This window comes from Sinobaca qinghaiensis, assembly GCF_003610495.1.
Taxonomy (GTDB): Bacteria; Bacillota; Bacilli; order Bacillales; family Marinococcaceae; genus Sinobaca; species Sinobaca qinghaiensis.
On the sequence record NZ_RAPK01000006.1, the window covers coordinates 1 to 115343 of the forward strand.

A 115343-nucleotide genomic window follows, 5' to 3' on the forward strand; every position below is an offset into this window, starting at 1 on the left:
ACTATCAGCACCGGGCCTGGACCACCTTGTTGAAAACCAACCGTGTGTTTGCCAGCATGTCCCGGAAAGCGACCTGCGCAGACAACGCCCCGATAGAAAATTTCTTCGGGCTGTTAAAACAGGAAATGTACTATGGAAAAGAGCTTGTCTCCTACGAAGAGCTCAAACAAAGGTTGGAAGCCTATATTCATTACTACAATCACGATCGGATCAAATTAAAATTGGCTGGCCAAAGCCCGGTGAAGTACCGAACATCGACCAGCCAACTCGCTGCATCATAAAACTTTAACTTTTAGGGGTCACTACCCGGCGGCTCTTTTTTTGTTAAATAATACCGAAAATATCCAAAAACACGCGTATCGCAAGAAAACATACAATGACCATAACCACGGTATAAATAATATTCTGGGAAAGCGTATTAGCATACTCGCCAAGAAACTTTCGTTTATTACATAAAATCCATATCGAACCGACAATGGCCGGCAGCAGAAGACCGTTAATCGCTTGAGCCGCCATAATCAGCTGAATTGGAGTCTGTCCAAACAAGTACACAATTAATATAGGCGCGATAGCTGCAAGCAGCATCATAATCCGATTGGGCAGAGCGTTTACTTTTTCTGATGTGCCAAACGCCTGGCCGAACAGCGCCGGCTGCACAGATATATTGAAAAGCCCGGAAGAAAATCCGGCTGCCCATAATCCTAATGCAAATAATACTCCGGCATACTGTCCTAAAAGAGGCGTAAGCTGATAAGCCATGTCGGCGGCTCCTTCAATCACAGCTCCGGTACCGAAAATGACGCTCCCTGCACAAATCAATATAGAAATAGAAATAGCTGCTGTAATAAAAAGATTTACTCTAAGGTCAAAATGAGAAAGCTTCATTTTTTTCCAGGTTGGAGTGACAGTGTCTTTTTCATATTTCCGCTTAATGAAAGCTGAAAGTCCCAATGCTGTATTAGGAGGCAGCGTAGTGGCAATTAAAGCGAGTACGAGCCAGTAATTACTTTCTGGTATTTGGAAGGAAAAGCCGGTAGTAAACACATCCGCAATACTGGGACCGGATACAAATACCGTTAAAACAAAAGCGAGCACCATTAATCCGATAAAAACGCGGTTAATATTTTCAAGCAGTTTGTAGATGCCGATCCATGAAATAATTAACGCTCCAACGGCAAGGAAGCTGACCCAGGCCAGTATTGGAATAGAAGGAAGAAAAAAGTTCAATGCCAGGGCGGCACCGGTAAAATTTCCTGCCTGAAAAGCAATAGCGCCTAAAAGAAGCGCAATATACAGAGGAATAGACCAGCCTTTTCCCATGTAGGATCGAATACCGTCCATTGCTGCCATCTTTGTTTGAATTGTAAATTTCACGACCGGCCTTTGAAAGTAGTAGGCCGTAAAGCAGGCAATAACCAAAATCCACATCACCTGGAATCCATAAGTAGCACCAGCGACTGAGACAGTCGTAACGGTACCGGGACCAACAATACAGGCTGCCACAATAGCTGCCGGCCCAAGAGATTGAAGTTTTTCTTTTGTGGTGATTTTTTTATTATTTTGGTTTACATCCGATTGGTTTATATTGATTTCTTTTTCTTTTTGAATGATAAATCCTCCTTCAATTACTCAATATGATAGATTAATCAAACCATAGATAAAGTTTTTGGTCTGTAGGGATGGAAGATTATATACGGAACAAATAAAAAGAAGAAAATGATCTCTTTTAAAAATAGCGCTTACATAAAATCTACGATATTTCCGGTAGGAAGAGGAAAAAATGTATTGCCTGTTTAATGTAAAATTATAGTAAGTTGATAGAAAGACAAGTGTGCGGCCGGTAAATCCAGGCTGTAAAAGAGAACGATTACATTTGGCGGCGGGGACAGTCCACCATTTTGTCTATAGTAATCGGACAAGAAAGGAGGGAAAATGATGGATACGAGAAGCAGTGTTATTTTAAAAGAGTTAATGGCAGCACCGGGGCCTCTTACAAGTCAGTATCTGGCTCAGTTAAACCGGGTCACCTCGAGAACCGCAAGGGAAGATGTGAAGCAAATAAATGACAAATTAATGCAGCACGGGGCAGAGGTTCAGTCGCTGAAAGGAAAAGGATACGTTCTTGTTATTGAAGATGATGCTGCTTTTAAATCGTTTTTAGAAAAAGAGTTTCAGACAGCTTCTGTTCTTGCTTCTTCTTTTCCGGATTTTCCAGAGGAACGGGTCCGTTTTTTAATCAAACGACTGCTCCTGTCCAATACGTTTTTAAAGCTCGAAGACCTGGCAGATGAGCTTTTAATCAGCAAATCAACGATTCAAAATGATATACGCATGGTGAAAAATATCTTCAAAAAATATGATATTACACTGGAAAAACGGCCTAATTATGGGCTGAAAGCAGTGGGAAATGAATTTAAACTGCGCTTTTGTATGTCTGAGTACGTATTTGCAGAACGGGAAGGTGTGACAAAAGATATTTTTGACAGCCAGCTCCCCGGTCTCATAAAAGAAAATGTAAACGATATCTGGGATATTATTCTGGAAGAAAGCAAAGCATCCAATATTACGTTATCGGATATCGCGATGAATAACCTATTTATTCATATAGCAATTACGTATAAAAGAGTACAGTCCGGGCATCATATTACCTTATACCCCCGCGAATTTAAGGATATAAAGAGCAAAGAAGAATATAAGACAGCCGAACGAATCGTCAGTAAGCTAGAAGCGAAACTTGGTATTACATTTCCAGAAGTCGAAGTTGCCTATATCGCCATTCATCTATTAGGAACAAAAATGATATCGCAGGCCAACTTATCGGCCCAGGAAGTAGAGGAAGTACTGGACGTACCAATATATCAGCTCGCTAATTCCATACTGGAAGCGATTGAAAATAAAATGGGACTTGGAATCCGTCGGGATAAAGAGCTCCTTGTTGGGCTGGGGCTTCACTTAAAGCCGGCGATTAATCGTTACAAATATGGAATGAACATTAGAAACCCGCTGCTATCCGATATCAAAATGAATTATCCAGTTGCATTTGAAGCCGGCATTATTGCCGGTCTTGTGCTTGAAGAATATATGGGGGTTCATATTGAAGAGGGAGAGATTGGATATATTGCGCTTCATATTGGAGCGGCGATGGAACGAAAAAAGGCACATTCCGGCCCAAAACGATGTATGGTGGTCTGTGCTTCGGGGGCGGGAAGCGCTCAGCTGATTTTCTATAAGCTGCAGTCTCAGTTCGGGAACCGTTTAGAAGTGGTGGGCACTACTGAATACTATAAATTGAGCCAGATTTCCTTTGCGAATATAGATTTTATCGTCAGTACGATCCCAATCGCAGAAAAGCTGCCAGTGCCCGTAGTACAGGTGAAAACAATTTTAGGAGAAGGTGACCTGGAACGGATTGAAAACCATGTAGCAGAACAGCACAGCAGCATCGCAGAATATATAAAAAAAGACCTGTTTTATTTCCAGAAATCCTTTTCTGCAAGAGAGGACGTTCTTTCCTTTCTCGCAAAAGAACTACAGGATAAAAATCTGGTCCAGGAAGATTATCTGGAACAATTGATGGAGCGCGAAAATATTGCTCCAACCAGCTTCTGGAACCTGGTAGCTCTTCCCCACCCGGTCACCACCCAGACCGATGAAACGTTTTTAACTGTCTGTACACTGCAGCGGCCGATCAATTGGGGAGAGAAAAGAGTACAGCTTGTATTTTTATTAAATGTGCAAAAAGGAGACACACAGGATCTGCAGACGTTATACAAAGGCCTGCGCTACATTGTAGATAATATCAGTGTCGTGCAGCGTATTCTAAAATGCCGGAATTATGAGGAGTTCCTCAAAGTCCTGAAGAATCAGCAGTCTTGAAAAACAAGGCTGTTTTTTTCTGTCTGAAGTTCCGGTGGAAAACACTTTTTTCCTCTTCATAACGGAAAAAGTATGCGTTTTCATTTTGTGGGTAGTCTCATAAACTAAGGTTAATCTTACAAAACAACTCAAGGAGGAAACAACATATGAAAAATATACTTCTGGCGTGTTCGGCAGGAATGTCGACAAGCATGCTCGTTTCAAAAATGGAAGAAGCTGCACAAGAACAGGGCATTGAAGCGAATATCTGGGCCGTATCACAGGATAAAGCAATTCCGGATATGGAAAAAGCAGATGTGCTGCTGATCGGTCCGCAGATGCGGTTCATGAAAAAGAAATATTCTATCAAAGCAGACGAAGTAGGTATTCCACTGGACGTGATTGATCCAATGTCTTACGGACGGGTAGATGGAAAAGCCGTGCTGACAAGAGCGCTTGAGCTTATTGAAAACAACTAGGTGAAAGTACAGCGGAAGAGAACTACACATAGAGACTTTCTCTTCCTTCTTTTAAAACGTGGAGAAGCATTTACTACATTTAGGGGGAGTTAAAATGAACAGCAACAGCAAGTTTATGGATCTGCTTGAACGGGTGCTTATGCCAATTGCAGAAAAACTGAACAACAACCGGTATTTAACCGCACTTCGGGACGGATTTCTTGTAGCCCTGCCGCTTATTATTTTCGGTTCTATCTTCGTTGTACTGGCAAATCTGCCGTTTTTGGATCAAATGATCAGCGAAAGTGCCTTTGCCGCCTACCAGGAAGCTCTAGGACCTGCCTCTGCAGCAACGTTAAGTATTATGGCACTCTTTGTTATCATCGGAATAGGGTATAAGCTGGTAGAACATTCCGGCGGTGAAGGCATTTACGGCGGGGTCGTGGCGCTGGCTGCTTTCTTAATTCTTACCCCGCAGATGGTAGAAGAGACGCCGGGAGGTATTCCAACTTCCGCTTTAGGAGCAGAAGGATTGTTTGTAGGTATCATTACCGCATTTGTCGCAGCAGAGCTGTATTATTTCTTTGTTAAAAAAGACTGGACGATTAAGATGCCGGCCGGCGTGCCGGGAGCAGTAACCCGCTCTTTCAGCGCATTGTTTCCAATCGCACTGTCGTTAACTGCCTTTCTTATTATCCGGATTATCTTTACCTTTACGCCGTTTGTTACAGTACAAAACTTCATCTACACGGTTCTGCAGGAGCCGTTAACTGTTCTCGGCGGCGGGCTTCCGGCAACAATTGTCGCTGTACTGCTCATTCAGCTGTTCTGGTTTTTCGGACTGCACGGTCAGATCCTCGTGAACTCCGTTCTCGATCCGATCTGGTACACGCTTAACAACCAGAATCTGGAGGCTTTTCAAGCAGGTCAGGAGCTGCCAAACGTTGTAACGAAGCAGTTTATTGATACTTTTATTGTAGGTATAGGCGGTTCCGGTATGACATTGGCTGTTATTTTAGGCATCTTTCTTATCGGCCGCAGCAGACAGATGAAGCAGGTCGGAAAGGTAAGTGCACCTCCAGGCATATTCAATGTAAACGAACCGATTATTTTTGGACTGCCGATCATTTTGAACCCGCTCGTTCTTATTCCATGGCTGCTTGCGCCGGTCGTTGTCTGCGTAGTTGTTTATTATTCCATGCTTACAGGGCTTGTGCCTAAGCCTGCAGGTATAATTGTTCCCTGGACGACACCGCCGTTAATCAGTGGATTTCTCGCTACAGGAAACGCATGGCAGGGGGCAGTGCTGCAGCTTGTCAGCATGTTCATCGTGTTTGTCATCTGGTGGCCGTTCCTGAAAGTAATGGATAAGCAGTACTATGAGCAGGAGCAGGCTGAAGAAGCAGCTGCTACTACAGAAACAGAAAAGCCTTCCAACTAAATACTGACAATACGGATAGAGAGAAAGGAAAGGTCGTATGGAACAAATTACAGAGGTGGCGTTTCAAATTATATTGTACGCCGGAAATGGAAAATCAAGTGCAATGGAGGCTATTCAAGAAGCAAAAGCCGCTAACTTTGAAGAAGCAGACAGGCTTATTATAGAAGCAGGGGAAGAGCTTGGCAAAGCGCATAAATACCAGACGCAGCTCCTGCAGCAGGAAGCAAGCGGAGAAAAGTCACCCGTAAACGTAATGCTGATTCACTCCCAGGACCACTTGATGACATCAATGACCGTCCGCGACCTTGCTGTTGAGATTATTGAAATTTACCGCACCAGACAATAAAGGAGGATTTCTTTTATGGCACTGCAGTATACATTTCCAGAGGATTTTTGGTGGGGGAGCGCTACTTCGGCGACACAGATTGAAGGGGCTGCCTCAGAGGACGGGAAAGGCTTAAACATTTGGGACTACTGGTACAGTAAGGAGCCAAACCGCTTCTTTAATGGCGTAGGGCCGGAAACGACCTCTGATTTTTACCATACGTACAAAGAAGACATTCAGCGGATGAAAGATATTGGACATAACTCCTTTCGGTTTTCTATCTCCTGGGCCCGCCTGATTCCAGGCGGAGAAGGGGATGTGAATGAAGAAGCGGCAGCATTTTACCACCGTGTGATTGATGAACTGCTGGCTCAGGATATCGAGCCGTTTGCCAACTTGTTTCATTTTGACATGCCGCTGGAGATGCAGGAAAAGGGCGGCTGGGAAAGCCGGGAAGTGGTTGATGCATACGCTGTTTTTGCAGAAAAATGCTTTGAACTGTTCGGTGAAAAAGTACAGAAATGGTTTACGTTTAACGAACCAATTGTTCCTGTAGAAGGCGGCTATCTGTATGATTTTCACTATCCGAACGTCGTTGATTTCAAGCGTGCAGTTCAGGTGGCGTATCATACCATTATTGCTCATGCCAAAGCAGTTGAAGTGTTTAAAAAACGTTCCATTCCCAATGGAAAAATTGGTACCATTTTAAATCTGACGCCTTCCTATCCAAGAAGCCAGAATCCGGCTGATCTACGGGCTTCCCGCATCGCCGACCTGTTTTTCAACCGCAGCTTTCTCGATCCGATGGTAAAGGGAGAATTCCCGGAAGAACTGACAGCCATTCTGCGGGAACATGGGCAGCTGCCGGAGATGCTCGAAGGAGACAAAGAACTCGTAAAGCGCAACACGGCTGAACTGTTAGGTGTAAACTATTATCAGCCAAGGCGTGTGAAGGCAAAGGAGCACCTGCCGAATCCATACGGTCCATTTATGCTCGACTGGTATTTTGATCTTTATGAAATGCCGGGCAGAAAAATGAATCCTTACCGCGGCTGGGAGATCTACGAAAAAGGCGTATATGATATTATGATCAACCTCCGTGACAATTACGGAAATATCGAGTCGTTTATTTCAGAAAATGGAATGGGTGTTCAGGATGAAGAGCGGTTTATGGAAAACGGTCAGATTCAGGATGATTACCGAATCGATTTTATCCGCGAACATTTAAAATGGCTGCACCGTGCAATTCAAGAAGGATGCAATGCTAAAGGGTATCATCTCTGGTCCTTTATGGATAACTGGTCTTGGATGAATGCCTATAAAAACCGCTACGGCTTCTTCTCGGTAAATATTGAAACGCAGGAGCGCACTCCAAAGAAAAGCGCCGGCTGGATTACAGAGGTTTCCAAAAATAATGGATTTTAACGCATAGAAAAAAAGCTGGAATTCCAGCTTTTTTTCTGTTTTGTAGACTGTTGAAGAAGACACAAAAAACATATTTTGTACAATAAGCGGTACAGCGTGTTCTCGAAAGGACAAGCCTTAAGTTAAATAAAAAAGGGCGGGGAGCATACTAATTCAATACAGGCACATCCGCCAGCGCATTATGCACTTTGCCGTATTCAGAGGCGTGCGGGCGGTCATCGCTGTCTTCGTAGCCGTAATCAATCATGCGGTTACGGTTGAGGCACAGTTTCGTAAGTTCCGGCTGCAGCAGGTCGAATAGTTCAAATCGTTCCTTCAGCTCCGGAAAGCGTTTCTGGTAGTCAACGATCACCGTTTTCACAGAGCTCCAGAACCCGGTTTCCCCAAGCAGATTATCCTCCTCAAGCAGTTCGGCGAGGTAACGGTAATGGCAGATGAACAGACCGGTAAAAACAAACTGGACGAGACCTTCCGGTGGTTCGCTGCGGAGCACGGTTTTCATACGTGTGCTGATCGAGGTCAGCTCCGGCAGCGGCTGGTCACTGATATTAACGTCATCTACGAAATCTTTCATGATAAGGCGTTTGGGACGTCCGTTTTCCAGTACTACAATCGTATTCTGCCCGTGTGGGGAAAAGACGGTACCGTACTGATACAAGTAATGAAGCAGAGGAGGAAGAACAGCCTGGTGCAGAGCCGCTGTCCATTCTTCTGCGCTTAATCCGGACTGCTTCATCCATACGGATACAAGAGAAGTGCCGAACGTATCTCTGTGAAGCAGTGAAGCTAATGTAACAGCCTGTTCGCCCGGCTCTAAGGCTTTGTATATACTCTCCCGCCAAATGGCACCGAGCATTTCTTTGTACTGATATGGAATGCCTTCGACGCTTTCATAAGCAGGATTATCGACATGAATGCTTACTTCTTCTCCGAGCAGGTAAAGACCGCACGTCGTGTGTAGAAACTCATCTTTCTCCCAGATCCTTTTAATAAAAGCAGTGACCTCGGGGGCAATCCGCGTTCTTTCGCCGGGGAGGCCCCGGTAGACGAGCGTGTTCAAAATACTCATGGGAAGCTTCACATGATATTTCTCTTTGTCTGTCTGGTTAACGAACGTGCGGACAGACTGCTGGGGCAGATAGAGGTCTTCCCCGTCGCCGAGAGGAACGATCCGGCGCATGGCGATTTCTTCGGCAAACGCCGTAATCAACACGTTTTCCCACTGCCACGGATGAACAGGCAAAAAGACATAATCGGCGGGATTCAGCTCATAGGCCTCAAGCTTATGCTCGAATTCCTTCCATTTGGCAGAGCCGCATTCGTCTTCTAAAAAAGAAGAGGTATGAATATGCTCGAGCTGCTGTACATGGGCGAGATCTGATTGGACAGCGATCCAGTGCAGGCGGACATTCTGCTTTTGTTCCGGGGCATACTGCAGATAGTCTTCGTGGTTAAAGCCGATGCGTCCTTTGTTGTAGGTGATCCATGGGTGCCCTGACATTTCCCCTTCCAGCTCGCTGTAATCCATTTCCGTGATCGCTTCTGCTTTCACAGGGCGGGCAAGCAAATGGCAGTCTGCCAAAAGCGTATGCTGGTATTCTTTAATTAAGTGTCCCACGGTGTTGCTGCTCATCGGCAGCATCTGCTGGAGTTCGAGCAGAAAACTGACAGCGCGGATAGGTTCGGTTTCCGGTTCTTTGTATAAAGAATCAGGCTTTACAGTATAACTGTCAAAGAGGCGGGGCACAGCCTGAAACCAGTAGGTGGACGCTCCTGCCGCAAGTTTCCGCCAGTGGCCCTCCCCGGACTCCGGATGAATCATGTCTTCATACATAAATTCCTGAAGCATTTTGGCTGTAAGACGCCGATTTGCTTCCTCCCATAAATGCGGCTGGATGTGCGTACTGATAGATGCTTCATGTTTCATAGCAGTTCCTCCGATCGGTTCGATTTAGTATGGAATAGAGCAGCATGTAGATTATTCAGTGATAAAAGCAGCTGTTATCCGAAGTGCTGAAACACGTTTTTTCTTTTCAGGTTGTACACCTCACGGCCTGTTAAGGCGTTAATAATAGCAGCATTTCGGAAAGCGCCAAGGCCTAAGTCGGGTGCGCCGGGTCCATGGGTATGCATTTCCGCATTTTGTACATACATGTTTCGGGAGGACGGCCGGATCTGCTGTACGCTGTAGTCTTCATTAATGCAAAGACGGTTGTGGGTGTCGCGCTGCCATTCGCTTTCTGCATCATCTAAAAATCGGGGAATGCGCTGTTTATAGCCCGTGGCGAGAATAATAATATCCGAATCACATGTGAATGTTTCTTCTTTCTCCCACTGGGTAAACGTCAGGCGGTTTTCCGCCAACGTGCCGGGTCCGCATTTGGACAGCTCACAGAGTGGCTGCATATGAACGTTCAAGGCAGCTCCGCCGATGGTTTTTTCATACAGGGCATTATAAATATTAGCGATTGTTTCTGTACTGATCCCTTTATATAAAAGGTCCTGCTTTTCGAGCGTGCGGTCCTTTGTTTCCTGGGAAAGACTGTAGAAATAATTCGTGTAATCCGGTGAAAAATGTTCCAGTCCGAGCTTGGAATATTCCATCGGGAAAAATCCGCGGGAGCGGGTAAACCAGTTCAGCTTCTGCTCTTCGCTTTTGGTGTTAAGAAGTGTTTCAAATATTTCAGCGGCACTCTGGCCGGAGCCGACGACCGTAATCGAACGTGCGTCCCGGCACTCCTGCTGTTTGTCGAGAAACGAAGCCGAATGAAAGACAGAACTGTTGTTTTCCAGCCCTTCCAGCGGAGGGAAAACTGGTTTTGTACCAATGCCCATAACAATATTTCTGGCTTCATGTATTTCTACAGCGCCCGAAGTAATACTGCGGACATGGACCGTCCACCATTGATCGTTTTTAGGAGATACAGACTCTACTTTCCAGCCAAACCGGCAGGAATCCAATTGAGAAGCCGTCCACTGGCAGTAATGATTATATTCACGTCTCGGGATATGAAACTTTTCATAAAAATAAAACTGGTACAGCCGGTTCTGTTCGTTTAAATATTCCAAAAAAGAAAAACGGCTGCGCGGATGCACCATCGTAACAAGGTCTGCCAGGAAAGGCACCTGAAGCGTCGTGCCTTCAATCAGCATACCTGGGTGCCATTCAAATGCAGGTTTGGCATCAAAGAAGACAGCCTGTACTTCCGGATGTTCATCCAACAGGGCTGCAAGCCCAAGGTTAAAGGGACCCAGCCCAACGCCGAGAAGGTCCCACTGTTTAACTGCTTTCATACATTTCAACCGCCTTTTTAAAAGAATCTCTCCGGCATGCCATGAGCAGGCCGGTTTTATCAGGAAGCTGGATCGGCTTAATAGGTTCATAGCCGCATTTGTAAAAGATATGAATCATTTTTTCATTGCGGATATCAGGTTCTGCCATGACTTTTTCTGTATTAGGATTTTCCGAAAATAACCGGTCCGTCATAGCTGCAAGAAAAGGAAAGGCCAGGCCGCGGTCTAAATGGGTTTCCGGTCCAAACAACAGATGCACGCCTTCATCGGAAGGGTGCGGGTGATAGAAGCGTGCGATAATGTCTTTTTTGGCCTGGTACGTTTCCCAGTAGCTCATTGGTATTCCTTCATATAAACCGATCCAAAGCCGCTGGTGTGTGTCGGAAAGCGCCTTGTCCAGGTGTCTGGAAAAGGCTGTTTTTGATAGGTTGAGGTGCCAGTAGGGAATAACGTGGGGTTTGTGCATCCACTCCAGCAGCATTGCTTCATCCTTTTGGCGTTCAAAAGGACGAAACGTAATAGCATCGGTAAATATGGACGGGTTGGGAAAAGATGCTGTCATACGATCGCCTCTCTTTTTTAATAAGTCCAAAAAGATTATGTGTTACTATGCGCAGCTAGAGGATTGGTTACTTTAGTGTATACAGACTGTTCCTCCAGCGTGCCGGTGAGTTCATCCATATTACGGAAGGTGGTGAGCAGATTGGCTTTGCAAGGAAGGACAGGGTCCTCCAGGAGGCTTTCAATTAGGCTGGAGGAAGAATGCTGGGCCACCGGCTTCATCTGTTCGAGTTGAATTCGTACAGCCTGAAGCAGCTGTTCTTCCTCTGCAAGTCCGCTTGTGCCAAAAGCATTGATGAGCCCGAAAATGTGATTATAAAAAAAGTAATAACGAAGTCTTTCATCGACAAGCCCGTCGGAGCAGACGGTGTGGCTTTTATCCTTTAATTCCGGTACAAACGATTCCAGATAAGCTTCCCTGGAAGCGGCAAAATAATAGCCTTGATTATCGCGATAGTAAAAATGCTTCGGCCAGCCTTGATTTAATGACAGTACAGCATTCTGCTGGTGAGCCTCTAGAGCAATCCCATGGGTGAAGTAAAGCCAGAGAATCGGCTGGAGGGAAATAGATAAGTAGCGGTCAAACCAATCCAGGCTGACTTCTTCCAGACTCCGGTTCTCCTGTATGGAAATCGATTCAATTATCCGGTATAGGTGAGATTGTTCTCCTGCTGCAGGATCCTGGCAGAGTCCGGCTATTAAGGAGGTGTCTTCTTTGTTTTCTCCTTTAAATGGGTTTTCCCTTATAACGGTTTCAAATCCGCTTTCGTCTTTTCCCCGGACATTAAGATAGGCGGGGTCTTTTGTAATAGAAAACCCGGGGAAATAATCAGCAAGCTGTCTGCCGATAGAGCTTTTAAGTATTTCATGAATAACGAGGCCCCGTTCCAATTCCATCCGCTTATTAATACGCAGGGAATTGGTTACTTTAACAGGAATGGAGAGCTTGAGCATAATATCACTTTCTTCGTTATACAGCGTGCGGATCGAAGAAGTAGCAGCAAAAGCAGGTCCCATCCGGCCGGCATCGATCATTTTTTTATCCTTTATCCAGTCTTGTATATGAGGCTGTTTCAGCAGCGTGGAAGCCTGCAGGGGATGAACCGGAATCAGCGTATAGTCTGTGTAGTCTTTCCAATTCCGCTTCGTCTCCTCTGAAAATAGTCCTAAAATCTTTTCTTCAGCAGATTCGCCGTCTGCGCTTTTTGCTTCAGCCAGAGAAGCGTGCACCCAAAAGTAGTGAAGCGTGAAGCGGCCTTTCGTTTCCGGTGAATACAGCAGCGTTTCCTGTTCATTCATTCCCTGACGGCTTTTTGGTGTTGGATGAAACAAATGGCCGTACAGAAGGGACTGCTCTGATTCAATAAAAGAGCGTCCGGCCGGGTACAAACGGGAGAGATCTGTGCTTCGGTTCTCCAGAAAGAAGACAATATTCTCGTAGCTTAAAAGAATTCGTTTCATTGTTTCCGGCACATGCCGGCTCGTTTGATAGTCCAGGGAAAGTTCTTTTAATAAGAGGCTGGACGCTGTAACTAAATCAGCTTCCAGCCATTGTGCCTGTCGTTTTGCTTTGTAAAGCAGCGGGAAGGAGAATAAATGCCTTCCCGTAAGTGAGGCATATCGGAGGGGAGCCATAAGCTCCATCTCCTGATGCGGCAGTTCTATATAAAGCCTGCCCGCTTTCTGCTCCCCGGCTCCTGTTTCTCTGATGTAGCAGTTTAAAAAGCTTTGCAGCGTGACTTCTGCTGCCGTTTTTCTGTTATCCACGCGCTTCTTCCTCCTTTAATCGCCTTCCGATCGTGAGAATGGAGCGGATCAGCGTGATGATCTGGTCTTCGGAAATGCCTGGATTTAACAAAGTTACTTTTAAATACTGTCTGCCTTCGAGACGTGTTTTAGCCAGAACAGCCGTGCCGTCAAAAAAGAGTTCTTCTTTAATACGCCGGTTCCACTCGTCTAAAACCTCCGGCGCTGTTCCTTCTTCCCGGTAGCGGAAAACGAGCGCATTGGACTGCGGTACGACCGGTACTTCAAACTCTTCCAGAGGCTGTATTTTTTCGTAAAGAAACTGGACAGCTTCAATGGTCTGATCGATCATACCGCCCATTGCTTTTGTTCCGGTGCAGCGAAGCGTCATCCAAAGCTTTAAAGCATCAAAGCGGCGCGACGTCTGGACGGATTTACCGGCAAGGTGAACCATGCCCGATTCTTCATCTTCCGGAGGGTTCAGGTAGTCAGCGTAATGACTTGTATATTGAAAGTTATTTCCTTCATTTATTAAAAAAGCACCGCAGCTGACCGGCTGATAAAATAATTTATGAAAATCAATGGTCAGGGAATCTGCTGCTTCTACGCCTTTTATTTGATCTGCGTGCTTGTCGCTTAAAATTAATCCCGCCCCATAGGCTGCGTCCACGTGAAACCAAATGTCTTCCTGTTTGGCAAGAGCTGCGAGTTCATAAAGAGGATCCACGCTTCCATAGTCCGTAGTTCCGGCAGTAGCGAAAATAGCAATAGGCAGCAGGCCGTTTTCTCTGGCTTGTGCAACAGCGAGGCTGCAGGCTGCGGCATCCATTTCCTGTTTTTCGTTAACCGGGATGGACACGACTGATTTTTCGCCCAGGCCGAGCTGGGAGGCAGCCTGTTTCACGGTGAAATGAGCCCGCTCCGAAGTGAAAATACGAAACCGGGAAGCTTCAGGGGGGAGGCCTTCCTGTTTGATGTCGTGATCGAGCTTGTTATTTGCATATTGATTCCGGGCCATAAGAAGCCCCATATAATTGGACTGGGTGCCTCCGCTCGTAAAGACCCCGTCCATTTCCGGAGAAAACTGAAACAGCTCTCCAAGCCAGGAGATCAGGCGTTCTTCGGTGAATGTGGCGGCCGGGCTCTGGTCCCAGGAATCCATGGACTGATTTAATGTATTCAAAATGATTTCGCCGGCAAGAGCCGGAATCATAGGGGGGCATTGCAAATGAGCCATGCAGTAAGGATGCTGCACCATAACGGACTGTTTAACTACTTTTTCTTTTATATCTTCCAATACATCAGCAAACGGCTCTCCGTCCAGTGAAGCCGGAGGAGAGGAAGCCAATGCATGTTTTATATCTTCAGGGCGGCTGCCGGAATAAGGCTTGTCTGTTTTTCTAAGCAGATCCGCCATTTCTGCTACAGTTTGCTGCAGATCTATTTCGAAACGCTCCAGGCTGGATGGATCCAGGTGAAGCAGGGTTTGCTCTGTTGTGTGCTGAAGCGTCTGATCTTTCATTAGTACCATCTAACAAGCCCCTTTCAATTTTTGATAATGAAAATCATTATCAATGAGGTGAGATAAAAAAAGCGCATGATAGTGCGCCGAATTTCTGTGACGTTACCTAATGTATGCCATGGAAAATAATCTGTCAATCTATATGATCGGAATCGGTAACAATCTATCATAAGGGAGATAATAATATACATTATTTGGAAATTAAAGAAGGTAGATATACATAGCTGTCAAAAAATAATGAAAAAAAGCACCTCTATCGTTGAGCGATAAAGGTACCACATATTTCAGCAGAATTAGGTGAGTGCTTTGTCATTACGATCCACAACCCGCTGGTACAGAGAGTCGAACTGCTGCAGCTCCTTAGGCGTAAGAGTAGATGTATGAAGCCTGGCACCGTGTGTGTATACAACAGTAGTAAGCAGACGCTTTGTAACGTCTTGTATATCAATCGGGGTGCCGTACAGTTCGGAAAGAGAGGACATCACTTTCGGGTTGATACGCGGCCACTCGTAGCGGACCGGTTCTCCCTGAACCGCAATATCATAAAATTTTTTCAGAAGCTCCGCCCGTTCCTCTCCGTATTCAGTGACGGCAAGGTAGATTTGGACGGCGATTCCACCGCGGATACGGCGCTGGGAAATACCTGCAAATTTACGGCCGCCCATACTAAGATCGTATGTCCCGGGACAATAAGAGCCGACCACTTCATATGCTTCAATGGGAAGAGGGGCGTCGGAAAACACCTCTTTCATCAGCTCCCACATAAAGTCATAGCCGCTGTTAATGGAAATGCCGCGGTCTTCTTTCATAATAATAGAAAGGTTGTAAATTCCTTCATCCAGCACGACCGCCAGGCCGCCGGAATTCCGGACAATAACGCGGTATCCCTGTTCTTCTAAATAACGGCAGCCATCCATAATATAAGGAAGCCTGCTGTCCTGAATGCCCAGCACAACGGTAGGGGAATGAACCCAGGACCGCATGACCGGATCAGAAATCCCTTCTCCCACGCTGGTACACAGCGTATCGTCAAGCGCGAAAGACTGCAGCGGGTGATACTGAAGGCCGGAGCTGGAATGATCAATCCAGCGCCAGTCTTGTCCGTTCCATTTATCGTGCACGTTCATGTGGCTATCTCCGTTTCTATAGAGCATAAAGCAGAGGTATGCTTTATATTTTTAACTATTCCAATTAAACCTTCCTTATTATAGCAGACAGAAAGAACCGGTAAAAGCCAGCTGAACCGCTGCTTTTATAAACGGGCGGCGGGCTGGATGGCTCCTTCAATACTATAGTCTTCCAAAGAAAGACTGATGTCCTTATCCATTGCAAGCTTAGCCAGCTCGGACCCTAGAAACGGCCCGGTTGTTAATCCGGAAGCTCCCAGGCCGTTAGCGGCGAGAAGGCCTTTTGTTTCAGGCACAAAGCCGATAACCGGCAGAAACCCCGGCGTGGCCGGCCGAAATCCGACACGCATCTCTTTAATCATGCTTTTTCTTAAGCCCGGTGCCATATGAAGTGCACTTTCGAGAAGCTCAAGATAACCTGCAGCAGTCGGCTGGGTGGTTACAGCATAATCTTCGTGAGTGGCACCGACTACAATATGGCCGTTGGAAAAAGGAACCATATAATGAGGACCGGAAGGAATAACGACCGGCCAGTTTTCTGTTGCCGTGTTTTCGATCTGCATATGCATAATCTGGGCTTTTTGTGATTCAACTGCAAAAGAAAGTCCGAGCGGCTCCAGGCATTGATTGGCCCAGGCGCCGCCGGTGAGTATGACACGGTCGGCGTAGTAGTTTTCGTTATTAACGGTAACGCCTGTAACCGTCCGGTTTTCATGAATCAGAGAGGCTTCCTCTCCCTGTATCCAGGAGGCACCCATCTGCTTTGCTGCTTCCAGCAGGGCCAGGCGAAGGGCGCGGCCGTTTACTCTTGCTCCTCCGCTGACGTAAACCGATTGATAATGATCAGCTAAAAGAGGGAACGCCTGCTTTGTCTGCTTTTCATTTAATGAAAACACATGGCCGATTTCCGGCGCCTGTTCGCGGCGTTTGATGGCCCGCTCCGCTGTTTTCGCTTTGCGGTTGCCGTCCCGGTGAAGGCTTAACGCGCCGGTGCTTTTGTATCCGGTATCGTGCTGGCCCAGTGCTTCCAGCTGCTTAATGAGATCGGGGTAATAGGCCGCGCCGTTTCGGGCCAGAAAGTACCATGGTTTGTTTCTTCTCTGCGAAAGCCATGGGCACACGATTCCGGCGGCCGCATCGGTTGCCTGCCCTGTGTGTGCGCGGTCAACCACCGTAACATCTGCTCCGGCGGCAGCCAGATGGTACGCTGTTGAAGCACCAAGAACACCTGCTCCAATGACAATATAATCAGACATAATGTATCTCCTTTTTGTATCGTTTCTTCTGCAAGCTTACATGATTTAAGCCTTTGTTTCACGAAAAGTTTATAAAGAGAGAAGCCTTTTCGGCGAAGCTTTCTTTTTCTTTTCAACTTTGCATTGTTATACTAAAGAAAATTGCGGTAAACCATCAGCAAATTGGAGAAAATAATGAGGAGCTGTTGTGATGAAATTTCCAGTCATATTTTCAGCTGCTGCAGGTCTTCTTGTATTGGCCGGATGCAGCAGTGAAGCAGAAGAAGCAGGCCAAAGCGAAGAGGAATCTGTAGAAATTAATGTAGCCGCTGCGGCTGATTTATACCACGCGTTTACAGAGGTTGGGAAAGACTTTGAAGAAGATACAGATATTATCGTTACTTTTTCCTTTGGCTCCACCGGCCTGATGACGCAGCAGATTGAACAGGGAGCATCCTACGATTTATTTGCCGCAGCCCATGAATCCTACATTGATCGGCTTATTGACGCAGAGGCCGTCGAAGCAGACTCAAAGCGGCAGTACGCATTAGGGCAAATTGGAATTATGCATGATGGAAGCATACAGGAGAGTCTGGAGCCTGCCGATTTAACCAGTGATGAGATAGAGCGTATTGCCATCGCCAATCCAGAGCATGCCCCTTATGGACAGGCAGCAAAGGAGGCATTGGAGTCATGGGGGATCTGGGATGAGGTACAGGGAAAACTCGTATATGGAGAAAATATAAGACAGACTCTTCAATACACTGAATCAGGAGATGTAGACGCCGGTATTATAGCCCTTGCACTCTCCAAACAGTCCGATCTGCTATACGAACCGATAGATACAGAGGATTATGAACCAATCACCCAGGCGCTGGCTGTTCCTTCCCGAAGTCCTCATCCGGAAGAGGCCCGGCAGTTTGTCGATTATCTGTTCTCGGAGGAAGGACGGGAAACGATGAATGAGTATGGATTCGAGCTTCCGGAGGAGTAAATAATGATAGATTTAATTGGATTCCCGCTGTTTTTATCCCTTCAAGTAGCTGTTATAGCAACCGGAATTGCTTTTGCAGTTGGCGTAGTATTTGCCTGGCTGGTTACGGTACATAAAAACAAATGGACGGAGCTGCTGTCTTTATTGATGATGCTTCCGCTCGTCCTTCCGCCTACCGTAGTAGGCTATTATTTATTGTTAACGCTGGGAACAAACAGCTGGATCGGGCGGACAGTAGAGCGCATAACCGGATCCACTATTTTATTTACCTGGCAGGCTGCAGTAATTGCTGCCTCTATTGCCGCCCTTCCATTGATCATACGTCCGATGCAGGCAGCATTTGAGTCTATTCACAAAGGCAGCCTGGAGGCAGCCCAGCTGGATGGAGCCAATCAATGGCAGATTTTTTATAAAATTATGGTGCCGCTCGCCTATCGAGGCATTATTGCAGGCATCGTGCTTGGATTTGCCAGGGCCATGGGAGAGTTCGGCGCAACGATTATGGTGGCAGGAAACATACCCGGACGGACGCAGACGCTTTCCATTGCGATCTATGATGCGGTACAGGCAAATCGAATGGAAGAAGCCCATATCATGGTTCTGGTACTAAGCATTACTACGATCAGTATCCTTTTGTTGACCACTATGGTATTAAAAGCAAAATGATGAAAAAGAAAACTACTGCCGGTGTAGTTTTCTTTTTTTATGAACATGATATAGTAGAGAAACGTGATTTAACGACCGGTTGAAGCCGGGTACGCCCGGAACATTTTAGAAACCAGACAAAGAGAGGAGGGGGTTGATTGGATTCCCTGCATACATCCATACAGTCGATTATTCAGGAAGCAGGGTGGCTTGCTCCTATATTATTTATTATCCTTCATCTCGTAAGGCCGATGCTTTTTATTCCGGTTTTGCTGTTATGCATGGCCGGCGGCCTGTTTTTTGGGTTTCTTTACGGAGCGTTGTATTCTGTGGTCGGCCTGTCCTTATCCAGCCTTATCTTTTACAAACTTGTCCATGTCTTTCCAAGTCTTCACCGGAAAATTACCTCCCTGAAGGAAAAACTGCTGGGAAACCGGAAAGTGACGCTGGGGCAGGTGATGGTTCTTCGTCTGCTGCCGTTTATGCATTTTTACTTATTGTCTTTATACTTAATAGAAATGACTAAATCCTTAAAAGAATATATGTATTATTCGGTAGCGGGAATCCTGCTGCCTTCGATTATTTATACTGCTTTTGGCCGTGCGATATCGGAAATGCCATGGTATCTGACTATCATCACGGCAGCACTGCTGCTTGGTGTGTACAAGCTGTTCGGGAGAAGCCGGCAGCCGGAACCGGAAGGATCCAGTATTTAAAAAAACCGGAAGGCCTTTTCAGAGGGCCTTCCGGTTTTTAACTATGTGGTTATACGATTCCTTTAGGAAACCCGTCTTTTTCTGCTTTGTCGCGTATTTTTTTCCGGTGGAAGATCACGTTAATTTCCGCGCCTACCATAAGAATAATACCAATCAGATAGAACCACAGCATTAATACGATAATACCGCCGAGACTTCCGTAAGTAGCGGAATAGTTGCCGAAATTGCTCACATAAAAAGAAAATCCGAGCGAAATGACCTGCCACAGCAGCGCCGTGATTAAGGCACCGGGAAGAATTTCTCTAAAAGGGTACGTTTTATTTGGGGCAAAATGATAAAGAGCCGATAAAACAATAATCATGGCAGCAATACTAATTACCCAGCGCAGCACCTGAAATAAAATTGTCGTCTGCGTGGGAAGATTGACTACTGAATTAATAAAATCAATAATAACATTTCCAAAAATAGGAAGAATCAGCGCGGTGACGACTGCAAGAATCATTCCAATAGTAAGAGCCAAAGACAGCAGTCTTACTTTAATAAACGATCTGGTTTCTTCTACATCATAAGCTTGATTGGAAGCCTGAATAAAGGCGTTGATCCCGTTGGAAGCAGACCATAGGGTACCGATAACACCAATACCAAGCAGTCCCCCCTGCGGCGTCGTAACGAGGCTTACGATATTTTCTTCAAAAATGGCCGCCATTTCTCCAGGCACGACGTTTCGCACTACTTCCATTGCGCTCTCCGGTTCAATATTTAAAAAGGGAAGAAGCGACAGAAGCAGAATCATGAGCGGAACTATAGCAAGCAGATAATAGTAGGCCTGGGCAGCGCCAAGCATAGTGACGTTGTCTTTTTTGAATTCCCTTCCAAGTTCCTGTACATAACCTTTTAATTTGTTCATAAAAGCCTCTCTTCCTGCCTGTCCATCTTATGTAAAAAAAGAAAGAAAATAGCGGACTATTTTCTTTCTTTTTTAGCTGCAAATTTGGAATACAGGTCAATCGCTGTATTGCCCCATTCGAGCATGCGATTTACTTCATACGAATAAGAAGCTTTTGCTTCTTCTTCTACCATATTGGTAGTTTGTACATTATGCTGCAGCGAACGCAGCGAAGGTTTTGTTTCCTTAAAAGAATCGAGCAGAACCTGCACAGACTGCTTTTTGTAAGCAATATCTTCGTTGATAAGCTCTGTTTTCTGCTGAATCCCACCTGCTTTATCAGTCAATGATTCAATACGTGATTGAATTCTGCCGCTGACCGTATTAAGCTCTTTGATCGTGCTTGTCGTGTTTTTGAAGATTTTAATAGCATAAATAGCAAGAAACACAATAGCCAGTACAACAATGCCAATACTGACGTATAAAAGCCATATCATTAACCTCACCTCCTTTCTTCTATCTACCCTGATTTGAAAGCTTTTAAAACGGTATTCTATTTCTCTCTTTCTATACAGAGTAAAACAAACATTCCTAATCCTGGTAAAGGGAGATTCTTTAATGAAATTTAGTCTCATTTTGCAAATGTAAACATTACAAAAATGGAACGTAGAAAGCCCTTACATTATTCGTAAAAGCCTATTAATATAAGTGTTAGAAGCAAAGCGCTTATGCTGTTATTAAATTGAATTTTGCAAAATGAGATATAGGAGGGTGAATCATGGTCCTGGACCAGAGAAGAACATCTATCCTGCATTTAATCACCCGGTCTCCCAAAACGGTGGAGGTACGGGAGCTGACAGAAGCACTGGGAGTCTCGCAGCGCACCATTTATTACGATATCAGCCAGATTAACGGCTGGTTGGAAAGGGAGGGTTTATCACCTATAAAAAAAGAGTACGGCAAAGGTTTTTACATTCCCCCGGATGCAAAAAAACAACTGCCTGCTAAGCTGCACCTTCAAAATGAATGGGAATACCGGTTTTCCGGTAAGGAAAGACAGCACCTGCTAATTTTGTTTATGTTATCCCGAAAAAAACCGGCTTCTTTAAAAGAGCTGATTCATCTGACACAAGTAAGCCGGGGTACTTTGTTCCGCGACTTAAAAAGAATATCGGCAGATTTGAAGCATCAGGATTTGGAACTCGCCCATGCTAAAAATGAGGGCTATTCCATAAGTGGAAATGAAACAAAAAAAAGAAAGCTGCTGACTCAATGCATTTCCGACGTACTGTCCAATCCGGAATCAGCCCAGCTTCGTGAAAAAGCGCAGGCTGTAATCAATCCCGGCTCCAAAAAAGAAGAAGAACTCGTTCCTTATCTGGAGTATGAAATTACGTTACTGGAAAAAGAAATTCATGTGTCATTTACCGAGCATGTGGTTCAGTTTTTAGTATATCAGCTCCTGATCTCGCTGAAGCGTCAGTCCGCTTCCATGACAGAGGAGATCGACCAGGAAGAAAAAGACATCTTAAAACAGACAGAGAGCTACCTGGCAGTGGAGAGGCTATCGGACCGTATACAAAAAAACGGCTGCGCACCATTGGAAGATATTGAAAAATTTCAACTGACGATGCAGATTCTCGGATCGCGTGTTCATTACGCCTCAACGCAGCATTCAAGAAAAATAGAAGAAAAGAAATTAAAAAGAGTCATCACCAAAATCGTTGATGATTTTCAATTAATTGGCTGCCTGCTGCTGGAAGAAAGAGCAAAGCTGGAAAACAATCTGCTGACTCATTTAAAACCAGCTTATTATCGATTGAAATATGACCTGCCTATAAGCGGAGGTTATGCAGAGAAAATTGAATCTGAATACCCGGACGTTTTTTATTTAACAAAGCGTTCGTTGTCACACTTGGAATCTTTCATAGGGAAATCGATACCGGAAGAAGAAGTGGCATACATTGCTATGCATTTTGGAGGATGGCTGAAACGTGGGAATCATCGATCTATCAAGCATTTTCGAGCTTTTGTCGTTTGTGAAAATGGAATTGCGGCTTCCGGAATGCTGCGCTCCCAGCTCGAAGCGCTTCTGCCGGAAGTGTTTATCGCAGGTACATTATCTGTAAGAGAGTATAACCGGCATGCCCATGAAGCAGACATTATTTTTTCTACTTCTTTCATTAAACAAAAAACGATCCCGGTTATTTATGTACCGGCCCTTTTAAATGATAAAGAAAGGGAACGTATTGTGATCCAGCTAAATCAAACACTCCACAAAGAGAAAGGTGGAGAAGAGGCGCATCTGCTGTCTCTGATCGAGGAACACGCAACGATTCATGACTATCAAACGCTTCAAAAGAAAATTCATGCTTATTTACAAAATAATCATTCTACAAAGGAGACACATAAACCTATGCTGGAAGAACTTCTCACCCCTAAGACGATTCAGCTTGCAGACCGGGCAGAAAGCTGGCAGGAAGCAGTAAAGCAGGCTTCACTGCCTCTCTTAAAAGACGAAAGTATAAAGGAAAGCTACGTTGATGCAATGATTGAAAACATTTATGAAAATGGGGCCTACGTTGTAATTGCCCCGCAGATTGCTATTCCGCATGCCCGCCCGGAAACGGGAGTGGAGCGGCTTGGGATGAGCCTGCTCCGCCTGCGCTCGCCGGTTTTCTTTTCGGAAGACCCCAAGCATAAAGCTTCTCTCGTTATAGTACTGGCAGCAGTAGACAATGAAACCCATCTGAAGGCTTTATCCCAGTTGACGGAGATGCTTTCTGAACCGGGCAATATAGACCAGCTGTTAAGCGCAGAAACAAAAGAAGACGTACTGTCACTTGTATCCAAATATTCTTATAAATAAAAAATGGAGGGTTTACGATGAAAAAAATATTAGTAGTATGTGGTAATGGATTAGGAAGCTCTATGATTGTGTCGATGAATGTACAGAGCATTTTAAAGGATATGAACATCGAAGCGGATGTGTCGCATACCGATTTAACAACGGCAAAGACGGAAACTGCGGATCTCTATATTGGATCAGAAGATATTCTGGGAAATATTAACGACGGCACAAGAAATGTAGCACTGCTGAATAACTTATTAGACAAAAAAGAGCTTCGGACGGCGCTGGAAACACACCTCTAATACAAACGAACGAAGGGAGGAAGAAGAAAAATGATAGATATTATTATGAATGATCTGTTAGGCACGCCGGAGCTGCTGGTCGGGATGTTTGCATTCCTGGGCCTGCTGCTGCAGCGTAAAGCAATCGCAGATGTCGTTTCCGGAACGCTGAAGACCGTTCTTGGCTTTGTTATTCTGGGCGCCGGAGCCACAGTGATTATTGGTTCGCTGGATCAGTTCAGCCAAATGTTTAATCACGCGTTTAATGTAGACGGGGTTATACCAAACAATGAAGCTATTGTAGCAGTAGCCCAGGATGCGTTTGGCACGGAAACGGCGATGATTATGCTGTTTGGAATGGTGGTCAATATAGGGCTTGCCAGATTCACTCCATTTAAGTATATCTTTTTAACAGGTCACCACATTATGTTTATGGCCTGCCTGATCGCGGTTATTTTGACTACAGGAGGAATGTCAGGAATTGGCATGATAGCGCTTGGAGCTATTATTCTAGGTTCTTTAATGGTGCTGTTTCCTGCCATGCTGCAGCCATATACAAGACAGATCACGCAGTCAGATGATATCGCGGTCGGCCATTTTGGATCTTTCGGCTATCTGGCTGCCGGCTTTTTAGGAAGTAAATTTGGAAATAAGGAAAAATCTACGGAAGATATTAAAGTACCCAAGTCTTTAGGGTTTCTTCGGGACACATCGGTAGCTGTATCATTAACGATGGTTATTCTTTTCATTGTTGTTGGATTGTTTGCCGGCGGACAGTATGTAGAAACCGAACTCAGTGAGGGACAGAACTTCTTGATTTTTTCTCTCATGCAGGGTCTGGCCTTTGCAGCCGGTGTTTATATTATTTTAGCCGGTGTGCGGATGCTTCTTGGAGAAATTGTTCCGGCATTTAAAGGAATAGCAGACAAAGTAGTGCCGAATGCAAAGCCGGCACTCGATGCACCGGCAGTGTTTCCTTTTGCTAACAACGCTGTGATTATCGGATTTATGCTCAGCTTTGTCGCTGGACTGATCAGTATGCTTCTCTTGCCTCTTTTCGGTCTGGCAGTGATTGTGCCCGGTCTGGTACCGCACTTCTTTACAGGAGCTGCAGCCGGCGTGTTCGGCAACGCCACTGGAGGAAGAAGAGGCGCAGTTATTGGAGCTATGGCAAACGGCGTAATGATAAGCTTTTTACCGGCTCTTCTTCTGCCGCTGCTCGGCGAAATAGGTTTTCAAAGTACTACGTTTGGAGATGCAGACTTTGGAGTAATTGGGCTTGTGCTTGGTAATTTGAGCCTGGCAATCAACTCCACCGTTTTATTCGCTGCCATTGTCCTTGGTATACTGAGTATTTTTATGGGCATAGGGTGGAGAATCAGCAAAAAGAAAAAAAAGGAAGAAGCAGAAGCCGCATAATATATAGTAAACACCTTCGGACACAAAGTCCGAAGGTGTTTTTTTCTATTCATCAATCCGGGGCGGATCATATTTTCCAAACCATTTAAATCTGCTTTTGGAAACATATAAATATAGGGGGGAGCCTGCTCTATCTACAAACGGAAAGTAGAGAAACGCCCCCGGTATCCTGGCGCCGGGAAGATCTATTAACATACGGCGGATAGCGTAAAATCCTTTCATGACGACACCTTGACTGGTTAACATATGAATTTCGGTATAAATATTTTTACCCTGCAGATAAGGGTAGGTCTCTGGTTCTTTTTCCGCTGTCTGGGCTGCAACCCATTGAAGTTTATTGTTTTTATCCAGTTTGTTCAGGTTTTTCTTTAAATGATAACAAAGCGGACAGGAAGCGTCATAAAAGACTATATGCTGGGTCATGGTGGTTCAGCTCCTTTTCCTTCTCATTCACTACTTTTGTTTAAAATAAACCCAGCCCCCGTCATGACCGGGCCTATAACATTTTACTGTTATAGTAAAGAGATAATCTGCCAAAGAATTTTCCCAATCCTCAGGAATATTGAAATAAATCTTGAAAAAGAACGGATATTTTTAACCAAACAGTATATAATACATCTATATTATTCTTTTTTTCAAAAGCTCTATTTAATATGAAGGAATTGTCGTGTACGCTGGAGAAGAAAAAGGGTAGATATTTTATTTTCATTATATTAACATACTATATTATAAAAGGAGGTTGCATGAACCCATGCAGAATTTAACAAGAAACATAATGATTGCCCTCGTTCTCGGACTCATTGTAGGTCTTGCCCTGAACTATGTTCCGGATAACGTGTTTAGTATTATTGATACTTATATTTTGACTCCGGTCGGGCAGATTTTTCTTAACCTGATCACGATGCTTGTTGTGCCTATTGTATTTATTTCCATCGCATTAGGAACGGCGAGTCTGAAAGACCCGGTCCAGCTGGGCAGAATTGGTACAAAAACGATTACGTTTTATATTACAACAACTGTTATTGCCCTTTTAATTGGCCTGGCATTGGCTTATCTCATTCAGCCGGGACAGTCAGGAGTATTCGATACAGCGTCTGCTTCTTATGAAGCGGAAGCAGCTCCCCCGATTATGGATACGCTTTTGAATATCATTCCTAGTAACCCTGTAGAAGCGATGGCTAACGCAGAAATGCTTCAGATTATTGCTGTTGCGCTATTCCTTGGTATTGCTCTGGCAAGACTGGGTGAGAAGACAGAAGGCATTCAAAAGCTGCTCGAGCAGGGTAACGACGTAATGATGTTTCTCGTAAACATTGTTATGTTCACAGCTCCGTTTGGTGCATTCGCGCTTATTGCTTCTGCTCTTGGCGATGCGGGAATTGATGGACTTCAATCGATGGCCATGTATATGATTACTGTTATTGGTGCATTGATCATTCATGCAGCCATTACGTACAGCATAGCTATCGGATGGCTCGGAAAAACAAATCCGCTTACGTTCTTTAAGAACTTTTTCCCGGCTATGACCGTTGCATTTAGTTTATCAAGTTCAAGCGGTGCTCTTCCTATCTCAATGAGAACGGCACAGGAGAGACTCGGAGTCAGTAAATCAGTCAGCAGTTTCGTCCAGCCGCTCGGTGCCACCATTAACATGGATGGTACAGCAATTATGCAGGCTGTAGCTACTGTCTTTATTGCTCAGGTATACGGCGTGGAATTAGGTGTGTCCCAGCTCGTGATGGTCGTTATTACAGCTACGCTTGCCAGTATTGGAACCGCCGGTGTTCCAGGTGTCGGCCTGATCATGCTCTCGCTGGTTCTGCAGCAGGTAGGTCTTCCAGTTGAAGGTATTGCCTTGATCCTTGGTGTGGACAGACTGCTTGATATGCTTCGTACAGCCTTGAATATTACAGGCGACGCTACATGTGCCTATGTAATAGACAGAGGAGAAAAAGCGAAAGAAGGAAAGACTGCAGGTATTCCGGAATCTTAATACGTCAAAAGAACAGCCGTTTTATGCGGCTGTTCTTTTTTATCATTATTGTTAACCTTATTAAATAATAGGTTTACAATACGTGCGCATTTTGTATATACTAAAACATATTGAAGAGGGAGGAAAGAAAATGATTGTTCGTTCACATCTACATGGAATGATTTTAGCTTCTTTTTTTGCAGCAATGATGATGATTGGAGCCAATATTACATCAATGGTTCCGTTTTTAGTCATTGGAGGAGTGCCAATTACCCTTCAGACAGCAGTGAGTGTGGCTGCGGGCTTGTTTTTAGGGAAAAAATATGGGGCGCTTGCCATTGTGATCTACGTACTGATTGGACTCGCAGGAATGCCTGTTTTCGCGCAGTGGTCCGGCGGCATTGGTACCATTTTCTCGCCTACATTTGGATTCATTCTATCTTATATTGCCACAGCGTACATAGTCGGGAGGCTGACCGAGCATAACCGGACATTCAAACGGCTGGCTGCGGCCGCTCTATTGGGCACAGCGGTTAATTATATTATTGGCACCAACTGGATGTATATGGCTTACATGCTTTGGTTTGCTGCCCCGGACGCATTTTCTTATTGGATGGCCTGGGCCTGGATGATGGTACCACTCCCTAAAGATATTGTACTGGCTTTTCTCGCTGCCTGGTTCAGCCTTCGGGTCTATCATGCGATGTATGCGAAAAAGCGGATGCCTTCTACAAAAGGAGGGATCGCTTAGTGGAAATGTCCTGGAGGAGCCGGGCGGAGTGCATTATAACGGATCACGACCGGCTGACAAGAGAAGAGGCACTCGCCTTTTTACAGGAAGACGAAACAGAAATACTGGGACAGCTGAATGCCGCTTATCAAATTCGGTATTATTATTACAAAAATGAAGTAAAGCTCAACTCTTTAATTAATATCAAATCCGGGCTCTGCCCGGAGAACTGCGGCTACTGTTCTCAATCAAAAGACTCGGCAGCGGTTATTCCTAAATACAAAATCCTGTCTAAAGAAGAAATCGTGGAAGGAGCCAGAAAGGCAGATGCCAGAGGGGCCGGAACATATTGTATTGTAGCCAGCGGCAGGGGCCCTGCAAAAAAAGAACTGGCTGTAGTTATGGAAGCAGTCAAGGAAATTAAAGCGACTACCGGCCTGAAGCTTTGCGCCTGTCTCGGGCTTCTGGAAACAGAGCAGGCCGAAGCACTGCACGCATCAGGCGTGGACCGTTACAACCACAACATAAATACGTCCAGCCGTTTTCATGAAAGTGTAGTAACCACTCACACATTTAAAGATCGTACAGATACGATTCATGCAGTAAAACAGGCTGGCATATCTCCATGCTCTGGTATTATCGCAGGAATGGGGGAAACAGAAGAAGATATAGTGGATATGCTCTTTTCCTTAAGAGACATGGATGCTGATTCTGTCCCGATTAACTTTTTGCATGCTATTGATGGTACAGCTTTTGAAGGCAGGGATCTGCTGACTCCTCTTCGCTGTCTGCAGATAGCGGCGCTCGCACGGTTTATCCTTCCTACAAAAGAAATACGTATTGCCGGCGGACGTGAAGAGAAGCTGAGGTCGCTGCAGCCTATGGCTTTATATGCGGCTAATTCTGTGTTTCTCGGTGATTATTTGACGACAAAAGGCCAGGAATGGGAAAAGGACATTGCTTTTATTAAAGATGCGGGCTTTAGAGTCGAAGCTTCAGCCTACAATAGAAGCGCAGAAATGTATTCATAAAAAAAGCCATCCCCGCTGGATGGCTTTTACTGTATTTAAAAAGAAATATATTTTCTAGGATTAACAACGTTTGATTTACTGACGTTCCAGCTGCCTTCGTGAATTTCAAAATGAAGGTGAGGCCCGGAAGAACGGCCGGTGCTTCCCATAATTCCAATAGTCTGTCCTTGTCTGACACTTTGACCGGGAGATACATTAAAAGATTTCAAGTGGGCATACAGTGTATTGAAGTGTCTGCCGCCGATCGTATGGGAGACAATCACTGTATTGCCATAGCCTGTCATGAATCTCGCAGATGTAACTGTGCCGGAAGCAGAAGCTGCAATACTTACATTTGAACGATTTCCCTGGGCCACGTCGATGCCGTGATGAGAAGAGCCGTTTCGTGAGCCAAATTCGGAACTGATTCTACCGCTGGCAGGGACTATAAATCCACTGGAAGCAGGGGCTGGAGCGGTAGTGCCGGAAACCTGGGTGCCATTTCCGGAAGAAGAGGCTTTTATGTTGCCTTTAAGGGCGTTGAACGTTCTTGCGCCGGCTACGCCGTCAACGGAAAGCTTAGCGGCTGATTGAAACGAACGAACCGCGCTTGTCGTACGGGCTCCAAACACTCCATCTGCCGTGCCGCTGTTAAAGCCTTTGCTGTTTAACGACTGCTGCAGAGTCTTTACATCATTTCCGCGGCTGCCCTGACGAAGCACCCTGTATAAAGTGCTGCTGCCGGCAGAAGCGGCAGGTGCCTTCGTGACATTGGATGAAGACGAGCCGGAAGCAGAAACCTTCATTTTGCTGAACGTCTGCGGACCGGCAATGCCGTCCGCTCCAAGACCCGCACTCCTCTGGTAGGATTTTAAAGCGTTACCCGTTTGGGCACCGAATATTCCATCGGCTGCGCCGGCCTGAAATCCTTTAGAGCTGAGCCATCTCTGCAGTTCAGACACGTCGGAATGCCTCATTCCCTGTCGAAGGGTCTGGTCTCCGAGAGCGGCGTCAGCCATAGTCGGGGTGAAAAGCAGGATTGCAGCGAGCATTGTTGATATGGCTATTTTCTTCATTGTATCTTGCGTTACGCTGCATCATGATAGGTGTTAGTAAGAAATTCTTATGTACGCTCATGCAAAACTCAGCTTTTTAACGCAATGTTCACCTCCAGAGTAATTTTTTGTATATTCTGAGTATAAAGGGGACTTAAGTCTTAAACAATAGGTCGGATACATATGTTATGAGAATGTAACAATGTGTGAAAAAATGGTACTTGTGTGAAATTGTGTGTAACTGTGTATGAAAGAATAGATCGTAACCACTTTGAATAGGGAATTTTCAGATAAAAGAATGCTATGATAGTAAAAAAAGGGAGGAATATTTATGGAACATCATACACATGACAATCATTCCCACAAACACAGCCTTGCCTGCGGACATACGAAAATAAAGCACAACGGCCACGTAGATTATCTGCACGGCAGCCATCTTCATCATGGACACGAAGATCATTGGGATGAGTGCAAAATAGAAGTGACAGAAGAAAACCCGGCGGAGTGTGTACAGGTTGAATCACCGTGTGATCATAATGAAGACTGCGGGCATGAATTAATTCCCCATGGCGACCATTACGATTATCTGGTTGACGGCAGGCTGCACCACAAGCACAACGGTCATGTGGACGATCATGGACCTGTAGAAGTAATTGGATAACAAAAGCGAAAGTCTTCCTGTTAAGCCATGGGAAGACTTTTTTGTATGAGAAATGTTCCTGCTTGACGAATAATAATGGTTACGATTTAATTAATGGGATGTACATGATAAAATGCATTATATACATAGATAGCTGGAGAGGAGAAAGCACAGTGAAAAAATGGCCGTTTTATTTAGCCGCTTCAAGTCTTATGCTTTCTGCCTGCCAGGCTCCAGGAGCGGAGGAACAGGATACCGATTCGTCGATTACCTTTGCTTTCCATTACCCTACGGAAGTTCTCAACCCGGCTGTTGATGCCAACTATACGTCCGTGCGGATGGGAATAGCGGAAACGCTTGCCTATACTGGAGAAGAGGGCATTGAGCCGTGGCTTGCAGAATCATGGGAAAACACCGGAAATAATACATGGACGTTTCAAATAAAAGAAGATATTACTTTTCATGATGGTACAGATCTGGATGCAGAAGCCGTGCAGGCTTCTCTGGAAGAGACCATAGAACAGAGTCCTGCCATGCGGGAAGCGCTCGGTATTTCTTCTATGGAAGCAGAAGGACAGGAGCTTACCATTACAACAGAAGAGACCAATCATTTTCTGCCATCAGAGCTTGTCCATCCGAATACGGCTGTTTTTAAAGAGGAAGAAGACGTGATAGGCACCGGACCTTTTGAAGTAGCATCGTTCCGGGCCAATCAGGATCTCGAATTAACCCGTTACGAGGAGTATTGGGACGGAGCAGCTCAGGTCGAGGAAGCGACAGTTCTATTCAATGAGGATGCGAATTCGCGGATGGCCGCTCTTCGTTCAGGGGATGCTGACATTGTGTACAGGCCGCCTGTAGAAGAAACGGAAGCTGCGGCGGAGGAGTTTCAGGTGGATACTGTATCAAGCCTCCGGACACACCAGCTGCTCTATCAGATGGACAATCCTGATCTGCAGGATGACAATGTTAGAGAGGCGCTTGATATTCTGATCGACCGGGAAGCGGTGGTAGAAGCAATGAACGGAGAAGCGGAAGAAGCGTTTGGACCATTTCTCGAAGATTTTTCCTTTGCAGCAAATAAAGAGAACAATGAAAATAGTATCGAAAAAGCCTCAGCTTTATTGGAAGAGGCAGGGTACACTTTTGAAGATGGCAGAGCGGTAAAAGATGGAGAAGCACTCGAATTTTCATTAGTTACGTATTCCGCAAGACCTGAACTTCCGATAGCGGCGCAGATTCTGCAGGACCGGGCGGAACAGGCCGGCATAACGATTGATATACAATTAAATGAGCAGATTGATGATTATCTCCTGTCCAACGATTCCTGGGACCTGACGATCTACAGCTATGTAACCGCACCTAGGGGGGACGCCGGCTACTTTTTAAATACAGCCTATACCCCTGACGGCGGACTTAATTTCGGGGGGCTGGAAGACCCCGAGCTCTCGGAAATCATCGACTCATTTAACGCAGAGTCGGATCCGGAAATAAGAGACAGCTATGCTGTGGAAGCGACAGAGCTCATTCTGGATAAACACTATCATTCCTTTATTGTCCATCCGTCCAACAGTGTTGCCATGCAGGAAAACATAACAGGGTGGGAAACAAGCCCGAGTGAGTATTATATGCTGACAAATGAGGTCGGGGTGGAAGAATGAAAATAATCGGCAGGCAGGCCGTCAGCTTTTTGCTTTTTCTATGGATCTTTTCAACCATCAGCTTTCTGCTGATTAATCTGGCGCCGGGAGACCCGGCTTCTACTATTCTCCGCGCAGAAGACGTTGCGGTCACCCAGCAGCAGCTCAATGAGGTAAGGCAGGAGCTTGGAATGAATGACTCCATTTTTGAACAGTATACCGCCTGGCTCGGTAGTTTTCTTCTGTTCGACTGGGGCACATCCTATGTGACGCAGGAGCCTGCTTTTATGATGATTATGAGGGCACTGCCCGCTACGATTTATATTAGTGCAGGAGCTTTCCTGACTGCCGCAGTAATCGCGGTCCCAATAGGATCAGCAGCGGCTCTTCACCGCGGCTCCTGGATCGATAAATCAGCCAGGCTGCTGGCCGTGACGGGAGCTTCCGTCCCCAGCTTTTTGATCGGTCTGGTATTGATCCAGCTGTTTGCAGTACAGCTGGGGTGGCTTCCGGCGATTGGAGCAGGGACGTGGTGGCATCTGCTGCTGCCTTCACTGACACTTGGAATCGGGATGGCTTCCTTTTATATCCGGCTGATTCGTTCGAGCTTTCTTGAAGCTTTGGAAGAACCTTCTCTTCGCGCAGTATCAGCACGTGGTATTTCAGAACAGAAGCTTCGCTGGAAGTATACGTTCCGGGCTGCTCTCGTTCCGGTGATTTCCGTACTCGGAGTGAGCATCAGCAGCTTGATCGGAGGCACCGTGGTGATCGAAGTTGTCTTTGGTTATCCGGGAGCCGGTTCATTAATTGTTGATTCTATTACGAGGCGTGACATTCCGGTAATTCAGGGCTATACGGTCCTGATGGCAGCGGCGGTTTCTCTCATTCAGTTAAGTAACGACCTGCTGCTGCGTTGGATCGCGCCGAACCGTGGAACAGAAGGGAGAGTGTTTTAATGAAACGAACTCTTTCTTCCCGGCTGTACCTGTTATTGTTTCTTTTTGTTTTCTTTATTTTAGTTCTTTCCTGGTTCTGGCCTGTCAGCAGTTCCGCCGTATCTGTGCCGGAGCGCCTGCAGGGTCCGTCAGCTGCATATTGGCTTGGCACCGATCAGCTTGGCCGTGATGTGCTGGCCCGGATGCTCGAGGGCGCTTCCTACACGATTGGCTTCAGTCTTCTTGCTATTGTATTAAGTGTACTGCTGGGTGTGCCTGCCGGGATCCTGGCCGGAATGAAAGGCGGCTGGATCGACCGGTTGTTTACCCGCATTGGGGATTCGTTTCTGGCTTTTCCGGACTTTCTGCTGGCCCTGCTGCTAAGTGCCGTTCTCGGACCCGGACTTTTTAATGTAGTGATCGCTGTAGTGCTCGTAAAATGGATTCAATACAGCTATCTCGTAAGAGGCATTACCAGGGAGGTTACACAGGGACAGGCTGTTCTTTTATCCATTATCAATGGAAGCTCAACGGCTGCTATTATTAAAGCGCATGTGTTTCCCGCAATCCGAAGTCACGTGTTAGTCATGTCGACGACCGATGTAGGAAAAGTCATGCTTCTTATTGCTTCACTTTCCTATATTGGCCTGGGAGCCCAGCCGCCGTCTGCGGAATGGGGCGCCATGCTTAATGAATCGAGAGCTTATTTTACAGACTCTCCGCGTCTGCTGCTTATTCCAGGAGCTGCGATTGCAGGCACGGCCCTGTTATTTCACAGTGCCGGTGATAAGTGGCGGGATAGTTTTTTAAAAGAGGAAACAGAAGCAAAGGAGGAAAAACAGCGTGCTGCAAATGGATAAATTGACCGTTGCATCAGCTTCCAATCAGCTGGTCAAACAGGTTTCCCTTTCGGTTAATAAAGGAGAGTGGCACGCTGTGGCGGGCCCGAGTGGAGCCGGCAAAAGCCTGACAGCCTTGTCCGTATATCCGGATCTGCTTCCTTCTGCTTTGAGTATTTCTTCCGGCGCTGTTCTCTTTCAGGGGGAGGATTTGGTCCGCTCTCCCGAAAAACTGCGCCGGCACATAGTGAGTCGTCATATAGCGTATGTTTTTCAAGATGCCAGGTCTTCTTTTTTTCCGCTTCTTTCTATTTATAAGCAGTGGGAGGATATCTTGAAAGTGCAGCGCCCCGGCCTGAAAAAGAAAGAACGCCGTGAAAAAATGGAGGAAGCGCTGGACGTCGTGCTGCTTCCAGCATCGGTACTAAAGCAGTATCCGTCGGAATTGAGCGGAGGGCAGGTGCAGAGGGTGGCTTTAGCTGTTGCCTGGCTTACGAGTCCTGATTTGATTATTGCAGATGAGCCTACTTCTGCGCTTGATGTGTTAACATCGGCTCATATTATGGAGCTGTTTCAAACGCTGCAGAAAGAAAAAGGCTGTGCGATTTTAATGATTTCCCACGATTTAAGAGAAGTGCTTCGATTCGCAGACATGGTTTCGATTATGGCTGATGGCCAAATCGTAGAAGCCGGCAGACCTGACAGCGTGTTAACGGCTCCAAAGCATGAAGTAACCCGCCGTCTCTGCCGGTCAGTACCCGTACTCCGTTCTTCGATTAGAAGGGAGGGGGCGCAGTGAACCCATTATTCGAAATGAAGGATGTTTCCTATCATTACCCGAAAACAGCAAGTGGAGTAAGAGGGATCAGTTTCAGGCTCTTTCCGGGAGAAACGATCGGTGTAGCGGGGGAAAGTGGATCCGGGAAGAGCACACTCGTAAAATTAGCGCTGGGGCTGCTCCCGGCAGATGAAGGGTCGATAACGTTAAAGGATATTTCCATTCTTGCGGCCGGCAGGAAAGAAAAGCTGCGATTCCGCCGGCAGACCCAGGCTGTCCTGCAGCATGATGTGCGCAGTTTTATCCCGGTAAAAAATATAATACACACGCTGTTGGAGCCGGTTCATAACTTTCCGGAACGGGGCAGAGCCCTGACAAACGGGAATGATCGTCAGTTTGCCGAGGAATGGATGACGCGTGTCGGCCTGGAACCGGATATGCTGGACCGCAGACCGGAAGCATTGTCCGGAGGGCAGCAGCAGAGGGTTCATATCGCAAGAGCGCTCAGCATCAATCCTTCTTTCCTGCTCCTCGATGAGCCTACGTCCAATTTGGATACCGTCTCACAGGCTGCTGTCCTGCATCTGCTGCAGCATGAAACCGCCCATCCGGAACGGGGCGTGCTCTGTATCAGCCATGACTTAGCCGTGCTGCATCAGCTGGCAGACCGGATTCTCGTAATGAAAGACGGCAGGATCGTAGATGACTTCTATAAAAGCGAGACATGGAACCAAAACCGTCACCCTTATACTAAATTGCTCGTTCAGGCAGGCGGGTGGAACGGTTTGGAAGATCAGGGGAAGACAGTATAGACTGTTTTCCTTTTTTGTTTTGAAAAATTAATGTAATCGAAAACCCCCGCTCCATTTAGGAACGGGGGACTCTTTCTATTATTTCCAGATGTCGCTGGCAATGGCGACCACGTGCTCGAGCTTTTTCCACTGCTCGTCTTCAGTAAGGACGTTGCCTTCTTCAGTAGAAGCAAATCCGCACTGAGGGCTGAGGCAGAGCTGATCGTGATTCACATACTGTGCTGCTTCCTCGACACGCTTTTTAATATTTTCGGCTTCTTCAAGCTCTCCGCTTTTCGAAGTAATCAATCCTAATACAATTTTGACGTCATCACGGTTGATGTAGCGGAGCGGCTCAAAGCCTCCCGCCCGGTCGCTGTCGTATTCAAGAAAGAACCCGTCTACCATCACTTCTCCAAACAGGATATCGGCCACCGGCTCATAGCCGCCGGAGGAGACCCAGGTGGATCGGAAATTGCCCCGGCAGATATGCATCGTAATCGTCATGTCTTCTGGGCGTTTGGCAATCGCGTCGTTAACAGCTTTGGCATAAAGTTTTGTAAGCTCCCGGTGATCCACGCCTGCTTCCTTCATGTTTTTAATCTGTTCTTCTGAGCATAAGTAGGCCCATGACGTATCATCGAGCTGCAGATAGCGGCAGCCTGCATCATAAAAGGCTTGAATTGCTTTCTGGTAAGCCTTTGCCAGATCTTCCATCAGTTCTTCTTTCGTGCTGTACACATCCTCATCTACTTCGGAGCGGAAATGAAGCATATTTGGACTTGGAATCGTCATTTTAGCCATTGTATCCCCTGTAATGCTCTGCAGGTATTTCACATCATCAAGCATCGGATGAGTAGTGAAATCGAGCTTTCCCGTTACTTTAATGCCGTGGGACTTCGTTTTCACTCCCTGAAACTGAATGCCTTCTTTAGTTTCATATCCTTCAACACCGTCCAGCTGTTCAAGAAAATCAAAATGCCACCAGGCCCGGCGGAACTCGCCGTCCGTGACGGCTTTAAGGCCGATTTCTTTCTGCTTCTGTACAATACGCTTAATTTCCTTGTCTTCTACTGCATGAAGTTCTTCTGCTGACAGAGAACCGTTCTGGTGCTTTTCCCTGGCTTCTTTTACCGCTTCTGTGCGAAGAAGGCTTCCTACATGGTCATATCGAAAAGGGGCTGCTTGATTTGTCATGGTGTCTCTCCTTTTAATGGAAATTCAGATTATTCTATAAAGAATAGAATGAGCGTACCAAATAATAAATAGGAAGTAAATGGATAACAGAGGAAAGAGGTAAGAATTAAAGATATTCCATTTATATTAAAAAAATATTAAATAATATTCGAATGTTATCTTTTATATATTTTATGTAGTAAAATAATAATGCTTAGAAATTGGAAAATATTTATAAAAAGAGACCATTCCCACAGGTAAGGAGCTATTAAATGAAGTATATTGTAGATCACACGAAAAAAAACGTTCACCGGACGGCTTTCGCCAAAGATGAGTGCGGATTTCGGGAGACGCCGATGGATGAGAGAGAAGGAACATACGACGAATCTTATTTAAAAAATCTGGAAAAGCAGGGCTATGTAAAGTGTGAACACTGTTTTAAGCCAAGCTTCCAGTATTTAAATTCCGTTCTGCTTGGAAAACTTTTCAAAAAATAATGAACGATTATTCATTCCCTTTAATTGTAAACGCTTTCTGATAAATAGTATAATGAAGGTATCATCAGAAAAACAATTTGGAGGGATACTATGACTACTGATCATAAAGCACAGCTGCCTATTAATGCTTTTGCCGATAAAACCTTGAGCTGGGAACAAATTATGACCCCGGAAAAACTGTCAGAAGATCAAAGGGCCTGGAAAACAAAAACGGCCCGATTCGTAGAAGAGGAAGTGCGGCCTGTTCTTCCTCAAATTGAAAACCAGCAGTTTGAACCTGTATACGGTCTGATGAAAAATCTTGGCTCGATGGGGCTGCTGGGGGCTTTTATTCCCGCCGAGCACGGAGGAACCGCTATAGATAAGGTAGCCTACACTGCTGTTATAGAAGAAATGGGAGGCGCACGCTCTTTTTCTGTGTCCTACGGTGCGCAGGTAGGCATAGGCTCTCTTCCAATTGTTTATTATGGAACGGAAAAGCAGAAAGCGTCCTATCTTCCTAAAATTGCATCTGGAGATATGATAGGCTCCTACGGCCTGACAGAGCCCGGTGCCGGAACGGATATTGCCGCTGTCCAGACGACGGCAGAGGCATCGGAAGACGAGTCCGTTTATACGATTTCCGGAGAAAAACAGTGGATTACCAACTCTTCTTTCGCCTCCTATTTTATTATATTTGCTAAAATTGACGGGAAAAAGCCGACCGCCTTTATCGTAGACCGGAACACAGAAGGCTTCACAGTTGGAAAAGAAGAGGACAAGATGGGAATCACCGGTTCTTCCACCTGCCCGTTGTATCTCGATAATGTAAAAGTCCCAAAAGAAGCGATTGTGGGAGAAATCGGCAAAGGTGCACGGATTGCGCTGAGTATTTTAAATCTGGGCCGTCAGAAAATTGCAGCCAGCTGCGTCGGTGCCTCTAAACGGGCCCTCCTGCTTGCCGCGGAACATGCCCAGGAACGCCGCCAGTTCGGACATCCACTGTCTGAAAAAAAGATGATCCAGAAAAAGCTGGCAGCGATGGCGGTCTGGACGTTTGCTTCCGAAAGCATGGTGTACCGCACCGCCGGAGTGCTCCAGGCAGGAACAGAAGCGGCAGAGAATGCAGGCATTCCATTTGCCGATATACTGAAAGATTTTGCCATAGAGTGCTCGATCAATAAAATTTTCGCTTCTGAAGCATTAAGCGATATTGTCGATCACGGCGTGCAGGTTCACGGCGGCCAGGGGTATATGAGAAAAAATGAGATAGAAACTTTGTATCGTGATTCACGAATTAATCGTATTTTTGAAGGAACAAACGAAATTAACCGTGTGGTCGTAGCTTCGATGCTCTTTGAAATGGCAGAAAAGCTGGCTGCTGAAAAAGTAACAGAGTCCTATGAGAAAAAAGAACTTGATAAAGAAAAATCATATATGGAAAAACTTCGGGAGCTGCTGGCGGAATTAGTGCAGGAGACTTCCGGCGTATTTGAAACACCGGAAGAAGAGCAGGAACTGCTGGAGTGTGTGGCAGAGACAGCCAAAACCGTTTATGTGATGGAAAGCGTCTGGAGCAGGGTCCAGAAAGATCATTCACCGGGGGAACTGATGACCAAAATGGCTGTCGTTTATATGAACGAAGCGGTAGACCGGATTCTGCCTATGCTGAAAGAGGCCGCCGACTTTTTGGAATCCGACAGTATGCTTCAAAAAATTAAGCAGCTGGCCGCTGATAAAGCCGCTGAGACCGACCAATCTATTGTTTATAGAAGGAAAATAGCGGAGGCTGTTATTGAGCATAACGGGTATCCCCTCTCCTAGTAGGTAATACAGGAGAAAAAAGTTGCAGAATGGAGCAATTTTTTGTAAAATCTAGAAGAACGGAAGATAAAAAGCTAACGTTTATATAGTACTCTTATTCTAATCCTATACAACAATAAATACTGTTATACAGCTGTTTTAACCAAAGACGGAAATGAACTGGAAAATAAGCCAGGCATAAGTCGAAAAGGAGATTCCTCCTTTTCGGCTTTTTTTTATGTTTAAGGAAGGCAGCGGACTATATTCGAAGAAAAGGACTGTCATCATGAATAGAAAAGAACAGGAAAAAACGATAGCCAGTTATACGGGCAGGGTGCTGCGGGAGCAGTTTGGCAAAGGGCCGGAAGCCGTTTATGTAACGGTAGCACCTCCTTATATAACTATTTATTTAAGGAATTTCCTTTCTCCTTTGGAGAAAACCATTATGGAAGAAAAGAACGAACATAGTGTATATCAGCTCAGAGATAACGTCATGAAGCGTGTGCTGCCGGAGCTGCAGGCCTATGTACATAAAATAACGGGGATTTACCTGAAAGACATTTATTATGACTGGGAACTGCCTAATCGATCCGGGCTTATGGCAGGCACGAGCTTTACCGCTGAAGCGCTTAAAGAAAGACAGCCGGAAGGCGAGGAGGCAGACGTGCTCGAGCTTGTAGCTGCCCATACAGAAGTGAAGCCGCAGCGGACGGCCTACCGAAAGGTCAATCAGCGGACGTTTCTTGTGTACCGCGAGGAATGCCTTCTGCAGGCAGAAATGGAATTAATCCGGCTGGGATTCGGGGAAACACTGAAACAAGCCAAAAGAGAAGTAGAAAAAAAGCGTTTTTACGAATCAGAGCCTTTTCTTTCGTTATTCGATGGGAAGGTAGAAAACGTGTTTATAGACTGGAACTTTGAAAAAAATACAAGTATGATTGTAGTGGTTACAAATAATAACAGGTCCCTTTCTATTATGGAATAAAAAGACCTGGTGCCGGACCGGTGCAGAACAGACGAAAAACCTGTTATGATAACAGCACGATAAATAAAGGGGGAAGACCAATGACGGAACATCTTCCCGTTTTCGTTTACGGGACGCTTTGCAGCGGTCTTCATAACTATGAAAAGTATTTAAAAGGCCATACAGAAAAAGAAGTGCCCGCCGTTACAGCCGGAAAACTTCATGCCGCAGCGCATAATCAATATCCCTGCCTGCTTAAAGAAGGAGAACTTCCTATTGCCGGGGAGCTCATGTATGTTCGTTCTTCCCGGTACAAGGATGTTATGGCCCGGTTGGATCAGCTGGAAGGGTATAATGAACAAGATAAAGAAAACAGCGACTATGTACGTGAAAGAATAGAAGTTGCCACAAGTGAAGGAGACTGGGTAACGGCCTATATTTATTACTGGAATCAGCCGGATGACCTGGGAGTATGGATAAAGGAAGGCAGCTGGCGGAAGTATATAGCCGCAGATGTGTAAAAAACAGATGGCCCGGCGGTCGTTTTGTTTAAGGAAGCAGGGATAAAGTGGGACTAAAGCTTGCTATATTGTCTATATCGCTCATTACCGTTATGGCTGGGGCTGCAGTAGCTCCAGCTCTTGGTTCGATTTCAGAAGCTTTTCCGGAAGCAAATGCGACTACGATCAAATTAATTACAACACTTCATGCTTTTTTTATTATTCCTTTTTTGTTTGTCACCAGCTTTCTGGCAAAAAAATATGCAAAAAAAACGCTGTTGATCGTTGGTTTGGTTCTCTACCTCATTGCCGGAACGGCTGGAGGTTTTGCGGACAGCATTGGCTGGCTTTTAGCTACAAGAGCCCTTCTTGGGGTATCTGTAGGTCTTATTATGCCGCTCTCGACTTCCCTCGTTTCTGATTTTTTCGAGGGAGCGGAACGAACGTCTATGATGGGCAGGGTGGGTTCTTCGATTAACCTCGGAGGCATGATTTCTACTATTCTGGCCGGAGCCCTCGCTGCGATAAGCTGGAGATATACATTCGGCGTCTACGGCCTGGCTCTGCTTATTTTATTATTTGTTATTTTGTTTCTGCCTTACGTTAAGCCGGAAAAACGAAATCAGGAAAAAAGAGAAGACAAACAGCCCAAACCTGCATCAATCCCTGCTTCAATATATGGGCTGGGCGGATTAATGTTTGGGCTGTTTGTTGTATTTTTCTCGATCCCCTCCAACATGGCTATTTATCTGCAGGAAAATAACATTGCCACAGCGGAAGTTGCCGGTCTTGTGATTGCGATGGGTACGCTGGGTGGATTTACTGCCGGTTTTCTTATTGGGAGAACCCAGACTTTGCTAAAAAATCTGTTTCTGCCTGTTATGCTCGGTTTAATGGGAACAGGATTTGGGCTGATTGCATTTGCTCCGTCTCTTGGGGCTATCGCTCCGGGCGTAATTATACTGGGATTTGGATTCGGCTCTATTCTGCCGACGTTGTTCGACCGGGTTTCCATCGTGGCTTCCGGCCGCCAGATGGTACAGGCCATGGCGATCGTGCAGAGTTTTCTGTATCTCGGCCAGTTTGTCTCTCCGCTTGTGCTGGACGGACTAAGCACCGGCATTGGAGACGGCTCCACCCAATTTGTATACATGATGCTGTCTGTATTTCTATTAAGTCTCGGCTTTCTGCTGCTCATCGGCAGTATGGGCCGCCGTATGTTTCGAAAAAGCTGAAAGAGGGCTGTCCGGCGTTAAAGCCGGATGGCGCTTTCTTTTATTTTTATACATCCCTGTATCGGCCGCTTTCAACAGTTCTGCTACGGTGCGGCCATCCCTGGGATAGCTGCTTATTCCGATGCTCACCCGAATGGAAATGGTCTCATCTTTTAAAGGAAACGGCTGATTGAGTTCTTCGAGCAGGCGTTCCCTTGCAGAGTAGGGATCGCTTGTTCTGGAAACAAAGATAAATTCATCGCCGCTCAAACGTGCCATGATTTCGTCATTTTTTAACATATTCTGGCACCGTTCAGAAATGGCCAGCAGAAGCTCATCGCCGGTATGATGGCCCTTCGTATCATTGATCAGCTTAAATTGATCTAAATCAAAGAAAAACACATGCAGCGGATGCCGGGGAAATTCCTCGAGCATACTGGTAATGGTTTTTTCCATAAATCTCCGGTTTGGCAGCCCGGTCAAGCTGTCGTGATTAGCCTGGGTGATAAATGATTTTAACTCGGTGATCGTATGATTAATAGACTGAAATACCTGCCCGATTTCATCCTGGCTGGTAACGTCAATGCGCGTATTCAAATTGCCGCGTGCAATTTCCTCCATTGTTTTCAGCACAGGCAGGGTGCAGCGTGTAATAAACCATCGGAAGACTAAATAATTAACAAATCCCACGATAAAGCCGGCGAGAATGCAGGCGGCGCTGAATAATACCATTTGGTCGATTCGGGCAATATTTGTCAGGTGAATAGCAATAGGAAACATTATTCCCATCAGCAGCCCCATGCCGCAGTATACAATGAGCATGGTTTGGGAATAGCTTTTTTTAAGACTCATGGTGTACCTCCGTATACATTATTTATAGACAATATATGTAAATTTATAGGCATATAGTCATATAAACTATATATTATTGCTTATTAAAAAGCAATTAATATAGATTACAGCACTTTATATGTATATTTTCGATAAAATATTGGAAATATCAATCATAATTAAAGAATATTATCTCTGCCTGATCCCACTATCCAGGAATATCGTTTTGACGGCTGGATTGGTATAATAATAAGAGACGAAATGGTAAAGAAAAGAGGCGGTCCCTTACGATGGCAGAAGGAAACAGACGACTAAAGGAAGAAAAGGTCTTTAAAGATCCGGTCCACCGCTATATTCATATTCGGGATGAGCTTCTTTGGGACTTAATAGGAACGAAGGAATTTCAGCGTCTGCGCCGGGTAAGGCAGCTGGGAACGACCTTTTTAACCTTCCACGGGGCAGAACATACCCGTTTTAACCATTCACTTGGCGTATATGAAATCACCAGACGTATTGTGGAAGTTTTCGAGGGGCGTCCTTTCTGGAAAGACGAAGAAAGGCTGCTTACGTTAAGCGCGGCGCTTCTGCACGATGTAGGGCACGGCCCGTTTTCCCATTCTTTTGAAAAAGTTTTCCAGACCGATCATGAATATTGGACCCGGGAAATTGTAATGGGAGATACAGAAATAAATACCGTGTTAAGACGTATGGGCAGTGATTTTCCGCAGAAGGTAGCGGAAGTGATTGAAAAAACCTATTCCAATAAACTGGTAACAAGTTTAATTTCCAGCCAGATTGATGCCGACCGGATGGACTATCTGCAGCGTGATGCATTTTATACAGGCGTCAGCTACGGACACTTTGATATGGAACGCATTCTCCGCGTCATGAGGCCTACTGAGGACCAGGCTGTAATTAAATACTCCGGCATGCACGCAGTAGAAGACTACATTATGAGCCGCTATCAGATGTACTGGCAGGTGTATTTTCATCCAGTAACAAGAAGTGCAGAAGTCATATTAAGTAAAATTCTGCAGCGGGTGAAAGTGCTGTATGAAGCGGACTATGCGTTTTTGTATCCGCCGGAGCCTTTCACGGGATTTTTTAACGGAAAGCTGTCATTAGAGCAGTATCTCGAGCTGGATGAATCCGTTACGATGTATTATTTCCAAATGTGGCAGAAAGAAGAGGATGGTATCCTTCGGGATCTCTGCCAGCGTTTTATGAACCGCCGGCTGTTTAAATACGTGGAGTTCGACCAGCATGTGCATATTAATGACTGGCTCAAGCTTCTGGAGCTTTTCAAAAAAGCCGACATGGACCCGGACTACTATTTAGTGGTGGATTCCTCCTCTGACCTGCCTTATGATTTCTACCGTCCGGGCGAGGAAGAGGAGCGTATTCCCATTCATCTGCTGATGCCCAATGACAAGCTCCGGGAACTCTCGCGGGAATCTGACGTGGTAGAGGCTATTTCCGGCAAAAAGCGGACGGATCATAAGCTGTATTACCCGGAAGAATGGCTGTATACCGAAGGATTTGAAGAGGAGAAAAAGGAAATACGCTCTATTTTGAAATCATCCAAAGAAGAGACGGCTTTTTCCGGTGAAATAGAGGAATAAAATCCTCTTACATATCAGCGGGTTTAGACTGTATGATAGAACAAGAACAAAAGGGGGATTTTTTACGTGCTGCCTGATCATGCAAAAGTGATGGCTCTTATTCATGGAGCCGAGGAAATCATTGGACGGAAAAAACTGCAGAAAATCGTTTATATAAGCAAAAAAGCCAACCTGCCGCTGAGCGAAAAATATACCTTCCGCATGTATGGTCCTTATTCCGAGGAATTGACGCTGCGGGTGGAGGAATTGTGCGATCTTGGCCTCGTGTCAGAGATCAAAGAAGAAAAAGCCGGGTATTATCAGTACCGATATAGGGTAACAGACCATGGGGAAGACTTTTTAGCTAAATTTCCACAGGAATGGCCGTATAATGAAGCAGAGGGCATTCTTCATTATTTGAATACATGCACCTCAAAATTTCTGGAACTGGTATCAACGATGCTCTACTTTGACCACTTACCTCCGGATCAGGTGGAAGAAAAAGTATCCACTTTAAAGAAAAGCCAGAATTACACGAGTGAAGACACGGCGAAAGCCTGGAAATGCATTGAACAAATAAAAAATCACCAAGTGCCGCACTAATACTTGGGAAAAAAGGAGCGGATAGCGTTGGATTTATTCGAAGACTATAAAAAGAAAAATAATAAGCCGAAGTCGCCAAAAAAAAGCTCCGGATTTAATATATTAAGCGGGGATTCCACAAGCGGACACGGGGGGTACGGAGTTGGTACGTTAAGCCTGGATAATATTACACCTGTGTTTATTGATCCGGCAGAAGAGACCAGCTTTATTGATATGGGAGCTCTTCACGCCCGTTCGGCAGTGGAAAAGCGTATTAAATTTTTGAAAAACAAAGAAGAAGTGCCAAACGGCAAACTCTACTGGCTCGTATGGGTGACCACCGACCATAAAGACGGCCGTCCATATTACGCAGGTGTTACTGCCTGCGAAATGACAGTGGACACAGACATCCGCCGCGGCTATAAGAGCCTGCCCGAGCATGTTAATAACATGGACCGGTCCTTAAAGCGCCGCATTATTGTAGACAAAATGGATGACAAATCCAAACAGCTGCTGGCTGAGTTTCTAAAAGATTTTGATAACGACATGTGGCATGCGTCAGAGAAGGAACTGCATGACGGATTAACAGCGTCACAAGAAAACGAATAACGCTGCAGGCATATGCATCCACCTCCGCAAAAGAACGGCTGCGGCAGGGGATGTTTTTTGCCGGTACAGGCTTAGAGATAAGGGAGAAACGATAACGATGGGACTTTGGTTTACAGAAAAACAGACAAATCATTTTGGTATTACCTTTGATATAGAAAAAACGCTCCATTCGGAGAAAACGGAATTTCAGCAGCTTGATATGGTACAGACGAAGGAATTCGGCAGAATGCTTCTGTTGGATGATATGGTAATGACGACTGAAAGCGATGAATTTGTGTATCATGAAATGATCGTCCATGTGCCGTTGTTTACCCATCCGGACCCGAAGCATGTTCTCGTGGTCGGCGGAGGGGACGGCGGAGCAATCCGTGAGATTCTCAAACATCCGAGTGTAGAAAAAGCAACGCTTGTAGAGATCGATGGCAAAGTGATTGAGTATTCAAAGCAATACCTGCCAACTATTGCCGGGTCACTTGACGATCCGCGTGTGGAAGTAAAAGTAGCCGATGGTTTTCTGCACATCGCAGAAAGCGAGCAGGCATACGATATCATTATGGTAGATTCAACCGAACCGGTGGGTCCTGCCGTGAAGCTGTTTGAAAAAGGATTTTACGAAGGGATTTCCAGAGCACTTAAAGAAGATGGCATCCTCGTTGCCCAGACAGACAACCCGTGGTTTCAGCATGATCTCTTGAAAACCGTGTACGGAGATGTAAGCAGTATCTTCCCGGTTTCACGCGTCTATACAGCAAACATCCCCACCTATCCTAGCGGTTTATGGACGTTTACGATGGGGTCGAAAAAACATGATCCGCTGTCTGTTCCGGAAGACCGCTTTCATGATATAGATACGAAATATTACACAAGAGAGCTGCACCAGGCCTCTTTCGCACTGCCGCGCTTCGTGCTGGACGGCGAAAATCCGAACAAGCAGGGAGAAAAATAATGTCATTTGATGAAGCCTATTCCGGAAAAGTATTTATTGGGAGCCGTACTTCCTACACCGACGCGGACCTCGTGTTATTTGGAATGCCGATGGACTGGACGGTCAGCTTCCGCCCGGGTTCGAGATTCGGCCCGGGCCGGATCCGCGAAGCTTCTGTAGGACTTGAAGAATACAGCCCTTATTTGGATAAGCATCTGGAAGACGTCCGCTACCATGACGCGGGAGATCTTCTGCTTCCGTTTGGAAATCCGCAGAAAAGCCTGGATATAATCGAAGAAACAATGGATGGATTTCTCCGTGATAACAAATTTCCGATCGGCATTGGCGGAGAGCACCTGGTCAGCTGGCCAATTATGAAAGCGATGGCCCGAAAATATGAGGATCTGGCTGTTATCCATATCGACGCCCATACCGATCTGCGGACGGACTACGAAGGGGAGGTTCTGTCCCACTCGACGCCTATTCGTAAAGCATGTGAATGGATCGGGCCGGAGAATGTATTTTCGTTCGGCGTTCGTTCAGGGGAAAAAGAGGAGTTTTTGTATGCACGGACGTCCGGGATGAATTTTCATCCTTTTGAAGTACATGAGCCGCTGCAGCGTATTCTGCCGGAGCTGCATCAGCGTCCGGTCTATGTCACGATTGATATTGATGTACTGGATCCGGCATATGCCCCCGGAACAGGAACCGCAGAGGCCGGAGGGATTTCCTCCAAAGAGCTTCTGCAGGCGATTCACTCAATCGGCCACTCCGGGGCTTTCATCGTAGGAGCCGATCTGGTTGAAGTGGCGCCGGTTTACGATCACGCAGAAAAAACGGCCATTGCTGCATCAAAATTTATCCGGGAGATGATTCTTGGCTTTCCTAAAGCCAGATAGATTGAGCTTCCCTTCTTTTCTCTCTACAATGAAGGCAGGTATAAACACGTGAAGGGTGAGGTGCTATGGTGATTCATCGCTCATGGTCATGTAAATGGAACGAATTGACGTGCCAGCGGCTGGTCCGCTGGGAGGCATTGGAGAAAGATTACAAAGGCTTTCACGCTTTTGAGCAGCGCCTGCCTTTTTTTCAGGAAGCCCGCAGGCAGAAATTCTACATTCATGAAACCGTCCGCCATATTGAACACCGGGCCTCTCACCTGGCAAGAGAGGGAGAAAAAACAAAAGAGCTGCTGCGGCGCCAGAAAACCTGGCATCGCCATGCAGCGGACAGGCTGTTAAATATAGACTATGAACTGCTTCTTTATAAGCGTCTCTATGAAGGAGATCTTCCATATGTGCTTATGTCGCCGCGTCAGATGGAGGCGTGGATCCGTAAAGAAAAAGAGTATAACCTTCAGCTCGTCCATTTAATTGAAAGCGGAGGCGGCCCGCTGCAGAGTCTTTATTTTCTGGAACAGGTGCTCAAGCCAAAGCTGTTTAAAAAGTGGATCAAGCCGTATCAGCTGCCACAAAAAAAGAAAGCAGATAAACTGGACCTGCTTTCTGTGATTCCATATGGATTTGCAGATAAAAGAGACAGCCGGGAGCTATAAATAAGGCGTCACCGTTTCATAATGAACCGCCGGATCGATACTGTTTCCAGTAATAACGATGACCGTCGGGCCGTCGGGCCGGATGATCTTTTCAAGCAGCGCCGACACGCCGACTGCAGCACCGCCTTCTACAATAAGGCGGTGTTTTTTGTATAAAAAAGCCATAGCCCGGGCAATCGCTTCCTCCGAAACCGCGCAGCGGATGTCGGTGTAGTGCTCGATCATAGCCATAGTGTATTGATTGTCGAGTCCGATACCGCCAAGAAGGCTGTCTGCAAGCGTGGGTGTTTCCTCTACCTCAACAGGATGTCCTGCTTTCAGGCTTACCTGCATGGCGGCGCTTTTGCTGATAGTTACCCCGTGAACCTGAATGGAGGGATCGGTTTCTTTCATGGCCAGCCCGAGGCCGGACAAAAGGCCTCCTCCAGAGAGCCCCGCAATTACAGCCGATATATCCGGCAGCTCTTCCAGCAGCTCCAGGCCTATCGTGCCCTGACCTGCAATGATGAAGGGATCATCAAACGGAGGAATCAGGGTCAGTCCTTCTTTTCGAACAAGTTCAGCACTGATTTTGCCGGCTTCATCCTGGCTTTTTCCTTCTATACGAAGCTCAGCGCCGCTTTGCTGCAGCGCTTCTATTTTCGCGCGTGTTACCGTTTCTGCTACGCAGATCACAGCGCGGATGCCATGCGCGGCGGCGGCCCGTGCAACAGCAAATCCGTGATTGCCGGTGGAAAAGGTGACCACGCCTTTTTCTTTTTGGGCTTCCGTTAGAGAAGCAATCATATGGGTGGCGCCGCGAAGCTTAAACGACCCGGAAGGCTGGAGCTGTTCGAGCTTTAAATAAACGGGAACCCCTGTAAGCGCACTTAGTTCAGAGGAATGCATTAAAGGGGTCGGGGGAAGCTCCCTTTTTATAACAGCACGCGCTTTCCATATGTCACGAAGGTTCATCATATATCTTCCTTTCTTTTCAGGCTCCCGGCTTTTATGAAGAGCTGTCTTCAGCCTGAATCGAGAGACTTTTTTTCATGGTAGCATACAGTGGGCAGAGGTAATAATTATTTTTCAGCAATATCCACGAGAACATCGAACGAAATATAAAGGATCTCTTCTTCATTTGTTACATGAAGAAGCCTGCGCGTTGGATGAACAGATTGACAACGTCCGGAAAATAGTTTGTATTTCCCATCCTCCCAGTAGGAAAAGCAGTACTCCTGCGGCTTGCCTATAATCTGCTCCAGCGTCCAGGCCAGCTCTTCCAGACGCTGCTCATCAAGCAGTGGTTTTGGCAGGCGCCTGCCGGAAGCCCGGCGTTCATTCCAGGCGTCCCGATGCTCGGGAAGAATCATTCTCGAAGATTCCCATCTCATATTTGATCCCGGCGTTAGTTTGTTTTCAGTCATAACAGCCACCTCTTTCTTTCTATCATATATAAGAACGTGTGTTCTAGTAAAGAGTTATTTTTTGACTTACGAAAAGTAATGGAATAAATTTGAAATATCTTAAGAAAAAAGGAGCCGATTATGTCCTATCAAATACATGAAAAAACGAAAATAGGCCATGTGGAATTACTGATCTCTGATTTGGAAACGTCTCTGGAATTCTATCAGGACATGCTTGGATTTGAAGTGAAAAGCAGAAAAGGAAACCGGGCCGAATTAGGAGTTCAGGGGGAAATCAGGATTCTTTTAATACTCGAGGAAAAGCAGGGGGTACGGCCGAAACAAAAAACGAGCGGGCTTTATCATTTTGCTGTGTTAGTTCCGGACCGGGTGAGCCTTGGCTTGTCGCTTCGGCGTCTGCTGGAGAAAAAATATCCGCTGCAGGGCGCCTCGGACCATCAGTTCAGCGAAGCGGTGTATCTGGCGGACCCAGACGGCAACGGCATCGAAATATACCGTGACCGCCCGGAGCAGGAGTGGAAAAGAAATGCACACGGCGAACTTGCGGTACAAACGCTGCCGATGGATGTGGACGGTGTCCTTCAGGAAGCATCCGGATCGGCATGGAACGGTCTTCCGGCTGGAACCGTCATCGGCCATATACATCTCCACATCTCCAATTTCGAAAAATCCGCTCATTTTTATACAGAAGTGCTCGGATTTAACACGATGATTTCCATTCCGGGAAGCGCTTTGTTTGTTTCAGCCGGGGGCTATCACCATCATATTGCCGTGAACCTCTGGGCTGGAAATAATGCTCCGGCGCCTGCAGAAAATGCGGTTGGGCTGATGTATTACTCGATTGTTTTTCCGAATGAAGAAGAAAAATTAAAAGCAGCTGCGCGCTTAAAGGAAGAGGGAACGCCTTTAGAAGAAGATGGAAATGTGATCAGCTTTCAGGATCCGTCCGGAATCTGGGCTAAACTAACCACTGTTGTGTAAGCTTTAGAAAAGCAGACGCTCTCAGCCGGGCGTCTGCTTTTAAACGTGTGCATCCTTCCTGCGGGCTTTGATTTTGTGGCATAATAGGGACATGAACAAATGAAAAAATCAAACTACGACTACGATAAAAGGATGGATAGATACTATGAGTACTCCTGATTTAAAAGCACGTTCGCCCTGGTCGGCGTTAAATGATGTAGATAATGTAACGATACATCCGCTGAATGGAAAAGCTGTTTCGGTGGATATGACTGTACCGGGCAGTAAAAGCTTTACGAACCGGGCACTTATTCTGGCAGCACTTGCGGAAGGAACGTCTACGCTTTCCGGCCTGCTCAAAAGTGATGATTCCTATTGGTGCCTGGATGCACTGGAGAAGCTGGGCGTGGCTTCCCGGGTCACCGGGGACACGGTGGAAATAGACGGCTGCGGCGGCAGCTGGCCGGTCAAGGAAGCGGATCTTTATATCGGGGCAGCGGGGACGATTGCACGGTTTCTGCCAGGCGCGATTGCCGCAGCTGAGGGCGGATCATATCGGGTCGAGGCCAGCAGGCGGATGAGCGAACGGCCGGTCAAACCCTTAATGGAGGCGCTCGAGCAGCTGGGAGCACAGATCGAATACGAAGACAAAAAAGGATTCTACCCTCTCGTAATCAAGCCTTCCGGACTGCACGGCGGAAACGTAAGCATATCCGGCGCCGTATCAAGCCAGTTCATCAGCGGTCTGCTTATCTCAGGAGCAAACCAGCAGAATGATCTGACGGTAAACATACCTGATCATATCGTGCAGCATGCCTATGTAAAAATCACGCTGGATTTAATGAAGGAATTTGGAGTGAATTCTGTCTATAACGATGAATTGACCAAAATGACCGTTCCGGCTTCGGGCTACAAAGCCCGGGATATGGCTCTGGAAGCAGATGCTTCTACGGCGAGCTATTTTATGGCGCTTGCAGCTATTTCAGGCGGCCGGGTTCGTATTAACAATCTGCCTACCGAAACGAATCAGCCGGATATCGGCATGGTGGATTTGTATGAAAAAATGGGATGCACTGTAGAAAAAGGCGAAACCTATGTAGAGATTCAGGGACCGGAGCAGCTCAAAGGCGGCCTGGATATAAGTATGAAAGAAATGTCGGACCAGACGCTGACGATCGCTGCAATTGCTCCGTTTGCGGACGGACCGGTTACCCTGCGGGACGTAGAGCATATCCGCCATCACGAATCGGACCGCATTCATGCGATCTGCACCGAGCTTGGGAAACTGGGAATAAAGACAGATGAGTTCGCAGACGGACTGACTGTTTATCCCGGAACGCCGAAAGGAACCCCGTTATTATCTTATGATGACCACAGGGTAGCAATGGCGCTGTCTCTTGTAGGAGCAAAGGTGCCGGACGTAACGATTGCTGATCCGGGCTGCGTATCCAAAACGTGTCCTTCCTATTTTGAACTGTTGAAAGCAGCAGGGGTAGATATTACTTACAGTTAATAGAGTCTGTCCTGATAAAAGTAATTCGGCTTGTTGATATTATTGTTATATTCCTTATGAAAAATGGACGTTGTGGCAGGTGAAACCGGCGGAATCAGCCAGGTCCAGTCCCCGGTTACTTCCCTGCCGGCCTGGGCTTCTTTCTTTTCAAAACGCTCGAATTGAGAAGCGGCGGTATGGTGATCAACCATGCTGACGCCCTGCTTTTTGTAGGAGTGCAGAACGGCCCGGTTCAATTCCACAAGCGCACGGTCTTTCCAGAGAGTGGACGCGAATGAAGTATCCAGGCCCGCAATCTCAGCCATTTCGGGCAGAAGATTGTAGCGGCCGGTGTCCGCCAGGTTTCTGGCGCCGACTTCCGTTCCCATATACCAGCCGTTAAACGGAGCCGCCTGATAGGTGATACCGCCGATTTCAAGCTTCATGTCCGCTACGATAGGGACGGCGTACCATTTGTATTCTTTCTCCGCAAAAGCCTCGTATTCCGGATGCTCCAAAGGGACCTCAAGAACGAGGGAGGGGGGAATCGAAAACCATTTAGGTTCATTCTCACCAATACTGATTAAGATAGGGAGAACATCGAAATCCGTCCGGGATCCCTGCCAGCCCAGTTCGAGGCACTTATTAGTGAAATCAACAGAATCCGGATCGCCGATTATGCCATGTTCTGTCTGGTAGCCGGCGTAGCGGATCAGCTGATAGTTCCAGATACGAATAGACGGCTGCTCAGAGGAGGCCGGCGCAAATAAAGAAATGACCGGCAGAATCCTTCCTTCATTCGTCGCGTAGCGGATGTGCCGGAATAAAGACTGGGCGATTTCTTCTTCTGTACTGTCTTTTCTGCAGTCCAGCACATGAAGTGATTCCCAGAAAAACCGGCCGATACAGCGGTTGCTGTTGCGCCAGGCAAGCTTTGCTCCGATACGCAGTTCTTCCAGCGTATGGGTGTAGTGCCCGGTATCGGCAATCTCCATTTCGATCTGCTTCAAGCGCGTCTGCTGCACGCTGTTGTTTTTTCCTGCTTCCATATAGGCGAGTTCAATAAATGCTTTTGCTTCTTCTGTCAGCCGTTGTTTATCCTGCATAGAGACACCTCATCGCGTAGTTTCAATATATACAGTATATGACAGAAGGCGGACATATTCTAATATTACAAGCCGTATAATGAAGAGAGGAGAACGCTGTGCTGTTTTTAGTCGTTTTTTTTACTTTATTTTTACTGCTGCTTATGGGATTGGGTACGGCAAAGCTGCTGTTGTTCCGGGAGAAACCTTTTTCTCTCGGGCATTGGCTCAGTTTTTCGGCAGGAGCATCGCTTGCTTTGAGCGTTCTTTTTACTATATAAAAAACCCCCGTTCCGCCTTATATAAAAGACGGAACGGGGGTTTTAGCTGAGCGCTGTTATTGACCGATAAGGGCGCTCATTTTTTCAGGGAGTTCAGTGTTATCCAATAATCCGGTGAATTCCTCAGATCCGGCACCGTAGGCATATAATGGAACATCTGTACCAGTATGCTGGGAAGTGCCCCAGCCAACGTAGGCATATTCACTTACGATAGAATTAATTTCGGAAGCACGTGTTTCTTCATCTTCAGCATTTTGAATACGTTCTGCTTCTTCATCAGTGATATCAATACCAGTGAAGGTAGACAGTACTTCTGCTGCGTTGGAGGCATCATCATTGAGCTCAGACGCCATTTTGTTTCCTGTAGCCGTTACATCGCGTAGAACGTCCGGTTTAGCCATATATTCGTCATACCCGCCAACCGTCATACCGCCTGTTTCATGGTCACCTGCGACAACAACGAGCGTATTGCCTTCTGCTTCAGCGTAATCCACGGCTTCCTGTACAGCCATTTCAAATGCTTCGGTGTCGGTCATGGCCCAGGCTGCATCATGAGCGTGGCCGGCCCAGTCAATCTGGCTTCCTTCTACCATGAGGAAAAATCCATCTTCATCCTTCTCCAGAGACTGGATTGCCGAAGTCGTCATTTCAGAAATGCTTGGCTGCTCTTCCGGGCGTTCCAGCTCCGGAGACATTGCTTCTTCATGGAAAAGGCCTAGAATTTTTTCTTCCTCGGAAGCTTGAATGTCGTTAAGGTTTTCTGTATAGGTAAATCCGTCCGCTTCTGCTTTTTCTATAAGGTTATCCTGCTCCTGCTCGCCGCCTTCTGATTCAGGAAGAAACATATTTCGGCCTCCGCCCATAAGGACATCAACGTTTTCAAGCAGCTGCGGAGCAATTGCCGCCTCGTTATTGCGATCTTCTACGCTGGATCCGAAAACAGCCGGCGTGGCGTGGGTAATCGTAGATGTTGCAACCAGGCCGGTGGATTTGCCGGCATCTCCTGACTTTTCAAGTATGCTGTCCGGAGAATCGCCTTCCGGTGTCATACCGATCATGCCGTTTTCTGTTTTAACTCCGCGGGCCATCGCTGTTCCGGCTGCGGCAGAATCGGTTACGAGGTTGTCGGCTGAGTCGGTTTTCATCATGCCGGTTAAAAATTCGTCCCATACAGGGGCTTCCTCGCCCTTGAAGTGGCGGTAATTTGTAGCGTAAGCTGCGTCAAAACCATCAGGGATCATATAAATGATGTTTTCTACTTCTTCCGGCTTTTCTTTCTGGGAATGAGCCGGGGCGTTTCCATTGTCATCAGGCATGCTGGCGTAGGCTCCTGTTCCGGAGGAAAGAATAATCGACGTTCCAAGTCCAAGTGCGGCAACGCTTTTAAGTCTGTGAGGAATAGATTTCATGTTTTACTGACCCCTTTTCTGATTATGTTTTACATCCTTAACTATAGACGTTGGTTGTTAAGGAAGTATAAAGCATATTTAAAGAGAATCAGAGGGAAGGGGGACTATACTACTTTTCCAGTTTTTATAGCACAAAATAGTTATGTTTATAAAAAATAATATATAAATATACACATACATAAACGAAGATAAGTATAAAAGGCTCTATTTATAAGAATATTCTGAAATGAAAAACAAGTACTTTGGATTCACTGTGTATGTAAAATTTGTTAATCATAGGTAAAGAAAATATCATTTATATTATGGGAATATAGAAAAAAGCATGCCTGGTTCGGGCATGCTTTTAAAAATGAAGTTATATTTCATCAAGCAGCTTATAAATCTGCTGTTTATTTTCCGCCTGGATTAACTTCTCTCTGAATTCTTCATCCATCAGTTTTCTGGACAGCATCTGCAGAATTCGTAAATGATCATCGCCGGCCCGTTCTTCCGGTACCGCAATCATAAATATTAATTTCGCATTCGTGCCATCCATACTGTTCCAGTCCACGCCCTGCCGGTGAATGCCAAAGGCGACGGCGGGCTTTTTCACAACGTCGGCTTTTCCGTGGGGAATAGCCACATTCATACCGAGCCCGGTAGAGCCCTGCGCTTCCCGGTCCAGAATAACCTGTTTGAATGCCTTATTATCAGTAAGAACATCATTGCCGGAAAGGGTGCGGATCATTTCATCCATTACGTCTTCCCGGGAATCGGCAGTCAGTTCGGGGATAATCAGATCTCTTGAAACAAGGTCGGTCAGCTTATTAAATGTCGTTTCCTGCTGACTGCTTTCCGGAGACGGTGAAGCATCTCCGCTGCTTACAAGCGGTTCCTCCACCCCGCCGGCAGGTACAGCTACTGCTGTAACATCACGCTTGATCAGGTTGACAATAAAAGCAGTAATAAGAGAACCAACAAGAATGGCGATAAAAAACATCGTTACATTTGTTACGGCTCCGAGTACACCGACGATCGGGCCGCCATGGGCCACCTGATCGCCGACACCGCTCTGCATGGCAATGACTGCAGCTGCCATGGAACCGATCATAATGCTGGGAATAACCCGCAGCGGATCTTTAGCGGCAAAAGGAATAGCGCCTTCTGTGATGCCGAACAGTCCCATCGTAAAGGAAGCTTTTCCTGCCTCGATCTCCGGCTGCTCGAATTTTTTCTTATTCATAAATGTTGCAATGCCAAGGCCAATAGGAGGAACCGCAATTGCTGCTGCAACGGCACCCATAATAGCAAAGTTGCCCTCGGTAATCATCGCTGCCCCGAACAGAAAAGCTACTTTATTAACAGGACCGCCCATATCAAAGGAGATCATCGCACCTAAAATTAAGGCAAGCAATACGGTACTTGACCCTTCCATTCCGGCAAGCCATGTAGTCAGGCTTTCAAAAACAGCGGCAACCGGTGCACCGATCAAAAAGGAGAACGCAAGACCGACAATAAGTGAAGCTAATACTGGAATAATAATAATAGGCATAATTGGCTGGATAGCCCGTGGGACTTTCCATTTTTTAATCCATAATGCCACATAACCTGCCAGGAAACCGGCGATAATACCGCCGATGAAGCCGGCAGCGGCTTCGCTGCCGTAAAAGCTTCCATTTGCTGCAATATAACCGCCGATCATGCCCGGTGCAAGACCCGGCCTGTCGGCTATGCTCATTGCGATAAAGCCGGCCAGAATAGGTACCATAAAGGCAAAAGAGCCGGCGCCGATCGCTTCAATAGTACTCCAGATTGAATCCTCCGGAATAATTAAACCTTCTGCTGAGGGTACCCCTCCAAGTGATAAAGAAATGGCGATTAACAGTCCGCCGACTACGATAAAAGGAATCATGAACGAAACGCCGTTCATCAGGTGCCTGTAAATAGGGTTTTCTTTTTTCTTCTTTTCATCCTGCTTTTCTGCAGACCCGGATAGAGTTTCACCTTTATTGTCCAATATGTTTTGAATAAGCTGTTCCGGCTTGTGAATGCCGTCCTGCACTCCTGTTTCCACGTACTGCTTTCCCTGAAATCTGGATTTGTCGACATTTTTGTCGGCCGCAAAAATAACGCCTTCTGCTTCCTTTATATCTGTGTCGGTCAGGATATTTTCCGCTCCTACTGACCCCTGGGTCTCAACTTTTATTTCCACCCCGAGCTGAGCTGCGGCTTTCTGTAAATTTTCAGCTGCCATGTATGTATGGGCGATTCCTACAGGGCAGGCAGTAATAGCCACGATTTTTTTCATGCTGCCTCATCCTTTCCTTCTTTCTATAGTAAGTATAAAGAAAAAAGAAAGGTTTAATGAAAGCGTTATCTTTCCGGAAGATGCGGTAATTTGAAATTAATCGTCAAAATAAAGTAAAAACCGCTTCGGCATCGGCCAGGCTTTTGATGCGGGCTACACGGTCGGGCGAGTCGGACAGCTTTGAAATTTCTTCAAATAATTTTTTTACTTTCCCGCCTTCCTGTAGATCAGCCGCCAGCAGCAGCACAATGGCAGCTGAAGAGCCATTCCAGTCAATGGGATCGGAAAAGATACCAACCGCGACCGAAGGAATCTTGATAAAAGCCGGATCTCCGTGGGGGATGGCAACACCGCCTCCGATAAACGTAGACGACTTTTTTTCCCGGTTGATGGCACTCTCCACAAAAGCAGGAGTTACTTTGCCGGTCTCTTCAAGAAAGCCGGCTAAGTGAGTAATGGCTTTTATGTGATTGGATTCCTGTAGAAAGTGAATATGGGCCGGAGAAGAAATAAGTTCCTGCAGAACATTATGGCTGTTGTTTTTTAACGTATTTACCATGCGGTGTATTTGCTGCTGTTCTTCTTGTTTTAGAAAAGGAGAGACAACAACTATCGGCACGTCCGTTCTCTGAAGCGGCACTGTAGAAATGATGATGTCAATACGGTCTTCATCAAATCGTTCTGCTTCCTTCACCGCTGTACAGCCGACTGTCTGCAGCGAATGAAATTTCCGTTCCAGCTTTGTTTGAAGAAGACGAGACATGCCCATACCCATCGGGCAGACGATAAGCACCCGCATATAGTCAGCCGATGTTTTTTTGGACCGCTCCAGCGACACTTGAAAATGAATCGTCAGGTAAGCTATTTCTTCGAGCGGCCACTCTTTGGCAGGCTCGAGCTCCGCCAATGCTTCGATAATCATTTCGAACAAATAAGGATACATTTTTCTTATTTCCGAAGCCATGGGGTTATGGTGGCTGAAATGATGATCGATTCTTGCGGTACTGCTGTGAAGATGGGCCGCTGTGTCCCGAAACAGGTCGCTGTCCTTGTCGTATGGATGTCCGGTAACAGCAGTTACTATTTCAATTAAATGGTGGGTAAAACGGATCGTTTCCGGGTCTATCTGAAGCTTTTCAAAAATATTGGAGCCTTCTGCAGAGGGCAGTTCAAGCCTCGCACTGCGAAGATGAATGGACAAATAATATACTTCGGCCGGCGGCCATGTCATTTGAAAGTAAGCTTCGAGTTCTTTGACGAGCTGTGCTGCTTTTTTCATTTCTATTCTTTTCAGATCAATGGACTCTGCCGGGTAGGCGACGCAGCGTTTCCACATGATTCGTTTAACAGCCAGCAGTATGTGAATTAATAACGTTTCCCGGGACGCATGAGTATAGAAAAAAGAAGACTGCTGTTCAAGCCCTTTTATCATTTTGTTTACTGCCTCCCAGTCAAAGGGGGAAAACCATTCTTTTATAGGGTGATTTTCCTTTAAAGACTCACGGACAAGATCAGCCATAGCTGCCCGGCGGCCTGTTTCCGGTCCAATGACAGAAACACCGACGTTTGGCTTTAACTGAATACTCAACCGGTATTTCTGCAGGCGCTCACTGCCTTCTTTTAATAATTCTTTTATAACAGCCTGGCTTTCATAAAACTCTTCGCTCAGCTGTTTAATAGTCCATTCCTTTTTCGTATCCAGCAGCAGGCGGAGCAGAATGGAAATCTGCTCTTTTCTAGAGGAAAGCTGATTTTTTTCTTCAATAGAAAACAGCTGCTCCTTGATCTGGGCCTGCTTTTCTTCAGAAGGGTTAAAGCGTATACCGCGGCTCGGCCGGCGGACGAGATTTCCCCACTGATGAGCTTCAATGTACTCATTAATGGCTTTTAATTCCGTACGAACCGTTTTTTCTGAGCATCCAATAAAGTCAGCGACGCTTTGAATGGCTACGTAGTTCTGCTGGTCGTACAAATAGGCAGTAATTTTCCGCTGGCGGCCTGTCATTGCATTTTCTCCTTTCTTAGTTATTGATATGGGAAAAAAACTGTCTTAAAGAGAGCGGGTACTCTTAAGACAGTTTTGATGAAAAGATGAGGGACGGTTATAAAGTATCGCCCGGTTTGAGAACAGATGCATTTGCTTCTATCGTTTCTGGATATTTAATGCCCATGCCGGTATTCAGGCACAAAACAGAGTCGTTTGGTTTAATCCAGCGGTCTTCTCTCAGTTCACGGACCGCAGAAAAGAGGGCGGCACCCTCCGGACAGATGAAGGTTCCTTCGGTCCGGGTTACGTGACGCTGCTCTTTTAAAATACGGGCATCATCTATAGCAACAGCACAGCCTCCCGTTTCATAAATAGCTTCGAGAACGAGAAAATCTCCGAGCGCTTTAGGTACATTTATTCCAAAAGCAGCGGTCCTGGATTCCGGCCAGAATTCCGAAGATGTTTTCCCCTGTTTGTATGCCTCTACGATAGGGGCGCATTCTTCTGCCTGGACCGCCACAAGCCTGGGCATTTTTGAAGATAGAATCCAGCCGAGCTCCATCAGCTCTTTAAATGCTTTATAAATGCCGATTAAGCCCACTCCGCCGCCGGTTGGATACAAAATAACATCCGGAAGCTTCCACTGCAGCTGCTCTGCAATCTCAAATCCCATCGTTTTTTTGCCTTCAATCCGGTACGGTTCTTTAAGCGTGGATACATCAAACCACCCGTACTTTTCAACGGAACGGGCCACAATCTTTCCGGCATCGCTGATGAGGCCGTTTACCAGATGAAGATCCGCGCCGGCAGCGGCGCACTCTTTTCTTGTAACAATTGGTGCATCCACCGGCATGACAATATGCGAGGTAATAGAGGCTCTGGCGGCATACAGCGACCAGGCGGCCCCCGCGTTTCCATTTGTAGGCATCGCGATTTCTTTGATACCGAGTTCTTTGGCTTTGGATACTCCGACCGCGGCACCGCGGGATTTAAAGGAACCGGTGGGAGTTAAGCCTTCATCTTTCATCGTCAATTGCTTAATGTCCAATTCTTCTGCCAATTTCTTCATGGGAAGAATAGGAGTCATGCCTTCCCCCATAGAAACTATGTTCTCTTCTTTTTTTACCGGAAGCAGCTCATGATAGCGCCACAAAGTAGGCGCCCGGTCTCGCAGGCTGGATTTCTGGTACTGTACATTAAGGGAATCGAGATCATACGCTGTGAGAAGCGGCGAGCCGCAGACACAGAGGTTATGGGGTTCGTTAATAGAGTAAGTCTTGCTGCATTTAGGACAGTATAAGTGGGAAACGTAGCTATAGGCTGGCAAAAGAATCCTCCTTTAATGGCAAATGTAGGTAAGTATAGTTTAACATGAAAACGCTCTTCAACGTTTCACGTGAAACGTATTCGTTTTATAAAATCAATAAACGGGGTACATAAACTATAACGATGTCGATAAAAACAACAAGAGACGGATGGAAGTAAAATAAAAAGAGGTGGTCAAAAAAATGGCAAAAACAAAAGCGTCGAAAAAAGAGCACAACTTTTCCTTTGTGATGATGGAAGACGCGAAAGTGACGGATATATTGAAACAGAAAGCAGTAAACAGCAGCGATCCGGTTTTGTGTGTCGATGCAAAAGGAAAACCGGCGGGCTGGATCAATGAACAAAAACTGTACAGCCATCTGGAAAAAGAAAAAAGTCTTGATAAAAAAGTGAAAAAAGGCTGGCTTGAAGAAGTCTATACGATTCAGGAAGAAGACACTGCCTCCCTGCAGGTGGAAAATCTGCCTGCTGTTATTGTAAATAAAAAAGGACAGGCGCGGCGCGTTATTACGCCGGCAGCATGGTTTGAAAAAGAGTATGCTAATTTAATTCAGCAGCGGAACATAGCCCAGGTTATTCTTGAAAGTGCCTACGAAGGAATTGCCGTGGTCGATAAAGAAGGGCGCCTCAAGCAGATGAATCAGGCGTACCGGAGCTTTCTTGGAATTGATCCCGATGAAGATGTTTCGGGACGCCCGGCAGAAGACGTTATTGAAAACACACGGCTTCACGAAGTAGTACGGACAGGCATACCGGAAAAAGGCGAAATCCAGGTTATCCAGGGCCAGAAAATGGTAGTCCACCGCCTTCCGATCTGGGAAGACGGAGAAATAGCCGGTGCAGTTGGAATGCTGATTTTTGAAGGGGTAAGCGAACTGTACCGCATTCTCGGAAATGCCGCTGATATGAATGTGGAAGCACCGTTCGAAAGCGAAGAAGGGCAGACAAGGGGCCAGTCTCACCTTCATCGATTTGAGGACATTATAGGGGAAAGCCGTGTTGTGAAAGAAAGCAAGAGCACTGCCAGAAAATCAGCGAGAACGAATGCTACCGTATTAATTACCGGAGAAAGCGGCACGGGAAAAGAACTGTTTGCCCAGGCCATTCATCTGACAAGCGGAAGAAAAGGCGGGTTTATCAGCGTAAACTGCGCTGCTATTCCGGAACACCTGCTGGAATCGGAGCTTTTCGGCTATGAAGAAGGAGCTTTTACAGGAGCCAAAAAAGAGGGACATACCGGTAAATTTGAAGCAGCTCACAACGGAACGATTTTTCTGGATGAGATTGGCAACATGTCCCTGCCGATGCAGGCGAAAATCCTGCGGGTACTGGAAGAACGTGCCGTAACTAAAGTTGGCGGCCTAGCCCAGATTCCTTTAAACGTAAAAGTTATCGCCGCTACAAACGCCAATCTGGAAAAACGGGTAAAAGAAGGCACGTTCCGGGAAGATCTATATTACCGCCTGCACGTGATCCCGGTGGACGTAGCGCCTCTCCGCCAGCGTCCCAAAGATATTCCGCTTCTTTTCAGCCACTATATGCAGCGTTTCAGCAAGGAAAACAATATAGAAGTAAAGCAGATGGACCAGGAAGCGCTGGAAGCATTTATGTCCTATGAATGGCCGGGGAATATACGGGAACTGATGAATGTAACCGAACAGCTGGTAACGCTCGTGGATGGAAATGAAATCACGCTTAAAGACCTGCCGGACATCGTGAGTTCAAGGCTGAACGGGGAAACAGGAATGGTGGAAGACAATCATTCACTGAAATCCGAACAGCATAAGCAGGAAAAACAGGTTATTATTCAGGCGCTGGAAAAGCATGAAGGCAACAAATCAAAAGCTGCCCAGGACCTGGGAATCCATCGTACAACCTTGTACAAAAAAATCAAAGATTTTCAAATAGAAGAAAAAGTGTAGCAAAAATGGGAAAAGTGTAGGTTAAAATCTACACTTTTTTCTTTGTTTTCTGCATAATCTTTTAAAAGTGTTTGTGGAAAACGAAGAAAACCCCTGTGCTGACAGGCAAAACCTTTTTGCCAATCAGATTGGCACGATCTTTGCAATAACAAAGGGGAGAACGAAAGGAGGATCCACAAATGAAAGTAAATACAATGAATTTTCCTGAAAGGATTGTCTATGGACCCGGCAGTTTAGGCAGTATCGGGGAGGAGGCAGGAAAAGAAGGAAGCAGGGCATTAATTGTAAGCGATAACATAATGAAGAAACTAGGCTACCTGGAAACGTGTGAAAAAGCTCTTCATGAGAGCGGCCTGCACTCTGCAGCTTTTCTGGACATTGAAACAGAACCTACTGATACGTATGTAGAAAAAGCTCTGGAGATGGTAAAGCAGGAAAACGCAGACGTTATTATTGCCCTTGGCGGCGGCAGCTGCATCGATACAGCCAAAGCAGTAGCGGTGCTGGCAAATAATGAAGGCGCTATCAAAGATTATATGAACAATAAAAAAACAGCAGCACACAAAGCCCTGCCGTTAATTGCTGTCCCTACTACAGCCGGTACAGGCTCAGAAGCGACGGATGTGACGGTCATAACAAATACCGCAGACGGCGTGAAAATGATGATAAAACAGCCTGCTTTTATGCCAAAAGCTGCGATTATTGATTCGCATCTGTCCATGAGTTCACCGAAATCTATCAAAGCAGCAACAGGAATGGACGCGCTGACGCATGCGATAGAGGCCTATATTTCCAAAAAAGCGCATGTATTCTCCGATCAGCTGGCACTTTCTTCAGCCAAATTGATTATGCATAACATTCTTAAAAGCTACGAAGATAAAGAGGATACGCATGCCGCAGAGCAGATGGCGCTTGGTGCGATGCAGGGCGGAATGGCTTTTTCCAACGCTTCTGTGTGCCTCGTACACGGCATGTCCAGGCCGATAGGAGCCATGTTTCATGTGCCGCATGGTATTTCCAATGCGATGCTGCTTCCTGTCATTTTGGAATACAGCAGTGACTCCTGCCGGTACAGGCTCAGCGAACTAGCGGCTTTTATCTATCCGGAATGGGCAGACCTCCCGGAGGAAGAAGCCGCCGGGCGGTTTGTCAATAAAGTGCTGGAACTGTGCCAAAAGCTGGGGATTCCCAATATGAAAGGATGGGGCATCGAAGAAGATGCGTATCATCAGGTGCTCGAAAAGATGGCAGCCGATGCGCTGGAGAGCGGCAGCCCCGGAAATAATCCCATTGTTCCTACTGAAAAAGAGATTATTGCATTGTACGAAAAAGCCTACGTGTACGAATATACTAATTAAAAGGAGCGGATAGCGATGACAGTACAAACAGCGAGAACATTGAAAAATTTTATTGGGGGTAAATGGACAGAGTCCACCTCCGGCCAGACAGAAGTGGTGCCCAACCCAGCTACAGAGAAAGAACTGGCTTATGTGCCTCTCTCTTCTACAGAAGAAGTCGATCAGGCAGTGACCGCAGCAAAGGAAGCATTTAAAACATGGAAAAAAGTACCGGTACCAAGAAGAGCGCGGATTCTCTTTAAATACCAGCAGCTTCTTATGGATAACTACGATGAGCTGGCTGAAATTATCACGCTCGAAAACGGAAAATGCTATAACGATGCTTACGGGGAAGTACAGCGGGGAATTGAGTGCGTCGAATTTGCCGCCGGTGCTCCGACGCTTATGATGGGAGATACCCTCCCTGATATTGCGACTAACATTGAATCAAGCATGTACCGGTATCCGGTTGGTGTAGTAGGCGGGATTACGCCTTTTAACTTCCCGATGATGGTGCCGTGCTGGATGTTCCCGCTCGCAGTTGCCTGCGGAAATACGTTCGTGCTGAAGCCTTCGGAGCGGACGCCTATGCTGGCCGAACGGCTCGTCGAATTGTTTACAGAAGCCGGTCTCCCGGATGGTGTTCTTAATATTGTGCATGGCGCGCATGACGTGGTGAACGGTCTGCTTGAGCATGACGATGTGTCTGCGATTAGTTTCGTAGGCTCCCAGCCCGTTGCGGAATATATTTATAAAACGGCTGCCCAGCATGGAAAAAGAGTCCAGGCGCTTGCAGGAGCAAAAAACCACGCTATCGTCCTGGAAGACTGTGACATGGAGAAAACGATTCAGGGCATTATCAGCGGTGCCTTCGGAAGTGCCGGCCAGCGCTGCATGGCGACCTCGGTCGTTGTCGTTACCGAGGATATTGCAGACACGTTTCTGGAGAACCTAAAAGAAGCGGCAGATCAGCTCGTACTTGGAGACGGTATGGATGAGCAGGTAAACCTTGGTCCTGTTATCCGCCAGTCCCATCTGGATAAAGTACATTCCTTTATTGAAAGCGGACAAGGGGAAGGTGCCTCCCTTTACCGGGATGGAAGAGAAGATACCCGGGGAATGGACAAAGGCTACTTTCTTGGAGCGACGGTGTTCGACCAAGTAACGACCTCGATGGATATATGGAAAAAAGAAATATTTGCTCCGGTATTATCGGTCATACGGGTGAAGGATTTAACCGAGGCAATTGATGTTACCAACCAATCTGATTTCGGAAACGGTGCGGTGCTGTATTCTTCGAGCGGTCATGCGACCCGCCAGTTCCGGGAGGATATTGAAGTAGGCATGCTCGGCGTAAACGTTAACGTACCAGCTCCAATGGCGTTTTTCCCATTCTCCGGCTGGAAAAATTCATTCTACGGTGATCTGCATGCGAATGGAAAAGACGGTGTTGAGTTTTATACGAGACGTAAGATGCTGACTTCGAGATGGTAGGAGGTACGGTTTCAAGAAATGGAAAAAAGGTTATAAAGAGGTAAAATCACTTTACAACAGGAGGTTTTACTGATGCCTTGGAACATGAACGATTATCCATCCTCTTTAAAGAATCTGGAAAAGCCTGTACGCAAAAAGGCTATTGATATTGCCAACGCCATGCTGGATGAAGGCTATGATGAAGGAAAAGCAATTCCGATCGCCACAAAGCAGGCGGAAAAGTGGTACGATGACGCGGAGAAGCAGGAAATAGACGAGTACATGGACAACGAACGTGTAACCCCGGGGTCCAGCAGCGAATATGAAAGCCGGCCTGAGCTAATGGAAAAGGCTGAATTGGTCGAGTCCCATGAAAACGGCTGGGCTGTTCGCTCAAAGGACGCAAAACAGCCTGCAGCAGTGTACGATAAGAAGAACGATGCAGTGAAACGAGCGAAAGAAATCGCTGAAAAACAGGGAACGGAAGCTGTCATTTATAAAAAAGACGGCAGTATTGAAACAAGATACTCCTATTAATCACTTGAAGTACCAGGCCTTTGACTGCTTTTGCAGTCAGGCCTGGTATTTTTTTATCGAATGTATAATTTATAATGAACTTTTTGTTCGTTATAAAGATCAAATAGTTATATATTAGGAGTAATTAAGAGAAAAAGGAAGAAAATACGGAGGTAATTTCGAAATTCAGCCTATTACGGAATTTACGTTTTCTGTTGTTCGTTATATGATACAAAAAGTAAATTATATAACGAATAGTAGGGGTGAGCGGGTTGAAGCGACGTAAAAACGAACCGAAAAAATTTATCTTCATGGAAGAGTCAGGAAAGAGATGGAAAATATCTAAATACACTTTCCTGTTATCTATAATAGCATTGGCGGTTATAGCAGGAGTCATGCTCCGTGCACTGGTGCAGGCGCCTAATATGGCAGCAGTAGATGTCAGTACCCACAACATTGAACCTATCTTAACCCCTTTCGCTCAAGGCAGTAATGAAGAAGAATCGGAAACAGACGATAGAGATCCATTGGAATTAACAGCAGGACAGAAATCGCAGAATACAGATGTTTTTGCTTTTTATCAGCAGGGCTTTCATGCAGAAGATCAGCATAAGCTTTCCCTGGAACGCAACATTTCTACGATTGATACACTGGTTCCCAACTGGTTTACATTAACGAAAGATTTTACGATCGAAAAGAATGCAGATACCGAAGTAGACGCAGCGGCAAAAGAAGCCGGGGTGAAAATCCTCCCTGATATTTCCCTGACCTATGACGGAACAGAAGAAACAATGGATGAGCTTATGGATGATCCAAAAAAACAGGATAAAGTGATCAAGGAACTGTATGACATGGTAGAGGACGGCGGGTATGATGGGATTCATATGAATCTGACATATATCGAATACGAAGATGCCGGAAAATTTGAAGATTTCTCCGAAAACCTGTATACTACCTTTCATGATTCGGGTCTTACCGTAGCGCTTAATACTCGTGTAGAAGATGATACATTTGATACAGAAGTATTAGCGGACTATGCGGATCATCTAGTTGTTCAGGCTTATGATGAGAATAACGAGAACAGCAAATCCGGTTCTCCGATCGCTTCGTTTGAATGGACGCAGGAATTGTTTGAGCAGTATGACGGTCCGGAGGACAAGCTGGTATTATCGCTTGCCAACTTTGGCTATAATTGGAACGTGACCCAGGATACTTCTGCGGAAACAATGAGTTTCCCCCAAATTATGCAGCAGGCCGGCAACCAAAATCTGGAGGTCCAGTGGGACGAAAAAAATTTTACCCCTTATGTTCGTTATAAAGAAGGATCTGACGAACACCTAATAGGATTTCTGGATGCTTCCACCTTTTACAACCAGATGATGATCGCTAAATCCAACAACGTTCATTCCATTGGCGTATGGAACATCGGCTCAGAAGACCCGTCGATCTGGAACTTGTTTGAAAATGGAGCAGATCCTTCATCCATCGAAACTATTCCCAACATCGTTCCTATTACGGACGGCGGCGCAGGAGACGTTTTTAAAGTAACCACGGACGAAAAGGACGGAGAACGCAGTCTGGAGACAACGGGCAGTGTGATTACCGGGCAGGAGTACCTGGAGTATTCCACTCCATATCACATCGAACGATACGGCCAGGCGGAAAAAAAGATAGCTATTTCTTTTGATGACGGGCCGGACCCAAAATACACCGGACAGATTCTGGATATTTTAAGTGAGCATGAAACGCCGGCTACTTTCTTTGTACTCGGCCAGAATGCCTCCAGCCATCCGGAATTTGTGGAAAGAATTTATCGTGAAGGCCACGAAATCGGCAATCATACGTACAGCCATAAAGATATTCAAAAAAGTTCCACCAGGGAATTTGATTTTGAACTGAATTCCACTCAGCGCGTTATTCAGGGTATTACCGGCCGGTCCACCGTGTTATTCCGTCCGCCGTTCTTATCGACAAACGATGAAGGAAGCAATGTGCCGGCAAAAGAAACAATGGAAAAAATTTCACATGCGCAGGAACTCGATTATATGCTGATGGGTTCTCTTATCGACCCGAGAGACTGGGAAGGCGATAAAACAAGCGATCAGATTGTAAAAGAAGTAACAGAACGGGCAGAAGACGGTAATATTATTCTTCTCCATGATGCCGGCGGCGACCGGACATCAACGATCGAAGCTCTTCCCCGGATCATTGAATGGCTGGAACAGGAAGGCTACGATATCGTTCCATCCGCCGAGCTGATCGGCATGTCAAGAGATGAAGTCATGCCGGAAGTGTCTGAAACTGAAGAAGCAATCAGCCCATTTTTCAGCCGCGGCTCGATTACAGCTTCAAGCATCACCGAGGGCGTGACCTACTTTATTTATGCGCTGATAGGAATAGGACTGCTTCGTCTTGCCGTATTGATCTTTTTCAGCTGGAAGCAGAAACGCAGAAAAAGAGAATTCGATGACTCGTACCAGCCTTTAGTCAGCGTACTGATTGCAGCTTATAACGAAGAGACCGTTATTGCGAAAACGATTCGTTCCATTTTAAAAAGCCGTTATCCTAATTTAGATATCGTTGTCGTCGATGATGGATCAAAAGATGACACAAGAAGGGTAATGGAAGAGGAGTTCGGCAGTTATTCCAACGTACGCCTCATCAAAAAGCCCAACGGAGGCAAGTCTTCTGCGCTGAACGTTGGCTTCAAAGAGGTATATGGAGAAATCACAGTTACTCTGGACGCCGATACGACAATTGATGAACACACGATTACGAACCTTGTCCGCCATTTTTCTGATGAACGAGTAGGAGCGGTATCGGGCAATGTGAAAATCGGTAACCGTAAAAATTTATTAACGTGGTGGCAGCACATTGAGTATGTTACAGGATTTAATTTGGAAAAACGGGCTTTCGATGAATTAGAATGCATCAGCGTCGTTCCGGGAGCCGTAGGGGGCTGGAGAAACTCCGCCCTGCAGGAAGTAAATTATTTTGAAGAAGATACGCTTGCCGAAGATACAGACGTTACATTGAAGCTGCTTCGCCAGGGTTATCTGATTAAAAGTGAAGTAGACGCTGTCGCTTATACCGAAGCGCCGGAAGATGTGAGAAGCTTTGTAAAACAGCGTTACCGCTGGACATACGGTATTCTGCAGTGTTTCTGGAAGCATAAGCGCGCCATGGTGGACGGCAAAAACAAAAAGCTGACTTTTATTGCAGCTCCGAACATGCTGTTCCAGTATGTATTAATCGCTTCTGCGCCGCTTATTGACCTGATTCTTCTGCTGGGCCTTGCTTCCGGATCCCTGCGTGTTCTGTACTTTTATGCCGGGTTCCTGCTGGTGGATACGCTCGTTTCCGTGTATGCTTTTAAACTGGAAAATGAAAGCAAAAAACCGTTAGTTACCGTGTTTATTCAACGCCTGGTATACAGACAATTTTTCACATATGTCGTCTGGAAATCCTTTGTATTCGCCATCCGTGGAGGAGTAATGGGATGGAATAAACTGAAGCGCACAGGTAATGTGAACTCAGTGTCTACCATACAGCCAAAACGCGGATCTTAATGAGAATGGGTGAGGATTTAAATATGCTGACAAAAATAAAAAAAGCATGGATGCTCATGGTCGTTTCGGTTCTCGGCCTTTTCGGTCTTGCCTGCGAACGATCCCAGGAGCAGGAAGCACTGATCAAGCCGGATCATGTGCCGGAAGAGCAGATCTCCCAGGATATTCTCGACGCATACAGCGATTGGACAGAGACCTATGTGAAAACCGCTTCAGGCGGAGAGGAAACCATGTATTACGTGGCTTATGATGAACAGGGAAATACGGTATCGGAAGCCCACGGCTACGGCATGCTGATTACAGCAGAAATGGCCGCTTATACAGACGACACCAAGGCTTATTTTGACGGCATGTATCATTATTTTAAACACTACCCGTCTACAAATAACAGTGCCTTTATGGCATGGAAACAAAGGGATCAGGGAGATGGCACCATGATCAACGATAATGGGGAAATCACCGGTTCCGCCACAGACGGGGATATGGATATAGCCTATGCTCTTCTGCTGGCAGATGAAGCATGGGGAAGCAGCGGATCCATTAATTACCGGGAAGAAGCAGTTACGATTATTAATGCGCTGATGGACGATGTGATTCATGAGGATACGCATCTTCCTCTTCTCGGTGACTGGGTGCGCGGCAACGATCCTGTGTACAGTGAAGCTACAAGAACGTCCGATTGGATGGGCGGCCACGCTGCCGTTTTTGCAGAAGCCGCTGAAGACAACAGATGGGAAGACGTCGAAAAAGCGATTGTAGACACGACAGAAGAAGTCCAGAATGAGCACAGCCCGGACACGGGCCTTCTGCCTGATTTTCTTATTTACGAAGATGAACAGTGGAGTCCGGCTCCGCCGCAGTTTTTGGAACGGGACAGTGACGGCGATTATTCCTATAATGCAGCAAGAGTTCCGTGGAGAATGGCGGAAGCTTACCAGACTACCGGAAACAATCAGGTAAGAGAACAGCTGAAGAGGATAAACGAATGGGCAGAAACCCATGCTGATGGGGATCCGGCCTCGTTTCAGGCGGGGTACACTTTGGAAGGAGAAGCTCTGGCCGGGCATACGGATATGGTTTATACCGCTCCGCTTGCTGCCGGTGCTTCTATAGATGAGTCGAAACAGGAATGGTTGAATCAGCTGTGGGATAAGATGACGGTAGACTACGAAGACTCGGATCGGAATTACTACAATGACAGTGTGAGGCTGCTATCTATGCTGACGGTGAATCATAAAAATGAATAAAGAAGAAGGAATGCATTATGATTGGGATTGGAAACCGAATCCATCATTATCGAAAGAAAAATCAGCTGACGATCACTGCCCTGGCCGAGCGTTCCGGCTTATCACGTTCCTATTTAAGCAATCTGGAAAAAAATAAAGTAGTGAACCCTTCCATCAATGTACTAAACAAAATAGCAGAAGTCTTAAGTATTGATGTGCTTCATCTGCTTCATGAAGAAGCCAAAAATGAATGCACCAGCGAATAGAAAAACAGCGCCTGAGGGTGCTGTTTTTTTGTGTTGGAAAATTTTATTTTACAGCTGCGGCAGTGGGGGGCGTGATTGATGTCGGAAGGAAAAGGGTATTGAATGACGTTGTCGTCTTACTTTTAGTAAATAAACATAATCATACATGGAGGTTTTTATTCAATGATAAAAGCAAATGCAAGAGGCGTATCCGGTCCGACAGAAAAATTTGAACCGATTACGGTAGAGCGCCGCGATCTTGATTCACGCGACGTTTTGATTGAAATTAAATATGCCGGTATCTGTCACTCTGATATTCACTGTGCCCACAGCGAGTGGAAAGAGGAAACGTACCCTGTTATACCCGGTCATGAAATTGCCGGCATCGTTATGGAAACAGGATCGGACGTAAAAAAATATAAATCAGGAGATCGCGTTGGTGTCGGCTGTATGGTCGATTCATGCGGAGAGTGTGAGAACTGTAAAAAGGGAGAAGAACAGTTCTGTCTGAAGGGAGCAACGATGACGTATGCCGACGTAGACAAATACGGGGACCATACGTACGGAGGATATTCCACTCATATCGTAGTGCCCGAGGATTTTGTGCTTCATATTCCTGAAGGCATTGAGCTGGACGTTGCAGCACCACTGCTGTGCGCCGGTATTACTACCTATTCGCCGTTGAACCGCTGGGGAGCCGGACCGGGAAAAAAAGTAGCAGTAGTCGGCCTGGGCGGACTGGGCCATATGGGAGTGAAGATTGCGAACGCCATGGGAGCTGAGGTTACAGTGCTTTCCCAGACCCTCAATAAAAAAGAAGACGGCCTGCGCCTTGGAGCCGATCATTACTACGCAACAAGTGATGCCTCTACTTTTGAAACGCTGGCAGGGACATTTGATCTGATCATTAATACAGTCAGCGCTAAAATTGACGTAGATGCTTTTCTTTCTTTATTAACCGTGGACGGTGCTCTGGTAAACGTAGGTGCACCTTCTGAACCATTGTCGCTGAACGTCTTTTCCCTGCTCGGCGGACGCCGCTCGTTTGCAGGTTCTATGATCGGCGGCATTCCGGAAACACAGAAAATGCTCGATTTCTGCGCCGAACATGGCATTGGTTCGGAAATTGAAGTAATTTCGGCGGACCAGATTGATGAAGCGTATGAAAGAGTAATGGCTTCGGATGTGAGATACCGCTTTGTTATTGATGCCGGCACTATAGGCGCTGAATAATAAACCAGCCGGATGATGTATTCAAACCACCGTTTTCCCAAAAGGAGAGCGGTGGTTTGTGTTATGTTAATCTATCAGCAGGCTTCCAGCCGTGTTTTTTCAAATGGTTAAGGTATTCCTCCACTGGAATATCCTGAATTTCAATGGCAAGCGGGGATAAAGAAACCCAGCATTCATCCTTCGAATAGTCCAGGGTTACTTTCACGACTTCATATCCGTTATGAAAGCCGGGGTGGAATCCGTTATCGCTGATAATATCTTCCTTTGCAGGGCGGATGGATGACGAATAGGTTTTGGTCATCACTTCGCCGGGATGAGTTTCATGGGCAGAGTGAATAAAAACAATCAAATGAATATTCACTGGCTCTGCCTCCTGTTCTGGAACCCAAAAGAAGAAGGATGGCTGCCGTCTTTTTCAATATAGATAACCATTGCACTGAAGTAGAGGAGCGGAGAGGCAAATTTAATATCTATTATTTCTGTGCTTTCTTGCTGCAAAAAATAATTTATCCGCTCATCCAGTTTTTTCTCTGACCAGGCATAAAAAGTTTTTACATTCATCAAACGCTCATCCTTTCTATATAATAGTATGTAAAAGCTCATAAGAACGACGAAATAGAGTCTTAAGAAATACAGTATACTTCTGCTAGTATAGCAGAGGAAGGGCAGGGAAAACATGGCAGTACAGCTTGAAGTAATTGTTCAGAACGCAGAGGAAGCAGAAATGGCAGAAGCTTATGGGGCGGATCGGGTCGAGCTGGTCAGCGCGATAAAAGAAGGCGGATTGACTCCAAGTTTCGGTACTATAAAACAGGCAGCCGAACGGACCAATCTTTCTGTCTCGGCAATGCTGCGCCCTCACAGCTGGTCGTTTCAGTATTCAGCGGATGATCTGGCCGTTATATTGGAAGATCTTCATGTCATGAAAAAAGCCGGGGTGACGGGCATCGTATTTGGCTGCCTGACGGCGGAGGGCCAGCTGGATCATGCCGTACTGGAACGGGTGCTCAAGGAAACCGGCAGCATGGAAGTTACCTTTCACCGGGCGTTTGATGAGCTGGAAGATTTGGAAAAAGGCTATAGGGAAATCGCTCATTATTTTCCTGCAGTTACACGAATTTTGACGTCCGGAGGAGAGCCAACGGCTGTTTCCGATAAAGCAGAAGCAAAACTGGCACGGCTTACAGCCCTTCAGCATGAGCTTGACGGCCCTGTTATCATGCCGGGAGCAGGCATTACGACTGCAACTATCCAAAAGCTTCATCACCGGGTGGGAGCAGAAGAATACCACGTCGGATCCGGAGCCCGAATGGACAGCGATTATTCGCGCCCTCTTCAAGAAGCAAAAATAAACAAGCTTCTCGCTTTATTAACATAAGAACATAAAGCAGCCATAAAATAATAAAGACCCCTGGTGTTAGAGATACCAGGGGTCTAGAATGTATAAATTTTTCTATTGATTGAAAAAACAGCCCGGCGTTGGGCTGTAAAAGTGTTACATGGTGGATCAGCTGATTTTATCGTTTTGTATTGCTTCTTTCTGGCTTTTACGCAGCGAGTGATTGGTTCCCCAATGATGCATCGCATCAAGAATAGGTTCAAGGCTTCTGCCATAATCTGTTATGGAATACTCCACTTTAGGAGGAATCTGTGAATAGACTTTTCGTTCAATAATATCTTCTTTTTCCAGTTCCCGTAATTGCTTGGTAAGCATTTTCTGGGTAATGTCCGGCAGGTTTTTTTTCAGCTCGCCGTGCCGCTTTGTCCCCTCCTGCAGAAGGTGAAGAAGTATAATAGGTTTCCATTTTCCTACAATAATCTCCAGTGCGTTATCAACCCGGCAGTTTTCCGGTTTTTTTTCCATCGGTTATTCCTCCTTAGTATATTTTTTAATACTATGGCACTTTAAAGTACGTACTTACTTATATGCTTTCTGTTAACTATAATAGCATTAGAGAAGATAAATAGAAAGGCGGTCCTTACATTCATGGAAAAATATCGCATTCATCCGGAAAACGGATTGGAGTTTGGTATATATACACTTGGAGATCATCTGCCCGATCCCCACACGGGAGAAAGAATATCCGCGCAGGAGCGGGTTCATGAATTAATTGAATATGCCACACTTGCCGAGCAGGCAGGCCTGGATTTCTTCAGCGTCGGGGAAAGCCATCAGGAATACTTCGCCACACAGGCACACGCGGTCGTTCTTTCCGCCATCGCCCAGGCTACTAATAAAATAAAAATTGGCAGCTCTTCGACGATAATCAGCACGTCCGACCCTGTCCGGGTATACGAGAATTTCGCGACGGTTGATTTAATTTCCAAAGGGCGTACGGAGATCGTGGCGGGGCGTGCTTCCCGGATCGGACTGTTTGACCTGCTTGGTTACAACGTCCAGGACTATGAGGCATTATATGAAGAAAAATTTGATCTGCTCCGGCAGATTAACGAACAGGAAAGCGTAAACTGGGAAGGGGAATTCCGGGCTTCTTTAAAAAATGCCAGAGTGCTGCCCCGTCCGGTAGAAGGATCCCTTCCTATCTGGCGTGCCGTCGGCGGAACGCCGGCGAGCGCAATGAAAGCGGGCTATGCCGGAGTGCCGATGTTTATGGCACATCTGGGAGGCTCATCGGACCGGTTCAAACAAACGATTGATGCCTACAGAGATGCAGCCCGGGCAGGCGGTCACGATCCAGCCCAGCTGCCTGTAGCAACAGCCGGATTCTTTTATGCAGCCGAAACGACCCAGCAGGCATTGAAAGACCTGTATCCGCATATTAACGAAGGCATGAAACGCACCAATGGCGGAGGCTTCCCAAAGCAGCTGTTTGCCCAGGGAGCAGAACCTCATAATATTATGAATACAGGAAGTCCTCAGGAAATTATTGAAAAAATTCTGCACCAGCATGAAGTGTTTGGGCACCAGCGCTACGTCGCCCAAATTGATTTCGGCGGTATGCCAATGGATAAAATCAGAAAGAACATCGAACTGATCGGTGACACGATTCTGCCGGCAGTTAAAAAATATACGGCGAAAAAATAAGGAGAATAACCGATGAAGCTAATAGGATTGTCCGGTTCGCAGGTAGGATCGAAGACAAGAACCGCGATGAATGAAGCGGTAAAAAAAGTAAATGAAAAGTATCCCGGTATAGAAACAGATATAATCGACCTGGCAGAATATGACATGCAGTTCAGCGACGGCCGCAATTATCTGGATTATGAAGGAGATACCGGCTATGTTACAAAAGAGCTGATGGAAGCAGATGCTATCATTATAGGCATGCCGATCTTTCAGGCTTCCCTGCCGGGTGCGCTGAAGAACGTGTTTGATCTGCTGCCGGTTGATGCTTTTCGTGACAAAACAGTAAGTATGCTCATCACGGCAGGTTCCGCCAAGCACTATTTGGTCGCAGACCTGCAGCTCAAGCCGATTCTATCTTATATGAAGGCTCAAATTGTGCAGACATATGTATTTATTGAAGAAAAAGATTTCCACCAAAAAGAGATTATTAATACGGATGTCCTCGACCGGCTGGACCGCCTGGCAGAAGACACGGTAGTACTGACACAGACGTTTGAACAAATACGAGAAAACCAATATGATTTTTAGCGCATTTTGATGAGAAAAAGTCGAATACGTTCGACTTTTTTTATGTCAATTTTCATTTTAAAAATAACGTATAAAAAATACGCAGGAGGAATTAGTAATGGAAGCAGTTGGACTTTTAATTATAAGAATAGTAGTTGGTTTATATTTTGCGGCTCACGGTGCACAGAAAGCATTTGGATGGTTCGGGGGAGGCGGTCCTGAAGGAACAGGGGCATTCTTTGAACAGATCGGCCTCAAACCAGGTAAGCAAATGGCTCTGCTGGCCGGACTTGGAGAATTTATCGGGGGCATCCTGTTTTTACTCGGACTGTTCACTCCTTTGGCTGCCATCCTGATCATTGTGCCGATGCTTGTAGCCATTGTTACGGTCACCCGGAAAAACGGCCTGTTTTCTGACAAGGGCGGTATTGAATACAATGTCGTATTAATCGCTGTTGCGCTTGGCATTGCACTTATGGGTCCCGGCTCGGTGTCGCTTGATGCGTTGGCATTTTTATAATATTCATAAGTAAAGCCTTCGAGAGATTGTTTCTTCTCGAAGGCTTTTTTTATTGGACAAAAAGGCATCAGCCATAACATCGTGGTGTCGAATTTTCATAGGAATAGTAATTTGTTATTATTTACGGCAGAATTTTTTCTCGTTTCATTTCACTGAATAGCTCCTGAAGTCTTTTTTCCGTATTAATTGTTTCTGTAAATCCATAATCTTTTATTTTATTAACGTCAGAAATCACGTCGTACTCACACTTAAAGACAAAATCTCCAAAACCCCATCCGGCTGCTTTTTCGTAGGGAACCTCAAGTAAATGATTGTTTTTTACAATAGTGTTCCACACTTCTTCTTGTGCGGGCATCATTTCTGTTAAAGGAAGTTCGAGCGGCTCTTCATAATCCATCTCGAAGTACTCGGCAATTTTTGGCCAAAGATGCTTCCACCTGAATATATCTCCGTTCGTAATATTAAATACTTCTTGATGAGCATCAGGAGTAAGAGCAGCCCAGACCGAACTTCTAGCTAGATGAGAAGCATCTGTCATTTGAGCTAACGCTTCATAGGTTTTCTTTTTACCTGGAAAACGAAGCGGCAGTCCCAATTCTTTTGAAACCGCAGCATACACTCCAATAACACTTAAAATATTCATTGGATTGCCCACGGCAATGCCCGCTACTACGTCCGGACGAAGAATCGTCCAATTCCATTCTTTCTCTTTTTGATGAGCTCGTATAAAATCTTCCTGGTTATAGTAAAAGTTAGGCGGCATATGACGGGAATCGTTTTCCTTGGCCGGCGTTTTAAATTCTCCTAAATGTACGCCGTAAACTTTGACCCCCTGCATTAATGTCACATGCTCCAAGGCAGAGCTTGTTTCTTCAACGGCTTTCACAATATTCTCGAACATGGTCGTGTTAATATCGATTTGTTCCTTGGAAAAAGGGGGGAAGTCCTGATAGGCTGCATAGAATACGTGAGTAATATTACCAAGTTCTTTTACTTTTTCTTTTGTTTCGTCAAAATTTGTTAAGTCCATTGATATATATTCTGCTATTTCACTTTTAAAGGGTTTTCTCCGTGAAATGCCTATTACTTCCCAATCTTCCAGCTGTTCGAGTTCCTGAATAATATGACTTCCAATTATACCGGATGCTCCTGCTACAATAGCTCGTTTCATTATTAAGTTGTCTCCTTTTTATTGATAACTTTTATAATAAGAATTAATTACATCCGTTCATTAAGCGATATTTACGGCTTATTTTACTATAGAAACAGCCCGGTTATCCAATTTTAAAAGCCTTCGAAGAGAAATCATTTCTCTTCGAAGGCTTTTTCTTATCGGCTGCCCGCATTTGAACGATTTTTAATGCGTCTTTTCTTGTCACGCAACTTTCATCAGCCATCTTAAAAAACATGATGAAGGATTGAAATGAGAAAAGTTGGTGTAGCTTTTTGCTGTATTCCAGACCTGTCATACTTTGAAAATAATAGTATAACAACAGTTAAATAAACACCAGGATTTTGTGGAACTATTCAGAATAATGTACAGTATGTATTAATAAATGCACACAAATTCTTTTTGCATAGATCAGCTTATTGATTCTCATATATTATAAAAATCAAAGGAGGCCATACAAATATGAAAATTATTGTGACGAGTATATTTGTTCAGGATCAGGATAAGGCCTTAGCGTTTTATTCAGATGTGCTGGGTTTTGTGAAAAAGCAGGATGTGCCGGCAGGAGAATTCAGATGGATTACGCTTGTATCGCCGGATGACCAGAGGGGGACCGAGCTGCTGCTTGAACCAAATAACCATCCGGCTGCTAAAGAATATCAGGAGAAATTATTTGCTGATGGCATTCCTGTAACGATGTTTGGCGTAACAGGCATTCATGAAGAATATGAACGGCTGGTAAATAAAGGGGTGACCTTTACAATGGAGCCGACCGTAATGGGGGGGATTACTATAGCGGTTTTCGACGATACGTGCGGCAATCTAATTCAGATGATGGAGCAATAGACCGGCCATAAAAACATCGCTTTTCCGCGAGGAAAAGCGATGCCTTCGTTAAAGGATAGAAAATAAAAGTAGTAAAAATACCCAGTAACAATTAATTTTGAGAAGCGGCGTTTTTTAAGAATTTTCTATATTTTCTGATATTAAATGAATGATCTTCAGCCAGAATCGACACTTTATGATGCAGATAAACATATTTTTGGAAAAGCATAGTAGTTTTAAAAGCTACCTGAAGACTGTGCTCGCAGACGTTTTGTCTGGCACGTGATGCAATAAGAGAAAAATACAGCGACATTTTAGGATCTGCTTCCAGGGTTGGGGCATCAAGTGCAATAGCCATGGCAACATTTAACTCAGCCAGCAGGGTGCTGTCGCTTTCCAATGACTGATGAAGCCATTCATGGGGATAGAGATAATAACCATAAAATGGTGCGATACCAGCTACTTTTGTATTGTATGAGGCATGCAAAAGCATATCCTCAATTCCTCTTGGAGGACGTTTTAAGGCAGCAATCATTTCTTCATAAACAGCACAACGCATAGAGTATTTCATGATGACTTCCTTTCTGAAAAAAATTCCTTATGCATAAAAGGTCAGGTGGTCATTACACAAACAGCTACACTAGGTTTTTATTGTTTTGTTTAATCATTTTATTAATTACCTGATAATATACGTTTTCATTAATCGGGCGGTTAGATGTTAGAAATGCAGCCCTTTTTTGAAGGGATTGATGTTTATACCAAAGAGCAGCAGCCCGCAGCGACACAGATAAATTGCCTGGATCTGCTGCCGCCTGGTCAGCGGAAGCCTTGATAAAGAATTCTTTCATTTCCTGGTCTGTTTCCATAGAAAAAAGCTCAAGGGCCGCAGTCATAGCGGAATTCAAATGGTGAACAAAATAATAATCCGAACATTTAGAATAAACCTGCCACACTGTTGGATGAAAACAATACATATAGAAGGGTAGTAAAATAGTGATCTCTTCATTCCATTGAGCTGCTTTAAATATATTATCTATGGTATGAAATGCTGGATCCAGTTCCATTGATAGCGATTCAAACACAGCAAAGTGAAATTCATTTGCCACGGAAATTCCTCTTTTCTCTACATAAATGCGATGAAATAGGAAATTGAAGGATGGAAGAAGTAGTGGAATGTAGGGGTTTTAGTTTGAAATGGAAAGCATACTTTCTATTGAACGCCGGCTGGTGGCATCAAATAGTACGATACATGAGAAGCTGCAGAGGAGCTGTCGTATTCTGCCATGGAGGAAAAATGAGTGGGGACAATGGCGACTACCTTCACTTCATAGGGACCTAGTTGAAACTCTTCTCCAAGCTGAAAGCCGTTCCAGTTTTCTATATCGGTATCCGCGTAAACAGAACGTTTGAGAGCCAGCAGCGTATCTGCAAATAATTCTTTTGTATCGCTGGTTTGACTGATAGGAATATATATTAGATTAATAAATGTATCATTTGTTACGTTCATTCATCACATCACACTCCGTCTTGCATTGTTCTTTATAAAATATATAATTTGTTTGTATATATTATATAACGAATTATAGGGGATATTAGAACTTTGTCAACCAAATATTCCACAAAATGCAAAAAAAGGGATGATTTTTTGACTCTTAGTTAATCCCAGTCTCTAAACAAAAGAGTATTGTGCAAGTGATTTTTTTTAACAGCTTTCGGCGGTACAGCCTATTTATAGTCAGCTTAAGGAAAACTTTCTCCGAAGCAGTTACAGATTATTGATAAAGTTCATTCAGTTTACTGGTTGAAGCAATATTTAAATATGTGCCGCCCCATTCCATGGACTGCACCCATGTAACTAGAATAAATCCCTTGTCCCGTAAATAAGCAATATTCTCTCTCGTATTTTCCTGCTGAACAGTGCTCAAATAAATCCAGATATTAATATCTGGTTGTTTTAACATGGAGGAAATATTCGAGCTGGTTAAATGATCCAATGATTTCAAACAAACTTCTGCTTTTTGTCTCTCGCCATCATTTAGTTTCATTTAGCTCCCTTCTTTTCTATTTATTATATTTGTATATCGATTTCTAATAAAATCAAAACATATAAGTATGCGTTATATGAAACATTTCGACAGAGAAAAAGAAAATCCTTTTATTTACATTGAAAGTGGGTTAATGGTTGTTCTATTTAAATAATAGCAATGATCGCAGCGAATATTGATTTCTGATAGTAAATCATGAAGATAAATTCATCAAACTAACGATTTTTGCTTAAGAATAGCTTTAAAGTCTCTGCAAATTTTTCTTCTTCTGATTCTTTTAAGGTATGGCCGGATTTCTCAAAAACTTCTATCCAGCATTCTTTCCATGCATCTTCATATCTTTCTGTCTGTTCTTTGGAAAGCAGGGACTCGTTGAGGACACCTCTCATAATTAAAATGGGACATTTGATCAAATGAAGGTGAGGATGAAAATTAACATACTCTGACTCCTGTTCGATTGCTTTTACCACGTATGCTTCCATTATATCTGCCCCTAAGTCATTTCCCCAATGTGTTTTTAAATACTGATCTGCCCATCCGTAAGGCATCTTTTTATGTTTCGGCGGATATTCGGCAAGAATTAAACCTTTTAAAGAAGCACTGTGTTTAACAGCATAGCCTAAGGCGTAGGAAACGCCTCTAGAATAACCCATCAGGTAGAAATTTTTTAATTGGAAATAGTCTACAACAGCTTCTATATCGGCAATATGATGTTCTAACGTATATCCCTTTTTCGGGGCGCTGCTTTTTCCCCTGCCGCGGTGTGAGAAAGTGATACACCTTGCCGGCAGAAGGGAGGACATCAAGGATGTATAATTTTCAGCAGATTCAGATAAGCCGGGACTGATTAAAAGAGGAGTGCTGTTCTTCTGGCCGGGATTACTATCAATGTAATGCAGCGTTACTTCTTTATGTTTTATCCAATTTTCCTGCACAGTATCATCTCCTAAATATTTACTCAATTTAACTATTTTAACACTGTAACCTAATTTAACTAATAGATTGACGGAAAAATTTCGTGATATTCGTTGAGCTGTGCCGGCAAAAAAGGTTATAAAGGAGGAGATTACACGATACAGTTGACTTCATGCTTCGCTATTCGCAGTCATTTTCGTTCATTTCAGCGAATAAAAAAGAATGAAACGGGCTGATACATAGAAACCGATCTTCATTCACCCGCCGGAAAATTTTTCGTGAAGTTAGTGTCTCATCCCGATCACGGCATATATTGTTATTCTGCTGGTTTAAAAAAGGGATACCATATTTAATAATAGTTGGTTCTATATTTTTGTATATACCGAGAACATGAGCCCATGCCAAAGGTCTCGTTATTTATACTAATGCCAACTTATCCGATCATTTATCTATGTGTTATGATGGAGGTATTAACACCCAGGAGGTGAAAGATGATTCATCTCACGTACACGGATAAAATTTTTTTCGATACGCATAAGGAGTGCCTTACTTCTGAGCAGTATCGTCTCTATATTCGATTTGCCCTAATGGATCTAATCACGATTCATTTTGTCGATCGCCACGAAAAGCCCCAATCATTTTCCTAATGAGGGGCTTTTGATCGCCTATACATAGCATTTCGATTTTTATCTTCATTCCACTAGTTTAGTAGAAAAATGACAATGAAAATTTGTGAATATTTTTTGTCTTTTCATGTGAAAACATTCACAAGATAACAAAACGATGTATACTAAAGATAACAAATATGTGAAAAAATTCACAAAAGGGAGGTTTTTAACAATGATCCACTTTTTGAAAAAAACAAAAACCGCAGCGGTACTTTTTTTGGCAGCACGCTTGTATTTAGGCTGGACGTGGCTTACTTCCGGCCTTGGAAAAATAACCGAAGGCTTTAATCCCGGAGGTTTTCTCCAGCAGGCCGTAGCAGAACCGGTGATGCAGGGCGGGGGAGAAGCAATGGCTTATCCCTGGTACACAGCTTTTCTGGAATATGTTGCCGTGCCCAATGCCGGGGTAATGGGATTTCTCGTTATGTGGGGGGAAGTGCTGGTTGGAGCCGGACTGCTGATTGGCTTATTTACTACAACTTTTGCTTTCTTTGGCGGCATGATGAACATGGCCTTCCTGCTCGCCGGCACCGTGTCCGTGAATCCTATTATGCTCGTGCTGGCTGTACTTCTTCTCATCGGAAAAGGGAATGCCGGCCGGATCGGTCTGGATCGATTTGTTCCACAGATTAAGAAGAAATTAGGAAGAACACCGAAAAAACACGAAGGACCGCAGGCAGCTTAGACTACTTTTAATAATAAATTTATTTGAAAAAAATATACTCCAACGGCCGAGGGTGTTCCCAGCTGTTGGAGTTTTTTCTTTCAATAGAAGATTACATAAATAAAAATACGCTATTTATACTCAGAAAAAGAATTGAAAAGAAAGAGTATTATCTATAGTGTTTTTATTACTTAGGAATAAAAATTTATCGTAAATCAATAAAATATCTGGTAAAATGAAGGCAAATAATAAAAGCGAGGTGTTTTTGATGAAAAAGGGTTCTACATTGTTTTTAAAAGCAGCTCTTATTTTAATGGGTATTCCTGTGCTTGCTTTATGTATCTTCCTGGTGCCGGAAATAGCTGGGTTTGCAGCCTTTTTGTATCCGGAAATGACGTCTATCAGTTATTTAGTGTATCTGGACTTATATGCTACAGCTGTTCCTTTTTATTTTGCACTCTACCAGGCTTTTAAATTGTTAAGCTATATTGATAAAAATCATGCTTTTTCAGAGCTGTCTGTCCGCGCGTTGAAGAAAATAAAATACTGTGCATTGAGTATTAGTTTACTTTATATAGCCGGAATGCCGCTATTTTACCTGCTGGGAGAAAGAGATGATGCACCGGGTATTATTGTAATTGGAATGGTTATGGTGTTTGCTTCTTTAGTGATTACCGTATTCGCTGCCGTTCTGCAGAAGCTTTTACAAAAAGCTGTTGAAATAAAATCAGAAAATGACTTAGTCGTCTGAGGTGAAAAATATGGCTATTATCATCAATATCGATATCATGCTGGCAAAAAGAAAAATGAGCGTAACGGAACTCTCCAACAGAGTGGGAATTACCATGGCCAACCTTTCCATTTTAAAAAATGGAAAAGCAAAAGCGATCCGACTAACCACGCTGGAGGCCATCTGTGAAGCCCTGGACTGCCAGCCCGGTGATCTTCTGGAATATCAAAAAGACGAATCGGCAGAGGAAGAATAATTAATCCAGCGGTTTGTCTGATTTTCCTTGCAGATTTTCCTCTAATAAGTTACTATCGTTTTTACCTACCTAACGTTAGGTTTTGATCTTATATAATAAAAGAGGAGCATTAAAAATGGCTGGTAAAAACGTTCCTGTTACACGGAACATCACATTTATTTTATTGTTTACTGCCAGTATTATGGCAGTTACTGGATTTAGTATGTTTTTAACGACGACTACCTGGTATGTCATCACCGAACTCGATTCTGCTTCTATGCTTGGGCTGGTTCTTATTGTTATCAGTGTGCCCCGGCTGATTATGATGACGTATGGAGGCGTGGTTGCAGATAATTATAAAAAAACGACGATCATGTTCAGCACAAATCTCATACAGGCTCTTCTTCTGCTTGGTATCACGTGGTTAATATGGAACGATACGATGACGATTGTTCTGCTGCTGATACTGGCAGGCCTATTTGGTATGCTGGATGCTTTTTTTGGACCGGCCAGTACATCGATGCTGCCGAAAATTGTAGAACGACATCAGCTCCAGCAGGCTAATGCCTATTTTCAGGGTGTCGATCAGATTTCCTTTATCGCCGGGCCGATTATAGCGGGAGTGATTATGGAAACCTCTTCGGTAACGGCGAGTTATTTTAGCGCCTCCATTCTGGTAGCTCTGTCTGCGCTGATTATTTTTCCTCCTTTTATCAAGGAGGGCGAGGTTGAAAATACGGTAAAACAGAGTCCGTTTCAAAATTTCAAAGAAGGATTTGCCTACGTATACGGCTCTTCTTTTCTGATGCTGGGCCTTATTATTCTGGTCACGCTGAATTTCTTTGTATTCGGCACCCTTCACATAGCTGTCCCGCTGCTGGTGGATGCCTATGGCGGAAGTCCCTTGAATTTAAGCTATATGGAGGTCAGCCTTGGAGTAGGGATGGTGACAGGAACGGTTATTCTGGGAAACTATATGATTGCGAAAAAAGGTAGAGCTATTTTATACGGTCTTATAGCGGCTTTAGGATTTTACCTTATCTTCGGTGTTGTGCAGAGTTTAACAATGCTGACTATTATTTTGTTCTTTATCGGATTTTCCATGGCTTTTGTATTTATTCCTTTTTTCACGGCGGCTCAGGAAATGACTGAAAACCGCATGACCGGCAGGGTAATGAGTCTTGTCTTTCTGGCTATGAATGGCTTTGATCCCATCGCCTATGCTATCGTCAGCATTTTGACTACAGCCGGAATTCCAGTACAATTTATTTTATTGGGATTTGGAGCAACGGGCATGATTATAGCAGTCTCCATATTAGTGAAAGCAAAAGCCTTCCAGCAGATCGTGCCATAAATAGATAAAACCACAAGCAAGGGGGGAAGAATGTATGCGTACGAAGGAAAAAATTATCGAGGCGGGCACGCAGTGTTTCGCCTCAAACGGATATAAAGAAACGACAATGGCTGAAATTGCTCAGCTGGTAGGTATTAAAAAGCCATCTTTATATGCTCATTATCAGAATAAGGAAGCGTTATTTCTTGATGTATTCGAAAATGAAATAGAAGACTATCTGCGATTCGTACAGTACCGAATATCGGAGAAGCGGGCACAGCCGGTAAAAGCACAGCTGGAAGATCTTTTCTTTGTTCACTCTATAAATGAGGAGAACGAGGTCAGCACCCGTTTTTATTATCGGTTTGTTAATTACCCGCCGGCAGAGCTGCAGCAGGCTATCCTAACCAGATACAAACAGGCGGATGATTCGCTCTTCTCTATACTTGAAAACGTGTGGAATAATGGAAAAGAACTAGGTGAAATCGACAGGAACCTTTCCAGCGCGCACCTATACCATGCGTTTTTTGCCTTAATTGACGGATTGGCCAACGAAATGAGCTTATATGATTATGTACAGATGAAGAAGCGCGCCGAGCTGGTCTGGGAAGTGTTTTGGAGGGGAGTTAAGGCATAGTTTTCCGATGATTGTTAAAAGATAATGTAACGAAATGATTGGGTACGGCGCTGAAAGCGTTTGTGCTCGGTTTTTGTGTACGCTTCTAAATACTCCTGATTAGGGAAAGAAGGATCCATGGTTTTTAGTAATTCCAATTTATGGGATAATTACATAGGTTAGTGGAAATGCGGATAAAGAGGTGACTAACATGTCAGAACGATTTGGCTATGTAGTGTATTGGCTCGTTTTTCTCATAGGAATAACATCTTTTCTGTTCTCGTTTATAATGGAATACGGTATCATTTATACGATTTTTATTACATTTATCAGCGCAGGATTTAATATTACTGTAGCTTTAGCGCTGCAAAGAAAGAAACTTATTTATATGAGTCTGCTTTTACTGCTGAGTCCGTATATCTGGTTTTTCATTCTTTATGTGACATAGAGCTTCACTGCTTAACTTAGTGAATACAAAAGGAGGCAGGGATGGTATTTAAATCGCGAGATGGGCATGGAGAGCTGGATGAGTTAACATTTACCCGCATTGTTTCCGTGGCGACTTTTTTACTTGGAGGATACGGCTTGTATTTAATGCTCACGAATCCTGCAGTGTTTTTTAAAGACGTATGGGGATACGTTCTGTTTGGAATGACAGCCTGTACTGTTATTAACTACAGTTATCTTTGTATAGCCGGTCGTTCATTTTTTCAATATGTCTTACAGAATAGAAAAAAATAACAGCAGCATTTTTGAGGAGTGATCCATTTGGAGAAAGGACGTAAGCTGACCTTGGGGTCTTTACTGCTTTTAACCCTCACTGCCGGCAGTCTGGCGTTAGGGTTCAGTATAGGAACACCTCTGGTATCTGTAAGCATTATCGTAGTTCTTCTTTTACTGGCAGCTTATGGAACAAAGTCATAGAGAATTGATATTGATGTTACATAGGAAAGCTTTTTTTAATAGATTTATTAATACTACCAAAAAAAGAACACGTTGGCGCGTGTTCTTTTTCACGTCTTTTCGGTTTGAGATTACGCTATTTTACTGCCAGCCATATTTGATTGGACGATTCGGCCCGGTACGGCTCAGGATCGGTATAGGCTTCGATGGCGGGGACATCCGCAATTTCATATCCATTCGACGGGATCCACTCGCTGTATATTTGTTTCCACACTTCCGGCATAGCGGTTGGGACAGGGCCGTGGACTTCAAATACCGCCCATTTGGCTTTAGGAAGGTCCAGCTGGTCTAAACCGCCCGGTCGTTCACCGATATGCTCCACGGCAATCCAGTAGTCGATAGTGTTCTTTTCCTCGTTATAGTTATCCGTCAGCCCCAGCAGTCCTTTCGTTTCGCTGTTCATTAATTCAACGAGTTTTCCGGTCGTCCCATCCGAATTAACCTGTTCCCAGAATTCAGCAATACCGGTCGCCTGCTCTCCGCACGGACATTCCTTTTTAATCCCCACGACGTGAAACGCTTCTTTTTCCACAATCTGATAGTTCATCGGTTCCGCTCCTTTCAAATTCACCTGAATGGTCAGGCGGTTATAGGCATTCAGCTTTCCCGTTCCTTTTCTTGCTTCACTTGGGCTGACACCGTGCTGTTTTCGGAAAGCTTTTGAAAAAGCTTCAGGAGTGTCGTAGCCATATTTATAGGAAAGATCAATAATTTTAGTATTGGAGTTGTACAGCTCCTGTGCTGCCAGGGTAAGGCGGCGGTGTCTGAGGTATTCACCGACGGATGTATCCGTCAAAATCATAAACAAACGCTGAAAATGAAAAGGAGATACATTGGCCTGTCTGGAAATGGCTTCAATGGTTATATGCTCGAGTAAATGATTTTCCATATAATCGATTGCCTGCTGCAGCGATTCCACTAACGCCATACCTCCACCCCCTTGAATTCATCTTAAAGTATAAAGCGGCGGGCTGTCCTGTCATTTTATGCGCTGCCTGGACAGCGTTTCGGCCTGCCGGTTCTTAACCTACTATTCTCCGGGTGACGAGAGAATCCTTTTAGAAATATAGATAAACAAATGTCTTGACTCACCCACTACTTAGTATTATTATATAGTTGTACTAAGTGATACGTAGTAGTAGCGAAATTATAGTTTAAAGGAGGAATCATGAAAGACTTAACGGAAATGTTCAAGGGCGTCCTGGAAGGTATTGTACTGCAGAAAATTCAAGGAGGCGAAACGTATGGGTATGAAATTACCCGGTACCTGAATGAACTGGGCTTTGAAGATATTGTCGAAGGAACGGTCTATACGATTCTTGTCCGGCTGGAAAAAAAAGAATTAGTAGAAATCGAAAAGAAAAAATCCGAGCTTGGCCCGGCCCGGAAGTTTTACAAGCTGAACGAACAGGGCGTAGAAAAGCTGAATGAATTCTGGCAGCGATGGGCCTTTCTTGAAGAAAAAATGACGGAAATAAAGGAGGGAAAACAAGATGTTAGTACAAACGTTTAAAAAAATGAGACAGGATAAACGAGACTATCGTGCGTACCAAAAAAGAGTGAACGAACTGCCGGAAGATTATAGGAGCGCAATGAAGGCAGTGGAGAAATATATGTGGCATTATGCTAAGGGCGCGGGGATGTTTGTGATTCTAAAAAACATTCTTGAGATGTTTGAGAACAGTGCAGACGATGGACTGAGCGTAAACGAAGTCGTTGGAAACGACATAGCCGGGTTTGCTGATGCCATCCTGGCAGAATACCCGGAAGAAACATGGATGAATAAATCCAGAAATGAATTAAGAAATTCGGTGAAATAAGAAATACTAAATAGACCGCTGTTGGATGATATCCGGCAGCGGTCTGTTATTTTTTTCTATGTAATGTATATGTTACAATTTTTAAGAGTGGAGGTCCATAAATTGGAAAATAAGGTAAAATATTTTCGTGTGCAGGCAAATATGACGCAGCAGCATTTGGCAGAAAAGGTGGGGGTCACCCGGCAAACCATTATTTTAATTGAAAAAGGTACGTATAATCCTTCATTAAAACTGTGTCTTGATATTTGCTACGCCTTAAACCAAACCCTTAACGATATTTTTTGGACAGGAAAGGAGAATAAAATAGAATGAAAAAAATAACCGATGAACGCCTGGTTTTACAAAATTTAAAAAATATTCGTATGGCATTTATTATTCAAACAATAGGAGTGCTTGCCATACTCGGCTATGAATTCATAGTAGACGGAATGGAAGGCATGAGAGAAAATCCCCTATGGCTAGTATTTATGGTAACAAGTATTAGCCTCGCTTACTTATCGATGAGAGTAAGCGTTGATCATGAAAATAATAAAAAATCCCCGAAACGAAGTTTGTACATTGGATTAACAGTGGTAACTATTATTTCAATTACAGCAGGCATACTTATACCATTCACCGAGGGCTCTACAGTGATGAGCGGGATTATTATCGGCGGTGTAATATTTGTATGCAGCATTGTACCCGTAATGTATACATACCATTTAAGAAAGAGCCGAGAGGAGACGTGATCATCGGAAAATAATAAGGAGGTCGTATGGGTACATTACTGAGACCGTTTATGATGGCATTCGTTTTTTTAATAATACTAGTAACCGAAGCAGTTAGAAATTCACTGGGATACTCTTCGCTTCTTGCGGATGATTTTCCAGTGTGGATTTTATATGCAGGTGTTATCCTGATGATTTTTTCTATTGTCTTTTCTTTTTATATAAGAGAACGGACAGTAAAGAGGCATGAAGAAATAATCAAAGAAGGTAATGACGTTCTTTCTTTAGGAGAAGGTGAATTTTTTTATCAGGCACCTTTATACAGAGCCGATCGGCAGAGAATTCAAATACACGGCAGGCCGGATATTTTATACTCTCTGCACTTTAATAATACGTTTGAAAAATGGTTTGCAATTATTGTGCCGCTGCCTGTATACGGTATCCATCTGCGTTCAGAACAATACGACGTAAAAATCAGATGTAATAAACTGTTCAGCTTTAAATACCGTTATTCCATTTATATAAATGGTAAATACTTCGGCAGGTTTTCCAATCATCGATTAACATCAAAAAAAGGCATCTCTCAATTCCTGCCCTTTTACGTTGAAACGGAGCAGCATCATTATAATGTGAACAATTCATTTGGAGAGCTCACTACCAGTATTTTTAAAGACGACCAAAAAGAACTCCTTCGCGGAGAACGGTCTCTTTTTGATTTGAAAAAATCGCAGAAAACGAACCTTCGTGGAGAAAAACATGAAATTGAGGTAATAGATAATGAAGAACCGGCAGAATTGTGGCTGGCGGTGTACGCTTTATGTATGATTTTTAAAGATAAAAGCAGCGGCTGAAAAAAACACCTCCAAACCATCGTTGGTTTACTATACGATGTAAGGAGGTGTTTATTTTTTTGATTGGGAAATGAAATAACTATACATAATAAATAAGATCACTACCTCTCATGTCCCGCAGCTTACATTTTGTGTCATGAATGATGCATGTGATCCAGGAAAGCATCTCAGCATTTGTAAAAAGCAGCATAATAGAAAAAAAGAAAGGAGAGGCCATGAAAATCAAAATCGATATTGATCCTCACTATGAGGAAGACCCTGTAATTATGATACAGGCAAAAGAATGGTCAAAGGAGGTCAGCGCTGTGATGCAGCTGCTTGAAAATCATGAGAAGAATCCGGAAAAGCTGACAGGGACTCAGGCGAAACACAGCAAACGGATAGTCGCGGTGGAGGAAGATCATTCTATTCTGCTGGAGCCAAAAGAGATTGATTTTGTTTATGCAGAAAAGAGAAAAGTATTTGCCATGGTTCATGAAAAACCACTGGAAATGAAGCTTAAGCTTTACGAGCTGGAAGATCTTCTTGCTCCTTATGGATTTATCCGATTTTCTAAGTCAGTAATTGGAAATATGAACCAGATAGAGCGCTTTGAATTATCTTTTAACGGCAACCTATGTGTGCATTTTAAGTCCGGTACAAAAGAATATGTGACGAGAAAGTATGTCCATATCCTCAAAGAACAGCTTGTTAATGGAGGTGAGCTGCATGGTTCATAATATAATTGTTAGACTTTTCGGCGGTCTGGGAATAGGAGCGCTTGTGACGTTTATCGCTTTAACTATCGTAGTGCAGCAATCTATAGAAGTTTCTGTTGCAGATGTGAGGATGCATCTACTTGGAAGCATGATTACCGGAGCTTTTTTCAGCGTCGTGTCTCTTTTATTCTACATTGATTCCTGGAGCGCGCTGAAACAGACTATCGTGCATTTTAGTGTATCTCTTCTTGTACTGTTTCCGGTCTTCACCTTTTTGACAGGCTGGGTCCCATTAGAGCCGCAGGCATTGTTAATCGGACTGGCCATTTTTATAGGAACGTATGTAATAAACTGGATCGGCTGGTATGCATACTTTAAACGCCTGGAGCAGCAGATGAATGCATCGATTAAATAAACAAATCGAGCATGACGCCAAAAGCGTTTGTGCTCGACTGTTTTGCTATGTTTTCAGAGTCATTCATTTGCGACAGAAATCTGTTTTTACATAGAAAGGATAGTATGATGAGAATAAGACCAAATAAAGAGACAGACATCGATACAATGGTGGAAATATGGTACGAAGGATCGGCAGCGGCTCATCATTTTATTGATAAAGCCTATTGGACATCGCAGCGGGAGGAAATGAAGAACACATACCTTCCTATGGCCGAAAGCTATGTGATATGCAAAGACGCAGAGATTGTAGGCTTTGTTTCGATGGTGGACAGCTATCTGGCTGCATTGTTTATTGATTTAACGCATCAGGGAAAAGGGCATGGAAGAGAACTATTAGACTTTATTAAAGCACGATATAAACATATACAATTAAAAGCTTATAAGAAAAATCACCAGGCGGTTCAATTCTATTTGAAAAATGGTTTTATGATAAAAGAAGAGAAGGTAGATGAAAACACAAAGGAAGTAGAGTGTGTAATGGAGTGGCAAAAGGCTTGAATCGATATTTTCCGATTGTAAGAGCGGATAGATGCAAAAAAGGAAGGTGTAATATGGAAAATGTATTCTACGCCCTGATTAATATGGGATCAGCCTGCCTGTTTACTGCCCTGGCTATTCCCTTATTTAAGGAAAAAGTGAAAATGATCAGTTTGTATGGAGTGCGCTTTCCCCAATCCTATGAGTCCGAGGAAAAGTGGTTTCGGATTAATAAATACGGCGGCAGACGAATGATCATCTGGTCTGTTCCTTTATTTGCAGCTGGGATTACCGCTTTATTTCTTCCTCCGCTCGAGGAAGCAAACGAGTTGATATTTAGTCTGCTTCCTTTAATTATAGTAATACCGGCGGTAGAAAGTTATCTATATGCGAGGAAAATACACCATTCAGAAGGGACGTGAGAGAGTGAATCATCAAGTGGTACACACCATCGTATTCGCTTTGGAAAAGGGCGGAGGCAACCCTTGTCCAGTGGTTCTGCAGGCGGATGATTTAACCGCAGAAACGATGCAGCAGATGACGAAAGATTTTGGACATGAGTCTGCTTTTGTTTTAACTCCCGATCATTCGGATTGTGATATAAAGCTTCGTTATTTTGTTCCTGCCCATGAAATGGAGATGTGTATTCATGCCACAATAGGAGGCGTAACGGTTCTCGTTAACAGAAATATAATGACGACTTCACCAATAAAAGTAGAGACAGCGCTTGGTCCGGTAAACGTCGAATGGAAAAGAAATGGGTCTGCATTAGATATCAGCGTCGAGCAGTTCCCGCCTCAATTCATAGATGATATTCCTTCAAAAGAGACAGTAGGCAAAGCTTTGAATATTACATCAGAAGAAATAGATGAGTGGCCCGTTCAATCGGTTTCCACCTCCCGGTCTAAGTTAGTGGTACCGCTGAAAAGCGCAGACGTGCTTCATCGTCTCGAACCGGATTTTGAATACCTTTGGCAGGTATGTGATGAATTCAATACGACCGGCTTTTATCCTTTTGCAGTGGAAGAGCAGAGCAGCAGAATCGTCCAGGCCCGCCAGTTTCCGAAAAGAGCCGGCTATCCAGAAGACCCGGCAACAGGAACAGCCGCTTCAGCGCTGAGCGCCTATTTAACGAAACATGAATACTTTTCCCCACTGCAGGAAGGCTGGAATTCTTTTACGGTTATGCAGGGGATGGCTATGGGAAAGGCAAGTATCATTCAGCCGGAGACGTTCATACATGAAAATAGGATCACGGGAACCCGCGTAAAAGGGAATGCCGTAGAAGTATAGAACTGCGGCGCTTTTAAACGTATAAAGCAGAAAAAGCTTCCGCCTTTTTATTAAGGGCGGAAGCTTTTATCGTATACAGCCTTTTACAATGTCGTAACAATCGGACCGTCTTTTGTAAGAATAATCGTATGTTCATATTGAGCGACAAAGCTCTCATCAGTGAGGAAGGTCCAGCCATCATTGGATTGAAACACTTCTTCTTCATACGTAGAGATAAATGGTTCAAAGGCAATAACCATGCCGTCCTTTAAAATTTCGTCGTTCAGACGGGAATAGTAGCTGAAAATATTTTCCGGTGCTTCATGGATCGAGCGGCCGACCCCGTGGCCGGTAAGATTTTTAATGACGGTTAAGCCGTGCTTTTTTGCTTCATTGTGTGCGGCTTTCCCGAGTCCGCTTTTCTTGGAGCCTGGTTTTGCTTTTTGAAGGCCGGCTTCGAATGCTTCTTTCGCAACGTCACATATTTCCTGTAAAATCAGCTCTCCTTTACCGACTACAAAAGAAATGCCGGTGTCAGCGAAATAACCGTTTTTTGAACCGGAGACATCAATATTGACCAGGTCCCCTTCCTGAACGGTACGCTTTCCCGGAATCCCGTGCGCCACTTCTTCGTTCATGCTGATGCATGTATAGCCCGGGAAATTATATTCTCCTTTAGGTGCAGAAATCGCACCGGCTTCTTTGAACATTTTTCCTGCCATGTTATCAAGCTCTTTTGTGGTTATTCCAGGTTTTGTGGATTCCACCAATGTATCCCGAATTCTTCCGCAGATTTCACCAATTTCTTTTAATCCCTTAAAATCTTCTTCCGTCTTTGCAATCATCGTGAATCCTCACTTCTAAAAGTATTTTGAGTCTACAGTATATCTAACAACCACTCGTTTAAACACCATTTTATCAGCTGTCTCTTTATCCTATAAGAGAATTTATCAGGCAGGTAATTAAAATGTAAAATAAAAGGAAAATATGTTTTAAAAAACCATAAAAACTGCAATGAATATACCTAATGCAGCCCATGGAGAGAAATGCAGTGTCTTTTCTTTTGGCTGATCGTTCATTATAAAATTGGAAAGCAATGAAAAAATAAAAATGTATACGAGAAACAAAAAATAGGAAATAAAGACGTATAAGTAAATACGATAGTTTTGAACCAGCGAATAAAGGTCTATGGATATATCTATAAGGATAAATAAAAACAATGAGACAACACCGGAGAGTATCGCCAGCAAAGGCATTTTTTTCCAAATAGGGGAGTGAAGAAATTTACTGTTTTTCTTTTGTTGAAAAAAAAGTAGTAAATAAAAACAAACAATCACTACACCGATAAACAACAGCAGCGAATATACAGAGTTGATGGCTGTAAAGCTGCCGGCCGATGACGCATCGTTGATTTTTGTTGAAGATGTTTCCAGTAAATAAAAATAGCCGGCCAGCATGATGAGCAAAACCGTTTGAAAAATGCTCCATTTCGACATATAAAAAACAATCAGCTCCAATCAAAAAATGGATAGGAAGTTTTTATCTTCGAAGACTACAACCGAATGTTACTATAACATTATCAACAAAAAGATAAAAATATCTTTCATTAAATAAAAAACGAAAAGTAATGAAGAAAGGGCGATGCGATAGTGCACCGTCCTTTCTTTTTATTTATCCGTGCATCTCATCACGGTATACTGAAGATCATAAAAACAAAGGGGAGAAAAAGATGCCGGATAAAAGCTTTTTGAAAGAGGGGCTGATCATTATGGCACAATCGAGGGAGAGTACGAATAACATTTGGGAGGCTCATTTTGGTGCGGCTGCCATTGCCGGTTACTTCTTTATAAAAGAAAATCAATTATCTGCTGAAGCCGTGAACCTCATCGAATTCCAAACCGATTTAATGATTAAGCAGCACTCTCAGGAAACGGTCATCAATGAGGAGGAAAGGTTAGATTTTTCCCATGCTGAAGATATTATTTTAAAGGCCTTAGAAGAAACAATCGATGAATTGCATTGGGTAGGGCATAATGTTATTTATGCTGCGCTTAGTTTACTCGCGCTTAAAGAAGCTCCTGGATATTCGGTACTTTATGTTTCTACACAGATTGCAGAGCTCGTTCGTTCGTTTGCTAAGACCACTCCAGGGAGATCATGGATTGGGTATTCAGCGTCTGACGTAAAAAAATTAACACTCGACGAAAAGGACAAGATAGCGGAAATAAACGATCCTTATCAGTTGTCTGCATTTGTTTTGGAAGAGCTCGCTCAATTCAAAGAAATCTATCATGCAGAAGCCCACCATGATTTAATCGGCCATATGCTGACTTTTTCCCATGCACTAAATATCCTGTATGATCTTGGTCATAATGACTATTTTCAAAGAGGCCTTCCCTCATTTTTGAAGCTGGTTAAGGTGCTCCGCGTCAGCAGAGAGGGGAGTGGATCTTCAACGAAAAAGTTAATTTCTCCCGTGGATCGATATCCACTCATAAAAGCAGCACGATCAGAATATCTTCCGATAGAAGCGGTGTTTTGGAAGCAGCATTTCACTGCTTCTGACTGGGATTTCGGCCATGTATTCAAGTTTCCTTTTAGTTTTTATAATCACTTGAACCGACTTACAGCCGTCCCTGAGCAGGCGGCAGAGAATTTCCGTTACATTCTATCCTCAGATTAAATAACTGCACATAAAAATTCAGTAACGCCTGAAACAGCGAATTTATATTAGATGTATAAAAAAGAGAAGAGGCCGGTGAAAGCCCATCTTCTCTTTGAAGAACTTATAATAAGTTAAATAAACTAAATAAAGAAATTAACAAATTTATTTTATACGAGTTGCGTTGAAGATGATTTTATCCTTCACAATGCAGGAAGCATCGCATTACCTGTACATAAATTCTAAGAAGTTTTATAAATACTGACGTTCTCCGGTTTGGGCAGCTTTTTCTACAGCATCAAGCAGCTGATGAAGTTTTACGGCTTCTGCAAAACCAGGCGCCTGGGAGGTTCCTTCATGTATATCTTTCGCAAACGTACGATGGGCCTGGGCGACATTCAGCACAAAGCCTGCGTCATTTTTTAACGAATCAGGTACCCGGTAATAATGATCCGGAATGAGTAATTCTTGAAGTTCTGAATCATCAGGACCTGCCCCCCGCAGCTGATGCGAGCCGAACTGAATGGTAGCCGGAGCATCAAGTACGATGGTGCCCTTATCTCCAAAAATTTCAATAGTAAGCCCGGTTTGGTGTTTTACTCCTCCTTGTATATGGACATTTGCTACGGCGTCATTATCTAATTTTCCTGTAATTAATATTTGATCATCTGTCGTTTTTTCCATGACTTTTTGGATATCCACCAATTCTACTTCGGGAAACTGCTGGGCTGTGACAGCGGAAAGCTCCTTAAATTCTCCAAGCATATAGGTGAATGCATCCAGGTTATGGCCGCCCACAATGGTGAACAAATTTCCTCCTGTTTTGCGGTCATACAGGTAGGCACTGGCTTTATCACCCACGCCTCCCATGCCATCAATAGAGATCTTTAAATTAGCGGACAACACTTTTCCAACATAGCCGTCTGCCACCAAATCCTTCACATAATTAACGGCTGGAGCCTGTCTGGCCTGTAATCCAATCGCATTGTTCAATTGCCGGGATTCCACCCAGTCCTGCATCTCAAGTGCTTCTGTAGTATTCGATCCCAATGGCCATTCACAATAAATAGGCTTCTCCGCGGGCAGAATCGCTTTCACTGCACGATAATGTTCCTGAACGTTGACGCTGACAACTACCATATCTACATCAGGATGCTGCGCTAAATCTTCCGCTTTATCAAACGCATGAGCGGCCTGAAAGGCTTCCGCGCTTTTCTTTGCACTCTCCATATTACTCGTGCCAACTGCTGTAAGTTCCACCTCATTCAAGTGCTCTATGGCAGGAATATGCGTTCCTTTAGCCCATCCGTTATTGACGGATCCACCGATAATACCTGCTCTAATTTTTTTGCTCATATCAAAAACACTCCTTTTTTAAAATTAACCTGCTGAACAGTAAGTGTTAAATAAAAAATAACTATCTACTTTTTGGCAAATCCTTGTTTGTTTAAATAGTCGAGCATGAAGGGTAGTCTGCTTCTTTCTAGATGATTCTCAATATGGTCGGACCATCCCTTTACCTGCTTCACTGAGAATGGGGCAGTATTAGGACGATTTCTATAGTAGTCGCGCATCTCTTCGTTATAGGCAGTTAACTTTTCTTTATCCATTGGCTCGTACTGATTTTCAAACATGACCATTGATTTTGGCAGACGCGGTTTTAGTCCCGGTTTTTCTCCGCCGGGATGGCCGATGCACAGCCCAACTAAAGGAACCACATGCTTTGGTAAATCCAGCACTTCCGTTAGTTCTTCAATATGAAGTCTAACGCCGCCAATGTAGACGCCGCCCAGTCCCATAGCTTCTGCTGCCGTTAGGGCGCTCTGCGCCATGAGCCCCGCATCAAAGGTGCCTATTAAAAGGTATTCAATATATTCCAAATCTACATTGGGAGCAATCTCATGATCCCGGTTGAAGTCTGCACAAAAAATCCAGAACTCTGCGGCTTCTTCAATATAGGGCTGGTCCGCAGAAAGCTGCATGATTTTTCTGCGCAGCTCTGGATCGGTAATCCGAATAATAGAAACAGCCTGCAAAAGGCTGAATGAAGACGTTTGGTTAGCTGCCTTAAATATTTCCTCCCGCTGTTCCTCTGTTATTGGTTGATTGGTAAAAGAACGAATGGAGGCGTGATTTTGAAGCAGATCAATAGTATTTTTCATGTATTTTCTCTCCTTTTTTATTGTAAGCACCACAGAAATAATTTAAATGTTAATCTTTTACTTTAATAAAATATAAATTTTCATTTCACCGCCTTTGCTGGCTCCTGGCACTAATGCGTGCACCAACTCTGCAGCGATCGGAATTTTGAACAAATGAGCGTACAGACATCTGACCTTAAAGTAATGGAAGGGTGGTATTCGTTGAAAGTCTCTTTGCTGCAAGTTACTTAGTCTCAACGCTTCCGTATTGATAAGGAACACCCATATTCCCGCGTAATGTTTCTCCTTCGTACTCTTTGTGGAACAATCCACGCTCCTGCAAAATAGGAACCACCTGTTCCACAAAATCGGCAACTCCATCGTAGGCGATATCCGGCACAACCGAGAATCCGTCACTCGCTCCGGCCAAAAACCATTCTTCCAAGAAGTCAGCCACCTGCACTGCAGTTCCAGCAACTACCGGATGATAATTGATGACCCCATGCGCTAAAACGTCCCGAATGGAAAGTCCTTTTTTCAATAGCTGTAAGGCCCTGGGAGAACGGGGATCCTGTGGATTAGCGTATGCACGATCCAGTAAGTCAGCGGGTAAAGGCTGATCAATATCCATTGAGTTCACCGATAACCGCAGGCCTACCATGGAACCAAGGTAGCTGACCCGACTTGGAATCTCCTCGGGGTTGAAACTCATCAACTGTCTGCGCCGTTCCAAGCCTTCTTCTTCCGTCGCGCCAATCGAAAACATAAAGCCGGCATACATCTTGATGTCATCCGGATTTCTGCCAAAGCGTGCGGCACTTTGCCGAAGGGCTTCCCGGTGTTCAACCGCGGATTTGATGTCATAAGGGTTTGCGTAGACTCCCGAAGCGTATTTTCCTGCTAGCTCCAGCCCTTCAGCTCCTCCACCAGCCTGGAAAATCACCGGCTGTCCTTGCTCCGATGGTGGAATTGGTAATGGACCGCGAGAGGCATAATACTGTCCTTGAAGGTTGATCGGCTGAATTTTGTCCATATCGGCAAATTGGCCGCCTTCTGCATCCAACGTCGTAGCATCTGATTCCCAGCTCCCCCACAGCGCCTGAACAATTTGGATTGATTCATGAGCTTTGGCATAGCGTTCTTTTCGGCTGGCAACCTGCATACCGAAGTTCGCTGCCGCTGCTGGAGTGGATGAGGTGACTGCATTCCACCCGACACGTCCGTGACTGATGATATCCAGTGCTTTGAACTGGCGGGCTATGTTGTAGGGGTAATTGAACGTTGTAGAGTGGGTGGCCACAAGTCCGATATGCTTGGTTTCCCTGGCAACAGCCATTAGAGCAAGCATCGGGTCCATCGGAAACATAGGCGTCTGCGGCCCCAGGTCAACGGTTAATGCAGGGGTGTCCGCAATGAAAATCATTTGGAATTTTCCTTTTTCTGCTATCTTTGCCCGCTCCACGTAGCTGTCCGTATTTGTATAGGCGGCTGGATCAGTGCCAGGCATTCTCCAGGCGCTGAATTCTGCACCGTAGCCGGAAACCATTTGTAATGCAAGCTGCATTTGTTTTGTCATGTTTATATTCTCCTTTGATTTAGACAGCTCTTATTTATTTAAATGAGATTGTGACTAAGGTATCTCTATAGATTAAATCCCGCTAAATTTGTTAGCATACTAAATATATTTTTAAGGATTAACTACTATTTTATTTATTCTTCTTGGTAGGCTTATCAAGTACTGCCTATAAAGGATTAAAGAAGCTCCGCATGTATTTAGTCTGCTAACTAAAAGGCGGTAAGAACCCTGAAAAGACCGGTTTCGATGGTCTTTTTAAATAAAAATTTATTTAGCAGGCTAAGTAATAACTTAGAAAAATTTAAAACAAATTTTTCTCCATCCGAGTTATTAAATCCAGTAAGATTAAGCGTTCTTCCTCAGAAACCGAATGCAGTAATTTTTCCTGCTGCTGTTTCCATTTGATATCAACCGGCTTTTCTAAGGCCCGTCCTTTATCTGTCAGATAGATCCGCATAACTCTGGCATCATGTTCATCCCGTTTACGTTGAATGAACCCATTCTGCTCCAACGATTTGACCATATTCGTTACGGTAGGGGGCTCACATTTTAAATGATCACACAACTGCATTTGTGTAATGCCATCATCAGCCCATAAACGAAAGAGCAGATTGTCCTGACCGACATAAAGATTCAGTTCTCTTAGACTTTCACTATAATCTCGACGCATGCGGGAGGAAACTTTATCTAAAGACTGACGAATATCACAATCCACCTTGTTATCCATAGGTGATCCCCCTTGCTTAATGTATTTAGCTGTCAATATATTAAGAAAAGCACGAGCCAGCATTATAAAAGAAAGCAGTGGAATTAAAAAAACGATGAAACGGATACCATCATAAAAACATAGTATCGATGTCATCGTATAGGAACAGAAGTTTCAGTGTCCTTTTTCTTTTTAATGTATTATTCGGCTACCGAACGAAGCAGTTTAATTAACGGTGCTTTTGTTTCAAAACCTATTCCAGGAACGTCAGGCAAACCAACATATCCATTCTCAACAGGAATGTTATCGGCAAATCCTCCAAATGGTTCAAAAACTCCAGGATAAGATTCGTTTCCTCCCAGCCCCAGTCCTGCTGCAATATTCAGCGACATTTGATGTCCTCCATGTGGAATGCAGCGGCGTGGAGACCATCCATGTTCCTTTAACATATCCAGTATTCTCATATACTCTACAAGGCCATAACTTAATGCACAGTCAAATTGCAGATAATCCCGATCCGGTCTCATTCCCCCATAGCGAATGAGATTTCGAGCATCCTGCATAGAAAATAGATTTTCTCCAGTGGCCATAGGGTTTTTATAATGCTTAGAAAGCTCCGCCTGAAGCTCATAATCTAACGGATCTCCTACTTCTTCATACCAAAATAAATTATATGGCTCTAACTTTTCTGCATAACGAATCGCTGTTTTCAAATCAAACCGCCCGTTTACGTCTACCGCTAGAGATTGGCCGGAGGGCACTACTTCCAGTACGGCTTCAATTCTTCTAAGGTCTTCTTCTAAACCGTTTCCAATTTTCATTTTCACAACGGAATATCCTAAGTCCAGATAGCCTTTCATTTCTTCTTGAAGCATTTTATCGTCTTTTCCCGGCTGATAGTAGCCTCCAGCTGCATAAACAAAAACTTTATTATCCGGTTTTCCATTTCCATAACGCTCGGCCAGCAGCTGATAAAGAGGCTTTTCTTCTATTTTTGCAACGGCATCCCAAACTGCCATATCAAGGGTTCCTACTGCAACCGACCTTTCTCCATGGCCGCCTGGTTTTTCGCCGGTCATTAATATATCCCAAATTTTATGAGGATCAAAATTCAGCTTCTCATCATCCAAAATATCATTTGTTTCCGCTTCCAATAAACGTGGGATAAATCGTTCATGAAGCATGCCGCTTGGAGCATAGCGGCCATTTGAATTGAACCCATATCCTACAACTCTTTTGCCGTCTTTAAATACATCTGTGACGATTGCCACGACAGAAACATTCATTTTCGAAAAATCAATATAAGCATTGCTTATACTCGATTTAATAGGTACTGCTTTTTCTTTTATATCAATTATTTTCATCTTAAAGCCTCCCATTTGGTGTTTGTTATCTGTTTAAAGAATAATTAATAAATTCATTAATGTCAATATAAAGCTTAAAATTAATTAAAAATAGCTTATATGCCAAATAATAAATTTTTTAATTCTTTTATATATAAAAAAAGACGCTTCTTGTTAAGAAACGTCTTACGTTATTTTTTCGTCTTATTCGCTGGGTTTCTTTCGATAATTCCCAAGATTTCCTGTCCTCCACGATGCCTGTGGGAATGCATTAGAAGTTGAGCGGCTTTGCTGTCCTGGGCCCGCATGGCAGCTACTATTGCCCGATGTTCCTTAATGGACCGAATAGGAAGCTTTCGCTCATTAATGGTAAACAGTCTAGCCCGATACAATTGATCAGAGTGACTGTCCATTATATCTATCAGCCGTTCATTGTGGGAGTACTCAATGATTAAATTATGAAATTGATTATCTGCATCTAAATAAGCCTTTAAATTATTTTCATTCAAATACTTTTCTTGATTCGTAATAAGGGAATCCAGAATTTCAAGATGCTCTTCGTTAATATTGAAAGTGGCTAATTCAGCCGCCACTCCATCTAGAGCTTCAGCAATTTGACAAATCTGCTCAATATTTTCTTTTATGATTGGCTCTACACTAAATCCTTTGCGTGGTATTAATCTAATCCAGCGGTCCATCTCCAATCGAATTAATGCTTCCCGGACCGGCGTGCGGCTCATCTCCAGCATCTCGATAATTTCCCGTTCCAAAAAAGCTTCATTAGGTTGAAGCTGCAGGTTTAGAATTGCTTTTTGAATAATGATATAAGCCTGCTGGGGCAAACGATCTTCATTTGCTTCTTCTTTATATAGCAATAAGGTTTTCTTTAAAGCAGTGTTATCGTTACTTGATCTATTTTTTTCCTTCATGAGATTCACCAAATTTCAATTTATTAACGTCGCCGATAGTAAATAAATTATATCAAACTTCCACTATAATAAGCGCGGTTTTATAAGTGAATCCCGTGCTTGAATATAATGCATTAAGAAGAAATTTTCGGGGTTGAACGATACATACTTTTAGAAGTGTACCGTCCTTAAAAATAAAACTGTTTCTAAAATAAAAATGAATCGTTTGTAATGAAGCATCAAATAAGAAGTATATAGTAGCACTGCATAACTATATTAAGGCTTTTAATATGTTAGATTTTAAAAATCTTTAGTAGATAGGGTGTGAAACTTCTACATAAAGAAATAATAATCATGAATTTTAATTTAGCCGATATGTTTTATGGGTGAATTTAGGTTTTCATCTTTTCGAGTGTGGCAATAGCTGGTTTTTAAATTATCTTGAGAAATACAATAGATAAAATATAGTAAACGTTTTGCATATTATCAATACATATCAGTTTAGTGCCAAAATACATGTAATCTTTAATTTTTACGTAAATATAAAATTATTTAAAGGATTAAAACACAAATCACCTAGTTTATTTTGATTTTGATGTATTTTTCACTAAAATTTATAAAAATATATTTGACAACGCTTTCATATGGTGATAAATTCAACTTGTCGAAAAGAAATTAAAAAATATTTACGTAAAAGAGGTGAAAAAATGAATGTCGGTTATATGACAAATGCTTTCGGTTCTCTTGTTGGGTCTGGAGGTGGAGTAACAAGCGTAAAAGATGTCCGTTATGAAACTATTTGCAATGATATGCAGGTATTTCAAAAAATTCGGTCATTTGGATTCAATGGAGTAGAAATGTTTGATGGTAATTTGGATAAATTTGCAGATGATCCAGAAGGGTTAAAAGATAATCTACAAAATTTAGGACTTTCTCTTTATGGAGTGTATACAGGTGCCAATTTTATTTACAAAGATGCATGGAGAGATGAACTATGGAGGATTCAGCAAACAGCTAAGCTTGCTGCCAGGGCAGGTGCAAAACATCTAGTACTCGGTGGAGGTGCTGTAAGAGGTGTTTCGCAAAATGAAAATGATATGAAAGTTCTTGGGCAAGCACTGGACGAAGCAGAAGCTGTAGCAGCTAAAGAAGGGATGATAGCGAGCTATCACCCGCACCTAGGATCAATGGTTGAAACTCCCGAACAAATTGATGAGCTGTTTTCTTTGTCCTCTATTGCGTTCTGTCCCGATCTTGCTCATCTTGCAGCAGGCGGGGCGGATCCATTAGAAGTTATTAAAGTGTACAAAAATCGCATACCTTATGTTCATTTAAAAGACTGGGACGGTGAGGGATTTGTTCCGCTCGGTAAAGGTGAGATTGATCTTCGTGGCATTATAAATTTTCTTCAGAAAGAGAACTACTCCGGAGATTGGTTAGTAGAAATAGATGGATATGCAGGTGATCCTGTGGAGGCGTGCCGATTATCATACGATTTTCTGGCCACTACTTTATTAGATAAAAAACAACGAAAAGATTAAAGGAGAGATGATGACATGCAAACGGTGAAAATTGGACTCATTGGTGCAGGATTTATGGGGAAAGCGCACGTAGTTGGTTATTCTAACGTACCTAAATTGTTTTGGCCGGCACCGGCAGTGCCTGAACTGAAAACTATATGTGATGTGGATGAGGCGACTGCTAAAGATGCAAAAGAACGTTTTGGATTCAAGCAATACACAACAGACTGGCAAGAAATTATCAATGATCCTGAGATTGATGCAGTTAGTATCTGCACACCAAATGACTCTCATGCCAAAATTTCTATTGCGGCATTGAAGGCTGGAAAGCATGTACTTTGCGAAAAGCCAATATCTAACAGTTCAACTGAGGCGAAAGCAATGGCGGAAGTAGCAGACGAGGTAGCTGTTGACGGTGTGATTGCTATGTGTGCCTACCAATATAGACGAGTACCTGCTGTTGTTCATGCAAAAAAGTTAATTGAAGAAGGCTCTATCGGCAATATTTTGAACGTTCGTGCTACCTATTTGCAGAGCTGGAGTGCGGATGAGGCTTCTCCATTGTCGTGGAGGTTCCAGAAAAAATATGCCGGTGCGGGAGCGCTTGGAGACATCGGTACACATGTTATCGATATTGCTCAGTATTTTGCTGGGGATATTGAAGAAGTAGTTTCCAACGTCAAAACATTTATAAAAGAGAGACCTGTACAAGAAGGAGGAGCAGACCTGCTTGGTACTATTAAAGTAGATCCGGATGCAGTAAAAGAGCCAGTTGATGTAGATGATGAAGCATCCTTTCTCATGAATTTTAAAAATGGAGCTGTGGGAAGTATTGAGGCAACCCGCAACGCCTGGGGAAGAAATAATTATATTACCGTAGAAGTTCATGGAACAAAAGGGTCTATTTTGTTCAATTATGAAAGGTTAAATGAGCTGGAGGTTTGTTTTTCAGAAGATTTAGAAGATCGACGTGGATTTAAAACCATTTATACAGGACCGGCACATGCTTACGGTGATGTGACTTGGAATATACCGGGAATGAATATTGGTTACGGAGAACTAAAAACAATTGAAAGTTATGATTTTATGAAAGCAATTGTTGAGAAAAAGCAGCCTTCTACCTCTTTTGCTGAAGCATACAAAGTCGATCGGGTTTGTGAAGCAGTCTTGGCATCTTCTGAATCACGCGCCTGGGAGAAAGTAAAATGATTTTGTTTGCCCACTAACAAATACTTATCTCAATATAAGGGAGAGAAGAATTATGAAAAAAAAGCTTCTTGCGGGGACGTTAGTATTAAGTGCATTGATGTTTGCTGGGTGTAATTCTGAAGCAGATCAGAGCAGTGGAAATGGAGAAGAGGATGGGACCAGCGAAGAAGATCTTCTAGCTGAAGAAGCGGAGTTGGAAGTGGCGACAGAGCCAATTCGCATTAATCCTGATATCGACGATGAAACAGAAATTTATAGTGAAGGCCCTCAGGGGGAAACAGCGGAGTCAGCGCACTCTTTGGAGCTGGGAGTAGAAGAAGCAGAAGAAATTAGTGAGGGAGAATATACTGCAGCAATTTCGATGCATTATGCAGGTAATGACTGGGCTCGTGCCCAGGTAAATGGTCTACAGGAAACCTTCGCTAAGATGGGGATTGAAGTGATTGCTGTGACAGACGGCCAATTCAGCGTGGAAAAACAGGCATCAGACATCGAAACCCTGCTTGCAAGAGACCCGGATATTCTCGTAAGTATTCCAGTAGATCCGGTTTCATCTGCAAACGCTTACCGTAATGCAGTAGATGCTGGCGTAGAATTGGTTTTTATGGATAATGTACCGGAAGGATTTTCTCCTGGTGAAGATTACGTTAGTGTAGTTTCGGCTGATAACTATGGAAATGGAGTCGCTGCTGCCCATAGTATGGCTGAAGAAATCGGCGAAGAAGGAGAAATCGGGGTCATTTATCATGATGCAGATTTCTTTGTTACAGGGCAGAGGGTAGAAGGATTTGAAACAACGATCAAAGAAGAGTACCCAAACATTGAAATTGTTGAGCGAGATGGCATCGCAGAGCCAGAAGATGGAGAAGAAGTGGCCTCCGGCATGTTCACTAGAAACTCTAATTTAGATGGACTTTTCGTCGTTTGGGATGTCCCGGCGGAAGGAGCACTGTCTGCATCGCGTACAGCTGGTCTAGATGAACTTGTGGTGACTACCATTGATTTAGGATCCGGTGTAGCTTTAGACATGGCTCGCGATCAAAATATTAAAGGTCTCGGCGCCCAACTGCCTTACGACCAAGGAGTAGCGGAAGCTATTCTTGCAGGTTATGCTCTGCTTGACAAGGAAGCACCTCCATATGTCGCAGTACCAGCTTTAGAAGTGACTAGAGAGAATTTGCTTGAATCATGGGAGCTTGTTTATAACGAAGAAGCGCCATCCGAAATACAGGAATCTATGGAATAAGCACACCCTTGGTTTAGTATGTATGATCAGAATCATAACATGCAGCCGGAAGGGTTCTGTTAAAAAGCTGGAAGACACTTTTATATAATTGTAAAAGTAAAAGAATAAAAAGTGGTAGTCGAGTAGGCGATCAGCTTTTGGTAATACTTTGTTTTGAAAATAGAGTAATTGAAAACCATGAACAAACACATTATAAAATCAAAATTTTCTGATTTTTATAATTCAGAGAAGAAATTCATTTCATTTTAATTATGAAAAGAGAATTATCAATTGTCACGGCTTTTTAAAAGGCTTCTAAAAGGCATTTTTTTAAAGGCCGTTAGATTAGTAAAGCGAGTGATGCAATTTTCCTGTCTGCATCCAGGGATTAGTGGAAGCATTAATATCTGTAACCCCTGCTGAGAAGTGTATTCGGAATAAAGGAGCTGTAAACATGAACCATACGATTCTTCGTATGAAAGAGATTGAAAAGGCGTTTAATGGTATTACTGTGCTTGATAAAGTGAATTTCGAAGTAAAGACCGGAGAAGTTCATGCTCTAATGGGTGGGAACGGCGCTGGGAAATCGACATTAATGAAAATTCTTACTGGCGTTTATCAGTTAGACGAGGGAAGCATCGAAATTGATGGAGAATATCAGCAGTTTAGTAATCCTTCCGATGCAGAAAAAGTAGGGGTTTCAATGATTTTTCAGGAATTCAGCCTAATTCCAAAGCTGACGGTAGCTCAAAATATTTACCTTCACTATGAGCCTCGAAAAGCATTCGGTATGATTAATGATAAAAAAATGGTGTCGGACAGCCGGAAAATCATTGCAGATATGGGTATCTCTATTTCTCCAAATGATTTAGTAGAAAATATTAGTTTAGGATACTGGCAGATGACAGAAATTGCAAAAGCACTTTCTAAAAATACGAAAATACTCATTATGGATGAACCAACCTCAACCTTAACTAAGTCAGAAACAAAAACACTTTTCTCTATTATCCGTCGTTTAAAAGAATCTGGAATTACGATAATTTATATTTCTCATCGTATGGATGAAATTTTCGAAGTATGTGACCGGATTACGGTGCTTAGAAACGGTACAAATGTCATTACAGCTTCCTGTGCTGATATTACGATGGAAGCCCTCATCAACAATATTGTCGGAGGTAGTATGGGGCAGTCATTGAAGTGGATAGAACGTCCGATAAAAGAAAATAGAAAGCCAATACTTGAAGTGAAGCATCTTCAATCTGGATCGCGGGTGAAAGATGTAAGTTTTACTCTGTATGAGGGAGAAATTCTTGGAATGGCAGGCCTTATGGGAAGTGGACGATCAGAGACAGTTAGGGCTGTTTTTGGAGTAGATGCTATAAGTGGAGGGGAAGTGCATGTTCGGGGCAGTAAAAAGTTGATTTTTTCTCCTAAAGAAGCAATTCAAGAAGGATTAGGATTAGTGCCTGAAGACCGCCGTTCTCAAGGACTGGTGCTTGAACATTCTGTTAAAGAAAATACGATTCTTCCAAGCTTGGGTGCTCTTTCAAGACGTCAAATTATTCAAAATAGTCAGGCTGATGAAAAAGTAGAAGCATTGGTAAAAAAGTTAAAAGTAAAGACAGACGATATTCATAAAACAGTATCTCTCTTATCTGGGGGGAACCAGCAGAAGTTGGTTCTCGCCAAATGGCTACTGAATGATACCGATATTCTGATACTGGATGAACCAACTAGTGGAGTTGATATTGGCGCGAAAGCTGAAATTGTTGAGATCATACGTGAAATTGCTGATTCAGGAAAAGCAGTTTTGGTTGTTTCATCTGAAATGACAGAACTTTTGGCAATGAGTGATCGAATTTTAATTATGAAAGACGGAGAAATTACAAGCTCTATAGATAGAAAAGAAATTAAAGGTGAGGAGGAAGTTGAACGTGCCATCCAAGTTGAAAAATAGCTTATCTCTTTTTGATTGGAGGCAGTATATTGTATATATTGCCTTTGTGCTGGTGTTGATCTACTTTTCGATAACATTAGCAGAAGAAGGTTTCATGACTACAGGTAATATATTAAATATAGCACGACAGACAGCTATGATATCGATAATGGGTGTGGCTATGACGTTCGTTATTGCATCTAAAGAAATTGATCTTTCTGTTGGTTCGATAGCAGCGCTTAGCGCTATAACAACAGCTTTAACAATGCAACAAGGGCTTGGTATGATTACAGCAATCATTGTAGGATTAGCTACAGGGCTTGCGGTCGGTTTTGTAAATGGTTATTTGGTAACGAAGGTAGCCATTCCTAGCTTTCTTGTTACTTTAGCAATGATGATGATCGCCAGAGGTGTTGCAATGTGGCTTTCTGGAACAGCCCCTGTGCCAATTTTAAGCGAAAACTATATTTTTCTATTTGGTTCAGGTAGCGTACTAGGTGTCCCCATACTTCTTTTCTGGACATTACTTATTGCTATTATAGGTTACATCGTTATGCGAAAATCCGTTTTCGGACGCCAAACACTTGCTACAGGTGGAAATGAAACTGCTGCCACGTTTTCTGGGATAAATACAAATCGTATTAAAATGACAGTTTTTATGGCTTCTGGAATGATGGCAGGACTTGCCGGTATGCTTTATGCAGGCCGTCTTCAAGCGGGCCGCTTTACTTTCGGAGAAGGAGACGAATTGTCTGTGATTGCAGCCGTTATTCTCGGTGGAACAAGTCTATTTGGTGGAGTCGGGACGGTGGTTGGAACAGTCATCGGTTCCGTTATGATTGGCACAATTAATAATGCTCTTATTTTACAAGGACTAGATGTGAGTCAACAGATGGTTGTGCAAGGGGCTATTATTATTTTAGCCGTAGCATTTGGAAGTAAGAAGAGAAAATCTTAATAAAGATGAGTGTGATAGAAGTGAAAGTTGGCGTATTTACTGTGTTATATCAAGATCAACCGATAGAAGATGTACTTAATATGCTACATGAATTTGGAGTGGAAGCAGTAGAGCTTGGGACAGGTAATTATCCAGGGAAAAGCCATTGCGATCCTGGCCATCTACTCGATCATCCAGAAAAAATTCGCGAACTTAAAAAACACTTACGGGATCGAGGTATGATTATAAGTGGGTTAAGTTGCCAGGGAAACGCATTGCATCCACAAAAACAAATTGCAGATGATCATCATGATACATGGGTGAATACAGTAAGATTAGCAGAAGAAATGGAAGTGGATGTCATTAATTGTTTCTCTGGCTGTCCAGGAGACAGTTTTGAGGCTCGCGTTCCAAACTGGGTGACATGTGCCTGGCCACCAGAATATGTGGAATTACGTAAGTGGCAGTGGGATAAGGTTGTCGTTCCATATTGGGAAAAGCAATCGGCATTCGCGTCCCGACATGGGATAGATAAGATTGCAATAGAAATGCACCCTGGGTTTGTGGTTTATAATCCGGAGACACTACTTGAGCTAAGGGATCGAGCTGGAAACAATATTGGAGCTAATGTGGATCCAAGTCACCTCATATGGCAAGGGATAGATCCTGTAGAAGCTATTAAAGAGCTTGGAAAGCACGAGGCTGTTTATCATTTTCATGCGAAAGATACGTATATAGATCAAAGAAACAAGGCGGTGAATGGAGTACTTGATTCAAAACATTACAGCAGATTTCTCGACAGATCCTGGAGTTTTCGTACAATTGGCTACGGTCAATCAATGAAGCAGTGGAAAGATATATTTAGTGTCTTAAAGGCAATTGGTTTTGATGATGTGATTTCGATTGAGCACGAGGATCTGTTGGCATCTACGAATGAAGGCCTTGAAACAGCTATTCATGCGGTAAAGGAAGCAATGCTGATAGAAAAGCCGGTAAACATGTGGTGGGCATGAAATTTTACGTAAATGTAGTGAAAAAGTTGAAAAATACGCCTGACACAGTTCATACTAAGTAAAAGGGTTTTATGAACATAGTTTTTATTAAATATAAACAATGGGAAGGGAGGGGTGTATATGACCAGTATTCAGGACGTAGCTAAAATGGCGGAAGTTTCTGTAGCCACAGTTTCTCACGTCGTAAATCATACAAGGTATGTCAGCCCAAAAACAGCTCAAAAAGTTGAAGAAGTTATTGATTCATTAGATGAATTGCCCAATTTTATTGTGAAAAAAAGAGGCATGGGACCTAGTGATAAACAGCAGATTCTCGTTTTTGCTACAAATATTTTTCACCCCTTCCAGGCTGGTATTATTAAGGAGCTTCAAGAGATAACAGCAAAAAAGAACGAGCTTCGCATTGTCAACGTTCAGACAGATGATTTAATACAGACGCTAAAGAGTTATTCGATAGCAAATACAAAATCAACGATAGGAAAAGTACTGCTTTTAGATCGGCCGATCGAGGAATCACTAAAAGTTCACTCATCTATGAAAACTGTTCCGACAGTGGTTGTAAGTGAAAATGAAATTAAGTTGACTGGTTCCCAGGCTAAGGAAGCATACACTATCATATCAGATAGCTATCAAGGGGCGTATGACTCTGTAAATCATTTAATTAATCATGGACATGAAAGAATTGTATTAATAGATGATTGCTATAAGCAGTGCGGCACAGAGAGTGATTTATATAAAGGTTATCGCCAAGCGTTTGTGGATCGTAACATTACCTTAACTAATGCTTACGTTATAGAATCTTCTGCAACGGAGAAAATTCATGAAACTCTCTCCAAAGAGCAATCTCCGACAGCTTTAATCATTGCCAGTGAAGACGCTCTTCTTCAGGTCCTTACTTTTCTAAATAGTCGTAACAAAAAGTGTCCGGAAGATATTTCTATTATTTGCTTTAATGATAGGCGTTGGTTTGAGTTATTCACTCCAGCACTTACTGCAGTCCGACAGGATGTAAGCCGGATCAGTGAAACAATATTATCTTATCTGCAAAAAGAATTATCGGAAGGTTCTCAGCTTAAAGAACAAGCGTATGTATCGACAAAAATCCGTCTGCGTCAATCTACATCAGGGATTGCACGTGGTCCATTTGGAGAGAAAGCGGCATCTGTGGATTCGATTCAGATAAATGAAGAGGAAATTACTGAAGTACGTAATCGAAAGCCAACAGCCGTTATTTCCTTTCACTATACAGGGGCTGCTTGGATGCATCTTCATGAAAGAGGCATTAGGGATTTGTTCAGTAAGTGGGGGATTTCTCTTCTTGCGGTTACGGATGCTCATTTTGATCCGGACATGCAAAATAAACAGCTGGAAGGTCTTATGGCTCTTGACCCGGATATTGTAATTGCGATACCTACAGAAGACAATAAAACCTCGGAGGTTTTTCAAAAAATCGCTGCAAGTCAATCTAAGCTTATTCTTATAACAAACGTTCCAAACGGACTTTCACCAGAGGATTATGTAAGCTGTGTTTCCGTAAATGAGTGGTCACACGGGCGACTTGCAGGAAGCGGGCTTGGCAGTATGATGAGAGATGAGGAAATGAAGCAAATTGGCTTGTTACTGTACGACTCTGATTTTTACGCGACTAATCAGCGGGATGCAGCTGCTCGTCAAATCCTCATGGAGGAATACTCAGACCTGGAAATAGTGGGAGAGGGACATTTTAAAGAAGAAATTGAAGTGGTAGAGAAAACAAAGGAGCTATTGTTGAAACATCCTGAAATCGAGGGTCTATATATTTCCTGGGAAGGGCCAGCTTGCAAGGTACTTCAGACTTTAAAAGAAATAGGTAGAGAGGATATTCTCGTTGGTACTGCAGATCTCGATTACGAATTAGCTTTGTATATGGCGAAAGGAAAGAATGTTAAGAAAATCAGTGCCCAGCTTCCTTACGATCAGGGAAAAGCGCTTGCTCTAGTTGCTGCCAACGCTGTATTAGGTAAGCATGTTCCCAAATTTATTGGTGTAGAACCGGTTGAAGTTACACAAGAAAATCTATTAAAAATGTGGAATCGAATTTTTAAAGAAAGCGCACCAAAAGAGGTTGTTGAAGCTGTTAAAGCCAAGCCTACTTATCTTTCTACCTGATTTTAATACTTCTCTAACAGGATTTGTTTACCCAAACTGTTCCTAAAAACCCACTTTTACGAACGATCTTAATATGTCAAAAAGAATAGTTGTGACCGTCCGTAAACGTTGTAAATGACGTTGCGGACGTTTTGGATTTTTATACACTTTTGCGGACACATAAATAATGATCTTTTTTAATCTCCTATACGATGATTAGTGTAAAAATACTCTCTTAGATAAAAAATATTCCGTTATTTAGTTGACTTGTTCTTTTTAGGAGATCTATAGTGAGGTAAACGAATGGTGGTTTGGATGAAGCGAAAATATGGTGCTTTTCCGGAAAGAGAAGACATACTGACAATGATTTCGGAGCCTAAAACAACAAAAGGTATTATTAATAACCTTTTAGGCGGGCTGGCTGTTTTGCTGTTTGGAATTGGTTTTCTCATTTTAAGCGGGCTTCTTGTGTACAACTGGTTGAGCGGATATATCCTTACTTTTAATTCCGCGACCCCATCCGGCCGGAATGGGACCTGGTTAGCAAACCTGGTGGGAAACGATATTCTCTACATAATTTTGTTTTTAGTTGCTGTGCTTGGCGGGGGCTGCGCTGTTCTCGCAGGTGTGGCGATGCTTTCCTACCCATTTTCCAGGTTGCCGGCAGCGGCTGTGTATCCAAACCGTATTGTTTATAAGCTGAGCCGGAAACGCATCGAAACCGTTGATTGGAAAGAAATAGAGACTATCATTATCGAAAATTATATACATGTCATTGGAGCAAATAAATTACAAAACAGCATTCATCTTTATCTTACTCGAGCGGACGCAGGTCCAGTCTGTATTAAAATTCGGGATAACGAAGGAATCACCAGGCTGCTACAGAAAGCCTGCAGCCGTAATATACCGATCTACTTTTTCACGATAGATGCAAAGAGAAACCGTTCTGCTTTTCCAATAGACTACGATGATTATCGTTATATATTTGCAAAGCAGGCAAAATCTATTCCCTTCATGGAAACCTCTCATGTGGAAGATTTTATGTACAGCGGAAGTCTGTTTTTTAACGACCTCCCTTATTTCTACGTAGAACACTATGACCAGTTTAGAACAGAAGAAGAAGGGGTCCCTGTTCTGCTGGGCTCATGACAATAATTGAAAATTTTAAAATAAAAAAATGCCCATGACGTCTTAATTGACGTTATGGGCGTTTTTCACGTTCCTGTTTGAGCTTAGTGATGACTTCTTCCATGAAAATAAAAAAGATCGTTCTCGTTTTTTCAAAGGCCAGCAGCTTGTTGTTTTGCTGTAAGGGGGAGAGGTGAAAAATATAATCCGCCTGCGAGTCGCGTGTGTTCATGGGTTCTTCGAGTACGAGCATCGTACGGGCGTCTCTTTTTTTGATTACATGAAAGAGGTGCTCAAAAGAGGCGAATTTTCCCGTGACGGAAAAGACAATTAATAGAGTCTCATTATCCGCTAAACGCTCGGCGTAGTTTTCGTCATGGGTAACGAAAATATTTCTGTCAGTCACAGCTGCGAGTTTGTAGGCAAAATACTCAGTGCTGATGTAGGAAGGGCCGAGCCCAAATAAAATAATTTTTTTAAAATGTGTAAATACAGATAGAAACTCATCGACTACTGCCGGGTCATAGCTTTCCAGAAATTGAAGCAGCCGCTGAATTTCACTGGAGCCTTCGCGGTCCGCTGCTGGATGGTGTTCTTCATAGCCGCTGAAATACAGTTTGTACTGCTTGAAGCCGGCAAAGCCTAACTTTCTAACCAGTTTGGACACTTTAGAAGGGGAGACGCCGCCCAGCTCGGCGGCATCGATGATTTTCAGTTTATCATTCTGCTCCAGGGACTGCGTCAATGTGTGGTGCAGTGCTTTTTCTAGTGGGGTTAAATGATCGGTTCGCAAATTTAACATGTATCGATACCTGACCTTTTATAGTTTATCCGTTTCTACTTAAAAATCGCGTAGGAACGTTTTAGGATTTCATCTGTATGAGTTCTAACATGCTTCACGACGGAATGATTGATCTCATTATAAAGAAAAGAGGCCGCCGGATCGGGAGAAAATGATTTCTCGTTTTGAATGAGATGGTCGGCTGCATCTGCGAAGCTATCATAAACAGCCAAGTGTTGGCATACGCTGATAGCGGCTCCGAGACAGGCGCTGCTGCTGCCTTTTCGTTTATGGACCGGCAGCCCAAATACATCGGAGAGGATTTGCAGCAGTACGTCGCTTTTGGCGCCGCCGCCTGTAACTACGATATCCTCCACGTCTGCATTAATTTCAGTCAGCATGTCATTAATATTGTTTTTAATCGTAAAGGCAATTGCTTCTAATATGGAGCGGTACATATGATACTTCGTATGCCGCTGGTCAAAGCCGATCATGATTCCTTTTCGGTAGGGCTGGTCCGGGCTCGAGAGCCAGTCCAGTATCGTAATCAGGCCGTCGCTGCCGGGTGGCACAGCCTCTGCCTGCCGGTTTAAATACTCTTCCTCGGACATTTCTGATGCGGCTGCATCCTCCACTAAACCTTCACCGAGCAGTTTTTTAAACCAGCTGACCGTCCACATGCCGCGCCTGATGCCATTGGATTCATAGACGTACTGAAAAGGGACAGCCGCCAGGGTAGGGAAGAAGTTAGCTGCGTCTGGAAAATCTTCGTGCCGGACCAGCATCGAGGAAATGAACGTTCCCAGGGAAATCATAATCGTCGTTTCGTCTTTGATGCCGGAGCCGAGAACTTCCACAGCCTTGTCATTTGCGGTTGCTACGACGGGAATGCCTTCTTTCAAACCAAACTCAGCCGCCAGTTCATTTCTGATGGATCCTAACGCCTCCCCGGGTTTTACCAGGTTAAACAGCATGTCCCGGTTTAGCCCGTTGGCGGCCATCACTGCGTCATCCTCGGACCAGTCCAGCGTTTCCCGGTCCAGCGGCCAGAACACTTCATAATTAGCCGCGGTGTCATTCAACTCTCCGGTCATGTTGAACCCTAAGTAGCCGGAGGTGGAAGTGACATAACGGACCTGTGGATCTTCGTGCTCGTATGGTTTGGACAGCCGCATATCCATCCAGCTGATTACGGGCTGAGCGAGGGATCCATCTTCTTTCAACAGCGCGCGGCAGCTTCTTATCGTACATAAGCCGATGCCCGAGATAGCCTTTCTGCTGCCTGTGAAATGTTCCAGACAGTTGTGTACCGCACTTTTTACACTGTCCCACAGGTCATCATCCGGATGCACCACGACTCCCGGCTCCGGCGTCAGCGGTTCTTTTAACAGGCAGGATCCAAACGCAGCTTCATTGCCATCTGTATCAAATATAATCACTTTCGTACTCTGCGAGCCGTTATCAATACCCATAATATATTGCTCTGCCATCGTATTTCCGCCTTTCGCTTTTCCTTAAGCCGCAACTTATCCTCTAATATACTTTTTGATTTCGTTTTCCTGAGGGAAGATTGTACCATGATTCATCGTGCCGTTCGGATCAAATGTCTGCTTTAATTTATCAAGCATATAGTAGGCAGATCCGTGTTCCTGTTTTGTCCATTCCGAGCGGTATTTCCCGATGCCGTGATGGTGGCACATCGAGCCTCCGTATTTCAGCGTTTCTTCAATAATAATTTCATGAATAGGGTGGTGGTACGTAAGCATTTCCTCTTCCGGTGCACAGTTAATGGTGTAGTTATACACAAAATACATATTCGTGCCGTTAAGGTAGCTGTGGGAAGAATGACCGCCCAGCATCGTTAAGTCAGCTGCCCGGTCAAATTCGTTTTTGATCCGTTCCATGACGCTGTCGTAGATTTTGATCACATTTTCCCAATCTGCGGAAATTTCTGTTGTGAATCCATCATGTGTGTTGTTTTCTTTCATATCTTGTACTTCTTTTTCGATTCTGCTTTGATCCCAGTTTAAGTTATCGAACCACGTTTTGATAAAAGACGAGTCCACTTTTTCGGTTACATGGGACTGAAAATCAGCAGCTGCCTGTTCAATTGCTTCGTTGGTTGCTTTTACGATACCGAGCGGGCCTTCTACCATGAAAATCAGTACATATTTTTCTTTATAAAAATGGCTGAAGTGCTGTCTGGCATCTTCGGGGGAGTACACGCGTGCGACAGAAGGGCGGAACCCGTTTACCATGACTTCACGGAGAATCTTGATGCCTGTGTCCATGTCATCAAGCAGATAGCCGTGAAACGTATTGTTTTCCGGATAGAATTTAAATAGTTTGACCGTCACTTCCGTGATGTAACAAAGGGCGCCTTCATTGCCGATAGCAATATGGCGGATA

117 protein-coding genes and 1 pseudogene (1 of these 118 running past the window's edge) are annotated in these 115343 nt (G+C 44.2%); 75 read left to right on the top strand and 43 right to left on the bottom strand.

Annotated features, from left to right (window positions below; all coding sequences use genetic code 11):
- On the top strand, positions 1-281 hold a 281-nt coding region (locus ATL39_RS00345; RefSeq protein WP_147419319.1), incomplete at its 5' end, for an IS3 family transposase.
- A 43-nt stretch (positions 282-324) separates the two neighbouring features.
- Here ATL39_RS00345 and ATL39_RS00350 read toward each other — a convergent pair.
- Complete coding sequence (locus ATL39_RS00350; protein WP_342768752.1) at positions 325-1626, bottom strand: Nramp family divalent metal transporter; 1302 nt, start codon at positions 1624-1626, stop codon at positions 325-327.
- Between the two features lie 306 nt (positions 1627-1932).
- Between ATL39_RS00350 and ATL39_RS00355 the strand changes: the two genes are divergently transcribed.
- The 5 genes from ATL39_RS00355 to ATL39_RS00375 all read left to right on the top strand — a co-directional run bounded on the left by ATL39_RS00355 (position 1933) and on the right by ATL39_RS00375 (position 7504).
- Positions 1933-3876 (top strand): BglG family transcription antiterminator, encoded by a 1944-nt coding sequence (locus ATL39_RS00355; protein WP_120191296.1) that lies wholly within the window; start codon positions 1933-1935, stop codon positions 3874-3876.
- 146 nt (positions 3877-4022) lie between these two features.
- The gene (locus tag ATL39_RS00360; protein ID WP_120191297.1) at positions 4023-4334 is read left to right on the top strand and encodes a PTS sugar transporter subunit IIB; all 312 of its coding nucleotides are present in this window, start codon (positions 4023-4025) and stop codon (positions 4332-4334) included.
- 94 nt (positions 4335-4428) lie between these two features.
- The gene (celB, locus tag ATL39_RS00365) at positions 4429-5754 is read left to right on the top strand and encodes a PTS cellobiose transporter subunit IIC (protein WP_120191298.1); all 1326 of its coding nucleotides are present in this window, start codon (positions 4429-4431) and stop codon (positions 5752-5754) included.
- Between the two features lie 37 nt (positions 5755-5791).
- Positions 5792-6100, top strand: a complete 309-nt coding sequence (locus ATL39_RS00370; protein WP_120191299.1) for a PTS sugar transporter subunit IIA — start codon at positions 5792-5794, stop codon at positions 6098-6100.
- A gap of 15 nt (positions 6101-6115) precedes the next feature.
- Positions 6116-7504 carry a glycoside hydrolase family 1 protein gene (locus ATL39_RS00375; protein ID WP_120191300.1) on the top strand — a complete coding sequence of 463 codons (1389 nt, stop codon included), beginning with the start codon at positions 6116-6118 and terminating at the stop codon, positions 7502-7504.
- 148 nt (positions 7505-7652) lie between these two features.
- On the opposite strand, the gene ATL39_RS00380 is transcribed toward ATL39_RS00375, so the two are convergent.
- The 7 genes from ATL39_RS00380 to ATL39_RS00410 form a co-directional block, all read right to left on the bottom strand.
- A complete protein-coding gene (locus ATL39_RS00380) occupies positions 7653-9431 on the bottom strand; it encodes an IucA/IucC family protein (RefSeq protein ID WP_120191301.1) in 1779 nt (592 codons plus the stop codon).
- A 74-nt stretch (positions 9432-9505) separates the two neighbouring features.
- The gene (locus ATL39_RS00385) at positions 9506-10798 is read right to left on the bottom strand and encodes a lysine N(6)-hydroxylase/L-ornithine N(5)-oxygenase family protein (protein WP_120191302.1); all 1293 of its coding nucleotides are present in this window, start codon (positions 10796-10798) and stop codon (positions 9506-9508) included.
- Positions 10785-11360 carry a GNAT family N-acetyltransferase gene (locus ATL39_RS00390; protein ID WP_120191303.1) on the bottom strand — a complete coding sequence of 192 codons (576 nt, stop codon included), beginning with the start codon at positions 11358-11360 and terminating at the stop codon, positions 10785-10787. Before ATL39_RS00390 ends, ATL39_RS00385 begins: the two co-directional genes overlap by 14 nt.
- 35 nt (positions 11361-11395) lie before the next feature.
- Entirely contained in the window at positions 11396-13126 is a 1731-nt protein-coding gene (locus tag ATL39_RS00395; RefSeq protein WP_120191304.1) for an IucA/IucC family protein, read from the bottom strand.
- A complete protein-coding gene (locus ATL39_RS00400; protein ID WP_120191305.1) occupies positions 13119-14636 on the bottom strand; it encodes a pyridoxal phosphate-dependent decarboxylase family protein in 1518 nt (505 codons plus the stop codon). Before ATL39_RS00400 ends, ATL39_RS00395 begins: the two co-directional genes overlap by 8 nt.
- 284 nt (positions 14637-14920) lie before the next feature.
- Positions 14921-15754 carry a lipoate--protein ligase family protein gene (locus ATL39_RS00405; RefSeq protein ID WP_120191306.1) on the bottom strand — a complete coding sequence of 278 codons (834 nt, stop codon included), beginning with the start codon at positions 15752-15754 and terminating at the stop codon, positions 14921-14923.
- A gap of 125 nt (positions 15755-15879) precedes the next feature.
- Complete coding sequence (locus ATL39_RS00410) at positions 15880-17010, bottom strand: NAD(P)/FAD-dependent oxidoreductase (protein WP_120191307.1); 1131 nt, start codon at positions 17008-17010, stop codon at positions 15880-15882.
- Positions 17011-17200: 190 nt separating this feature from the next.
- On the opposite strand from ATL39_RS00410, the gene modA reads away from it, so the two are divergent.
- The 3 genes from modA (at position 17201) to ATL39_RS00425 (ending at position 19344) form a co-directional block, all read left to right on the top strand.
- The gene (gene modA / locus ATL39_RS00415; RefSeq protein ID WP_120191308.1) at positions 17201-17983 is read left to right on the top strand and encodes a molybdate ABC transporter substrate-binding protein; all 783 of its coding nucleotides are present in this window, start codon (positions 17201-17203) and stop codon (positions 17981-17983) included.
- Positions 17984-17986: 3 nt separating this feature from the next.
- On the top strand, positions 17987-18649 hold the full coding sequence (modB, locus tag ATL39_RS00420) for a molybdate ABC transporter permease subunit (protein WP_120191309.1): 663 nt from the start codon (positions 17987-17989) through the stop codon (positions 18647-18649).
- Between the two features lie 137 nt (positions 18650-18786).
- Complete coding sequence (locus ATL39_RS00425; RefSeq protein ID WP_245960885.1) at positions 18787-19344, top strand: TVP38/TMEM64 family protein; 558 nt, start codon at positions 18787-18789, stop codon at positions 19342-19344.
- A 49-nt stretch (positions 19345-19393) separates the two neighbouring features.
- On the opposite strand, the gene ATL39_RS00430 is transcribed toward ATL39_RS00425, so the two are convergent.
- Both ATL39_RS00430 and ATL39_RS00435 read right to left on the bottom strand, forming a co-directional pair.
- Positions 19394-20251, bottom strand: coding sequence for a YihY/virulence factor BrkB family protein (locus tag ATL39_RS00430; protein WP_120191310.1), 858 nt, complete (start codon positions 20249-20251; stop codon positions 19394-19396).
- A 56-nt stretch (positions 20252-20307) separates the two neighbouring features.
- Entirely contained in the window at positions 20308-20727 is a 420-nt protein-coding gene (locus tag ATL39_RS00435) for a DUF948 domain-containing protein (RefSeq protein ID WP_170146788.1), read from the bottom strand.
- 281 nt (positions 20728-21008) lie between these two features.
- Here ATL39_RS00435 and ATL39_RS00440 point away from each other — a divergent pair, with 281 nt between their 5' ends.
- The 3 genes from ATL39_RS00440 to ATL39_RS00450 are packed head-to-tail and all read left to right on the top strand — an operon-like array spanning position 21009 to position 24781.
- Positions 21009-23099 carry a BglG family transcription antiterminator gene (locus tag ATL39_RS00440; protein ID WP_120191312.1) on the top strand — a complete coding sequence of 697 codons (2091 nt, stop codon included), beginning with the start codon at positions 21009-21011 and terminating at the stop codon, positions 23097-23099.
- A gap of 17 nt (positions 23100-23116) precedes the next feature.
- Positions 23117-23383 carry a PTS sugar transporter subunit IIB gene (locus ATL39_RS00445; RefSeq protein WP_120191313.1) on the top strand — a complete coding sequence of 89 codons (267 nt, stop codon included), beginning with the start codon at positions 23117-23119 and terminating at the stop codon, positions 23381-23383.
- A 30-nt stretch (positions 23384-23413) separates the two neighbouring features.
- The gene (locus tag ATL39_RS00450) at positions 23414-24781 is read left to right on the top strand and encodes a PTS ascorbate transporter subunit IIC (RefSeq protein WP_120191314.1); all 1368 of its coding nucleotides are present in this window, start codon (positions 23414-23416) and stop codon (positions 24779-24781) included.
- A gap of 45 nt (positions 24782-24826) precedes the next feature.
- On the opposite strand, the gene ATL39_RS00455 is transcribed toward ATL39_RS00450, so the two are convergent.
- Positions 24827-25204 carry a thiol-disulfide oxidoreductase DCC family protein gene (locus ATL39_RS00455; RefSeq protein WP_120191315.1) on the bottom strand — a complete coding sequence of 126 codons (378 nt, stop codon included), beginning with the start codon at positions 25202-25204 and terminating at the stop codon, positions 24827-24829.
- 328 nt (positions 25205-25532) lie between these two features.
- Between ATL39_RS00455 and ATL39_RS00460 the strand changes: the two genes are divergently transcribed.
- The 3 genes from ATL39_RS00460 to bioB all read left to right on the top strand — a co-directional run bounded on the left by ATL39_RS00460 (position 25533) and on the right by bioB (position 28514).
- Entirely contained in the window at positions 25533-26774 is a 1242-nt protein-coding gene (locus ATL39_RS00460) for a dicarboxylate/amino acid:cation symporter (protein WP_120191316.1), read from the top strand.
- A 130-nt stretch (positions 26775-26904) separates the two neighbouring features.
- On the top strand, positions 26905-27504 hold the full coding sequence (locus ATL39_RS00465; RefSeq protein ID WP_120191317.1) for a biotin transporter BioY: 600 nt from the start codon (positions 26905-26907) through the stop codon (positions 27502-27504).
- A gap of 5 nt (positions 27505-27509) precedes the next feature.
- Positions 27510-28514, top strand: coding sequence for a biotin synthase BioB (gene bioB / locus ATL39_RS00470; protein ID WP_120191986.1), 1005 nt, complete (start codon positions 27510-27512; stop codon positions 28512-28514).
- A gap of 35 nt (positions 28515-28549) precedes the next feature.
- On the opposite strand, the gene ATL39_RS00475 is transcribed toward bioB, so the two are convergent.
- Both ATL39_RS00475 and ATL39_RS17665 read right to left on the bottom strand, forming a co-directional pair.
- Entirely contained in the window at positions 28550-29299 is a 750-nt protein-coding gene (locus ATL39_RS00475; RefSeq protein WP_425452959.1) for a M23 family metallopeptidase, read from the bottom strand.
- 57 nt (positions 29300-29356) lie between these two features.
- Positions 29357-29569, bottom strand: a pseudogene (locus ATL39_RS17665) (peptidoglycan-binding domain-containing protein); the annotation flags it as partial.
- 310 nt (positions 29570-29879) lie between these two features.
- On the opposite strand from ATL39_RS17665, the gene ATL39_RS00480 reads away from it, so the two are divergent.
- From ATL39_RS00480 to ATL39_RS00505, 6 genes are all read left to right on the top strand, one after another.
- Positions 29880-30209 carry a hypothetical protein gene (locus ATL39_RS00480; protein ID WP_120191319.1) on the top strand — a complete coding sequence of 110 codons (330 nt, stop codon included), beginning with the start codon at positions 29880-29882 and terminating at the stop codon, positions 30207-30209.
- Between the two features lie 152 nt (positions 30210-30361).
- The gene (nikA, locus tag ATL39_RS00485; RefSeq protein ID WP_170146789.1) at positions 30362-31849 is read left to right on the top strand and encodes a nickel ABC transporter substrate-binding protein; all 1488 of its coding nucleotides are present in this window, start codon (positions 30362-30364) and stop codon (positions 31847-31849) included.
- Positions 31846-32784 carry a nickel ABC transporter permease gene (nikB, locus tag ATL39_RS00490; RefSeq protein WP_120191321.1) on the top strand — a complete coding sequence of 313 codons (939 nt, stop codon included), beginning with the start codon at positions 31846-31848 and terminating at the stop codon, positions 32782-32784. The genes nikA and nikB overlap by 4 nt, the downstream gene beginning before the upstream one ends.
- Complete coding sequence (locus tag ATL39_RS00495) at positions 32784-33623, top strand: ABC transporter permease (protein ID WP_120191322.1); 840 nt, start codon at positions 32784-32786, stop codon at positions 33621-33623. Before nikB ends, ATL39_RS00495 begins: the two co-directional genes overlap by 1 nt.
- On the top strand, positions 33616-34401 hold the full coding sequence (locus ATL39_RS00500; protein WP_245960911.1) for an ATP-binding cassette domain-containing protein: 786 nt from the start codon (positions 33616-33618) through the stop codon (positions 34399-34401). Before ATL39_RS00495 ends, ATL39_RS00500 begins: the two co-directional genes overlap by 8 nt.
- Positions 34398-35192: an ABC transporter ATP-binding protein gene (locus ATL39_RS00505; RefSeq protein ID WP_120191324.1), complete on the top strand. Its 795-nt coding sequence runs from the start codon at positions 34398-34400 to the stop codon at positions 35190-35192. Before ATL39_RS00500 ends, ATL39_RS00505 begins: the two co-directional genes overlap by 4 nt.
- A 78-nt stretch (positions 35193-35270) precedes the next feature.
- On the opposite strand, the gene ATL39_RS00510 is transcribed toward ATL39_RS00505, so the two are convergent.
- On the bottom strand, positions 35271-36368 hold the full coding sequence (locus ATL39_RS00510; protein WP_120191325.1) for a 5-methyltetrahydropteroyltriglutamate--homocysteine S-methyltransferase: 1098 nt from the start codon (positions 36366-36368) through the stop codon (positions 35271-35273).
- A 251-nt stretch (positions 36369-36619) separates the two neighbouring features.
- Between ATL39_RS00510 and ATL39_RS00515 the strand changes: the two genes are divergently transcribed.
- From ATL39_RS00515 to ATL39_RS00535, 5 genes are all read left to right on the top strand, one after another.
- Positions 36620-36844, top strand: coding sequence for a hypothetical protein (locus ATL39_RS00515; RefSeq protein ID WP_120191326.1), 225 nt, complete (start codon positions 36620-36622; stop codon positions 36842-36844).
- Between the two features lie 90 nt (positions 36845-36934).
- Positions 36935-38647, top strand: coding sequence for an acyl-CoA dehydrogenase family protein (locus tag ATL39_RS00520; RefSeq protein WP_120191327.1), 1713 nt, complete (start codon positions 36935-36937; stop codon positions 38645-38647).
- A gap of 265 nt (positions 38648-38912) precedes the next feature.
- On the top strand, positions 38913-39611 hold the full coding sequence (locus tag ATL39_RS00525) for a Na-translocating system protein MpsC family protein (RefSeq protein ID WP_170146790.1): 699 nt from the start codon (positions 38913-38915) through the stop codon (positions 39609-39611).
- 80 nt (positions 39612-39691) lie between these two features.
- Positions 39692-40111 carry a gamma-glutamylcyclotransferase family protein gene (locus ATL39_RS00530; RefSeq protein ID WP_120191329.1) on the top strand — a complete coding sequence of 140 codons (420 nt, stop codon included), beginning with the start codon at positions 39692-39694 and terminating at the stop codon, positions 40109-40111.
- Positions 40112-40158: 47 nt separating this feature from the next.
- Positions 40159-41325, top strand: coding sequence for an MFS transporter (locus tag ATL39_RS00535; RefSeq protein WP_120191330.1), 1167 nt, complete (start codon positions 40159-40161; stop codon positions 41323-41325).
- Here the strand turns inward: ATL39_RS00535 and ATL39_RS00540 are convergent.
- The gene (locus ATL39_RS00540; RefSeq protein ID WP_120191331.1) at positions 41263-42156 is read right to left on the bottom strand and encodes a diguanylate cyclase domain-containing protein; all 894 of its coding nucleotides are present in this window, start codon (positions 42154-42156) and stop codon (positions 41263-41265) included. The genes ATL39_RS00535 and ATL39_RS00540 overlap by 63 nt on opposite strands.
- Before the next feature lie 269 nt (positions 42157-42425).
- Between ATL39_RS00540 and ATL39_RS00545 the strand changes: the two genes are divergently transcribed.
- The 6 genes from ATL39_RS00545 to ATL39_RS00570 all read left to right on the top strand — a co-directional run bounded on the left by ATL39_RS00545 (position 42426) and on the right by ATL39_RS00570 (position 47407).
- Positions 42426-43757, top strand: coding sequence for an HD domain-containing protein (locus ATL39_RS00545; protein WP_120191332.1), 1332 nt, complete (start codon positions 42426-42428; stop codon positions 43755-43757).
- A gap of 66 nt (positions 43758-43823) precedes the next feature.
- On the top strand, positions 43824-44339 hold the full coding sequence (locus tag ATL39_RS00550; RefSeq protein WP_120191333.1) for a YwgA family protein: 516 nt from the start codon (positions 43824-43826) through the stop codon (positions 44337-44339).
- Between the two features lie 27 nt (positions 44340-44366).
- The gene (locus tag ATL39_RS00555) at positions 44367-44927 is read left to right on the top strand and encodes a YwhD family protein (RefSeq protein WP_120191334.1); all 561 of its coding nucleotides are present in this window, start codon (positions 44367-44369) and stop codon (positions 44925-44927) included.
- A 97-nt stretch (positions 44928-45024) separates the two neighbouring features.
- Positions 45025-45873: a polyamine aminopropyltransferase gene (speE, locus tag ATL39_RS00560; RefSeq protein WP_120191335.1), complete on the top strand. Its 849-nt coding sequence runs from the start codon at positions 45025-45027 to the stop codon at positions 45871-45873.
- Positions 45873-46751 (top strand): agmatinase, encoded by an 879-nt coding sequence (speB, locus tag ATL39_RS00565; RefSeq protein ID WP_120191336.1) that lies wholly within the window; start codon positions 45873-45875, stop codon positions 46749-46751. Before speE ends, speB begins: the two co-directional genes overlap by 1 nt.
- 65 nt (positions 46752-46816) lie before the next feature.
- Complete coding sequence (locus ATL39_RS00570; protein ID WP_120191337.1) at positions 46817-47407, top strand: hypothetical protein; 591 nt, start codon at positions 46817-46819, stop codon at positions 47405-47407.
- Here ATL39_RS00570 and eutB read toward each other — a convergent pair.
- Positions 47402-48364 (bottom strand): hydroxyectoine utilization dehydratase EutB, encoded by a 963-nt coding sequence (eutB, locus tag ATL39_RS00575; RefSeq protein ID WP_120191338.1) that lies wholly within the window; start codon positions 48362-48364, stop codon positions 47402-47404. The two genes, ATL39_RS00570 and eutB, sit on opposite strands and share 6 nt — an antisense overlap.
- Before the next feature lie 104 nt (positions 48365-48468).
- The gene (locus ATL39_RS00580; RefSeq protein WP_120191339.1) at positions 48469-48813 is read right to left on the bottom strand and encodes a YolD-like family protein; all 345 of its coding nucleotides are present in this window, start codon (positions 48811-48813) and stop codon (positions 48469-48471) included.
- 120 nt (positions 48814-48933) lie between these two features.
- Between ATL39_RS00580 and ATL39_RS00585 the strand changes: the two genes are divergently transcribed.
- Together ATL39_RS00585 and aroA are read left to right on the top strand one after the other, a co-directional pair.
- Entirely contained in the window at positions 48934-49794 is an 861-nt protein-coding gene (locus tag ATL39_RS00585) for a VOC family protein (protein ID WP_120191340.1), read from the top strand.
- A gap of 145 nt (positions 49795-49939) precedes the next feature.
- Positions 49940-51286 (top strand): 3-phosphoshikimate 1-carboxyvinyltransferase, encoded by a 1347-nt coding sequence (aroA, locus tag ATL39_RS00590; protein ID WP_120191341.1) that lies wholly within the window; start codon positions 49940-49942, stop codon positions 51284-51286.
- Here aroA and ATL39_RS00595 read toward each other — a convergent pair.
- The 5 genes from ATL39_RS00595 to ATL39_RS00615 all read right to left on the bottom strand — a co-directional run bounded on the left by ATL39_RS00595 (position 51283) and on the right by ATL39_RS00615 (position 59641).
- Positions 51283-52371: a nitric oxide synthase oxygenase gene (locus ATL39_RS00595; protein ID WP_120191342.1), complete on the bottom strand. Its 1089-nt coding sequence runs from the start codon at positions 52369-52371 to the stop codon at positions 51283-51285. The genes aroA and ATL39_RS00595 overlap by 4 nt on opposite strands.
- Before the next feature lie 316 nt (positions 52372-52687).
- A complete protein-coding gene (locus tag ATL39_RS00600) occupies positions 52688-54040 on the bottom strand; it encodes an alkaline phosphatase (RefSeq protein ID WP_245960886.1) in 1353 nt (450 codons plus the stop codon).
- 355 nt (positions 54041-54395) lie between these two features.
- Positions 54396-56327, bottom strand: coding sequence for a PTS fructose transporter subunit IIABC (locus ATL39_RS00605; RefSeq protein WP_120191343.1), 1932 nt, complete (start codon positions 56325-56327; stop codon positions 54396-54398).
- Positions 56328-56430: 103 nt separating this feature from the next.
- Positions 56431-58332: a BglG family transcription antiterminator gene (locus ATL39_RS00610; protein ID WP_120191344.1), complete on the bottom strand. Its 1902-nt coding sequence runs from the start codon at positions 58330-58332 to the stop codon at positions 56431-56433.
- A 97-nt stretch (positions 58333-58429) separates the two neighbouring features.
- Positions 58430-59641: a threonine synthase gene (locus ATL39_RS00615; RefSeq protein WP_120191345.1), complete on the bottom strand. Its 1212-nt coding sequence runs from the start codon at positions 59639-59641 to the stop codon at positions 58430-58432.
- Between the two features lie 181 nt (positions 59642-59822).
- On the opposite strand from ATL39_RS00615, the gene ATL39_RS00620 reads away from it, so the two are divergent.
- The 8 genes from ATL39_RS00620 to ATL39_RS00655 all read left to right on the top strand — a co-directional run bounded on the left by ATL39_RS00620 (position 59823) and on the right by ATL39_RS00655 (position 71161).
- Positions 59823-61562 (top strand): sigma-54 interaction domain-containing protein, encoded by a 1740-nt coding sequence (locus ATL39_RS00620; RefSeq protein WP_120191346.1) that lies wholly within the window; start codon positions 59823-59825, stop codon positions 61560-61562.
- A gap of 179 nt (positions 61563-61741) precedes the next feature.
- Positions 61742-62920 carry an iron-containing alcohol dehydrogenase gene (locus tag ATL39_RS00625; RefSeq protein WP_120191347.1) on the top strand — a complete coding sequence of 393 codons (1179 nt, stop codon included), beginning with the start codon at positions 61742-61744 and terminating at the stop codon, positions 62918-62920.
- A 15-nt stretch (positions 62921-62935) separates the two neighbouring features.
- Positions 62936-64393 (top strand): CoA-acylating methylmalonate-semialdehyde dehydrogenase, encoded by a 1458-nt coding sequence (locus ATL39_RS00630; protein ID WP_120191348.1) that lies wholly within the window; start codon positions 62936-62938, stop codon positions 64391-64393.
- Between the two features lie 72 nt (positions 64394-64465).
- Positions 64466-64909 carry a DUF2188 domain-containing protein gene (locus tag ATL39_RS00635; RefSeq protein ID WP_120191349.1) on the top strand — a complete coding sequence of 148 codons (444 nt, stop codon included), beginning with the start codon at positions 64466-64468 and terminating at the stop codon, positions 64907-64909.
- 251 nt (positions 64910-65160) lie between these two features.
- Complete coding sequence (locus tag ATL39_RS00640; RefSeq protein ID WP_120191350.1) at positions 65161-68457, top strand: trifunctional glycoside hydrolase family 18/polysaccharide deacetylase/glycosyltransferase family 2 protein; 3297 nt, start codon at positions 65161-65163, stop codon at positions 68455-68457.
- Between the two features lie 23 nt (positions 68458-68480).
- A complete protein-coding gene (locus ATL39_RS00645; RefSeq protein WP_170146791.1) occupies positions 68481-69704 on the top strand; it encodes a family 8 glycosyl hydrolase in 1224 nt (407 codons plus the stop codon).
- Between the two features lie 17 nt (positions 69705-69721).
- A complete protein-coding gene (locus tag ATL39_RS00650) occupies positions 69722-69949 on the top strand; it encodes a helix-turn-helix domain-containing protein (protein ID WP_120191352.1) in 228 nt (75 codons plus the stop codon).
- 162 nt (positions 69950-70111) lie between these two features.
- Positions 70112-71161 carry an NAD(P)-dependent alcohol dehydrogenase gene (locus ATL39_RS00655; RefSeq protein WP_120191353.1) on the top strand — a complete coding sequence of 350 codons (1050 nt, stop codon included), beginning with the start codon at positions 70112-70114 and terminating at the stop codon, positions 71159-71161.
- Positions 71162-71222: 61 nt separating this feature from the next.
- Here ATL39_RS00655 and ATL39_RS00660 read toward each other — a convergent pair whose 3' ends face one another.
- Both ATL39_RS00660 and ATL39_RS00665 read right to left on the bottom strand, forming a co-directional pair.
- Positions 71223-71522, bottom strand: a complete 300-nt coding sequence (locus tag ATL39_RS00660) for a hypothetical protein (RefSeq protein WP_120191354.1) — start codon at positions 71520-71522, stop codon at positions 71223-71225.
- Positions 71519-71722, bottom strand: coding sequence for a hypothetical protein (locus ATL39_RS00665; RefSeq protein WP_120191355.1), 204 nt, complete (start codon positions 71720-71722; stop codon positions 71519-71521). The genes ATL39_RS00660 and ATL39_RS00665 overlap by 4 nt, the downstream gene beginning before the upstream one ends.
- A gap of 115 nt (positions 71723-71837) precedes the next feature.
- On the opposite strand from ATL39_RS00665, the gene ATL39_RS00670 reads away from it, so the two are divergent.
- Positions 71838-72539, top strand: a complete 702-nt coding sequence (locus ATL39_RS00670; protein WP_120191356.1) for a copper homeostasis protein CutC — start codon at positions 71838-71840, stop codon at positions 72537-72539.
- A gap of 129 nt (positions 72540-72668) precedes the next feature.
- Here the strand turns inward: ATL39_RS00670 and ATL39_RS00675 are convergent, their stop codons facing one another.
- Entirely contained in the window at positions 72669-73025 is a 357-nt protein-coding gene (locus tag ATL39_RS00675) for a winged helix-turn-helix transcriptional regulator (RefSeq protein ID WP_120191357.1), read from the bottom strand.
- Between the two features lie 123 nt (positions 73026-73148).
- Between ATL39_RS00675 and ATL39_RS00680 the strand changes: the two genes are divergently transcribed.
- The 3 genes from ATL39_RS00680 to ATL39_RS00690 all read left to right on the top strand — a co-directional run bounded on the left by ATL39_RS00680 (position 73149) and on the right by ATL39_RS00690 (position 75276).
- Entirely contained in the window at positions 73149-74207 is a 1059-nt protein-coding gene (locus ATL39_RS00680) for an LLM class flavin-dependent oxidoreductase (RefSeq protein WP_120191358.1), read from the top strand.
- 12 nt (positions 74208-74219) lie between these two features.
- On the top strand, positions 74220-74777 hold the full coding sequence (locus ATL39_RS00685) for an NADPH-dependent FMN reductase (protein WP_120191359.1): 558 nt from the start codon (positions 74220-74222) through the stop codon (positions 74775-74777).
- A gap of 97 nt (positions 74778-74874) precedes the next feature.
- Positions 74875-75276 carry a DoxX family protein gene (locus tag ATL39_RS00690; RefSeq protein ID WP_120191360.1) on the top strand — a complete coding sequence of 134 codons (402 nt, stop codon included), beginning with the start codon at positions 74875-74877 and terminating at the stop codon, positions 75274-75276.
- Between the two features lie 121 nt (positions 75277-75397).
- On the opposite strand, the gene ATL39_RS00695 is transcribed toward ATL39_RS00690, so the two are convergent.
- Positions 75398-76447, bottom strand: coding sequence for an SDR family oxidoreductase (locus ATL39_RS00695; RefSeq protein ID WP_120191361.1), 1050 nt, complete (start codon positions 76445-76447; stop codon positions 75398-75400).
- Positions 76448-76909: 462 nt separating this feature from the next.
- Here ATL39_RS00695 and ATL39_RS00700 point away from each other — a divergent pair, with 462 nt between their 5' ends.
- Complete coding sequence (locus ATL39_RS00700; RefSeq protein ID WP_120191362.1) at positions 76910-77293, top strand: VOC family protein; 384 nt, start codon at positions 76910-76912, stop codon at positions 77291-77293.
- Between the two features lie 91 nt (positions 77294-77384).
- Here ATL39_RS00700 and ATL39_RS00705 read toward each other — a convergent pair whose 3' ends face one another.
- The 5 genes from ATL39_RS00705 to ATL39_RS00725 form a co-directional block, all read right to left on the bottom strand.
- A complete protein-coding gene (locus tag ATL39_RS00705) occupies positions 77385-77843 on the bottom strand; it encodes a hypothetical protein (RefSeq protein ID WP_120191363.1) in 459 nt (152 codons plus the stop codon).
- 64 nt (positions 77844-77907) lie between these two features.
- Positions 77908-78378 carry a hypothetical protein gene (locus tag ATL39_RS00710; RefSeq protein WP_120191364.1) on the bottom strand — a complete coding sequence of 157 codons (471 nt, stop codon included), beginning with the start codon at positions 78376-78378 and terminating at the stop codon, positions 77908-77910.
- A 104-nt stretch (positions 78379-78482) separates the two neighbouring features.
- The gene (locus ATL39_RS00715; protein ID WP_120191365.1) at positions 78483-78779 is read right to left on the bottom strand and encodes a hypothetical protein; all 297 of its coding nucleotides are present in this window, start codon (positions 78777-78779) and stop codon (positions 78483-78485) included.
- 265 nt (positions 78780-79044) lie between these two features.
- On the bottom strand, positions 79045-79317 hold the full coding sequence (locus ATL39_RS00720) for a hypothetical protein (RefSeq protein WP_120191366.1): 273 nt from the start codon (positions 79315-79317) through the stop codon (positions 79045-79047).
- Positions 79318-79532: 215 nt separating this feature from the next.
- The gene (locus tag ATL39_RS00725; RefSeq protein ID WP_170146792.1) at positions 79533-80252 is read right to left on the bottom strand and encodes an alpha/beta fold hydrolase; all 720 of its coding nucleotides are present in this window, start codon (positions 80250-80252) and stop codon (positions 79533-79535) included.
- Between the two features lie 471 nt (positions 80253-80723).
- Here ATL39_RS00725 and ATL39_RS17285 point away from each other — a divergent pair, with 471 nt between their 5' ends.
- The 9 genes from ATL39_RS17285 to ATL39_RS17290 all read left to right on the top strand — a co-directional run bounded on the left by ATL39_RS17285 (position 80724) and on the right by ATL39_RS17290 (position 85402).
- Complete coding sequence (locus tag ATL39_RS17285) at positions 80724-80879, top strand: hypothetical protein (RefSeq protein ID WP_170146793.1); 156 nt, start codon at positions 80724-80726, stop codon at positions 80877-80879.
- Positions 80880-81072: 193 nt separating this feature from the next.
- The gene (locus tag ATL39_RS00730; RefSeq protein ID WP_120191368.1) at positions 81073-81585 is read left to right on the top strand and encodes a DoxX family protein; all 513 of its coding nucleotides are present in this window, start codon (positions 81073-81075) and stop codon (positions 81583-81585) included.
- A 247-nt stretch (positions 81586-81832) separates the two neighbouring features.
- Positions 81833-82315, top strand: coding sequence for a DUF2975 domain-containing protein (locus ATL39_RS00735; protein ID WP_120191369.1), 483 nt, complete (start codon positions 81833-81835; stop codon positions 82313-82315).
- Positions 82316-82325: 10 nt separating this feature from the next.
- Positions 82326-82550 (top strand): helix-turn-helix domain-containing protein, encoded by a 225-nt coding sequence (locus tag ATL39_RS00740; protein ID WP_120191370.1) that lies wholly within the window; start codon positions 82326-82328, stop codon positions 82548-82550.
- Positions 82551-82665: 115 nt separating this feature from the next.
- The gene (locus ATL39_RS00745) at positions 82666-83883 is read left to right on the top strand and encodes an MFS transporter (RefSeq protein WP_120191371.1); all 1218 of its coding nucleotides are present in this window, start codon (positions 82666-82668) and stop codon (positions 83881-83883) included.
- A gap of 34 nt (positions 83884-83917) precedes the next feature.
- Entirely contained in the window at positions 83918-84499 is a 582-nt protein-coding gene (locus ATL39_RS00750; RefSeq protein WP_120191372.1) for a TetR/AcrR family transcriptional regulator, read from the top strand.
- A gap of 190 nt (positions 84500-84689) precedes the next feature.
- On the top strand, positions 84690-84926 hold the full coding sequence (locus ATL39_RS00755) for a hypothetical protein (RefSeq protein ID WP_120191373.1): 237 nt from the start codon (positions 84690-84692) through the stop codon (positions 84924-84926).
- Between the two features lie 41 nt (positions 84927-84967).
- Positions 84968-85219, top strand: coding sequence for a hypothetical protein (locus tag ATL39_RS00760; protein WP_120191374.1), 252 nt, complete (start codon positions 84968-84970; stop codon positions 85217-85219).
- A 27-nt stretch (positions 85220-85246) separates the two neighbouring features.
- On the top strand, positions 85247-85402 hold the full coding sequence (locus ATL39_RS17290; protein WP_170146794.1) for a hypothetical protein: 156 nt from the start codon (positions 85247-85249) through the stop codon (positions 85400-85402).
- A gap of 115 nt (positions 85403-85517) precedes the next feature.
- On the opposite strand, the gene ATL39_RS00765 is transcribed toward ATL39_RS17290, so the two are convergent.
- Positions 85518-86369, bottom strand: a complete 852-nt coding sequence (locus ATL39_RS00765) for an AraC family transcriptional regulator (protein WP_120191375.1) — start codon at positions 86367-86369, stop codon at positions 85518-85520.
- Between the two features lie 240 nt (positions 86370-86609).
- Between ATL39_RS00765 and ATL39_RS00770 the strand changes: the two genes are divergently transcribed.
- The 10 genes from ATL39_RS00770 (at position 86610) to ATL39_RS00815 (ending at position 91743) form a co-directional block, all read left to right on the top strand.
- The gene (locus tag ATL39_RS00770) at positions 86610-86954 is read left to right on the top strand and encodes a PadR family transcriptional regulator (protein ID WP_120191376.1); all 345 of its coding nucleotides are present in this window, start codon (positions 86610-86612) and stop codon (positions 86952-86954) included.
- A complete protein-coding gene (locus ATL39_RS00775) occupies positions 86935-87261 on the top strand; it encodes a DUF1048 domain-containing protein (protein ID WP_120191377.1) in 327 nt (108 codons plus the stop codon). Before ATL39_RS00770 ends, ATL39_RS00775 begins: the two co-directional genes overlap by 20 nt.
- Before the next feature lie 102 nt (positions 87262-87363).
- The gene (locus ATL39_RS00780) at positions 87364-87573 is read left to right on the top strand and encodes a helix-turn-helix transcriptional regulator (RefSeq protein ID WP_120191378.1); all 210 of its coding nucleotides are present in this window, start codon (positions 87364-87366) and stop codon (positions 87571-87573) included.
- On the top strand, positions 87570-87989 hold the full coding sequence (locus ATL39_RS00785; RefSeq protein WP_120191379.1) for a hypothetical protein: 420 nt from the start codon (positions 87570-87572) through the stop codon (positions 87987-87989). The genes ATL39_RS00780 and ATL39_RS00785 overlap by 4 nt, the downstream gene beginning before the upstream one ends.
- Before the next feature lie 26 nt (positions 87990-88015).
- Positions 88016-88819 (top strand): hypothetical protein, encoded by an 804-nt coding sequence (locus tag ATL39_RS00790; RefSeq protein ID WP_120191380.1) that lies wholly within the window; start codon positions 88016-88018, stop codon positions 88817-88819.
- A gap of 215 nt (positions 88820-89034) precedes the next feature.
- Entirely contained in the window at positions 89035-89538 is a 504-nt protein-coding gene (locus ATL39_RS00795; RefSeq protein ID WP_120191988.1) for a LytTR family DNA-binding domain-containing protein, read from the top strand.
- Positions 89528-89932: a DUF3021 domain-containing protein gene (locus ATL39_RS00800; RefSeq protein ID WP_170146795.1), complete on the top strand. Its 405-nt coding sequence runs from the start codon at positions 89528-89530 to the stop codon at positions 89930-89932. The genes ATL39_RS00795 and ATL39_RS00800 overlap by 11 nt, the downstream gene beginning before the upstream one ends.
- Positions 89933-90036: 104 nt before the next feature.
- Positions 90037-90471, top strand: a complete 435-nt coding sequence (locus ATL39_RS00805) for an N-acetyltransferase (RefSeq protein ID WP_342768738.1) — start codon at positions 90037-90039, stop codon at positions 90469-90471.
- A 53-nt stretch (positions 90472-90524) separates the two neighbouring features.
- The gene (locus ATL39_RS00810; RefSeq protein ID WP_120191383.1) at positions 90525-90872 is read left to right on the top strand and encodes an SdpI family protein; all 348 of its coding nucleotides are present in this window, start codon (positions 90525-90527) and stop codon (positions 90870-90872) included.
- A gap of 4 nt (positions 90873-90876) precedes the next feature.
- Positions 90877-91743 carry a PhzF family phenazine biosynthesis protein gene (locus ATL39_RS00815; protein WP_170146796.1) on the top strand — a complete coding sequence of 289 codons (867 nt, stop codon included), beginning with the start codon at positions 90877-90879 and terminating at the stop codon, positions 91741-91743.
- Between the two features lie 83 nt (positions 91744-91826).
- On the opposite strand, the gene map is transcribed toward ATL39_RS00815, so the two are convergent.
- Together map and ATL39_RS00825 are read right to left on the bottom strand one after the other, a co-directional pair.
- The gene (gene map / locus ATL39_RS00820) at positions 91827-92567 is read right to left on the bottom strand and encodes a type I methionyl aminopeptidase (protein ID WP_120191385.1); all 741 of its coding nucleotides are present in this window, start codon (positions 92565-92567) and stop codon (positions 91827-91829) included.
- Between the two features lie 147 nt (positions 92568-92714).
- On the bottom strand, positions 92715-93218 hold the full coding sequence (locus tag ATL39_RS00825; RefSeq protein ID WP_120191386.1) for a hypothetical protein: 504 nt from the start codon (positions 93216-93218) through the stop codon (positions 92715-92717).
- Between the two features lie 233 nt (positions 93219-93451).
- On the opposite strand from ATL39_RS00825, the gene ATL39_RS00830 reads away from it, so the two are divergent.
- Positions 93452-94405, top strand: coding sequence for a hypothetical protein (locus ATL39_RS00830; protein ID WP_120191387.1), 954 nt, complete (start codon positions 93452-93454; stop codon positions 94403-94405).
- 231 nt (positions 94406-94636) lie between these two features.
- Here the strand turns inward: ATL39_RS00830 and ATL39_RS00835 are convergent, their stop codons facing one another.
- From ATL39_RS00835 to ATL39_RS00860, 6 genes are all read right to left on the bottom strand, one after another.
- A complete protein-coding gene (locus ATL39_RS00835; RefSeq protein WP_120191388.1) occupies positions 94637-95740 on the bottom strand; it encodes a Gfo/Idh/MocA family protein in 1104 nt (367 codons plus the stop codon).
- Between the two features lie 65 nt (positions 95741-95805).
- Positions 95806-96546 carry an oxygen-insensitive NADPH nitroreductase gene (nfsA, locus tag ATL39_RS00840; RefSeq protein WP_120191389.1) on the bottom strand — a complete coding sequence of 247 codons (741 nt, stop codon included), beginning with the start codon at positions 96544-96546 and terminating at the stop codon, positions 95806-95808.
- A gap of 223 nt (positions 96547-96769) precedes the next feature.
- Positions 96770-98101, bottom strand: coding sequence for an NtaA/DmoA family FMN-dependent monooxygenase (locus ATL39_RS00845; RefSeq protein WP_120191390.1), 1332 nt, complete (start codon positions 98099-98101; stop codon positions 96770-96772).
- A gap of 301 nt (positions 98102-98402) precedes the next feature.
- A complete protein-coding gene (locus ATL39_RS00850; protein WP_120191391.1) occupies positions 98403-98828 on the bottom strand; it encodes a MarR family winged helix-turn-helix transcriptional regulator in 426 nt (141 codons plus the stop codon).
- A 179-nt stretch (positions 98829-99007) separates the two neighbouring features.
- Positions 99008-100171 (bottom strand): mandelate racemase/muconate lactonizing enzyme family protein, encoded by a 1164-nt coding sequence (locus tag ATL39_RS00855; protein WP_120191392.1) that lies wholly within the window; start codon positions 100169-100171, stop codon positions 99008-99010.
- 170 nt (positions 100172-100341) lie between these two features.
- The gene (locus ATL39_RS00860) at positions 100342-101079 is read right to left on the bottom strand and encodes a GntR family transcriptional regulator (RefSeq protein WP_120191393.1); all 738 of its coding nucleotides are present in this window, start codon (positions 101077-101079) and stop codon (positions 100342-100344) included.
- Positions 101080-101765: 686 nt separating this feature from the next.
- Here ATL39_RS00860 and ATL39_RS00865 point away from each other — a divergent pair.
- The 8 genes from ATL39_RS00865 to ATL39_RS00900 all read left to right on the top strand — a co-directional run bounded on the left by ATL39_RS00865 (position 101766) and on the right by ATL39_RS00900 (position 112174).
- Positions 101766-102599 carry a sugar phosphate isomerase/epimerase family protein gene (locus ATL39_RS00865; RefSeq protein WP_120191394.1) on the top strand — a complete coding sequence of 278 codons (834 nt, stop codon included), beginning with the start codon at positions 101766-101768 and terminating at the stop codon, positions 102597-102599.
- A 15-nt stretch (positions 102600-102614) separates the two neighbouring features.
- Positions 102615-103787, top strand: coding sequence for a Gfo/Idh/MocA family protein (locus ATL39_RS00870; protein WP_120191395.1), 1173 nt, complete (start codon positions 102615-102617; stop codon positions 103785-103787).
- A 97-nt stretch (positions 103788-103884) separates the two neighbouring features.
- On the top strand, positions 103885-105033 hold the full coding sequence (locus ATL39_RS00875; protein ID WP_245960887.1) for a substrate-binding domain-containing protein: 1149 nt from the start codon (positions 103885-103887) through the stop codon (positions 105031-105033).
- 433 nt (positions 105034-105466) lie between these two features.
- Entirely contained in the window at positions 105467-106969 is a 1503-nt protein-coding gene (locus ATL39_RS00880; RefSeq protein ID WP_120191397.1) for a sugar ABC transporter ATP-binding protein, read from the top strand.
- Positions 106947-107906, top strand: a complete 960-nt coding sequence (locus tag ATL39_RS00885) for an ABC transporter permease (RefSeq protein ID WP_120191398.1) — start codon at positions 106947-106949, stop codon at positions 107904-107906. Before ATL39_RS00880 ends, ATL39_RS00885 begins: the two co-directional genes overlap by 23 nt.
- Before the next feature lie 20 nt (positions 107907-107926).
- A complete protein-coding gene (locus ATL39_RS00890; RefSeq protein ID WP_120191989.1) occupies positions 107927-108898 on the top strand; it encodes a sugar phosphate isomerase/epimerase family protein in 972 nt (323 codons plus the stop codon).
- Positions 108899-109018: 120 nt separating this feature from the next.
- Positions 109019-111046: a LacI family DNA-binding transcriptional regulator gene (locus tag ATL39_RS00895; RefSeq protein WP_120191399.1), complete on the top strand. Its 2028-nt coding sequence runs from the start codon at positions 109019-109021 to the stop codon at positions 111044-111046.
- A 294-nt stretch (positions 111047-111340) separates the two neighbouring features.
- Positions 111341-112174: a hypothetical protein gene (locus tag ATL39_RS00900; protein WP_120191400.1), complete on the top strand. Its 834-nt coding sequence runs from the start codon at positions 111341-111343 to the stop codon at positions 112172-112174.
- Between the two features lie 52 nt (positions 112175-112226).
- On the opposite strand, the gene ATL39_RS00905 is transcribed toward ATL39_RS00900, so the two are convergent.
- The 3 genes in view from ATL39_RS00905 to ATL39_RS00915 are tightly spaced (at most 36 nt apart) and all read right to left on the bottom strand, a layout consistent with a single transcriptional unit that may run on beyond the window.
- Positions 112227-112955 (bottom strand): MurR/RpiR family transcriptional regulator, encoded by a 729-nt coding sequence (locus tag ATL39_RS00905; RefSeq protein ID WP_120191401.1) that lies wholly within the window; start codon positions 112953-112955, stop codon positions 112227-112229.
- A gap of 35 nt (positions 112956-112990) precedes the next feature.
- A complete protein-coding gene (locus ATL39_RS00910) occupies positions 112991-114424 on the bottom strand; it encodes an FGGY-family carbohydrate kinase (protein ID WP_120191402.1) in 1434 nt (477 codons plus the stop codon).
- 36 nt (positions 114425-114460) lie between these two features.
- Positions 114461-115343 carry the 3' portion of an FAD-binding oxidoreductase gene (locus tag ATL39_RS00915; RefSeq protein WP_120191403.1) on the bottom strand. It continues 593 nt past the right edge of the window, so 883 of the gene's 1476 nt are visible here — the last part of the coding sequence; the start codon falls outside the window, past its right edge; its stop codon occupies positions 114461-114463.

What these genes read in the sequence shown, in the direction of transcription:
- ATL39_RS00445 (WP_120191313.1), top strand. Translation starts at nt 23,117, where the DNA reads ATGAAAAAAATATTAGTAGTATGTGGTAATGGATTAGGAAGCTCTATG.
- ATL39_RS00795 (WP_120191988.1), top strand. Translation starts at nt 89,035, where the DNA reads ATGAAAATCAAAATCGATATTGATCCTCACTATGAGGAAGACCCTGTA.
- ATL39_RS00865 (WP_120191394.1), top strand. Translation starts at nt 101,766, where the DNA reads ATGAATGTCGGTTATATGACAAATGCTTTCGGTTCTCTTGTTGGGTCT.
- ATL39_RS00810 (WP_120191383.1), top strand. Translation starts at nt 90,525, where the DNA reads ATGGAAAATGTATTCTACGCCCTGATTAATATGGGATCAGCCTGCCTG.
- ATL39_RS00545 (WP_120191332.1), top strand. Translation starts at nt 42,426, where the DNA reads ATGGCAGAAGGAAACAGACGACTAAAGGAAGAAAAGGTCTTTAAAGAT.
- ATL39_RS00635 (WP_120191349.1), top strand. Translation starts at nt 64,466, where the DNA reads ATGCCTTGGAACATGAACGATTATCCATCCTCTTTAAAGAATCTGGAA.
- ATL39_RS00750 (WP_120191372.1), top strand. Translation starts at nt 83,918, where the DNA reads ATGCGTACGAAGGAAAAAATTATCGAGGCGGGCACGCAGTGTTTCGCC.
- ATL39_RS00760 (WP_120191374.1), top strand. Translation starts at nt 84,968, where the DNA reads ATGGTATTTAAATCGCGAGATGGGCATGGAGAGCTGGATGAGTTAACA.
- ATL39_RS00680 (WP_120191358.1), top strand. Translation starts at nt 73,149, where the DNA reads ATGGAAAAATATCGCATTCATCCGGAAAACGGATTGGAGTTTGGTATA.
- ATL39_RS00600 (WP_245960886.1), bottom strand. Translation starts at nt 54,040, where the DNA reads ATGAAATCTATTCCTCACAGACTTAAAAGCGTTGCCGCACTTGGACTT.
- ATL39_RS00645 (WP_170146791.1), top strand. Translation starts at nt 68,481, where the DNA reads ATGCTGACAAAAATAAAAAAAGCATGGATGCTCATGGTCGTTTCGGTT.
- ATL39_RS00610 (WP_120191344.1), bottom strand. Translation starts at nt 58,332, where the DNA reads ATGACAGGCCGCCAGCGGAAAATTACTGCCTATTTGTACGACCAGCAG.
- ATL39_RS00440 (WP_120191312.1), top strand. Translation starts at nt 21,009, where the DNA reads ATGGTCCTGGACCAGAGAAGAACATCTATCCTGCATTTAATCACCCGG.
- ATL39_RS00475 (WP_425452959.1), bottom strand. Translation starts at nt 29,299, where the DNA reads ATGAAGGTTTCTGCTTCCGGCTCGTCTTCATCCAATGTCACGAAGGCA.
- ATL39_RS00625 (WP_120191347.1), top strand. Translation starts at nt 61,742, where the DNA reads ATGAAAGTAAATACAATGAATTTTCCTGAAAGGATTGTCTATGGACCC.
- ATL39_RS00630 (WP_120191348.1), top strand. Translation starts at nt 62,936, where the DNA reads ATGACAGTACAAACAGCGAGAACATTGAAAAATTTTATTGGGGGTAAA.
- ATL39_RS00450 (WP_120191314.1), top strand. Translation starts at nt 23,414, where the DNA reads ATGATAGATATTATTATGAATGATCTGTTAGGCACGCCGGAGCTGCTG.
- ATL39_RS00720 (WP_120191366.1), bottom strand. Translation starts at nt 79,317, where the DNA reads ATGAAACTAAATGATGGCGAGAGACAAAAAGCAGAAGTTTGTTTGAAA.
- ATL39_RS00765 (WP_120191375.1), bottom strand. Translation starts at nt 86,369, where the DNA reads ATGGCGTTAGTGGAATCGCTGCAGCAGGCAATCGATTATATGGAAAAT.
- ATL39_RS00800 (WP_170146795.1), top strand. Translation starts at nt 89,528, where the DNA reads ATGGTTCATAATATAATTGTTAGACTTTTCGGCGGTCTGGGAATAGGA.
- ATL39_RS00525 (WP_170146790.1), top strand. Translation starts at nt 38,913, where the DNA reads ATGAATAGAAAAGAACAGGAAAAAACGATAGCCAGTTATACGGGCAGG.
- ATL39_RS00870 (WP_120191395.1), top strand. Translation starts at nt 102,615, where the DNA reads ATGCAAACGGTGAAAATTGGACTCATTGGTGCAGGATTTATGGGGAAA.
- ATL39_RS00375 (WP_120191300.1), top strand. Translation starts at nt 6,116, where the DNA reads ATGGCACTGCAGTATACATTTCCAGAGGATTTTTGGTGGGGGAGCGCT.
- ATL39_RS00790 (WP_120191380.1), top strand. Translation starts at nt 88,016, where the DNA reads ATGGGTACATTACTGAGACCGTTTATGATGGCATTCGTTTTTTTAATA.
- ATL39_RS00705 (WP_120191363.1), bottom strand. Translation starts at nt 77,843, where the DNA reads ATGAAATACTCTATGCGTTGTGCTGTTTATGAAGAAATGATTGCTGCC.
- ATL39_RS00540 (WP_120191331.1), bottom strand. Translation starts at nt 42,156, where the DNA reads ATGAGTCTTAAAAAAAGCTATTCCCAAACCATGCTCATTGTATACTGC.
- ATL39_RS00770 (WP_120191376.1), top strand. Translation starts at nt 86,610, where the DNA reads ATGAAAGACTTAACGGAAATGTTCAAGGGCGTCCTGGAAGGTATTGTA.
- aroA (WP_120191341.1), top strand. Translation starts at nt 49,940, where the DNA reads ATGAGTACTCCTGATTTAAAAGCACGTTCGCCCTGGTCGGCGTTAAAT.
- ATL39_RS00845 (WP_120191390.1), bottom strand. Translation starts at nt 98,101, where the DNA reads ATGACAAAACAAATGCAGCTTGCATTACAAATGGTTTCCGGCTACGGT.
- ATL39_RS00400 (WP_120191305.1), bottom strand. Translation starts at nt 14,636, where the DNA reads ATGGTACTAATGAAAGATCAGACGCTTCAGCACACAACAGAGCAAACC.
- ATL39_RS00665 (WP_120191355.1), bottom strand. Translation starts at nt 71,722, where the DNA reads ATGAATGTAAAAACTTTTTATGCCTGGTCAGAGAAAAAACTGGATGAG.
- bioB (WP_120191986.1), top strand. Translation starts at nt 27,510, where the DNA reads ATGTCCTGGAGGAGCCGGGCGGAGTGCATTATAACGGATCACGACCGG.
- ATL39_RS00690 (WP_120191360.1), top strand. Translation starts at nt 74,875, where the DNA reads ATGGAAGCAGTTGGACTTTTAATTATAAGAATAGTAGTTGGTTTATAT.
- ATL39_RS00620 (WP_120191346.1), top strand. Translation starts at nt 59,823, where the DNA reads ATGGCAAAAACAAAAGCGTCGAAAAAAGAGCACAACTTTTCCTTTGTG.
- ATL39_RS00695 (WP_120191361.1), bottom strand. Translation starts at nt 76,447, where the DNA reads ATGAAACGAGCTATTGTAGCAGGAGCATCCGGTATAATTGGAAGTCAT.
- ATL39_RS00730 (WP_120191368.1), top strand. Translation starts at nt 81,073, where the DNA reads ATGATCCACTTTTTGAAAAAAACAAAAACCGCAGCGGTACTTTTTTTG.
- ATL39_RS00905 (WP_120191401.1), bottom strand. Translation starts at nt 112,955, where the DNA reads ATGTTAAATTTGCGAACCGATCATTTAACCCCACTAGAAAAAGCACTG.
- ATL39_RS00380 (WP_120191301.1), bottom strand. Translation starts at nt 9,431, where the DNA reads ATGAAACATGAAGCATCTATCAGTACGCACATCCAGCCGCATTTATGG.
- nfsA (WP_120191389.1), bottom strand. Translation starts at nt 96,546, where the DNA reads ATGAAAAATACTATTGATCTGCTTCAAAATCACGCCTCCATTCGTTCT.
- ATL39_RS00370 (WP_120191299.1), top strand. Translation starts at nt 5,792, where the DNA reads ATGGAACAAATTACAGAGGTGGCGTTTCAAATTATATTGTACGCCGGA.
- ATL39_RS00745 (WP_120191371.1), top strand. Translation starts at nt 82,666, where the DNA reads ATGGCTGGTAAAAACGTTCCTGTTACACGGAACATCACATTTATTTTA.
- ATL39_RS00670 (WP_120191356.1), top strand. Translation starts at nt 71,838, where the DNA reads ATGGCAGTACAGCTTGAAGTAATTGTTCAGAACGCAGAGGAAGCAGAA.
- ATL39_RS00405 (WP_120191306.1), bottom strand. Translation starts at nt 15,754, where the DNA reads ATGAACGTGCACGATAAATGGAACGGACAAGACTGGCGCTGGATTGAT.
- ATL39_RS00500 (WP_245960911.1), top strand. Translation starts at nt 33,616, where the DNA reads ATGGATAAATTGACCGTTGCATCAGCTTCCAATCAGCTGGTCAAACAG.
- celB (WP_120191298.1), top strand. Translation starts at nt 4,429, where the DNA reads ATGAACAGCAACAGCAAGTTTATGGATCTGCTTGAACGGGTGCTTATG.
- ATL39_RS00515 (WP_120191326.1), top strand. Translation starts at nt 36,620, where the DNA reads ATGAAGTATATTGTAGATCACACGAAAAAAAACGTTCACCGGACGGCT.
- ATL39_RS00585 (WP_120191340.1), top strand. Translation starts at nt 48,934, where the DNA reads ATGTCCTATCAAATACATGAAAAAACGAAAATAGGCCATGTGGAATTA.
- ATL39_RS00755 (WP_120191373.1), top strand. Translation starts at nt 84,690, where the DNA reads ATGTCAGAACGATTTGGCTATGTAGTGTATTGGCTCGTTTTTCTCATA.
- ATL39_RS00900 (WP_120191400.1), top strand. Translation starts at nt 111,341, where the DNA reads ATGAAGCGAAAATATGGTGCTTTTCCGGAAAGAGAAGACATACTGACA.
- modB (WP_120191309.1), top strand. Translation starts at nt 17,987, where the DNA reads ATGATAGATTTAATTGGATTCCCGCTGTTTTTATCCCTTCAAGTAGCT.
- ATL39_RS00455 (WP_120191315.1), bottom strand. Translation starts at nt 25,204, where the DNA reads ATGACCCAGCATATAGTCTTTTATGACGCTTCCTGTCCGCTTTGTTAT.
- ATL39_RS00875 (WP_245960887.1), top strand. Translation starts at nt 103,885, where the DNA reads ATGTTTGCTGGGTGTAATTCTGAAGCAGATCAGAGCAGTGGAAATGGA.
- ATL39_RS00460 (WP_120191316.1), top strand. Translation starts at nt 25,533, where the DNA reads ATGCAGAATTTAACAAGAAACATAATGATTGCCCTCGTTCTCGGACTC.
- ATL39_RS00650 (WP_120191352.1), top strand. Translation starts at nt 69,722, where the DNA reads ATGATTGGGATTGGAAACCGAATCCATCATTATCGAAAGAAAAATCAG.
- ATL39_RS00675 (WP_120191357.1), bottom strand. Translation starts at nt 73,025, where the DNA reads ATGGAAAAAAAACCGGAAAACTGCCGGGTTGATAACGCACTGGAGATT.
- ATL39_RS00355 (WP_120191296.1), top strand. Translation starts at nt 1,933, where the DNA reads ATGATGGATACGAGAAGCAGTGTTATTTTAAAAGAGTTAATGGCAGCA.
- ATL39_RS00860 (WP_120191393.1), bottom strand. Translation starts at nt 101,079, where the DNA reads ATGAAGGAAAAAAATAGATCAAGTAACGATAACACTGCTTTAAAGAAA.
- modA (WP_120191308.1), top strand. Translation starts at nt 17,201, where the DNA reads ATGAAATTTCCAGTCATATTTTCAGCTGCTGCAGGTCTTCTTGTATTG.
- ATL39_RS00495 (WP_120191322.1), top strand. Translation starts at nt 32,784, where the DNA reads ATGAAACGAACTCTTTCTTCCCGGCTGTACCTGTTATTGTTTCTTTTT.
- ATL39_RS00390 (WP_120191303.1), bottom strand. Translation starts at nt 11,360, where the DNA reads ATGACAGCATCTTTTCCCAACCCGTCCATATTTACCGATGCTATTACG.
- ATL39_RS00655 (WP_120191353.1), top strand. Translation starts at nt 70,112, where the DNA reads ATGATAAAAGCAAATGCAAGAGGCGTATCCGGTCCGACAGAAAAATTT.
- ATL39_RS00570 (WP_120191337.1), top strand. Translation starts at nt 46,817, where the DNA reads ATGGTGATTCATCGCTCATGGTCATGTAAATGGAACGAATTGACGTGC.
- ATL39_RS00580 (WP_120191339.1), bottom strand. Translation starts at nt 48,813, where the DNA reads ATGACTGAAAACAAACTAACGCCGGGATCAAATATGAGATGGGAATCT.
- ATL39_RS00850 (WP_120191391.1), bottom strand. Translation starts at nt 98,828, where the DNA reads ATGGATAACAAGGTGGATTGTGATATTCGTCAGTCTTTAGATAAAGTT.
- ATL39_RS00835 (WP_120191388.1), bottom strand. Translation starts at nt 95,740, where the DNA reads ATGAGCAAAAAAATTAGAGCAGGTATTATCGGTGGATCCGTCAATAAC.
- ATL39_RS00430 (WP_120191310.1), bottom strand. Translation starts at nt 20,251, where the DNA reads ATGAACAAATTAAAAGGTTATGTACAGGAACTTGGAAGGGAATTCAAA.
- ATL39_RS00715 (WP_120191365.1), bottom strand. Translation starts at nt 78,779, where the DNA reads ATGAACGTAACAAATGATACATTTATTAATCTAATATATATTCCTATC.
- ATL39_RS00360 (WP_120191297.1), top strand. Translation starts at nt 4,023, where the DNA reads ATGAAAAATATACTTCTGGCGTGTTCGGCAGGAATGTCGACAAGCATG.
- ATL39_RS00910 (WP_120191402.1), bottom strand. Translation starts at nt 114,424, where the DNA reads ATGGCAGAGCAATATATTATGGGTATTGATAACGGCTCGCAGAGTACG.
- speE (WP_120191335.1), top strand. Translation starts at nt 45,025, where the DNA reads ATGGGACTTTGGTTTACAGAAAAACAGACAAATCATTTTGGTATTACC.
- ATL39_RS00605 (WP_120191343.1), bottom strand. Translation starts at nt 56,327, where the DNA reads ATGAAAAAAATCGTGGCTATTACTGCCTGCCCTGTAGGAATCGCCCAT.
- ATL39_RS00510 (WP_120191325.1), bottom strand. Translation starts at nt 36,368, where the DNA reads ATGACAAATCAAGCAGCCCCTTTTCGATATGACCATGTAGGAAGCCTT.
- ATL39_RS00520 (WP_120191327.1), top strand. Translation starts at nt 36,935, where the DNA reads ATGACTACTGATCATAAAGCACAGCTGCCTATTAATGCTTTTGCCGAT.
- ATL39_RS00530 (WP_120191329.1), top strand. Translation starts at nt 39,692, where the DNA reads ATGACGGAACATCTTCCCGTTTTCGTTTACGGGACGCTTTGCAGCGGT.
- ATL39_RS00385 (WP_120191302.1), bottom strand. Translation starts at nt 10,798, where the DNA reads ATGAAAGCAGTTAAACAGTGGGACCTTCTCGGCGTTGGGCTGGGTCCC.
- ATL39_RS00480 (WP_120191319.1), top strand. Translation starts at nt 29,880, where the DNA reads ATGGAACATCATACACATGACAATCATTCCCACAAACACAGCCTTGCC.
- speB (WP_120191336.1), top strand. Translation starts at nt 45,873, where the DNA reads ATGTCATTTGATGAAGCCTATTCCGGAAAAGTATTTATTGGGAGCCGT.
- ATL39_RS00855 (WP_120191392.1), bottom strand. Translation starts at nt 100,171, where the DNA reads ATGAAAATAATTGATATAAAAGAAAAAGCAGTACCTATTAAATCGAGT.
- map (WP_120191385.1), bottom strand. Translation starts at nt 92,567, where the DNA reads ATGATTGCAAAGACGGAAGAAGATTTTAAGGGATTAAAAGAAATTGGT.
- ATL39_RS00775 (WP_120191377.1), top strand. Translation starts at nt 86,935, where the DNA reads ATGTTAGTACAAACGTTTAAAAAAATGAGACAGGATAAACGAGACTAT.
- eutB (WP_120191338.1), bottom strand. Translation starts at nt 48,364, where the DNA reads ATGATGAACCTTCGTGACATATGGAAAGCGCGTGCTGTTATAAAAAGG.
- ATL39_RS00685 (WP_120191359.1), top strand. Translation starts at nt 74,220, where the DNA reads ATGAAGCTAATAGGATTGTCCGGTTCGCAGGTAGGATCGAAGACAAGA.
- ATL39_RS00595 (WP_120191342.1), bottom strand. Translation starts at nt 52,371, where the DNA reads ATGCAGGATAAACAACGGCTGACAGAAGAAGCAAAAGCATTTATTGAA.
- ATL39_RS00785 (WP_120191379.1), top strand. Translation starts at nt 87,570, where the DNA reads ATGAAAAAAATAACCGATGAACGCCTGGTTTTACAAAATTTAAAAAAT.
- ATL39_RS00830 (WP_120191387.1), top strand. Translation starts at nt 93,452, where the DNA reads ATGCCGGATAAAAGCTTTTTGAAAGAGGGGCTGATCATTATGGCACAA.
- ATL39_RS00895 (WP_120191399.1), top strand. Translation starts at nt 109,019, where the DNA reads ATGACCAGTATTCAGGACGTAGCTAAAATGGCGGAAGTTTCTGTAGCC.
- nikB (WP_120191321.1), top strand. Translation starts at nt 31,846, where the DNA reads ATGAAAATAATCGGCAGGCAGGCCGTCAGCTTTTTGCTTTTTCTATGG.
- ATL39_RS00465 (WP_120191317.1), top strand. Translation starts at nt 26,905, where the DNA reads ATGATTGTTCGTTCACATCTACATGGAATGATTTTAGCTTCTTTTTTT.
- ATL39_RS00410 (WP_120191307.1), bottom strand. Translation starts at nt 17,010, where the DNA reads ATGTCTGATTATATTGTCATTGGAGCAGGTGTTCTTGGTGCTTCAACA.
- ATL39_RS00805 (WP_342768738.1), top strand. Translation starts at nt 90,037, where the DNA reads ATGATGAGAATAAGACCAAATAAAGAGACAGACATCGATACAATGGTG.
- ATL39_RS00880 (WP_120191397.1), top strand. Translation starts at nt 105,467, where the DNA reads ATGAACCATACGATTCTTCGTATGAAAGAGATTGAAAAGGCGTTTAAT.
- ATL39_RS00700 (WP_120191362.1), top strand. Translation starts at nt 76,910, where the DNA reads ATGAAAATTATTGTGACGAGTATATTTGTTCAGGATCAGGATAAGGCC.
- ATL39_RS17285 (WP_170146793.1), top strand. Translation starts at nt 80,724, where the DNA reads ATGATTCATCTCACGTACACGGATAAAATTTTTTTCGATACGCATAAG.
- ATL39_RS00435 (WP_170146788.1), bottom strand. Translation starts at nt 20,727, where the DNA reads ATGATATGGCTTTTATACGTCAGTATTGGCATTGTTGTACTGGCTATT.
- ATL39_RS00735 (WP_120191369.1), top strand. Translation starts at nt 81,833, where the DNA reads ATGAAAAAGGGTTCTACATTGTTTTTAAAAGCAGCTCTTATTTTAATG.
- ATL39_RS00740 (WP_120191370.1), top strand. Translation starts at nt 82,326, where the DNA reads ATGGCTATTATCATCAATATCGATATCATGCTGGCAAAAAGAAAAATG.
- ATL39_RS00825 (WP_120191386.1), bottom strand. Translation starts at nt 93,218, where the DNA reads ATGTCGAAATGGAGCATTTTTCAAACGGTTTTGCTCATCATGCTGGCC.